At 61.5% G+C, this 115,343-nt stretch carries 100 protein-coding genes (2 of these 100 running past the window's edge); 56 read left to right on the top strand and 44 right to left on the bottom strand.

Annotated features, from left to right (window positions below; translation table 11 throughout):
* From rnr to FJ434_RS01660, 3 genes are all read right to left on the bottom strand, one after another.
* On the bottom strand, positions 1-283 hold the 5' portion of the coding sequence (gene rnr / locus FJ434_RS01670) for a ribonuclease R (RefSeq protein ID WP_140750082.1). It extends 2,024 nt beyond the left edge of the window; only the first 283 of its 2,307 coding nucleotides appear in the window; it begins with the start codon at positions 281-283; its stop codon lies off the left edge, out of view.
* Positions 284-289: 6 nt separating this feature from the next.
* Entirely contained in the window at positions 290-2,926 is a 2,637-nt protein-coding gene (gene topA, locus FJ434_RS01665) for a type I DNA topoisomerase (RefSeq protein ID WP_140711812.1), read from the bottom strand.
* A gap of 343 nt (positions 2,927-3,269) precedes the next feature.
* Entirely contained in the window at positions 3,270-3,647 is a 378-nt protein-coding gene (locus tag FJ434_RS01660; protein WP_140711810.1) for a hypothetical protein, read from the bottom strand.
* A 170-nt stretch (positions 3,648-3,817) separates the two neighbouring features.
* Here FJ434_RS01660 and FJ434_RS01655 point away from each other — a divergent pair, with 170 nt between their 5' ends.
* The 4 genes from FJ434_RS01655 to FJ434_RS01640 all read left to right on the top strand — a co-directional run bounded on the left by FJ434_RS01655 (position 3,818) and on the right by FJ434_RS01640 (position 8,971).
* The gene (locus tag FJ434_RS01655; RefSeq protein WP_140503606.1) at positions 3,818-4,564 is read left to right on the top strand and encodes a cytochrome c biogenesis CcdA family protein; all 747 of its coding nucleotides are present in this window, start codon (positions 3,818-3,820) and stop codon (positions 4,562-4,564) included.
* Positions 4,565-4,724: 160 nt separating this feature from the next.
* Positions 4,725-6,101 carry a bifunctional UDP-N-acetylglucosamine diphosphorylase/glucosamine-1-phosphate N-acetyltransferase GlmU gene (glmU, locus tag FJ434_RS01650; protein ID WP_140750084.1) on the top strand — a complete coding sequence of 459 codons (1,377 nt, stop codon included), beginning with the start codon at positions 4,725-4,727 and terminating at the stop codon, positions 6,099-6,101.
* A 202-nt stretch (positions 6,102-6,303) separates the two neighbouring features.
* Positions 6,304-8,127: a glutamine--fructose-6-phosphate transaminase (isomerizing) gene (gene glmS / locus FJ434_RS01645; RefSeq protein ID WP_140750086.1), complete on the top strand. Its 1,824-nt coding sequence runs from the start codon at positions 6,304-6,306 to the stop codon at positions 8,125-8,127.
* A 91-nt stretch (positions 8,128-8,218) separates the two neighbouring features.
* On the top strand, positions 8,219-8,971 hold the full coding sequence (locus FJ434_RS01640; protein WP_140503612.1) for a DUF502 domain-containing protein: 753 nt from the start codon (positions 8,219-8,221) through the stop codon (positions 8,969-8,971).
* On the opposite strand, the gene recG is transcribed toward FJ434_RS01640, so the two are convergent.
* Positions 8,923-11,031: an ATP-dependent DNA helicase RecG gene (gene recG / locus FJ434_RS01635; RefSeq protein ID WP_140750088.1), complete on the bottom strand. Its 2,109-nt coding sequence runs from the start codon at positions 11,029-11,031 to the stop codon at positions 8,923-8,925. The two genes, FJ434_RS01640 and recG, sit on opposite strands and share 49 nt — an antisense overlap.
* A 93-nt stretch (positions 11,032-11,124) precedes the next feature.
* On the opposite strand from recG, the gene FJ434_RS01630 reads away from it, so the two are divergent.
* The 3 genes from FJ434_RS01630 (at position 11,125) to FJ434_RS01620 (ending at position 16,513) form a co-directional block, all read left to right on the top strand.
* Positions 11,125-11,412 (top strand): succinate dehydrogenase assembly factor 2, encoded by a 288-nt coding sequence (locus FJ434_RS01630; RefSeq protein ID WP_140503616.1) that lies wholly within the window; start codon positions 11,125-11,127, stop codon positions 11,410-11,412.
* Positions 11,413-11,483: 71 nt separating this feature from the next.
* Entirely contained in the window at positions 11,484-14,981 is a 3,498-nt protein-coding gene (mfd, locus tag FJ434_RS01625; RefSeq protein WP_140750090.1) for a transcription-repair coupling factor, read from the top strand.
* Between the two features lie 158 nt (positions 14,982-15,139).
* The gene (locus FJ434_RS01620) at positions 15,140-16,513 is read left to right on the top strand and encodes a 3-deoxy-7-phosphoheptulonate synthase class II (protein ID WP_140750092.1); all 1,374 of its coding nucleotides are present in this window, start codon (positions 15,140-15,142) and stop codon (positions 16,511-16,513) included.
* Between the two features lie 102 nt (positions 16,514-16,615).
* Here the strand turns inward: FJ434_RS01620 and FJ434_RS01615 are convergent, their stop codons facing one another.
* Positions 16,616-17,686, bottom strand: a complete 1,071-nt coding sequence (locus FJ434_RS01615; protein ID WP_140750094.1) for a diguanylate cyclase — start codon at positions 17,684-17,686, stop codon at positions 16,616-16,618.
* 396 nt (positions 17,687-18,082) lie between these two features.
* On the opposite strand from FJ434_RS01615, the gene FJ434_RS01610 reads away from it, so the two are divergent.
* From FJ434_RS01610 to FJ434_RS01600, 3 genes are all read left to right on the top strand, one after another.
* Positions 18,083-18,499 carry a GFA family protein gene (locus FJ434_RS01610; RefSeq protein ID WP_140750096.1) on the top strand — a complete coding sequence of 139 codons (417 nt, stop codon included), beginning with the start codon at positions 18,083-18,085 and terminating at the stop codon, positions 18,497-18,499.
* A 78-nt stretch (positions 18,500-18,577) separates the two neighbouring features.
* The gene (locus FJ434_RS01605; protein ID WP_140750098.1) at positions 18,578-18,937 is read left to right on the top strand and encodes a diacylglycerol kinase; all 360 of its coding nucleotides are present in this window, start codon (positions 18,578-18,580) and stop codon (positions 18,935-18,937) included.
* A gap of 40 nt (positions 18,938-18,977) precedes the next feature.
* Positions 18,978-19,565: a hemerythrin domain-containing protein gene (locus tag FJ434_RS01600; RefSeq protein ID WP_140750100.1), complete on the top strand. Its 588-nt coding sequence runs from the start codon at positions 18,978-18,980 to the stop codon at positions 19,563-19,565.
* Positions 19,566-19,570: 5 nt separating this feature from the next.
* Here FJ434_RS01600 and FJ434_RS01595 read toward each other — a convergent pair whose 3' ends face one another.
* Positions 19,571-20,158: a DedA family protein gene (locus FJ434_RS01595; protein WP_140750102.1), complete on the bottom strand. Its 588-nt coding sequence runs from the start codon at positions 20,156-20,158 to the stop codon at positions 19,571-19,573.
* The gene (locus tag FJ434_RS01590) at positions 20,155-20,715 is read right to left on the bottom strand and encodes a DUF1003 domain-containing protein (protein WP_140711793.1); all 561 of its coding nucleotides are present in this window, start codon (positions 20,713-20,715) and stop codon (positions 20,155-20,157) included. Before FJ434_RS01590 ends, FJ434_RS01595 begins: the two co-directional genes overlap by 4 nt.
* Positions 20,716-20,803: 88 nt before the next feature.
* On the opposite strand from FJ434_RS01590, the gene FJ434_RS01585 reads away from it, so the two are divergent.
* From FJ434_RS01585 to FJ434_RS01565, 5 genes are all read left to right on the top strand, one after another.
* A complete protein-coding gene (locus FJ434_RS01585; RefSeq protein WP_140750104.1) occupies positions 20,804-21,520 on the top strand; it encodes a DNA-3-methyladenine glycosylase I in 717 nt (238 codons plus the stop codon).
* Positions 21,521-21,583: 63 nt separating this feature from the next.
* Positions 21,584-23,260 carry an NAD+ synthase gene (locus tag FJ434_RS01580; RefSeq protein ID WP_140750106.1) on the top strand — a complete coding sequence of 559 codons (1,677 nt, stop codon included), beginning with the start codon at positions 21,584-21,586 and terminating at the stop codon, positions 23,258-23,260.
* Between the two features lie 493 nt (positions 23,261-23,753).
* Complete coding sequence (locus FJ434_RS01575) at positions 23,754-25,559, top strand: ABC transporter ATP-binding protein (protein WP_140750108.1); 1,806 nt, start codon at positions 23,754-23,756, stop codon at positions 25,557-25,559.
* A gap of 192 nt (positions 25,560-25,751) precedes the next feature.
* On the top strand, positions 25,752-26,933 hold the full coding sequence (locus FJ434_RS01570; RefSeq protein ID WP_140750110.1) for a hypothetical protein: 1,182 nt from the start codon (positions 25,752-25,754) through the stop codon (positions 26,931-26,933).
* A 197-nt stretch (positions 26,934-27,130) separates the two neighbouring features.
* Positions 27,131-28,504: a glutamate--tRNA ligase gene (locus tag FJ434_RS01565; RefSeq protein WP_140503639.1), complete on the top strand. Its 1,374-nt coding sequence runs from the start codon at positions 27,131-27,133 to the stop codon at positions 28,502-28,504.
* Here FJ434_RS01565 and FJ434_RS01560 read toward each other — a convergent pair.
* From FJ434_RS01560 to FJ434_RS01550, 3 genes are all read right to left on the bottom strand, one after another.
* A complete protein-coding gene (locus tag FJ434_RS01560) occupies positions 28,422-29,621 on the bottom strand; it encodes a DUF2865 domain-containing protein (protein WP_140750112.1) in 1,200 nt (399 codons plus the stop codon). The two genes, FJ434_RS01565 and FJ434_RS01560, sit on opposite strands and share 83 nt — an antisense overlap.
* 69 nt (positions 29,622-29,690) lie before the next feature.
* The gene (locus tag FJ434_RS01555; RefSeq protein ID WP_140503643.1) at positions 29,691-32,015 is read right to left on the bottom strand and encodes an NADP-dependent malic enzyme; all 2,325 of its coding nucleotides are present in this window, start codon (positions 32,013-32,015) and stop codon (positions 29,691-29,693) included.
* 168 nt (positions 32,016-32,183) lie between these two features.
* The gene (locus FJ434_RS01550) at positions 32,184-32,963 is read right to left on the bottom strand and encodes an SDR family oxidoreductase (RefSeq protein ID WP_140750114.1); all 780 of its coding nucleotides are present in this window, start codon (positions 32,961-32,963) and stop codon (positions 32,184-32,186) included.
* A gap of 152 nt (positions 32,964-33,115) precedes the next feature.
* On the opposite strand from FJ434_RS01550, the gene FJ434_RS01545 reads away from it, so the two are divergent.
* Positions 33,116-33,898, top strand: coding sequence for a UDP-2,3-diacylglucosamine diphosphatase (locus tag FJ434_RS01545; RefSeq protein WP_032936358.1), 783 nt, complete (start codon positions 33,116-33,118; stop codon positions 33,896-33,898).
* Positions 33,899-34,028: 130 nt separating this feature from the next.
* Positions 34,029-35,243, top strand: a complete 1,215-nt coding sequence (locus FJ434_RS01540) for an MFS transporter (protein WP_140750116.1) — start codon at positions 34,029-34,031, stop codon at positions 35,241-35,243.
* On the opposite strand, the gene dgcA is transcribed toward FJ434_RS01540, so the two are convergent.
* Entirely contained in the window at positions 35,214-36,197 is a 984-nt protein-coding gene (dgcA, locus tag FJ434_RS01535) for an N-acetyl-D-Glu racemase DgcA (protein WP_140750118.1), read from the bottom strand. The two genes, FJ434_RS01540 and dgcA, sit on opposite strands and share 30 nt — an antisense overlap.
* Positions 36,198-36,274: 77 nt before the next feature.
* On the opposite strand from dgcA, the gene FJ434_RS01530 reads away from it, so the two are divergent.
* From FJ434_RS01530 to FJ434_RS01515, 4 genes are read left to right on the top strand one after another with little or no spacing between them, the layout of a single operon-like run.
* On the top strand, positions 36,275-37,462 hold the full coding sequence (locus FJ434_RS01530; protein ID WP_140503651.1) for an ABC transporter permease: 1,188 nt from the start codon (positions 36,275-36,277) through the stop codon (positions 37,460-37,462).
* Between the two features lie 4 nt (positions 37,463-37,466).
* A complete protein-coding gene (locus FJ434_RS01525; RefSeq protein WP_140750120.1) occupies positions 37,467-38,276 on the top strand; it encodes an ABC transporter ATP-binding protein in 810 nt (269 codons plus the stop codon).
* A gap of 14 nt (positions 38,277-38,290) precedes the next feature.
* Positions 38,291-39,664, top strand: coding sequence for an MlaD family protein (locus tag FJ434_RS01520; protein ID WP_027146358.1), 1,374 nt, complete (start codon positions 38,291-38,293; stop codon positions 39,662-39,664).
* 37 nt (positions 39,665-39,701) lie between these two features.
* Positions 39,702-40,352, top strand: a complete 651-nt coding sequence (locus tag FJ434_RS01515; RefSeq protein ID WP_140503657.1) for an ABC-type transport auxiliary lipoprotein family protein — start codon at positions 39,702-39,704, stop codon at positions 40,350-40,352.
* Positions 40,353-40,390: 38 nt separating this feature from the next.
* Here the strand turns inward: FJ434_RS01515 and FJ434_RS01510 are convergent, their stop codons facing one another.
* A complete protein-coding gene (locus FJ434_RS01510) occupies positions 40,391-41,005 on the bottom strand; it encodes an exonuclease domain-containing protein (protein WP_140750122.1) in 615 nt (204 codons plus the stop codon).
* A 123-nt stretch (positions 41,006-41,128) separates the two neighbouring features.
* The gene (locus FJ434_RS01505; protein WP_140750124.1) at positions 41,129-47,293 is read right to left on the bottom strand and encodes a kinesin; all 6,165 of its coding nucleotides are present in this window, start codon (positions 47,291-47,293) and stop codon (positions 41,129-41,131) included.
* Positions 47,294-47,567: 274 nt separating this feature from the next.
* Between FJ434_RS01505 and FJ434_RS01500 the strand changes: the two genes are divergently transcribed.
* The 3 genes from FJ434_RS01500 to FJ434_RS01490 all read left to right on the top strand — a co-directional run bounded on the left by FJ434_RS01500 (position 47,568) and on the right by FJ434_RS01490 (position 49,501).
* Positions 47,568-47,936 carry an Hpt domain-containing protein gene (locus FJ434_RS01500; RefSeq protein ID WP_140750126.1) on the top strand — a complete coding sequence of 123 codons (369 nt, stop codon included), beginning with the start codon at positions 47,568-47,570 and terminating at the stop codon, positions 47,934-47,936.
* A 124-nt stretch (positions 47,937-48,060) separates the two neighbouring features.
* Positions 48,061-48,381: a 2Fe-2S iron-sulfur cluster-binding protein gene (locus FJ434_RS01495; RefSeq protein WP_027144910.1), complete on the top strand. Its 321-nt coding sequence runs from the start codon at positions 48,061-48,063 to the stop codon at positions 48,379-48,381.
* An 88-nt stretch (positions 48,382-48,469) separates the two neighbouring features.
* Positions 48,470-49,501, top strand: a complete 1,032-nt coding sequence (locus FJ434_RS01490) for an NAD(P)/FAD-dependent oxidoreductase (RefSeq protein WP_140750128.1) — start codon at positions 48,470-48,472, stop codon at positions 49,499-49,501.
* Here the strand turns inward: FJ434_RS01490 and FJ434_RS01485 are convergent, their stop codons facing one another.
* Complete coding sequence (locus tag FJ434_RS01485; RefSeq protein WP_140750130.1) at positions 49,502-50,983, bottom strand: MDR family MFS transporter; 1,482 nt, start codon at positions 50,981-50,983, stop codon at positions 49,502-49,504. It lies immediately after the preceding gene.
* A gap of 220 nt (positions 50,984-51,203) precedes the next feature.
* Positions 51,204-51,824, bottom strand: coding sequence for a DUF922 domain-containing protein (locus FJ434_RS01480; RefSeq protein ID WP_181165999.1), 621 nt, complete (start codon positions 51,822-51,824; stop codon positions 51,204-51,206).
* Between the two features lie 114 nt (positions 51,825-51,938).
* On the opposite strand from FJ434_RS01480, the gene folP reads away from it, so the two are divergent.
* Genes folP through folK form a run of 3 tightly spaced genes read left to right on the top strand, consistent with a single transcriptional unit; the run spans position 51,939 to position 53,646 of the window.
* A complete protein-coding gene (gene folP / locus FJ434_RS01475; RefSeq protein WP_140750134.1) occupies positions 51,939-52,787 on the top strand; it encodes a dihydropteroate synthase in 849 nt (282 codons plus the stop codon).
* A gap of 3 nt (positions 52,788-52,790) precedes the next feature.
* Positions 52,791-53,150, top strand: a complete 360-nt coding sequence (gene folB, locus FJ434_RS01470) for a dihydroneopterin aldolase (RefSeq protein WP_023773903.1) — start codon at positions 52,791-52,793, stop codon at positions 53,148-53,150.
* Positions 53,134-53,646 carry a 2-amino-4-hydroxy-6-hydroxymethyldihydropteridine diphosphokinase gene (folK, locus tag FJ434_RS01465; protein WP_140503675.1) on the top strand — a complete coding sequence of 171 codons (513 nt, stop codon included), beginning with the start codon at positions 53,134-53,136 and terminating at the stop codon, positions 53,644-53,646. Before folB ends, folK begins: the two co-directional genes overlap by 17 nt.
* Before the next feature lie 10 nt (positions 53,647-53,656).
* On the opposite strand, the gene FJ434_RS01460 is transcribed toward folK, so the two are convergent.
* Together FJ434_RS01460 and FJ434_RS01455 are read right to left on the bottom strand one after the other, a co-directional pair.
* On the bottom strand, positions 53,657-54,202 hold the full coding sequence (locus FJ434_RS01460; protein WP_140503677.1) for a DUF924 family protein: 546 nt from the start codon (positions 54,200-54,202) through the stop codon (positions 53,657-53,659).
* Positions 54,203-54,218: 16 nt separating this feature from the next.
* Positions 54,219-56,054: a monovalent cation:proton antiporter-2 (CPA2) family protein gene (locus FJ434_RS01455; protein WP_140750136.1), complete on the bottom strand. Its 1,836-nt coding sequence runs from the start codon at positions 56,052-56,054 to the stop codon at positions 54,219-54,221.
* Positions 56,055-56,214: 160 nt separating this feature from the next.
* Between FJ434_RS01455 and FJ434_RS01450 the strand changes: the two genes are divergently transcribed.
* The 3 genes from FJ434_RS01450 to FJ434_RS01440 all read left to right on the top strand — a co-directional run bounded on the left by FJ434_RS01450 (position 56,215) and on the right by FJ434_RS01440 (position 58,908).
* The gene (locus FJ434_RS01450) at positions 56,215-57,204 is read left to right on the top strand and encodes an AraC family transcriptional regulator (protein WP_140750138.1); all 990 of its coding nucleotides are present in this window, start codon (positions 56,215-56,217) and stop codon (positions 57,202-57,204) included.
* Positions 57,205-57,263: 59 nt separating this feature from the next.
* Positions 57,264-58,463 carry an MFS transporter gene (locus tag FJ434_RS01445; protein ID WP_140750140.1) on the top strand — a complete coding sequence of 400 codons (1,200 nt, stop codon included), beginning with the start codon at positions 57,264-57,266 and terminating at the stop codon, positions 58,461-58,463.
* A gap of 178 nt (positions 58,464-58,641) precedes the next feature.
* A complete protein-coding gene (locus FJ434_RS01440) occupies positions 58,642-58,908 on the top strand; it encodes a hypothetical protein (RefSeq protein ID WP_140503685.1) in 267 nt (88 codons plus the stop codon).
* A 105-nt stretch (positions 58,909-59,013) separates the two neighbouring features.
* On the opposite strand, the gene FJ434_RS01435 is transcribed toward FJ434_RS01440, so the two are convergent.
* The 4 genes from FJ434_RS01435 to FJ434_RS01420 form a co-directional block, all read right to left on the bottom strand.
* On the bottom strand, positions 59,014-59,565 hold the full coding sequence (locus FJ434_RS01435; protein ID WP_140711758.1) for a hypothetical protein: 552 nt from the start codon (positions 59,563-59,565) through the stop codon (positions 59,014-59,016).
* 123 nt (positions 59,566-59,688) lie between these two features.
* Positions 59,689-60,774 carry a TIGR01620 family protein gene (locus tag FJ434_RS01430; protein WP_140750142.1) on the bottom strand — a complete coding sequence of 362 codons (1,086 nt, stop codon included), beginning with the start codon at positions 60,772-60,774 and terminating at the stop codon, positions 59,689-59,691.
* Positions 60,771-62,249: a YcjX family protein gene (locus tag FJ434_RS01425; RefSeq protein ID WP_140750144.1), complete on the bottom strand. Its 1,479-nt coding sequence runs from the start codon at positions 62,247-62,249 to the stop codon at positions 60,771-60,773. The genes FJ434_RS01430 and FJ434_RS01425 overlap by 4 nt, the downstream gene beginning before the upstream one ends.
* A 76-nt stretch (positions 62,250-62,325) precedes the next feature.
* Positions 62,326-62,829 carry a histidine phosphatase family protein gene (locus tag FJ434_RS01420; protein ID WP_027144925.1) on the bottom strand — a complete coding sequence of 168 codons (504 nt, stop codon included), beginning with the start codon at positions 62,827-62,829 and terminating at the stop codon, positions 62,326-62,328.
* A 276-nt stretch (positions 62,830-63,105) separates the two neighbouring features.
* Between FJ434_RS01420 and dksA the strand changes: the two genes are divergently transcribed.
* Positions 63,106-63,522: an RNA polymerase-binding protein DksA gene (dksA, locus tag FJ434_RS01415; RefSeq protein WP_027144926.1), complete on the top strand. Its 417-nt coding sequence runs from the start codon at positions 63,106-63,108 to the stop codon at positions 63,520-63,522.
* Between the two features lie 116 nt (positions 63,523-63,638).
* Here dksA and FJ434_RS01410 read toward each other — a convergent pair whose 3' ends face one another.
* Positions 63,639-64,373, bottom strand: a complete 735-nt coding sequence (locus FJ434_RS01410; protein WP_140750146.1) for a flagellar biosynthetic protein FliO — start codon at positions 64,371-64,373, stop codon at positions 63,639-63,641.
* A 329-nt stretch (positions 64,374-64,702) separates the two neighbouring features.
* On the opposite strand from FJ434_RS01410, the gene FJ434_RS01405 reads away from it, so the two are divergent.
* Together FJ434_RS01405 and FJ434_RS01400 are read left to right on the top strand one after the other, a co-directional pair.
* Positions 64,703-67,279: an ATP-binding protein gene (locus tag FJ434_RS01405; protein WP_140503694.1), complete on the top strand. Its 2,577-nt coding sequence runs from the start codon at positions 64,703-64,705 to the stop codon at positions 67,277-67,279.
* Positions 67,280-67,870: 591 nt separating this feature from the next.
* Entirely contained in the window at positions 67,871-68,584 is a 714-nt protein-coding gene (locus FJ434_RS01400) for a DeoD-type purine-nucleoside phosphorylase (RefSeq protein ID WP_140750148.1), read from the top strand.
* An 89-nt stretch (positions 68,585-68,673) separates the two neighbouring features.
* Here the strand turns inward: FJ434_RS01400 and FJ434_RS01395 are convergent, their stop codons facing one another.
* Positions 68,674-69,081, bottom strand: coding sequence for a hypothetical protein (locus FJ434_RS01395; protein WP_140750150.1), 408 nt, complete (start codon positions 69,079-69,081; stop codon positions 68,674-68,676).
* A gap of 344 nt (positions 69,082-69,425) precedes the next feature.
* On the opposite strand from FJ434_RS01395, the gene urtA reads away from it, so the two are divergent.
* The 6 genes from urtA to FJ434_RS01365 all read left to right on the top strand — a co-directional run bounded on the left by urtA (position 69,426) and on the right by FJ434_RS01365 (position 75,628).
* Complete coding sequence (gene urtA, locus FJ434_RS01390) at positions 69,426-70,703, top strand: urea ABC transporter substrate-binding protein (protein ID WP_246678323.1); 1,278 nt, start codon at positions 69,426-69,428, stop codon at positions 70,701-70,703.
* A 120-nt stretch (positions 70,704-70,823) separates the two neighbouring features.
* A complete protein-coding gene (urtB, locus tag FJ434_RS01385; RefSeq protein ID WP_140750154.1) occupies positions 70,824-72,440 on the top strand; it encodes an urea ABC transporter permease subunit UrtB in 1,617 nt (538 codons plus the stop codon).
* Positions 72,437-73,672 carry an urea ABC transporter permease subunit UrtC gene (gene urtC / locus FJ434_RS01380; protein WP_140750156.1) on the top strand — a complete coding sequence of 412 codons (1,236 nt, stop codon included), beginning with the start codon at positions 72,437-72,439 and terminating at the stop codon, positions 73,670-73,672. The genes urtB and urtC overlap by 4 nt, the downstream gene beginning before the upstream one ends.
* A gap of 6 nt (positions 73,673-73,678) precedes the next feature.
* On the top strand, positions 73,679-74,425 hold the full coding sequence (gene urtD, locus FJ434_RS01375; RefSeq protein WP_140503703.1) for an urea ABC transporter ATP-binding protein UrtD: 747 nt from the start codon (positions 73,679-73,681) through the stop codon (positions 74,423-74,425).
* 69 nt (positions 74,426-74,494) lie between these two features.
* On the top strand, positions 74,495-75,190 hold the full coding sequence (gene urtE, locus FJ434_RS01370; RefSeq protein WP_140750158.1) for an urea ABC transporter ATP-binding subunit UrtE: 696 nt from the start codon (positions 74,495-74,497) through the stop codon (positions 75,188-75,190).
* A gap of 261 nt (positions 75,191-75,451) precedes the next feature.
* Positions 75,452-75,628: a hypothetical protein gene (locus FJ434_RS01365; RefSeq protein WP_084636783.1), complete on the top strand. Its 177-nt coding sequence runs from the start codon at positions 75,452-75,454 to the stop codon at positions 75,626-75,628.
* Between the two features lie 46 nt (positions 75,629-75,674).
* On the opposite strand, the gene FJ434_RS01360 is transcribed toward FJ434_RS01365, so the two are convergent.
* The 10 genes from FJ434_RS01360 to FJ434_RS01315 form a co-directional block, all read right to left on the bottom strand.
* Positions 75,675-76,823 (bottom strand): GGDEF domain-containing protein, encoded by a 1,149-nt coding sequence (locus FJ434_RS01360; protein ID WP_140750160.1) that lies wholly within the window; start codon positions 76,821-76,823, stop codon positions 75,675-75,677.
* 117 nt (positions 76,824-76,940) lie between these two features.
* Positions 76,941-77,174, bottom strand: a complete 234-nt coding sequence (locus FJ434_RS01355) for a hypothetical protein (RefSeq protein ID WP_140503709.1) — start codon at positions 77,172-77,174, stop codon at positions 76,941-76,943.
* A gap of 154 nt (positions 77,175-77,328) precedes the next feature.
* Positions 77,329-78,135 carry a DUF72 domain-containing protein gene (locus FJ434_RS01350; RefSeq protein WP_140750162.1) on the bottom strand — a complete coding sequence of 269 codons (807 nt, stop codon included), beginning with the start codon at positions 78,133-78,135 and terminating at the stop codon, positions 77,329-77,331.
* 28 nt (positions 78,136-78,163) lie between these two features.
* On the bottom strand, positions 78,164-78,628 hold the full coding sequence (locus FJ434_RS01345) for a GNAT family N-acetyltransferase (RefSeq protein ID WP_140750164.1): 465 nt from the start codon (positions 78,626-78,628) through the stop codon (positions 78,164-78,166).
* Positions 78,625-79,035, bottom strand: coding sequence for a DUF302 domain-containing protein (locus tag FJ434_RS01340; protein ID WP_181166000.1), 411 nt, complete (start codon positions 79,033-79,035; stop codon positions 78,625-78,627). The genes FJ434_RS01345 and FJ434_RS01340 overlap by 4 nt, the downstream gene beginning before the upstream one ends.
* Positions 79,035-81,956, bottom strand: a complete 2,922-nt coding sequence (gene uvrA, locus FJ434_RS01335; RefSeq protein ID WP_027144940.1) for an excinuclease ABC subunit UvrA — start codon at positions 81,954-81,956, stop codon at positions 79,035-79,037. Before uvrA ends, FJ434_RS01340 begins: the two co-directional genes overlap by 1 nt.
* Before the next feature lie 698 nt (positions 81,957-82,654).
* Positions 82,655-82,954: a hypothetical protein gene (locus FJ434_RS01330; protein WP_140750168.1), complete on the bottom strand. Its 300-nt coding sequence runs from the start codon at positions 82,952-82,954 to the stop codon at positions 82,655-82,657.
* Between the two features lie 88 nt (positions 82,955-83,042).
* Positions 83,043-83,648, bottom strand: a complete 606-nt coding sequence (locus FJ434_RS01325) for an ATP-dependent Clp protease proteolytic subunit (RefSeq protein WP_140503719.1) — start codon at positions 83,646-83,648, stop codon at positions 83,043-83,045.
* A gap of 22 nt (positions 83,649-83,670) precedes the next feature.
* Positions 83,671-84,138: an SRPBCC domain-containing protein gene (locus tag FJ434_RS01320; protein WP_140750170.1), complete on the bottom strand. Its 468-nt coding sequence runs from the start codon at positions 84,136-84,138 to the stop codon at positions 83,671-83,673.
* A 32-nt stretch (positions 84,139-84,170) separates the two neighbouring features.
* Positions 84,171-84,485 carry a metalloregulator ArsR/SmtB family transcription factor gene (locus tag FJ434_RS01315; protein ID WP_140503724.1) on the bottom strand — a complete coding sequence of 105 codons (315 nt, stop codon included), beginning with the start codon at positions 84,483-84,485 and terminating at the stop codon, positions 84,171-84,173.
* Positions 84,486-84,711: 226 nt separating this feature from the next.
* On the opposite strand from FJ434_RS01315, the gene FJ434_RS01310 reads away from it, so the two are divergent.
* The 6 genes from FJ434_RS01310 (at position 84,712) to FJ434_RS01285 (ending at position 91,577) form a co-directional block, all read left to right on the top strand.
* The gene (locus FJ434_RS01310) at positions 84,712-85,236 is read left to right on the top strand and encodes a single-stranded DNA-binding protein (RefSeq protein ID WP_027144945.1); all 525 of its coding nucleotides are present in this window, start codon (positions 84,712-84,714) and stop codon (positions 85,234-85,236) included.
* Positions 85,237-85,681: 445 nt separating this feature from the next.
* On the top strand, positions 85,682-85,924 hold the full coding sequence (locus FJ434_RS01305) for a hypothetical protein (RefSeq protein WP_140750172.1): 243 nt from the start codon (positions 85,682-85,684) through the stop codon (positions 85,922-85,924).
* 506 nt (positions 85,925-86,430) lie between these two features.
* Positions 86,431-87,618: a tyrosine-type recombinase/integrase gene (locus FJ434_RS01300; RefSeq protein WP_181166001.1), complete on the top strand. Its 1,188-nt coding sequence runs from the start codon at positions 86,431-86,433 to the stop codon at positions 87,616-87,618.
* Positions 87,615-89,165: a site-specific integrase gene (locus FJ434_RS01295; RefSeq protein ID WP_140750176.1), complete on the top strand. Its 1,551-nt coding sequence runs from the start codon at positions 87,615-87,617 to the stop codon at positions 89,163-89,165. The genes FJ434_RS01300 and FJ434_RS01295 overlap by 4 nt, the downstream gene beginning before the upstream one ends.
* Positions 89,162-91,144, top strand: a complete 1,983-nt coding sequence (locus tag FJ434_RS01290; RefSeq protein ID WP_140750178.1) for a hypothetical protein — start codon at positions 89,162-89,164, stop codon at positions 91,142-91,144. Before FJ434_RS01295 ends, FJ434_RS01290 begins: the two co-directional genes overlap by 4 nt.
* Before the next feature lie 4 nt (positions 91,145-91,148).
* Positions 91,149-91,577 carry a hypothetical protein gene (locus FJ434_RS01285; RefSeq protein WP_140750180.1) on the top strand — a complete coding sequence of 143 codons (429 nt, stop codon included), beginning with the start codon at positions 91,149-91,151 and terminating at the stop codon, positions 91,575-91,577.
* 191 nt (positions 91,578-91,768) lie between these two features.
* On the opposite strand, the gene FJ434_RS01280 is transcribed toward FJ434_RS01285, so the two are convergent.
* The 4 genes from FJ434_RS01280 to FJ434_RS01265 are packed head-to-tail and all read right to left on the bottom strand — an operon-like array spanning position 91,769 to position 98,445.
* Complete coding sequence (locus FJ434_RS01280; RefSeq protein WP_140750182.1) at positions 91,769-93,223, bottom strand: class I SAM-dependent DNA methyltransferase; 1,455 nt, start codon at positions 93,221-93,223, stop codon at positions 91,769-91,771.
* Positions 93,220-94,179, bottom strand: a complete 960-nt coding sequence (locus FJ434_RS01275; protein ID WP_181166002.1) for a toll/interleukin-1 receptor domain-containing protein — start codon at positions 94,177-94,179, stop codon at positions 93,220-93,222. Before FJ434_RS01275 ends, FJ434_RS01280 begins: the two co-directional genes overlap by 4 nt.
* Position 94,180: 1 nt before the next feature.
* Positions 94,181-95,707 (bottom strand): restriction endonuclease subunit S, encoded by a 1,527-nt coding sequence (locus FJ434_RS01270; protein ID WP_140750186.1) that lies wholly within the window; start codon positions 95,705-95,707, stop codon positions 94,181-94,183.
* Positions 95,707-98,445, bottom strand: a complete 2,739-nt coding sequence (locus FJ434_RS01265; protein WP_140750188.1) for a DEAD/DEAH box helicase family protein — start codon at positions 98,443-98,445, stop codon at positions 95,707-95,709. The genes FJ434_RS01270 and FJ434_RS01265 overlap by 1 nt, the downstream gene beginning before the upstream one ends.
* Before the next feature lie 242 nt (positions 98,446-98,687).
* Here FJ434_RS01265 and FJ434_RS01260 point away from each other — a divergent pair, with 242 nt between their 5' ends.
* The 8 genes from FJ434_RS01260 (at position 98,688) to FJ434_RS01225 (ending at position 109,438) form a co-directional block, all read left to right on the top strand.
* Positions 98,688-99,383, top strand: a complete 696-nt coding sequence (locus FJ434_RS01260; protein ID WP_140750190.1) for an HD domain-containing protein — start codon at positions 98,688-98,690, stop codon at positions 99,381-99,383.
* Positions 99,384-99,562: 179 nt separating this feature from the next.
* Positions 99,563-100,387, top strand: coding sequence for a 23S rRNA (adenine(2030)-N(6))-methyltransferase RlmJ (rlmJ, locus tag FJ434_RS01255; RefSeq protein WP_140750192.1), 825 nt, complete (start codon positions 99,563-99,565; stop codon positions 100,385-100,387).
* A gap of 542 nt (positions 100,388-100,929) precedes the next feature.
* Positions 100,930-102,804, top strand: a complete 1,875-nt coding sequence (locus FJ434_RS01250; protein ID WP_140750194.1) for a ribonuclease H-like domain-containing protein — start codon at positions 100,930-100,932, stop codon at positions 102,802-102,804.
* Entirely contained in the window at positions 102,786-103,835 is a 1,050-nt protein-coding gene (locus FJ434_RS01245) for an adenylosuccinate synthetase (protein ID WP_140750196.1), read from the top strand. The genes FJ434_RS01250 and FJ434_RS01245 overlap by 19 nt, the downstream gene beginning before the upstream one ends.
* Entirely contained in the window at positions 103,832-104,896 is a 1,065-nt protein-coding gene (locus tag FJ434_RS01240) for a hypothetical protein (RefSeq protein WP_140750197.1), read from the top strand. The genes FJ434_RS01245 and FJ434_RS01240 overlap by 4 nt, the downstream gene beginning before the upstream one ends.
* Positions 104,897-105,115: 219 nt before the next feature.
* On the top strand, positions 105,116-106,273 hold the full coding sequence (locus tag FJ434_RS01235; RefSeq protein WP_140750199.1) for a hypothetical protein: 1,158 nt from the start codon (positions 105,116-105,118) through the stop codon (positions 106,271-106,273).
* 1,084 nt (positions 106,274-107,357) lie between these two features.
* Entirely contained in the window at positions 107,358-107,579 is a 222-nt protein-coding gene (locus tag FJ434_RS01230; RefSeq protein WP_135900566.1) for a hypothetical protein, read from the top strand.
* Positions 107,580-107,590: 11 nt separating this feature from the next.
* A complete protein-coding gene (locus tag FJ434_RS01225) occupies positions 107,591-109,438 on the top strand; it encodes a hypothetical protein (protein ID WP_140750200.1) in 1,848 nt (615 codons plus the stop codon).
* A 161-nt stretch (positions 109,439-109,599) separates the two neighbouring features.
* Here FJ434_RS01225 and FJ434_RS01220 read toward each other — a convergent pair whose 3' ends face one another.
* From FJ434_RS01220 to FJ434_RS01205, 4 genes are all read right to left on the bottom strand, one after another.
* Entirely contained in the window at positions 109,600-110,358 is a 759-nt protein-coding gene (locus FJ434_RS01220) for a metallophosphoesterase (RefSeq protein ID WP_140750201.1), read from the bottom strand.
* An 80-nt stretch (positions 110,359-110,438) separates the two neighbouring features.
* On the bottom strand, positions 110,439-111,152 hold the full coding sequence (locus FJ434_RS01215) for a hypothetical protein (RefSeq protein ID WP_140750202.1): 714 nt from the start codon (positions 111,150-111,152) through the stop codon (positions 110,439-110,441).
* 87 nt (positions 111,153-111,239) lie between these two features.
* Positions 111,240-111,440: a hypothetical protein gene (locus tag FJ434_RS01210; RefSeq protein WP_140750203.1), complete on the bottom strand. Its 201-nt coding sequence runs from the start codon at positions 111,438-111,440 to the stop codon at positions 111,240-111,242.
* 303 nt (positions 111,441-111,743) lie between these two features.
* The gene (locus FJ434_RS01205) at positions 111,744-112,085 is read right to left on the bottom strand and encodes a hypothetical protein (protein ID WP_140750204.1); all 342 of its coding nucleotides are present in this window, start codon (positions 112,083-112,085) and stop codon (positions 111,744-111,746) included.
* A gap of 178 nt (positions 112,086-112,263) precedes the next feature.
* Here FJ434_RS01205 and FJ434_RS01200 point away from each other — a divergent pair, with 178 nt between their 5' ends.
* Both FJ434_RS01200 and FJ434_RS01195 read left to right on the top strand, forming a co-directional pair.
* Positions 112,264-112,533 carry a hypothetical protein gene (locus FJ434_RS01200; RefSeq protein ID WP_140750205.1) on the top strand — a complete coding sequence of 90 codons (270 nt, stop codon included), beginning with the start codon at positions 112,264-112,266 and terminating at the stop codon, positions 112,531-112,533.
* 514 nt (positions 112,534-113,047) lie between these two features.
* Positions 113,048-113,473: an OsmC family protein gene (locus FJ434_RS01195; protein WP_140750206.1), complete on the top strand. Its 426-nt coding sequence runs from the start codon at positions 113,048-113,050 to the stop codon at positions 113,471-113,473.
* A 5-nt stretch (positions 113,474-113,478) separates the two neighbouring features.
* Here the strand turns inward: FJ434_RS01195 and FJ434_RS01190 are convergent, their stop codons facing one another.
* The 3 genes from FJ434_RS01190 to FJ434_RS01180 form a co-directional block, all read right to left on the bottom strand.
* On the bottom strand, positions 113,479-114,108 hold the full coding sequence (locus tag FJ434_RS01190; protein WP_140503730.1) for a MarC family protein: 630 nt from the start codon (positions 114,106-114,108) through the stop codon (positions 113,479-113,481).
* Between the two features lie 98 nt (positions 114,109-114,206).
* On the bottom strand, positions 114,207-114,584 hold the full coding sequence (locus FJ434_RS01185) for a VOC family protein (RefSeq protein ID WP_140503732.1): 378 nt from the start codon (positions 114,582-114,584) through the stop codon (positions 114,207-114,209).
* Positions 114,585-114,616: 32 nt separating this feature from the next.
* Complete coding sequence (locus tag FJ434_RS01180) at positions 114,617-115,153, bottom strand: hypothetical protein (protein WP_140503734.1); 537 nt, start codon at positions 115,151-115,153, stop codon at positions 114,617-114,619.
* 85 nt (positions 115,154-115,238) lie between these two features.
* On the opposite strand from FJ434_RS01180, the gene FJ434_RS01175 reads away from it, so the two are divergent.
* On the top strand, positions 115,239-115,343 hold the start of the coding sequence (locus tag FJ434_RS01175; protein ID WP_140750207.1) for an AraC family transcriptional regulator. It continues 726 nt past the right edge of the window; only the first 105 of its 831 coding nucleotides appear in the window; its start codon is at positions 115,239-115,241; its stop codon lies beyond the right edge, outside the window.

Here is a 115,343-nt window from a genome sequence, read left to right as displayed (position 1 = left end):
GCACGGCGACATGGGGCAGGGTGCCGACCCGGGCCAGCCGCTTGCGCTCCTTGGTCAGAACGCCTTCGTCCTGCAGATCGCGCAGGAGATCCTTCAGCCAGACGCGGTCATCGCCGCGCAGTGCGAACGCCTTGGCGATGTCGCGCTTTCCGGCGCGATCCGGGTTTTCGGCGATGTAGCGCAGGATTTCGTCACGCGAGGGCCGGTAGTTGTCCTTAACCTTGGCCCGGGTGTCGGCGGTGCGGGGATCGCCGTGGCTTCTTCCGGTGATCCTGCGCGCCACGCCGTTCTACCCTTTTTTCTTCGCGGCCGGCTTCTTGGCGGCTGCCTTCTTGGTTGAGGTTTTCTTGGTTGTGGGGGTCTTGGCCGCCGCAGCCTTGCGGAACGGTTTCTTGCCGCCGCCGCCCTTGGCTTCCTTCTCGGCTATCAGCGCCAGCGCATCCTCGATGGTCACCGATTGCGGATCCTTGCCCTTGGGCAGCGTGGCGTTGACCTTTCCGAAATTGACGTAAGGTCCGTATTTGCCGTCGCGCACGACGATCTTGCCGCCGCCGTCCGGATGGTCGCCGAGCTCCTTCAGGGCTGCCGGCGTGCCGCCGTTGCGGCCGCCCTTGCCCTTGGACTGCTTCTCGGCAATCACGGTGACGGCGCGGTTGAGGCCGATCGAGAACACGTCCTCGATGCTGTCCAGATTGGCGTAGGTGCCATCGTGCAGCACGAACGGACCATAGCGGCCGAGCCCCGCCGAGATCATCTTGCCGGATTCGGGATGTTTGCCTACGTCGCGCGGCAGCCCCAGCAAGGCGAGCGCCTTCTCGTGATCGATGGATTCAGGCGTCCAGCCCTTGGGCAGGCTCGAGCGCTTGGCTTCCTTGCCCTCGCCGCGCTGGATGTAGGGGCCAAAACGGCCTGAGCGAAGCGTGATTTCCTCGGCGGTGTAAGGATCCTTGCCGAGGATCTTGGTGCCGTCCTCGCCACCGCCATTCTCCCCGTTGGGATTTGCGGCGTCGCCGAGCTGGCGGGTGAAGGAGCATTCGGGATAGTTCGAGCAGCCGACGAAAGCGCCGAACTTGCCGAGCTTCAGCGACAGATTGCCGGTGCCGCATTTCGGACAGATGCGCGGATTGGAGCCGTCCTCGCGGGCGGGGAAAACCAGTGGCGCCAGTTCCTCATTCAGCGCATCGAGCACATCGGTGACGCGCAATTCCTTGATGTCGGCGACGGCGCCGGAAAAATCCTTCCAGAAATCGCGCAGCACGTCCTTCCAGGCGAGCTTGCCGTCGGAAATCTCGTCGAGCTTTTCCTCCAGCGATGCGGTGAAGTCGTACTCGACATAGCGCTCGAAGAAGCTTTCCAGGAAGGCCGACAGCAGGCGGCCCTTGGCCTGCGGCACCAGCCGGCGCTTGTCGATCGTGACATAGTCGCGGTCCTCGAGCGTCTTCAGGATCGCCGTGTAAGTCGAGGGACGGCCGATGCCGAGTTCTTCCAGCTTTTTGATCAGCGACGCCTCGGAATAGCGCGGCGGCGGCTCGGTCGTGTGCTGGGTGGCATTGATTGCACGGCGGGCGAGCTGCTCGCCGGCGCGGATTGCCGGCAGACGGCGGTTTTCCTCGTCTTCCGTGTCGTCGTCCTTCTGGTCGGTATAGGCGGCTATGAAGCCGTCGAAGCGGACGACCGAGCCAACGGCGCGAAGCTCGGCCGTGCGGGCGCCATTCAGCGCCTCGATCTCGACAGTGGTGCGCTCGATCTCGGCCGACTGCATCTGGCTGGCGATGGCGCGCTTCCAGATCAGTTCATAGAGCCGTGCCTGGTCGGCATCGAGATATTGCCGGACCGACGCCGGGGTGCGCATGAAATCCGTCGGGCGGATGGCTTCGTGCGCTTCCTGGGCGTTCTTGGCCTTGGTGGTGTACTGGCGCGGCTTTTCCGGCAAGTATTTCGGGCCGAATTCCTTTGCGACCGCATCGCGAGCGGCGTCGATAGCCTCGGGCGCCATCTGCACGCCGTCGGTTCGCATATAGGTGATCAGGCCGGTGGTTTCGCCGCCGATCTCCATGCCCTCATAGAGCCGCTGCGCCACCTGCATGGTGCGCGTGGCCGAGAAGCCGAGACCCGACGAGGCTGCCTGCTGCAACGTCGAGGTGGTGAAGGGCGGGCCGGGGTTGCGCTTGGTCGGCTTGGCTTCGACGGACAGCGCCTTGAAGGTAGCACCCTCGAGCATTGCCTTGATGTCGTCGGCCTGCGCCTTATTGGAAATATCGAGCTTTTGCAGCTTCTTGCGCTCGAATGCGGTCAGGCGAGCTTCGAAGGTCTCGTTGCGCGGTGTGCCGAGGATGGCAGCGATCTGCCAGTATTCCTCGCGGATGAAGCGCTCGATTTCGGATTCGCGGTCGCAGACCAGGCGCAGCGCCACCGACTGGACGCGGCCGGCCGAACGGGCGCCCGGCAATTTGCGCCACAGCACCGGCGACAGCGTGAAGCCGACGAGGTAATCGAGTGCCCGGCGGGCGAGATAGGCGTCGACCAGCGGCGCATCGATCTGGCGCGGATTGGCCATCGCCTCCAGCACCGACGATTTGGTGATGGCGTTGAAGACGACGCGGCTGACTGGCTTGTCCTTCAGCGCGCGCTTCTGCTTCAGGACTTCCAGCACGTGCCAGGAGATCGCTTCGCCTTCGCGATCCGGGTCGGTGGCGAGGATCAGGCCGTCGGCATCCTTGACCGCCTTGGCGATGTCGGCGAGACGCTTGCCGGACGCGGTGTCGACCGCCCAGGACATGGCGAAATCTTCATCCGGACGCACCGAGCCATCCTTGGCCGGCAAATCGCGGACATGGCCGAACGAGGCCAGAACCTTGTAGTTCCTGCCCAGGTATTTGTTAATTGTCTTCGCTTTGGCCGGCGATTCGACGACGACGACGTCCATGAGGTCTCATATCAGCTGTGATGCGGCAGAAGAATTCCGCTGCGCGCGACGAAATCTCGGTTCTGTTCGTCGCTCACATGGCCGCGCTTTTGCATCCGGTCAAGGGGAAGGGGCCAAATTGCGGAGGTGCCGGCAGCAATACACTCTTAGAGTGTATGGAGAAAATCACAGAATTTTGGTCAAGGCGACGGCGGTCGGGAGTCGGCGGAAACTCCCGCTTCAAACTCCGGGCGAGTCGTGGAAAGCCGTTCGCTCGCCTGCCGTCGATCGATGCTGGCCGCCGGCTGAACAGAGGAATGCGGCGACCAGCTTGCCCGCCCGCAGGCAGGGAGCAGGGGTAAGCCTAATCGGCCTTGACGATGTGCCAGGCACCGGCGACGCCATCACCGCTCATGTCGCCGGCCTTCTTGTCCTTGATGAAGGTGTAGACGGGCTTGCCGTCATAGGCCCACATCTTGGTGCCGTCGGTGCGATCGACAACGCTCCATTCGTCGCCGGCCTTGGCGCCTGCCTTGGCCTTCAGCGGCGGCCAGTTGGTGGCGCATTTGTCGTAGCAATTGGTCTTGCCTTTCTCGTCCTTGTCATAGGTGTAAAGCGTCATGCCTTTGGCATCGGTATAAATCTTGGTGCCGCCGACATCGGCTTCCTTCCACGCCTCTGCGGCAAAGGAGGCGGCGGTGCTGAGCAGAAGCGCGGCCAGCGCTGCGGTTGTCGTTTTCATGGAAATCTCCGTGGCTGTTATTCGCAGGCGCGCGGAAAGTCGCGGCCTCGTTGTGTCAACGCCCTGCGCATGTGCTTTCTTCCCCGGCCCGCGATGACTTGCCACACGATGGTGATTGGCGGACCAACCCGCGTGCAGCTATATCGTCGCCAAACAGTCGGAGCTTTGGAATGGCATTGGATATCGGCTATGTCAGCGCGGTCGGGGCGGGGGCCATCTCGTTTCTGTCGCCATGCGTGCTGCCGCTGGTGCCGCCCTATCTCTGCTACATGGCCGGCGTGTCGGTCGACGATTTTCGCGGCAATGCGGGCGCGACGGCCCGCGAAGGCGCGCGCGGCGCGCTCCTTTATTCCTCGATCGCCTTCGTGCTCGGTTTTTCGACCGTCTTCGTCGCGCTCGGTGCCGGCGCGTCGACCATCGGCCGGTTGCTGCGCGTCTGGCAGGAGCCGCTGGCGATGGGCGCCGGCGTGCTGATCATCCTGATGGGCCTGAACTTTTTGGGCATCCTGCGCATTCCGCTGTTGTCGCGGGAGGCGCGTTTCCAGTCGCAGGGCAAGCCGGCCAGCGCCGTCGCCGCCTATGTCATGGGACTTGCCTTCGCCTTCGGCTGGACGCCCTGCATCGGCCCGGTGCTCGGGCCGATCCTGACGCTGGCCGGCGGCCGCGAAACCGTGGGCGAGGGCGCGCTGCTGCTCGCCGCCTATTCGCTAGGCCTCGGCATCCCGTTCCTGATCGCCGCGCTGTTCTCCGGCGCCTTCATGCGCTTCCTCGGCAAGTTCCGCGTCCACCTCGGCCTTGTCGAGAAGGCGATCGGCGCGCTCCTGGTGGTCGCCGGCGTGTTCTTCCTCACCGGCGGCGTGCAGACGGTGTCCTACTGGCTGCTGGAGAATTTTCCGGTGTTGGGGCGGTTGGGCTGAGGCTTATCGGCGTGGGGCGAGGCACGGGATTGAGCCGCGGACCCGCTGATTAAAGAGTCAGCTGCTCTACCATCTCACCGGAATTTAACCGCATTGGTGCAGCATGGCGCCACTGCTAGCATGTCTTGATTCCCAACGCATTTCATATGGTTGCCTTTCCATGAACCAGAGAACCTGCCTGTCCGTCATCCTCGCCGCCGGCGAAGGCACACGCATGAAGAGCGCGCTGCCGAAGGTGCTGCACCAGATCGCTGGGTTGCCGATGGTCGCCCACGTGGTGAAGGCGGCCGAGGCCGCTGGTGCGAGCGGCGTGGCGCTGGTGATCGGTCATGGCGCCGACGAGATGCGCAAGACGGCGGCGAAGTTCGCACCTGAGGCTGAGACCTTCGTGCAGGAAAAGCGCTTGGGTACGGCGCATGCAGTGATCGCTGCCCGCGCAGCGATATCAAAGGGTTATGACGACGTCCTCGTGATGTTTGGCGACACGCCGCTGATCGATGCGCAGGCGCTCGCAACGGCGCGCCGGAAGCTGGCCGAGGGCGCCGCTGTCGCGGTCATTGGTTTTCGCCCGCCAAATCCGGCCGGATACGGCCGCCTGATCGAGCAAGCTGGCCGGCTCGTCGCCATCCGCGAGGAGAAGGACTGTTCCGAGGCGGAGAAGAAGATCGGCTTCTGCAATGCCGGCATGATGGCGGTAGCCGGCGCGCACGCGCTGAAACTGCTCGACGCCGTCGGCAACAAGAACGCCAAGGGCGAGTATTATCTCACCGACATCGTCGAGATTGCCGGCGCGCAGGGCCTCGATGTCGTCGCCACCGAAGCCAGCTTCGAGAACGCGCTCGGCATCAACAACCGCGCCGAACTGGCGCAAGCCGAAGCCATCTGGCAACAGCGCCGTCGCCATGAGGCGATGCTGTCGGGCGTGACGCTGATTGCGCCGGAAACCGTCTATTTCTCGCACGATACCGAAATCGGCGCCGACACGATCGTCGAGCCCAATGTCTGGTTCGGACCGGGTGTGATGGTTGCCTCGGGTGCCAAGATCCACGCCTTCAGTCATATCGAAGGCGCCACCATCGCCCCCAATTGCGATGTCGGGCCATTCGCACGGCTGCGGCCAGGCGCCGATCTCAGGAACAAGGCCAAGGTCGGCAATTTCTGCGAGGTCAAGCAGGCCGTTATCGAGGAGGGCGCCAAGGTCAACCACCTGACCTATATCGGTGACGCTCGCGTCGGCGCCGGCGCCAATATCGGCGCCGGCACCATCACCTGCAACTACGATGGCTATTCGAAATTCTTCACCGACATCGGCGAGGGCGCCTTCATCGGCTCCAATTCCTCGCTCGTGGCACCCGTCACCATCGGCAATGGCGGCTATATCGCCTCGGGCAGTGTCATCACTGAAACCGTTCCCGACGACGCTCTGGCCTTCGGTCGGGCTCGCCAAAAGACGATCCCCGGTAAGGGGAAGGAGTTGCGCGAACGGTTTGCTTCCGCCGCGGCGGCGAAGAAGAAGGCAGCCGGCGCCGACCATTAGCCATTGGTCGACAAGTCTGCTTTCTTGCCGAAGCAATCGAAAAAAACGAACGATTGCAGTAACCGGATTGCAAGAGCGGTCTGTCATGGTGCATGCGTGCGCAAGTGTCCGTTACACCGGACGAAATGCAATGTGACTTTCGCGGCAGGCCGGCCACCCCTAAATAGCGCTGGTTTTCCATGGGCAATCAGGGACTGTCTGCATGTGCGGTATCGTTGGAATCGTCGGCCACTCGCAGGTTGCGCCGCTCATCGTCGACGCGCTGAAGCGGCTCGAATACCGCGGTTATGACTCGGCAGGCGTCGCCACCATCGAAAAGGGTCAACTTGGCCGCCGCCGTGCCGAGGGCAAGCTGGTCAACCTCGAACGCCGGCTCAAGGATGAGCCGCTCGACGGCACGATCGGTATCGGCCATACACGCTGGGCGACCCACGGCGTGCCCAACGAGACCAATGCGCATCCGCACTTTTCGGAGGGCGTCGCCATCGTTCACAACGGCATCATCGAGAATTTCGCCGAACTGCGCGACGAGCTGGTCCGCGACGGCTATTCCTTCTCGTCGCAGACCGACACTGAGGTCGTGGCGCATCTGGTGGCACGGGAACTCGCGAAAGGTCTGAAACCGGTCGAGGCCGCGCACAAGGCGCTGAAGCGGCTGGAAGGCGCCTTTGCGCTGGCCATCATGTTCAAGGGTGACGAGGACCTGATTGTCGGCGCGCGTAACGGCCCGCCACTGGCGGTCGGCCATGGCGATGGCGAGATGTATTTGGGCTCCGACGCCATCGCGCTCGCTCCGTTCACCAATTCGATCACCTATCTCGAGGACGGCGACTGGGCGGTGGTGCGCCGCGAGAGCGTCGCCATCTTCGACATCGACGGCAAGAAAGTCGACCGCAAGCGCCAGCAGTCGCTGTCGACCAGCTTCATGGTCGACAAGGGCAACCGCCGCCATTTCATGGAAAAGGAAATCCATGAGCAGCCCGAAGTGATCTCGCACACACTGGCGCACTACGTCGATTTCGTCTCCGGCGTCTCCAAGCCGCTCGACCTGCCATTCGATTTCGCCAAGATCGGCCGCCTGGCTATCTCCGCCTGCGGCACTGCGTATCTCGCCGGCCTGATCGGCAAATACTGGTTCGAGCGCTATGCTCGGCTGCCGGTCGATATCGATGTCGCGTCGGAATTCCGTTACCGCGAGATGCCGCTGTCGGCCAGCGATGCCGCCTTCTTCATCTCGCAGTCCGGCGAGACCGCCGATACGCTGGCTTCGCTGCGCTATTGCCGCAAGGCCGGCATGAAGATCGGCGCGGTCGTCAATGTGCGGGAATCGACCATGGCGCGCGAATCCGACGTCGTGCTGCCGACGCTGGCGGGGCCTGAGATCGGCGTCGCTTCGACCAAGGCTTTCACCTGTCAGTTGTCTGTGCTCGCGTCGCTTGCCGTGCGCGCCGGCGTGGCGCGCGGGGCGATCTCGAAGGAGCAAGAGAAAACATTGGTGCGGGAGCTCTCCGAAGCGCCGCGCTATGCCAACCAGGTGCTGAAGCTCGAACAACAGATCGAACGGATCGCGCGGGAGCTGTCTCGCTACAAGGACGTGCTCTATCTCGGACGCGACACCAATTTCCCGCTGGCCATGGAAGGCGCGCTGAAGCTCAAGGAAATCTCCTACATCCATGCCGAAGGCTATGCCGCGGGTGAGCTGAAGCACGGGCCGATCGCGCTGATCGACGAGAACATGCCGGTGATCGTGATTGCGCCGCACGATCGCATCTTCGAAAAGACCGTGTCCAACATGCAGGAAGTGGCGGCGCGTGGCGGCAAGATCATCCTGATCACCGACGCCAAGGGCGCGGCACAGGTGAGCGTGAAGACGATGGAGACCATCGTGCTTCCGGATGTGCCGGAAATCATCTCGCCCATCATCTACGCGCTGCCGATCCAGATGCTTGCGTATTTCGCCGCCGTGTTCATGGGCACCGACGTCGATCAGCCGCGCAATCTGGCGAAATCGGTGACGGTGGAGTAGGCGCCTACAAACAGGCGCGTTTAAAAACTTCGCAGTTCCAAAGCGCCTTCCGGTTCACTAATGTCGCGCCGCAACCCGTGCCCGGTGAACCATGTCAGACGCTTCAAAGACTTCCGGCATGACCCGGCTGAGGAACTATTTCCTCACGGGCTTCATCGTCTGCGCGCCGCTGGCGATCACCGCCTATATCGCCTGGTCCTTCATCGGCTGGGTCGATTCCTGGGTCAAACCCTATATTCCGGCGCGCTACAGTCCCGACAGCTATCTGCCGTTCCCGGTTCCGGGGTTCGGGCTGATCGTCGCGCTCATCCTGATCACGCTGATCGGCTTCCTGACGGCCAACATTGTCGGCCGCGCCATCGTCGGCTTTGGCGAGCGCCTGCTTGGCCGCATGCCCCTGGTGCGCGGCATCTATGGCTCGCTGAAGCAGATTTTCGAGACCGTGCTGTCGAATAAGGGCGACATGTTCCGTCAAGTTGGGCTGGTCGAATATCCACGCAAAGGCGTGTGGTCGCTGGTGTTTGTCGCCAGCGAGAAGGAAACCGAGATCAACCAGAAGCTCGACCAGGAAGGCGATCCACTGATTGCGGTGTTCATGCCGTGCACGCCGAACCCGACGACCGGTTTCCTGATGTATGTTCTGAAGTCGGATATCGTGCCGCTCGACATGACCATCGAGGACGGCGCCAAGCTGATCGTGTCGGCCGGGTTGGTGGCCCCCGAGGTGAAGACGAAATTGGTGACGCTGAACGGTGAGCCGATCAACGGAACCTTGGCCAATCCGCCGCTAGGGCCTCATCCGGCGCGCAGGAGCCGCACGGCCTCGTCGCGGCCGAACAAATAGAGCAGGAGCCGCAGCGCCTCGCCGCGATCCGATTGCAGTTCGGGGTCCCGCGATAGGATCAGCCTGGCGTCGTCTCGGGCGGCCTCCAGCAGATCGGCATGCACCTCGATGCGCGCCACCTGGAAACCAGGCGTGCCGGACTGGCGGGTACCGAGCAATTCGCCTTCGCCGCGCAGTTTCAGATCCTCTTCGGCGATCAGGAAGCCGTCCTCGGTCTCGCGCATCACCGACAGCCGGCGTTTGGCGGTCTCGCCAAGCGGGTCCTTGTAGAGCAGCACGCAGGATGAGGGCTTGTCGCCGCGTCCGACCCGGCCGCGCAACTGGTGCAACTGGGCGAGCCCGAAGCGTTCGGCATGCTCGATGACCATGATCGTGGCGTCAGGAACGTCGACGCCGACTTCGATGACCGTGGTGGCGATCAGGATGCGCGTCTCGCCTTGCTTGAAGGCACGCATCGCCTCGTCCTTCTCGGCACCCTTCATGCGGCCATGGACAAGGCCGATGCGATCGCCGAACAGCGGCTTCAGCGAAGCGAAACGATCCTCGGCCGACATTAGCTTGATTTCTTCGGATTCCTCGACCAGCGGGCAAATCCAGTAGATCTTCTGGCCATCCGCGACGGCATCGAGCATGCGGCCGACCAGCTCGTCGAGCCGTTCGAGCGGCAGCGTGACGGTGCGGATCGGCTGACGGCCGGCCGGTTTTTCCGTCAGCTTCGAGACATCCATGTCGCCGAAGGCGGTCAGCACCAGCGTGCGCGGGATCGGGGTCGCGGTCATCACCAGCATGTCGGGCGCGTCGCCCTTGGCGGTGATGGCAAGCCGCTGATGAACGCCGAAGCGATGCTGCTCATCGATGACGGCCAGGACCAGATCGTGGAAGCTGACCGTTTCCTGAAACAGCGCGTGGGTGCCGACGATGATATCGATCTCGCCGCTGGCAAGACCAGCCAGTGTTTCGGCTCGCTCGCGGCCCTTTTCACGGCCGGTCAGGATGGCGACGCGCAAGCCGACCTTGGCTGCAAGCGGGGTGATCGTCGCCAGATGCTGGCGCGCCAGGATTTCGGTCGGCGCCATCAGCGCCGCCTGGCCGCCGGCCTCGACGGCGCGTGCCATGGCCAACAAAGCCACGACCGTCTTGCCCGAACCGACATCGCCTTGCAGCAGCCGCAGCATGCGCTCTGGATCGGCGAGATCGGCGTTGATTTCGGCGAGCGCGAATTCCTGCGAGGGAGTGAGCGAATAGGGCAGGGCCGCGCGCAGCTCCTCGGCGATGCGGCCATCGCCGACGAGAGGGCGGCCTGACAGGCGTCGCACCTTTGCCCTCACCAGGGCCAGCGAGACCTGGCCGGCGAGCAATTCATCATAGGCGAGGCGGCGCCATGCAGCCCCTTCGACCGCGACATCGAGCGGATCGCCGGGATAATGGATACGGGTCAGCGCGTTGCCAACGGACGGAAAGCTCTGGCGGCGCATGAAGGCATCATCCTGCCATTCCGGCAGGTCCGGCAGGCGGCCGAGCGCCTGGCCGATCGCACGGCGCAGCACCTTGCCGGATAGCCCCGCGGTCAGCGGATAGACCGGCTCGACCAGCGGCAGGTTCTCGGCTTCGCCGGCGAGTGCGATATGGTCGGGATGGACCATGGTCGGGCGTCCGTTGAACCATTCCATACGGCCTGACACCACGACATGCTCGCCGACAGGCATTGCCTTTTCGAGATAGGCGGCATGGGCATGGAAGAAGGTCAGGCCGATTTCGCCGGTATCGTCATGGGCGTAGACCCGGTAGGGCACCGACCTGTTGCCGCGCGGCGGCGGCTGGTGTCGGTCTATGCGCAGTTCGAGCGTCACGATGGCGCCTTCGGCCGCGAGGGCGATGCCAGGCCGATTGCGGCGGTCGATGACGGTGTGGGGCAGCACGAACAGGAGGTCACCGGCGCGCGCGGCGCGATCGCCGAGGTCGGCCGCCACGACCTTCTCGATCAACGCACCGACCTTCGGCCCGACGCCGGCAAGCGAGGTGATCGGGACAAACAGGGGATCGAGTATGGAAGGACGCATGATGTCAGCTTATGTCGCGATGGCCGCAGCGCAAAGGCTGACACCGCCCACTATCCACGCTATATGCGCCGCTTGAAGCGAGGATGCGGCACAATGACCGGAACGAAACGATCAAGCGAGGGGCTGGACGCCCACCGCCGCAAGCTGTTGTTCCGCTCCTGGCATCGCGGCCTACGCGAGATGGACCTCATCCTCGGCACCTTCGCCGATACCGAGATCGGCACCTTGACCGCCGAGGAAATCGACCAATATGAGAAGCTCCTCGATATTGCCGACACAGAATTCCTGCCGCTGGTCACGGGCGAACGCCCGGTGCCGGCGGAGATCGACTGTGCCGTCCTGCAAAAAATCCTGGCGTCACGCCGGACCATGACATTCTGAACAAAAGCAATTCCAGGAAAAGTGCGAAGCGGTTTTCCGTTCGGAATTGCGATAAACAAGACCGTGATTTGATGGCTCTCATCCCCACCATTGGCTTGCCGAAGGGCCGCGCCGGCCAGTTCATCGTCGACGGTGTCGCCGACGGCTACGAGGCCTTCGCGCTGGTACAGACGGCGCTCGAAATCGCACCCGACAAGCCCGTGCTGTTCGTGGCCCGCGACGGCCAGCGCTTGCCTTCCATCATCGAGGCGCTGTCCTTCGTCGCGCCCGGGCTGCCTGTGCTGGAACTGCCTGCCTGGGACTGTCTGCCATACGACCGTGTGTCGCCCGGTTCCGATGCCGCCGCCAAGCGCCTCGATGCGCTGACCGCCATGATCGCGCTGGCGAAGAAACCGCACCGTGCCGTCATTCTCACCACCGCCAACGCGCTGCTGCAGCGCATTCCGCCCGCTGAGCTTGTCGAGGCGCAGACCTTCCACGCCAGACCCGGCAACCAGATCGACATGAATGCGCTGATTGCACGGCTGGAGACGTCGGGATTCGAGCGGGTGCCGACCGTGCGCGGCATCGGCGAATTCGCGGTGCGCGGCGGCATTCTCGACCTCTTCGCACCCGGTTGGACCGAGGCGCTGCGGCTTGATTTCTTCGGCGACACGCTGGAATCGATCCGCGTCTTCGACGCTGCCACGCAGCGCACCACCGGTCAGCGCAAGTCGATGGCGCTGCAGGCGATGAGCGAAGTGGCGCTGACGCCGGAAACCATCAGCCGCTTCCGCCGCTCCTATATCGAAGCCTTTGGCGCGCCATCGCGTGACGACGGGCTCTATGCGGCGGTCAGCGAAGGCCGGCGCTTCGCCGGTATGGAGCATTGGCTGCCGTTCTTCTACGACCGGCTGGAGACGGTGTTCGATTACCTGCCCGACGCACCCGTGGTTTTCGACCATCTGGCACATGAGGCGCTGGCCGAGCGCCATACGCTGATCCTCGATCACTACGAGGCGCGCAAAAAACAGGCTGACGCGGCGCTCAAGGATGCGGTTCCCTACAAGCCGGTGGCGCCGGATCTGCTCTATCTCTCGCCGGAGAATCTGAAGGCTTCGCTTGGCGGGCGCGAAGACATCGACTTTACCGTGTTCGACGCGCCGGACCTGGGGAACAAGAAAGTCTTCCACGCCGGCTCGCGCCATGGCCGCAGCTTCGTCGAGGAGCGAGCCGATCCGAACGTCAATGTGTTCGATGTCGTCGTCCGACACATAGCCGACGAGCGCGCGGCGCGCCGCCGCGTCGTCATCGCTGGCTGGACCGAGGGCTCCCTCGACCGGCTTGGCCAGATCCTGGCCGAGCACCATCTCGGCAATCTCAAGCAGGTCGAGACGCTGGCGGAGGCCGACCAGCTCGAGCCGGGACAGGCCGCATTGGCGGTTTTGCCGCTGGAATCCGGTTTTGAGACTGAAAAGCTGGTCGTCGTCGCCGAACAGGACATTCTGGGCGACCGGCTGATCCGCCGTTCGAAGCGCAAGAAGCGCGCGTCCGACTTCATCGCCGAAGCCTCGGCCTTGTCGGCCGGCGATATTGTCGTCCATGCCGACCATGGCATTGGCCGTTTCATCGGCCTGCGCACCATCGAAGCGGTCGGCGCGCCGCATGACTGCCTGGAAATCCACTATGCCGGCGACGACCGGCTGTTCCTGCCGGTGGAAAACATCGAGCTGCTGTCGCGCTACGGCTCCGACACGGCCGAGGCTACGCTGGACAAGCTGGGCGGCGGCGCCTGGCAGTCGCGCAAGGCGAAGCTGAAGCGGCGCCTGCTCGACATGGCCGGACAACTGATCCGCATCGCCGCCGAGCGGCAGATGCGGGCCGCACCGGCCCTGGTGCCGGCCGAAGGCCTCTATGACGAGTTCGCAGCCCGGTTCCCCTACGAGGAAACCGACGACCAGCAGACGGCCATCGACTCGGTGCGCGGCGACCTTGGCGCCGGCAAGCCGATGGACCGGCTGATCTGCGGCGATGTCGGCTTTGGCAAAACTGAAGTGGCGCTGCGCGGCGCCTTCATCACGGCGATGGAAGGGTTTCAGGTCGCGGTGGTGGTGCCGACGACGCTGTTGTCGCGCCAGCATTTCAAGACATTCTCGCAGCGTTTCTCAGGGCTTCCCATTCGTGTCGCCCAGGCCTCGCGGCTGGTCGGTGCCAAGGATCTGGCCGAGACCAAGAAGGGCATCGCCGAAGGGCAGGTCGATATCGTTATCGGCACCCATGCGCTGCTCGGTTCCGCCATCTCGTTCAAGAATCTCGGCCTGCTGATTATTGACGAGGAGCAGCATTTTGGCGTCAAGCACAAGGAGCGGCTGAAAGACCTGAAGACCGGCGTCCATGTGCTGACGCTGTCGGCGACGCCGATCCCGCGCACGCTGCAGCTGGCGCTGACGGGCGTGCGCGAACTGTCGCTCATCGCCACGCCGCCGGTCGACCGCATGGCGGTGCGCACCTTCATCTCGCCGTTCGATCCGTTGGTGATTCGCGAGACGCTGCTGCGTGAGCGTTACCGTGGCGGGCATTCTTTCTATGTCGTGCCTCGTATCAGCGATCTGGCGGAAATCCATGATTTCCTGAAGGAATCCGTTCCCGAACTGAAAGTGGCGGTGGCCCACGGCCAGATGCCGCCGGGCGAACTCGACGACATCATGAACGCCTTTTATGACGGCCAGTACGACGTGCTTCTATCGACCACAATCGTCGAATCCGGCCTCGATATCCCGACCGCCAACACGCTGATCATCCATCGCGCCGACATGTTCGGCCTGTCGCAGCTCTATCAGCTGCGCGGCCGCGTCGGGCGCTCGAAGGTGCGCGCCTATGCGCTGTTCACCCTGCCGGCCAACCGCAAGCTGACCGACACCGCCGAGCGCCGTCTGAAGGTACTGCAATCGCTCGACACGCTGGGCGCCGGCTTCCAGCTCGCCAGCCATGACCTTGACATCAGGGGCGCCGGCAATCTTCTCGGCGAGGAACAGTCCGGGCACATCAAGGAGGTCGGCTTCGAGCTCTACCAGCAGATGCTGGAGGAGGCGGTGGCCGAGGTGAAGGATTCCGGCGAGGTCCAGGATGGCGGCTGGTCGCCGCAGATCGCCGTCGGCACCGCCGTGATGATCCCGGAAGGCTACGTGCCGGACCTGCAGCTCAGGCTGGCGCTCTACCGCCGTCTCGGCGATCTCGAAAACACCGAGGAAATCGACGCCTTCGGCGCCGAGCTGATCGACCGTTTCGGCCCGCTGCCGGAGGAGGTGAAACATCTCCTCAAGATCGTCTTCATCAAGGCGCTCTGCCGCAAGGCCAATGTCGAGAAGCTCGATGCGGGGCCGAAGGGCGTCGTCATCCATTTCCGCAAGCGCGAATTTTCGAACCCCGTCGGACTGGTCAAGTATATTGGTGAGCAGGGTTCGCTGGCCAAGATCCGGGCCGACCAGAGCGTGGTCTTCATCCGCGACTGGCCGACGGCGGAGAAGCGTCTGGCGGGCTCGGCTGTCGTCATGACGCAACTGGCGAAGTTGGCTGAGAAGACGGCCTGATCTCGCCTTTCGGGGCGTCCCGGGGGCGTCAAGCCATTCGCCAGCACCGAAATTCCGGTCTAGAATAGGAAATCGGCTTCGTGTATGGAGCCGCCACCCCATTTAGGGGCTGGAAATGGCGGGCAAGGTGTTCGCCGGAAAGAGCGTTGGGTGCAGCGATGACGAAATGGTCGCCGAATTCGTGGAGAGCAAAGCCGATCAAACAGGTTCCCGCTTATCCGGACCTTGCGGCGCTGAAGAACACGGAAGCCCAACTCGCCACCTTTCCGCCGCTGGTCTTCGCCGGCGAGGCGCGCAAGCTGAAGAAGCAGCTGGCGACTGTTGCCGCCGGGGAAGCCTTCCTGCTCCAGGGCGGCGACTGCGCCGAGAGTTTTGCCGAACATGGCGCGGACAACATCCGCGACTTCTTCCGCGTCTTCCTGCAGATGTCGGTCGTGCTGACCTTCGCCGGTGCGCAGCCAGTGGTGAAGGTTGGCCGCGTCGCCGGCCAGTTCGCCAAGCCGCGCTCGTCCGACAACGAGATCAAGGGCGAGGTGACGCTGCCGAGCTATCGCGGCGACATCATCAATGGCATCGAATTCGACGCGAAATCACGCATTCCCGATCCTGCCCGCCAGGAAATGGCTTATCGTCAGTCGGCGGCGACGCTCAATCTTCTGCGTGCCTTCGCGCAGGGCGGCTATGCCAACCTGGAGAATGTGCATCGCTGGATGCTCGGCTTCGTCTCCGACAGCCCGCAGGGCGAGAAATACGAATCGCTTGCCAACCGCATCACCGAGACCATGGATTTCATGCGCGCCGTCGGCATTACGTCGGAAACCAATTTCGCGCTGCGTGAAACCGACTTCTACACCAGCCACGAGGCGCTGCTGCTCGGCTACGAGGAGGCGCTGACCCGTGTGGATTCGACCTCCGGCGACTGGTACGCCACGTCGGGCCATATGATCTGGATCGGCGACCGCACGCGCCAACCCGATCACGCGCACGTCGAATATTGCCGCGGCATCAAGAACCCGCTCGGCCTGAAATGCGGTCCGTCGCTGACGCCGGACGGCCTGCTGGAACTGATCGATCTGTTGAACCCCGAGAATGAGCCGGGGCGATTGACGCTGATCGCCCGCTTCGGTTCGGACAAGGTTGCCGACCATCTGCCGAAGCTGGTGCGCGCGGTGCAGAAGGAAGGCCGCAGCGTGGTCTGGTCGTCGGACCCGATGCACGGCAACACGATCGAAGCGGCCGGCTACAAGACGCGGCCCTTCGATCGCATCCTGAAGGAGGTGCAGACCTTCTTCGAGGTGCACCGCGCCGAAGGCACTCATCCAGGCGGCATCCATGTCGAGATGACCGGCAAGAACGTCACCGAATGCACCGGTGGCGCGCGCGCCATCACGGCCGAGGAGTTGCAGGACCGCTACCACACCCATTGCGATCCGCGCCTCAATGCCGACCAGGCAATCGAACTGGCGTTCCTGGTCTCGGACCTGTTGAAGAAGAGCCACCCGGTGCAGCACAAGCAGGTCGCGAACGGCTGAGCCGGATCAATTGGATCGATAAAGCAAAGGCGCCTGGGAAACCCGGCGCCTTTTCCGTTTTCATCTTTTGCCTCCGACAGTGCCGGTGCAACCGCAAAAGCTTCAGTCTTGCTTGTAGAGCAGCCAGCTCTTGCCGGCGCGCCCTGCCATGGCCGAATGCCTGGTAACGCGGTTGCGGCCACTGACTTTCGAGCGATAGAGCGCCCGATCCGCCTTGGTGTAGAGGTCCTCGGGGCCTTCGGCCTCGGACGCCATGCAGATACCCATCGATACCGTCACCGTGCCGTAATTTATGCCGGTCTGGCTGCTGGTGAACGGCGTCTGCTCGATCAGGGCGCGAATGCGTTCCGCGATCTCGTAGGTTGCGTCCTCGCTGGCGCCCTCGATGATCAGCGCGAACTCCTCGCCGCCGGTGCGGGCGACGAACATGTCGCCACGAATGCTGGTCTGGAAAATCTCGGCGATGATCTGGATGATCTTGTCGCCGACAGGATGGCCGTAGCGGTCGTTGATGTCCTTGAACCGATCGATGTCGACGAGGATCAGGGCATTGAACAGGATACCCTTGTTGCTGTTGTAGATCCTGGTGATTTCCTTGTCGAAGGCGCGGCGGTTCCAGATCTTGGTCAACGGATCCGTGTCGGCCAGCCGCTTGTATTCCTCGAGCTTCGACTTGACGCTCTCGAGTTCTGCCGTCTTGTCGCTGAGCGTCGAGGCGATCTGCCGGCCGTGATCGATCGTCGAATTGGTCGCGATGGTCATTGCGTTGGCGATCTTTTGCAGAAGGTCCTGAGAGAGAAGGCTGCGGTTGCTCAGGCCGCTTGATGTCTCATCGAGGATCCTGCCGTATTTTTCGATGTGGCTGCGCTCGCTGCGCAAGAGCGACGCGACCTCCTCGAGTTCTCGGGCGATGACATCTCTGGCATGCTCGACAATGCCGGGACCATGGTTATGGGCGAAGAAGATGCGCCCGATCTGATCGAGTTCGTCCTGCGTCGGCCGGTTGCTCAACGACACGACGGCGAGGCTGAGCTCGCGATTGGTGCCGCTCAAGGCCTCATAGAAAATCTCGTAGTTGCGTGGCAGGCCGAGTACGCCAAGCTGGCGCATGGTCGCGACAACGGTGGTTGCGATATCGGTGCTTCGTTTGGTCGAGGCTGCTGCCGGCTGCATGTCTGATTCACTCTTCCCCTCGGATCCCGACGCAGAATTCGCGGGTCCATTGATCGCCGACCTGGGGAGCGCTACCCAATGCTCCAGAACATCTTGCGAAGAGGCGCGGCCCCATCCGCACCCTTCGCTTGTGAGATCATAGTTGCGTCGGCGCTAAAGTTTCCTTAATTCGCACGACTTCCACAGGTTTTCTCTAGCTGTGACTGTACGCGCGTAAAGTTTTGCATCGCGATCCCAGGGTAACACCATATTTGGCGTTTTGAATTTGAACTGCTGCAAATGAAACTGAATTTCGAATTCGTTACGCCAATCGATGTCGTATTTGCTTGCGCGTAACCACCGCGAAGCTGGAATCTTGACAGTGATGCCGGACGAAGTTCTTCGAGGAGTGCGGAAATGAGCGACAACCACCAGGGATCATGCCTGTGCGGAGCGGTCCGCTTCCGGACAAGTGGGACGTTGCGTGGCGTTGTCTACTGCCATTGTTCGCAATGCCGCAAACAGAGCGGGCATTTCTATGCAGCGACCAATGTTGCCGACCCCGACATCGCGATCGAAGGCACGGAAAGCATCACCTGGTATGAAGCGTCCGGCTTCGCCAGGCGCGGCTTTTGCAAAACATGCGGGTCGCTGCTGTTCTGGAAGGCAATGGATCAAGACTATATCTCGGTCATGGCGGGATCGTTCGACAAGCCGACGGCGCTCGAGGGCGAATGTCATATCTTCGTCGGCGACAAAGGCGACTATTATTTGATCGACGACGGCCTGCCGCAGTTTGAAAAGTCGACGCCATCCATACCGGTAGCCGAATGAAATTTGGACGATCAGCCTCATTCCATTGATCGGGGCATTGCTTTATCCCGGGCCGGTGATTCCGAGAGGGGCCTTGGCATGCAGCGGCTGATCGATGCTTTTATCAATTCGGTGCGGGCATTTCGCAAGCTTGCGGTCAGCGAGAAGGCTTTCCAGCAGGAACTGATGCTGCTGGTGCTGGCCTTGCCCGCCGGATGGTTCGTCTCGGTATCCTGGCGCGGTTACGCGCTGCTGATCGGCTCGGTGCTCCTCTTGATCATGGTCGAAGTGCTGAACACCGGCATCGAAGCGGCGTGCGACGCAATTTCTCGTGAGTTCCATATCGACATCCAGCTCGCCAAGGATTGCGGCTCGCTGGCGGTGCTGATTTCGGTAGTGATTGCCGGCGGCGTCTGGGGCATCGCTCTCATCGAGCGCATAGCGGGGGTGCAGATCTGAAACTTTGATGCCTGTATGACAGTCACCAAAGGAGACCGTCATGGCAGAGGTCACGAATTCCTCGCTTCTCGAACGGCTGGGCCTGCCGGAAGACCTGCGCTGGCTGGCCGAAAAGTATCCGCGCGAGAACTGGCAGGCCCACGCCAACATTCATGGCATAGCCAATATGTGGCTGCAGCGGCACGACATGTTCCGCGAACTCGGCGGCATGCTCGGCGTCGGCATTGGCAACTATCGCGAAGGCAGACTGACGGCCCCCGATTTCGCGCGCTGGTTCGCGCCGCGCCTCAACCATTTTCTCGGGCATCTCGACGGCCACCACAATGTCGAGGATTACCAATATTTCCCGGCTTTCACCAAGGCGGAGCCCCGTCTGAAACGTGGCTTCGACATTCTCGATGCCGATCACCACACGATCCACGAAGGACTGGAGCGCAACGCCGAGGCAGCGAATGCCTTCATCCGTACACTTCAGGAGAGTGAGGACAAGCAGCGCTTCGCCGCCGATGCTTATGCCGACGAAAACAGCCGACTGACCGCAATGCTGACCCGGCATCTCGCCGATGAGGAGGATCTGATCATCCCGCTCATTCTCGATCGGGGTGATCAGGGGCTCGGCATCGACTAGTCAGGTCAAAACTCCTTGGCGCGTTCCCGCTTGGCGATGTGGCGGGCGACAAGCCATGCAAGCACGGCCACGGCAAGGCCGATGCCAAGCCCGACGAACAACCGCTCGTGGCGCATCAGCGCCTGGCCAACCAATTCTTCGGCCCCCAATCCGAAGACATAACCGATCGTGCTGAACAGCACCGCCCAGATCACCGATGAGATGGCGTTGAGGATAACGAAGCGCGGCGCCGCTATGGTCGAAAGGCCGGCCGCCACGCCGCCGACCAGGCGCATGCCGTAGACGTAGCGGTTCGACAGCACGAAGATGTTGGGATGAGTGTTGAGCAGGCGGTAGGCGCGGCGAAAGCCGGGCCGCCGGCGCAGCCTGACGACATGGCGATTGTCGGTGAAACTCCTGCCGAGGGTGAAGAAGAAGGTGTCGCCGGCGAAGGCACCCAGCGCTGCCGCGACAAAGGCATGCCACAGTACGAAAACATGCTGGTGAGCGAAGAAGCCACCCAGGATTGCGGCACTTTCGCCTTCGGCCACGCAGCCGAGAAAAACCGCCAGCAACCCGTATTGTTCAATGAAATGGTGGATCGCGTCGGTCATGTAGCTGACTGCTGTGACAGTCTTTCATCGATCCGCTTGACCATTTCCGCCAGCCGCACGATCTCGTCGCGCATGCCGATGATCTCGCTGTGGCGCAGTTCGTCCAGTTTCTCATGCAGCGCCATGATCTCGATCTCGGCCTTCAGATTGACCTCGTAGTCATGGGCGGCATCGATGCGGTCGCGCTCGGTCTGGCGGTTCTGCGCCATCATGATCACCGGCGCCTGCAGGGCGGCGACCATCGACAGCACCAGGTTGAGGAAGATGAAGGGGTAGGGGTCGAACGCATCGCGCGACAACAGCCAGACATTGCCTGATGTCCACACGATCAGGAAGGCGACGAAGGTCAGGATGAACGACCAGGAGCCACCGATGCGGGCTATCGTATCGGCAAGGCGGTCGCCAAAGGTCTGGTGGAAGGCCACGGCCTTGTTGGTGTCCCTGGTGATGGTGGTACGCTCGATGGTGCTTTGCAGCACCCGGCTCTCCAGCTGGCTCAGCCCATCCGGCTTTCGCCTCAGCCAGCGGTTCGCCAGATCGTCGATCGTCCTGTTCATGGTCGTCTCCAAGCGCTTTGCTGCGCTAGACGTAGAGGCTGCCGGCCCGGGCGGGAAGTGCTAGATTGAGGCGAAACGAGGGGGACCGATGGCCGACTTCAAAAAAATTCGTGCTCGCGCGGCAAATCGCAAGGGCGATGAGGCGGAACTGACCTCCCTGTTGGGGCCGATGCCCGACAATGCGGTGGTGGCCGACATCACCGATGACCGTATCCTCTCGACGATGGCCGAGCGCGTCTTCGCAGCCGGCTTCGTCTGGCGGGTCATCGAGCAGAAATGGCCTGGATTCGAAGAGGCGTTCCTGCGCTTCGAGCCCAAGCGGCTGTTGTTCCAGCCTGACGATTTCTGGTACGACCTGGCTTTGGATCAACGCATCGTGCGCAATCCGCAGAAGATCAAATCCGTTCGCGACAACGCCGCTTTCGTTGAACGCGTGTCCAGGGAACATGGCGGCTTCGGCAATTTTCTCGCCGAATGGCCCGCCGACGACCAGATCGGGCTGATGGCCTATCTGGGCAAGCATGGCAGCCGGCTCGGCGGCAACACCGGCCAGTATTTCCTGCGCTGGCTGGGCTGGGATGCTTTCGTCATTTCGGCCGACATGGCGGCCGCACTTCGCGACGCGGGCCTCGACATCGCCGAAAATCCGACATCGAAGAAAGACCTCGACAAAGTCCAGATCCAGATCAACCGATGGGCTGACGAGACAGGCCTGCCGCGCCGGCACATCTCGCGCATCCTGGCGATGTCGATCGGCGAAAACCACTCTCCGCAATCGTTGCGCGACTATATGGGCGACGATTGACGGTCTGAATTGGTCCAAACGAACGCCATTGCGAGGTGAATTCCGCCGCGCTAAGTCAGCAGCATGACCAAGAAGCTCGACATACTGCGTATCGCCATCGCCCAGCTCAACCCGACCGTCGGTGACGTCGCCGGCAACCTCGCCAAGGCACGCGAGGCGAGGGCGGATGCCGCCCGCCAGGGCGCCGATCTCGTGCTCTATACCGAGCTTTTCCTTGCTGGCTATCCGCCGGAGGATCTGGTGCTGAAGCCGGCCTTCCTCAGGGCATGCGAGCGCGCCGCCGAGGACTTTGCCGCCGATACCGCCGACGGCGGTCCGGGCGTCATCATCGGCACGCCGCTGAAGCGCAAGAGCGGCACGCATAATTCCATCGTGTTCGCCGATGGCGGCAAGATCATCGCCGAACGCTACAAGCTCGACCTGCCGAATTACGGCGAGTTCGACGAGAAGCGCGTCTTCCAGGCAGGGCCCGAGATCCAGGGACCGGTCAACTTCCGCGGCGTGCGCATAGGCATACCGATCTGCGAGGACATCTGGGGCGAGGTCGGCATCTGCGAGACGCTGGCCGAAAGCGGCGCGGAAATCCTGCTGGTGCCGAACGGTTCGCCCTACTATCGCGCCAAGATCGACGTTCGCCACCAGGTCGTTATCAAGCAGGTCATCGAATGCGGATTGCCGATGATCTATGCCAACCAGCTCGGCGGCCAGGACGAGCTGATCTTCGACGGCGCCTCCTTCGCCATCGGGGCGGACAAGACGCTCGCCTTCCAGATGAGCCAGTTCGAGGACGCGGTCGACGTCACCATCTGGAAACGTACGGATAACGGCTGGGTCTGCTCGCAAGGACCGATGTCGAAAATCCCGGACAAGGAGGAGGCCGACTACCGCGCCTGCATGCTCGGCCTGCGCGACTACGTCAACAAGAACGGCTTCAAGAACGTGGTGCTCGGTCTGTCCGGCGGCATCGATTCGGCGATCTGTGCCGCCCTTGCGGTCGATGCGCTCGGCGAGGAGCGGCTGCGTGCCGTCATGATGCCTTATCGCTACACCTCGAAGGACTCGCTTAGGGATGCCGAGGACTGCGCCCGTGCGCTCGGCTGCCGCTATGACATCGTGCCGATCTTCGAGCCGGTCGAAGGATTTTTGCACACGCTGACGCAGTTGTTCGAAGGCACCAAGGAAGGCATCACCGAGGAGAATTTGCAGAGCCGTGCGCGCGGCACCATCCTGATGGCGATCTCCAACAAATTCGGCTCCATGGTAGTGACCACGGGCAACAAGAGCGAGATGTCGGTCGGCTACGCCACGCTCTATGGCGACATGAACGGCGGCTTCAATCCGATCAAGGACCTTTACAAGATGCAGGTCTATGCGCTGTCGCGCTGGCGCAACAGTCATGTGCCGCCGGGCGCGCTCGGACCTTCGGGCGAGGTGATCCCGAAGAACATCATCGACAAGGCGCCGTCGGCCGAATTGCGCGAGAACCAGACAGACCAGGATTCGCTGCCGCCCTATCCGGTGCTGGACGATATTCTGGAATGCCTGGTCGAGAACGAAATGGGCGTCGACGACATCGTCGCGCGTGGCCACGACCGGGCGACGGTGACGCGCATCGAACATCTGCTCTACATCGCCGAATACAAGCGCCGGCAGGCGGCACCGGGTGTGAAGATCACCAGGAAGAATTTTGGCCGCGACCGCCGCTATCCCATCACCAACCGTTTCAGGGATCGTGGATAGGCGTCTTTTCGCTTGCTGAGCGAGAGTGCGCGATGCTGCGGGCGCAAGCATGGCGACTGTCGCGAATCGATTTCCGAGCGACCTCCGGCCTGTTGATGGCCTGCCGGGTGAAAACCATGCGGCGACGATAGGCACAGGTCCGACTGTTGCAAAATCGCCTCATCGGCTGGATCAGAAGTGCTTTTGGCCATGGCTTGCCTTGGCGAACGATCGAAGCGTCCGTATAACGGCGTCTCCGCGATTCCCTTCAGGGAGGACCGAATGCCAGGATTTGACATCGTTATGCGAGGCCGCGAGGCCTAGGTCTGCGCCGGTGTTCCGAAGTATCGGAACGACACCGGACGCAGGAAAGGCATTTGCCGCTGCCGGTCGCCGCCCAAGGGCAGGCGACCAACCATAGCCGAACCTCCGCATTCAAGGGCAATTCGCTCCGGCGCGGTTTTTCAATTTTCGACCTTACTGGGATCGGGCTCGTTTGCGCCCGAATGACATCATGGCTCGTTTCAAGATCGATTTGCGCGCCAGCGCCTTTCGTAGCGTTCTTGGGTTCACGCTCATACATTGGCGGCGTCAGCCCTGGCGGCTCTCGCTGATCATGGGCGGTTTCCTGCTGTCGACGCTGGCCGACGTGCTGACACCGCTCTATTCCGGCCGGCTGGTCGACGCCGTCGCCAGCAGCGCCGGCGCGGACGCCATTGCCTGGAATGCAGCGATGACGGCATTCTTGATTCTGATGGCGCTGGCGCTCACCGGGGTCGTGCTGCGCAACCTTGCCTTCATGGGTATCGTTGAGTTGACACTCAAGATGATGGCCGACATCGCGGCCGACGCCTTCCATCGCGTTCAGCGCTTTTCGACCGATTGGCATGCCAACAGTTTTGCCGGCTCGACCGTGCGCAAGGTGACGCGCGGCATGTGGGCGCTCGACCTGCTGAACGACACCATCCTGATCGCGCTGCTGCCGTCCGTTGTCATGCTCGCCGGCTCGACGCTGCTGCTCGGCTGGTTCTGGCCGCTGATGGGCGTGGTCGTCGCAGCCGGCTCGGTGCTGTTCATCACGGTGACGGCGATGCTGTCGCTCGGCTATGTCGCGCCGGCGGCAAGGCTCGCCAACACCTGGGACACGCGTCTCGGTGGTTCGCTGGCCGACGCGGTGAGCTGCAACGCCGTGGTCAAGGGCTTTGGCGCCGAGGAGCGCGAGGAGCGCCGCCTCGCCAGGGTGGTTGCCAAATGGCGCGCCCGCACACGGCGCACCTGGGTGCGCGGCACCATCAACGGCACCACGCAAGGGGCGCTGCTGCTGGTCATGCGCGCCGCGGTGATCGGCCTGGCGCTGATGCTGTGGTCGTGGGGGCAGGCGAGCGCCGGCGATGTCGCCTTTGTGCTGACCTCGTTCTTCGTGCTGCAAGGCTATTTGCGCGATATCGGCACGCATATCCGCAATTTGCAGCGTTCAATCAACGACATGGAGGAATTGGTCGATTTCCAGTCGGAACCGCTCGGGATCGAAGATCGGCCCGGCGCCGGACCGATTGCCATCACGCAGGGTCACATTGCCCTCGACAACGTCACCTTCCACTACGGCAATCACCGGTCGCCGCTCTACCGCGGCTTTTCGGTCGACATCGCGCCAGGCGAACGTGTCGGGCTCGTCGGTCACTCGGGTTCGGGCAAGACGACATTCGTTAAGCTCATCCAGCGGCTCTATGACGTTAACGCGGGAAAGATCGTGATCGATGGCCAGGATATCTCTCAGGTCGCCCAGGCGTCGCTGCGCGGCCAGATCGCCATCGTCCAGCAGGAACCGATCCTGTTCCACCGTTCGCTGGCCGAAAACATCGCCTATAGCAGGCCAAGCGCCAGCCAGGAGGAGATCGAGCATGCCGCCAGGCTGGCGAGCGCGCACGACTTCATCGCCAACCTGCCGAAGGGCTATGGCACGCTGGTTGGCGAGCGTGGCGTGAAACTGTCGGGCGGCGAGCGCCAGCGCGTGGCCATCGCCCGCGCTTTCCTGGCCGATGCGCGCATCCTGATCCTGGACGAGGCGACGTCGAGCCTCGATTCGGAATCCGAGGTGCTGATCCAGCAGGCGATGGAACGGCTTATGGTCGGCCGCACGACGCTGGTCATCGCGCATCGGCTTTCGACGGTGAGGGCACTCGACAGGCTGCTGGTCTTCGATCGCGGCAAGATCGTCGAGGAAGGCTCGCATGACGAGTTGATCCGCCTGAAGGGCGGCATCTACCGCCGCCTGTTCGAGCGCCAGGCGCTGGAGCTGACCAAGGGCCTCGTCGACTGACCTGAGATGGCCTCCGGCTTTGGCCGGAGGCCATCCGGAGTGCCTATCACTTGGCGTATGCTGGCTGAGCGAACCTGCCAGTGAAGCCCTTTTCAGACATCGATTTGCGACGTCTGTTTACGTTACCGACCGAAATTCGTTTCTCTACTTTTGGTTGTTGTATACCAAAGAAGCAATCTAAGCGGTCTCACAATGCGTCTTGATTCCGAAACTACCGGTGTGGAAAAGGTGGCTGCGCCATCGGTGCTGGAATCTCAGCACGGCTCGGTTCGGCCGCTTGCCGCCGAAGATCTCGAGCGCGTCGCCGCACTCTTCCTGACGAAGTTTCGCCGGCGTCGGCGTCACCTCCTCGATCGCGCGATCGCGGAAACGGCGGAGTATATGGGGAAGATCTATCTTGACCCTGCCGGCCAGTCCGGTGAGAGCAACGCTCTTGTCCAGATCAACCCGCAGGGCGATCTAGGTGGGTTCCTTGGCGTCCTGAAAGCCCGTTACGAGCTCAACGGAGCGACATTGAATGCGGCGATCATCGGTCCGTTCATGGCCGACCCTGGCGCCGATCACGGCTCGGCCGGACCGCAATTGCTGCGTGCCTTGCATCAAGGCGAATTCGATCTGCAGCTGACCGATTCGGCCAACCGGGTATCTCTGGCCTTCGCTCGTCCGATGAAATACCAACTCCTGCCGGTCCATTGTTTGGGATGGACCTATGTTTTCCGGCCGGCCGCGATGGCCGCCGCCGCATTGCACCGCAAATGGCCTCGCCTGCCTCGCCTGGCACTCGATCCCTGCGCGAGAGCATTCGACGTTCTCGCGAAACGAAGGTTCGAACCGCCCGTCCAGCATTTATCGTCGCAACGGGTCCATGCCGAGCCGATCAATGCCGGGCAATTTGCAGAGCGGCTGCCGACCCTCCTGTCCGATTATGCCCTTCGCCCGAGTTGGAAGGATGGCGAACTGCCCCGGCTGCTCGCACTGGCGACTGAGAAGCGGGCCAACGGCCCCCTTCATTTCGGCGGGACTTACGACGCGACGGGCAAAATGCTCGGTTGCTACGCCTTCTACGGTCAAGCCGGCGACATAGCGATCCTGTTGCAAATCCAGGCTTCCGGACACCACTGGGGCGCGACGCTGGAAGGCCTTGTCGCGGCTGCGCGGGATATGGGCTGCGTGGGTATCACCGGACAGACCCAGAGCAGGTTCATGCCTCACCTCTTCGGCTACAGGAATCTCTTCTTCCGTTATGCCGGGGGGACGATGGTCCGCTCGCGAATCCCCGATGTCACGGAAGCGGTCCGCTCCGGCGACATCGCTATCGGCGGGTTGATGGGCGACCGCTGGACCCGCCTCAGTTCCGACGACTTCGGCCGCTGATCGTCTTCAACGACCTTTTCGTCGACTCCGCCGGTTGGCTGCACCCTCTTATGGCGGTGCCGCCAGGCTGGCCGCCGCCATCCGCCGCTTGAGGCTGCCCGGCACGGTCTTTTCATTCCAGTCGCCATGTTCTATGTCTGCGGCACGGCGCGGGGGCGCGTCTTGTCAATCACAAAGGCATACGGTACGCCCCGCTCATGACAGTTACCGTTCGTTTCGCCCCGTCACCAACCGGCCGCATCCATATCGGCAATGCGCGCACAGCTCTGTTCAACTGGCTGTTTGCCCTCAACAACAAGGGCCGCTTCATCCAGCGCTTCGACGACACCGACATCGCCCGCTCGAAGCAGGAATTCGCCGACGCCATCCTCTACGACCTGCACTGGCTGGGCATCTTCCCGGATGTCACTGATTATCAGTCGCGGCGCTTCGAAGTCTATGACGCTGCGGTCGAGCGGCTGAAGGCGGCGGGTGTTCTCTACGCCTGCTATGAAACGCCGGAAGAACTCGACCTCAGGCGCAAGGTGCGCCGCACGCGAGGCCTGCCGCCGGTCTATGGCCGCGAGGCATTGGCGCTGACGACAGAGCAGGTGGCCGAATATCAGGCCGACGGGCGCCGGCCCCATTGGCGTTTCCTGCTGCCCAATTTCTCCAGCGATCCGCGGCAGCCGGAGCGCACCGAGATCCACTGGGACGATCTGGTGCGTGGCGAGGAGACGGTGGATCTGGCTTCGCTGTCCGATCCGGTGCTGGTGCGTGAGGATGGCACCTATCTCTACACGCTGCCCTCCGTTGTCGACGACATCGAGATGGGCGTCAGCCACGTCATCCGCGGCGACGATCATGTCACGAACACCGGCGTGCAGATCGCTCTGTTCAAGGCGCTGGGTGCCGAGCCGCCGGTCTTCGGCCACCACAATCTCCTGACCACCGTCTCGGGCGAGGGGCTGTCGAAGCGCACCGGCGCACTTTCCATCGAGAGCCTGCGCGAAGACGGCATCGAGCCGATGGCCGTCGCTTCGCTGGCGGTGCTGGTCGGCACGTCGGAGAATGTCGCGGCCGCGCATGACCTGGCCGAACTTGCCGGCCATTTCGATCCGGCCGCGACCTCGAAATCGTCGTCCAAGTTCGATCCGGCCGAACTGTTCGTGCTCAACCGGGTGCTGCTGCAGCGTATGCCGTTCGACGAGGCGCGGGACCGGCTGATGGTGCTGGGTATTTCAGGCGAACACGCCGAACCGTTCTGGCTGGCGGTGCGCGGCAATATCGACCGGTTGGCCGATGCGGTTGCCTGGTGGCGTGTCCTGCGCGAAGGGCCGCAGGAGAAGCCCGAGTTTTCCGATGACGACCGCGATTTTCTGCATCAGGCACTCGATCTCCTGCCTGAGGAACCGTGGAACGGGACGGTCTGGAAGGATTGGACCGGCAAGATCAGGGAAGCGACCGGCCGCAAGGGCAAGGCGCTGTTCATGCCGCTCAGGCTTGCCCTTACTGGACTGCCTTCGGGGCCGGAGCTTGCAGATCTATTGCCGCTGATGGGTCGGGAAGGAACGATGGCCCGACGACCCTGACCTTGCGCTGTTCCGGAGGCAGGGCCGAAACCGGCGATGCCACCGGCTTGGCCGAAAGGCGCTTGATGGCTTCACGGTCGAGTCCGCCGTCTCTATTGGCCAGGGTCTCGGGGTCGGCACCCGGATCAGGCTTCGAGGCCGGAATAGTCGGCGCCGCATCCGGTTCGGGCTGTGATTGTTGCTGACTTGGCGGGTTGCCGCCAATGATCTGGAAATTCTGTGCGGCATTGCAGCCGCAAGCGGGCGGCCGCGACATGTTGGGCTGTTTGTAGAGATAGGCGGTTGACAATTCGCCATAGGGCCTGCCGGTGACCGATGACGTCATCGATGCCGAATCGTCGTCCATGCCGCGCGAATAGAAAACCTGCATCTCGGTGCCGGGGCAGGCCGATTCGCAATTCTTCTGGTCGCGCTCGAAATCGCCGGCCGAGGCGGCGTTCGACATGGGGAAGAAATAGCCATCGCAGGTGCGGACGCAACTGGTGTGGAATTCGCCGCCGCTGCTCGCAACGTCCGGAATGCCGGGCTGGTTGAGGACGCGGCTGACGTCGCGTTCCTCGCCGGAATCGTCAGGCTGGTCCAACGTATCGATCTGCCGGTTGCCGCCGCCGAAAAGCTGATCGAAGAGATTGGCATTGGCCCCATCTTCACGATTGGCTTCCTGCGGAGGCGCGCGGCGGGGTGCCACTGCATCGTCACGGCAGTCATTGGCATCGAGCGCCGCCAGAATACGGCCCCGGTCGCGGCGTGAACCGCCGCCGCCGGCGAGTTGGGCACGCTTGGCCTGCAGACTGTCGAGATTGGCATTCATGCGCTCGATAGTGGCGTTCAGCCTGGAACACTGGTTGATGTTGCGCGAAAACAGCGAGAACCCACAGCCGGCACTGTTCGCCTGGCCGCGAGCCTTCGAGATCTGTTCGCGCTGCCTTTCGATCGCGGCGTCGTATTTCCGGACCAGTGCCGGGCCGCCGCCACCGCCGCGTGAGGCCGCGGCGAGATCGGCCTCCAGTTGACGGCAGACCCGTGAAGCGGCCTGCGGCTCGCCGACCGCTGCGCCGGACAGCAGAAGGCCAAGCAGCACGGCAGCATGGGCCTGCTTCAAACCTCCGCTTGCCATCCGCCTCGATCCCGCTTGCCTCTGGTCGCCAAGGCTAACCCGTTCGCGGTTAATCGTCCATTTCGGAAGTCAGTCCAGATTGGCGATCGCCTGCGCCTTGTGCGCGGCTTCGACCACCGCCAGCGCCGTCATGTTAACGACGCCGCGCGAGGTCACCGAGGGCGTCAATATGTGCGCCGGCTTGTCGGTGCCGAGGAGGATGGGGCCGACATGCAGGGCATCCATCATGGCCCGCAGCGCCGTCAGCGTGATGTTGGCCGAATCGAGGTTCGGGAACACCAGGAGATTGGCTTCGCCCTTCAGACGCGAATGCGGATAGACGCGCTGGCGCAGATGCTCCGACAAAGCGGAATCGGCATGCATTTCGCCGTCGCACTGCAGCTCCGGCGCGATGCGCGCCAGAATGGCCGCTGCCTGACGCATCTTCAGCGCGCTCGGCGAATCACGCGAGCCGAAATCCGAATGCGACAGCAGTGCCGCCTTCGGCTCGATGCCGAAACGCTGGATTTCTTCCGCCGCCAGCACGGTCATCTCGGCGATTTCGTCGGCCGTGGGGTCGACGGAGACGTGAGTGTCGGTAAGGAAGATGATGCCGCGCTGCGAGATCAGCATGGAAAGGGTCGACAGATCCCGGTCCTTGATGCCGGTGCGCGGCCCAATGATTAGCGTCACGTTGCGCAGATGCCGCTCGAAACGGCCTTCGAGGCCACAGACCATGGCATCGGCGTCGCCGCGCTTCAGCGCCAACGCCGCGATCACCGTGTTGTCGGTGCGCACCATGGTACGCGCGGCCTCTGTCGTCACGCCGCGGCGGCCGGCGAGTTCGATCAGGAGGTCGACATAGTGGCGGTAGCGCGGATCGTCCTCCGGGTTGATCAAGCCGAAATCGACACCGGGCTTGATGCGCAGGCCATAACGCTTCAGCCTGACCTCGATGACGTGCGGGCGGCCGATCAGGATCGGCTCGGCGATACCTTCCTCAAGCACAACCTGGGCGGCACGCAGGACACGCTCGTCCTCGCCGTCGGCGTAGATGACGCGTTTGGCGCTCGAGGACTTGGCGGAGGAGAACACCGGCTTCATCACCAGACCGGAGCGGAAGACGAAGCGATTGAGCTTGTCGATATAGGCGGCGAAGTCCGTGATCGGCCGTGTCGCCACACCGGTGTCGCAGGCTGCCTTGGCGACGGCCGGCGCGATGCGCAGGATGAGACGCGGGTCGAAGGGCGAGGGGATCAGGAATTCGGGTCCGAAGATCGGCGTTTCGCCCGAATAGGCGCGCGCGGCGACATCGGAAGGTTCTTCGCGGGCAAGGGCGGCGATCGCCCGCACCGCCGCCATCTTCATCTCCTCATTGATGGCGCTGGCGCCGCAGTCGAGCGCTCCCCTGAAGATATAGGGGAAGCAAAGCACGTTATTGACCTGATTGGGAAAATCGGACCGGCCCGTGCAGATCATGGCGTCCGGACGCGCCGCGCGCGCCACTTCCGGCATGATCTCCGGATTGGGATTGGCAAGCGCCAGGATCAACGGCTTCGCCGCCATGTGTTGCAGCAGCTCCGGCTTCAGCACACCGGCGGCCGAGAGGCCGAGAAAGACATCGGCGCCCGCTATGACGTCGGCGAGCGTGCGCGCCTCTGTGTCTTTTACATAAGGGTCTTTCCAGCGGTCCATCTCGTCGACACGACCCTTGTAGGCGACGCCGAAACGGTCGGTGACCCAGATGTTCTCGACGCGCACGCCGAGCGAAACGAGCAGATTGAGGCAGGCAAGGGCGGCAGCACCTGCGCCGGAAGTGACGACCTTGATGTCCGAAATGGTCTTGCCGGCGAATTCCAGCCCATTGAGCACGGCGGCGGCGACGATGATGGCGGTGCCGTGCTGGTCGTCATGGAACACCGGTATGCTCATGCGAGCTTTCAGGCGTTCTTCGACTTCAAAACACTCCGGCGCCTTGATGTCCTCGAGGTTGATGCCACCAAAAGTCGGTTCCAGCGCGGCGACGGTTTCGACCATGCGCTCGATTTCCGGCGCGTCGATCTCGATGTCGAAGACGTCGATGCCGGCGAACTTCTTGAACAGGACCGCCTTGCCCTCCATCACCGGCTTGGAGGCCAGCGGCCCGATATTGCCTAGGCCGAGCACGGCCGAGCCGTTCGACACGACGCCGACCAGGTTGGCGCGCGCCGTGTAGTCGGCGGCAGTCGCCGGATCGTCGCGAATCTCCAGGCAAGGGGCGGCGACGCCGGGCGAATAAGCGAGCGCCAGGTCGCGCTGGTTGCCGAGTGGCTTGGTGGCCTGGATCTCGAGCTTTCCCGGCGTCGGGTGCTTATGGAAGTAGAGGGCGGCTTCGTCGAGGTCCGAACGTGCCGTTTTCTTGTTCTCGCCTTCCATGCGGCCGCTCCTCCAAACCTGCTTCGAGAGTCCTTTTAGCATGAGGCCAAGATTTTTCGCGACGCTAATTGACGCGCCGGAAGCTTTAAATGCCGGCGCGGGAAAATCCAATAATTCTCAGATGGTTACGGTTGTTTCATGCGAAATCAGGTTGCCCTGCTTCGCAGGTCAAAAGGCGCTGACGTAGAGACCGCCGTCGACGGGTATGTTCTGCCCGGTCAGATAGCCGGCGTGGACAGAGCACAGGAAGGCGCAGATCTGGCCGAATTCCTCCGGAGTGCCGAGCCGCTTGGCCGGTACGTCGGCACTGATGCGGGTCTTGCGCGCCGCGGCCGCCTTGGGATCCTCTGGCGTGCCGGCCTCATGCGGGCCGCGCAGCCGGTCGGTATCGAGCTTGCCCGGCAGCAGGCTGTTGATAGTGACGTTGCGCTCGATCACCGTGCGCGCCACGCCGGCGAGGAACGACGTCAGGCCGGCGCGCGCACCAGATGACAGGTCAAGGCCGGGGATGGGGACATAGACCGACAGCGAGGTGATGTTGACGATGCGCCCGAAGCCGCGCGCCGCCATGCCGTCGATGACCGCCTGCACCAGTTCGATCGGTGTCACCATGTTCTGGGTAACGCCTTCGAGGATCTTTCCACGATCGAGCTCGCGGAAATCGCGAAGCGGCGGCCCGCCATTGTTGTTGACGAGGATGTCGGGTTCCGGACAGGCGGCGAGCAACGCTTTCTGTACCTCCGGCTTCGAAACGTCGCCGACGACCTCCGTCACCATCACACCATGGCGCTGGCGCAGCTCCGCGGCGGTTTTGGCGACCAGCTCCGCATTGCGCCCATTGACGACGATGTCGCAGCCTGCCTCGCCCAGCGCCATGGCGCAGCCACGACCAAGCCCCTTGCTCGAAGCGCAGACGATGGCCTTCTTTCCGCGGATACCGAGATCCATGATGATTTTCTCCTTGATTTGCCCGGCAGGCTAGCGCCAGCGCTGGACCAATCGCAACCGTCATACGGTTGTTGCATGAATCGGGGCATAGGCTGCTCGAACGCAAGGGTGAATCCGCGATGCCAGGCCAAGAGCCCCGCACTTTCCGCAGCATGTTCATTTCCGACGTCCATCTCGGATCGAAGGCGGCGAAGGCTGATTTCCTGATCGATTTCCTTCGCTACCACGATGCCGACATCATCTATCTGGTCGGCGATATCGTCGACGGCTGGCGCCTGAGGCGCAGCTGGCACTGGCCGCAAAGCCACAATGACGTCGTGCAGAAACTGCTGCGCAAGGCGCGCAAGGGCGCCTCGATCACCTATATCGCCGGCAATCACGACGAATTCGCCCGCCAGTTCCAGGGCGTGCATTTCGGCGGCATCGTCGTTGCCGACCGCGCCATCCACGAAACCGCCGATGGCCGGCGACTGCTGGTCATCCATGGCGACCAGTTCGATACCGTCGTCCACAACCAGCGTTGGCTCGCCTATCTCGGCGACCATGCCTATGACGCTGCCATGCAGGTTAACCGGGTGATCACGCGGTTGCGCCAACTGCTCGGCCTGCCTTACTGGTCGTTTTCGTCCTGGGCCAAGGTCAAGGTCAAGAAGGCGGTGAACTTCATCGGCTCGTTCCAGACGGTGCTCAGCGAGGAAGCGCGACGCTCGCATGTCGACGGCGTCATCTGCGGGCACATCCACCATGCCGCCATCGAAAGCTATGGCGACGTGCAGTATATCAACACCGGTGACTGGGTGGAGAGTTGCACCGCCGTGGTCGAGCATTTCGACGGCCGCATGGAAATCCTGACCTGGGCGCATATCCTGCCTGAAGCGCCTGATGAACCCTTCATCCCGATGCTCATCGAGGACAGGGTGGTGCAGGCCGCCTGAGGCGGAAGCCGGACCTGCACTTTCTGGTGTTAATCGGCTGGTCCAGCCGGTTTCGCCCGGTTTTTCCTCATGTTAAGGATCGGTTCTCGCTGCTCGCCGGTCGTTGAGCGCAGCGTCATTGGATCGATTCATGCTGCTGCCGCCGCTTTCGCCCGAACAACTCGTGAAGCCGGGCCGTTTTGAGCTGCGCATGAGCCTGATCTTCGGCACGCTGTTCATATCGCTTGGCATCCATTTGCCCTATTTCCCGCTTTGGTTGCAGGCCAAGGGATTTCACGCCGAACAGATCGCCGTCATCCTGGCAGCGCCGATGTTCCTGCGCGTGCTGACGACGCCGCTGCTGACGACACTTGCCGATCGAGCCAGGGACCGCGCCGACGTCTATGTCGTACTGGTCGCGGCCTCGCTGCTGCTCTCCGCGGGGTACTTCCTGACACCGACCTACGCGACGGTGCTGGCGGTGTCGTTGTTGCTGACCGTTGTCTGGACGCCGCATTCGCCGATCGCCGATTCGCTCGCGCTTTCGGGCGTGCGCCGCTTCGGTTCCAATTATGCGAGCATGCGTAAATGGGGGTCGGTCTGCTATCTCCTGGCCAATGTCGCAGGCGGCTTCATTCTGGCGGCCAGCGGCCCTCAAGCCGTTCCGGTGATCATATTCCTTGCCCTTGGCGCGGCGCTCGCCGCAGGCCTGCTGGCGCCGCGCATGGGGCGGCCGCGCAAAGCCTCGCCACTGTCGGCGGCGGAAATCCAGCACGCGGCGCCGGGGCTATTTAATGCTTATTTCCTCTATTTCACGCTTGGCGTCGGCATCATCACCGCCAGCCATGCCTTCCTTTACGGCTTCGTCTCGATCTACTGGAAATCGATAGGCATCAGCGATTCCGTCGTCGGCCTGCTGTGGGCTTGGGGCGTCGTCTCCGAAGTCTGCATGTTTTTGTTGTTCAATCGCATTTTCGCCTCCGTATCCGTCGTCCGGGTAATGCTCATTGCCGGCATCGGTTCGATCGTGCGTTGGTTCGCCTTTCCGCTGGTATGGCCGCTCGGCCTTGGCGTCGGCGGGTTCTTCGCCGTGCAGTCGCTGCATTCGGTGTCTGTCGCGATGGTGCTGATCGGCCTGCAGAAGATGATCGCCGAAACCGTGTCCGAAGAGCGCACGGGTGCCGCGCAAGGCATCGCCTATTTTTTCAACGGTTTCTTCATGGCCGCCGTCACGCTTGCGTCCGGTCCGCTCTATGACCGTCTGGGCGTCGACGGGTTCCTTGCGATGATCCCGATCGCGATCATTGGCCTCGTGCTGATCGGGCTTGCCGCGCGCTCAGCCCCACAGCGCCCGGTCCGGCGGTGAGACGAGCGATCCCTGGTAAACGAGGCCCGGCACACGGTCCCGGGCAAGCAGGAGCGGCCCGTCGAGGTCGACGAAATCGGCTCCTTGCGCAAGCAGCACAGCCGGCGCCATTGCCAGCGACGTGCCGACCATGCAGCCGACCATGACGCCAAAGCCCAGTTCACGGGCGCGGTCGCGCAAGGTGAGCGCCGCCGTCAGCCCGCCGGACTTGTCGAGCTTGATGTTGACGGCGTCGTAGAGACCGACAAGCGCTTCGAGGTTCCCCGCTTCATGAACGCTTTCGTCGGCGCAGACCGGCACCGGATGCGCGATGTGGCGCAGGATGCCGTCCCGGCCCGCCGGCAGCGGCTGTTCGATCAGGGCGATGTCCTGTTCGCCGGCAAAGGCGAAGTTCGCGACAATGTTGTCGTCGGTCCAACCTTCATTGGCATCAAGGATCAGTCGGCTCTCGGGTGCTGCCTGTCTCACCGCCCGGATGCGGGCGATGTCGTTGTCGCCGCCGATCTTGACCTTGAGCAGCGGCCTGCCGGCATTGGCGCGAGCCTGCGCCGCCATCGCTTCCGGTTCGCCGAGCGACAGCGTGTAGGCGGTTTCGAGCTGACGCAACGGGGCCGGCCAGATTGCGTTCGCCACCGGATTGCCGCTGATCTTGGCTTCAAGGTCCCAAAGGGCACAGTCTATGGCGTTACGCCCCGCCCCAGCAGGCATTGCGTCGAGCAGGGCGGTGCGGTCCATCCCGCTGGCGATCCGGTCGCGCATCGCCTCAATAGCATCGCGAACACCCTCCATCGTCTCGCCATAGCGCTTATAAGGAACACATTCGCCGCGCCCGACATGGCCACCCTGGCTGATCGTGCACGTGATTACCTCGGCCTCGGTCTTGGAGCCGCGCGAAATGGTGAAGGTTCCGGCGATCGGAAACCGCTCGGCCTCGACCGAAATGACACGCGCCATATTTTTCTGCTCCGGCTATGCGAGAAGGGTTGTCGGCAAATCGACAAGGTCGGACCCATCGGGCTAAACAGGACGCCATGTTGACCATAGGCAAGCGCGACGCAAGCGGCACGACCGCCTCGGGGGGTGACCACGACCCGCGCGTGGCGGTCGGCGAGGAAGGTGGCGTCCTCGGCTGCGCGTTCTCCGGAATCTGGACGACACGGACCGTGGCGCTGATCGACGCCGACATGCGCAAAATCGAGAAACGAAGCGGTTTCAAAACTTTGGCGCTTGATCTTTCAAAAATCGAGAAGATCGATACCGCCGGCGCCTGGCTGATTGACCGGCTGGTCAGCGCCTTCGAGAAGAAGAACGTCGAGGTCCGGCTGCAAGGCCAAAGCGAGATCGCCTCCATCCTGCTCGACGCGGTCGGCGAAGCTGTCCGGCGCGAACCCGAATCCGGACCGGCGCGGCCGCCCAACATTGTCATTCGGGCGCTGGAGGCGGTTGGCCGGCGCGTCTACGAGATGCGCGACGATTTCCTCGCTTCGATGAATATATTGGGCGCCACCATTCGCGGCGCGCAGATGAAGCTCGGCCGCGGCCATGCCGTCAACCCGGCGGCGATTTTCAACCAGATCGATCGCATGGGCGTCGGCGCAATCCCCGTGGTGGTGCTGATGTCGGCGATCGTCGGCGCCATCGTTGCCCAGCAGGGCGCTTATCAGCTCAGCTATTTCGGCGCCGATATCTTCGTCGTCGATCTCGTCGGCGTGCTGATCCTGCGCGAACTCGGCGTGCTGATGACGGCAATCATGATCGCCGGCCGCTCCGGCAGCGCGATCACCGCCGAAATCGGCTCGATGAAGATGCGCGAGGAGGTCGACGCGCTGAAGGTCATCGGCCTCAATCCGATCGGCGTCCTGGTCTTTCCGCGCCTTGTAGCGCTGGTGATCGCCTTGCCCTGCCTGACGATCATCGCCAATTTCGCCGCACTCGGCGGCGGCATTGTCGCTGCCTGGCTTTACTCCGATATCCCACCCGCTGCCTTCATCGACCGGTTGCGTGTCGCAATCGATCTCAGCACGATTTTCGCCGGGCTGATCAAGGCGCCGTTCATGGCCATGATCATCGGCACGATCGCCTCCGTCGAGGGCATGAAGGTCGGCGGCAGTGCCGAATCGCTCGGCCAGCACGTGACCGCTTCGGTGGTGAAGTCGATCTTCGTCGTCATCATCCTCGACGGGCTTTTCGCCATGTTCTACGCAGCGATCGAGTTCTGACAAGATGGCGAAGGGCAACGGGATAGAGGTGAAGGGCGTGGACGACAGTGAAATCGTCCTCTCGGTGCACGACGTCACCGTTGCCATTGACGACAAGCTGATCCTCGACAAGCTGTCGCTCGACATCACGCGCGGCGAGATACTGGGGTTCGTCGGAGCCTCGGGCGCCGGCAAGTCCGTGCTGTTGCGCACCATTCTCGGGCTGATGCCCAAGCAGTCGGGAACAATCAAACTGTTTGGCGTCGACGTCGACAAGGCAAGCGATATCGAGCGGCTACGCATCGACATGCGTCTTGGCGTACTGTTCCAGCATGGTGCGCTGTTTTCGGCGCTGACCGTGATGGAGAACGTGCAGGTGCCGATGCGCGAATATCTCGACCTGCCCCGGAAGCTGATGGACGAGCTGGCGCTGCTGAAGATCGAGCTGGTCGGCCTGCCGCCGGACGCGGCGCAGAAATTTCCCTCCGAGCTCTCCGGCGGCATGATCAAGCGTGCCGCGCTTGCCAGGGCGCTGGCGCTTGATCCGGACATCGTCTTTCTCGACGAGCCGACGTCGGGCCTCGATCCGATCAGCGCGGCCGAGTTCGACGAGCTCGTCGTCAAGCTGCGCGACACCATGGATCTGACCGTTTACATGGTGACCCACGACCTCGACACGCTGTTTACCGCTTGCGACCACGTGGCGGTGCTCGGCAAGAAAAAGGTGCTGGTCGAAGGCAGTATCGACGACATGCTGAAGAGCGAGGAACCGTGGGTGAAATCCTATTTCCGCGGAAAACGCGCCCGGCAACTTGATCTTGCCGCACGTGCATAGCCATAAGTGAAGCAATGGAAACCAGAGCCAACTACGTCATTGTCGGCATTTTCACGCTGGTTGCGATCCTGGCGGCTTTCGGCTTCGTCTATTGGACGGCCGCGATCGGCGACAGGGGCGAGACGACGCTGCTGCGGGTGCGCATTCCGGGCTCGGCTTCCGGTCTCGGCCGCGGCAGCTTCGTGCTGTTCAACGGCGTCAAGGTTGGTGACGTCAAGCGCGTATATATCGACGTCGACAATCCAACTGTTGCCATCGCCGACACCGAGATTGACCGGATGACGCCGATCACCAAGTCGACGCAGGCCGATATCGGCCTCGCCGGCCTCACCGGGCAGGCCAATATCGAGCTCAAGGGCGCCGATCCCAAGGAAGTGAAGCTGCTCGACCAGGCCGAAAAGGAAGGCAAGGTCGCCGAGATCGTCGCCAACCCTTCGGCCGTGACCAATCTGCTGCAGACGGCGCAGAACATCTTCACCCGCGCCGACAAGGTGCTGACGGAGCTGGAAGGCTTCACAAAGGATGTCCGCGGGCCGCTGACGCAGACCGTGCACAATGTGCAGACATTTTCCGATGCACTGGCCAGGAATTCCGAGGGCATCGACAAATTCCTGTCCGCCGTCAGCGCGCTGTCCGACGAGCTGAAAGGCGTTTCAGGAAAACTCGACGGCACGCTGAAGGCGGCGGAAGGCCTGCTCAATGCCGTCGATAAGGACAAGATCAAGAGCATCGTTTCCAACGTTGATACGGTGACAGGCAACCTCAAGGAAACCTCGCGGCAGCTCGACGGCGTGATCAAGAACGTCGATACGGCGGTGGGATCGGTCAACGACTTCGCCAAGCAGACGCAAGGCACGTTGGCCAAGGTCGATGGCGTGCTCGACGGCATCGACCCGGCACAGGTGCGCGAAGCGCTGGCTAACATCCAGAAGGCCAGCGACAGCGCCAACAAGGCGGCGGCCGACATCGCGGAGGTGACCGGCAAGATAGCCAATCGGGCTGACGACATCGACCAGACAATCAAGGACGCCAGGCACCTGGCGCAACGGCTTAACGACGCCTCGGTGCGGGTCGACGGTATCCTCGCCAAGGTCGACAAGCTGCTCGGCTCGGGCCAGGCCGACGGCGTGATGGCCGACGCAAGGGATACGCTGAAATCCTTCAAGCAGGTCGCCGATACGCTGAACGCCCGCCTTGGGGTCATTACCGACAATCTGGCGCGCTTCTCCGGCCAGGGGCTGCAGAATGTCGAGGCGCTGGTGCAGGACAGCCGTCGCTCGATCAATCGCATCGAGGAGGCGGTGACGGATCTCAGCCGCAATCCGCAGCGCATCCTTTCGGGTGGCGAAGGCGAGGTTCGGCAATTCGACGGCAGGGCGCGGCGTTGACTTCGGCGCCGGCCCGCAGCAAGAACATAGCTCGTGAATGCGGGTTGATCTTACGATCCGGGGACAACGGGGATCACGGGTGACGTTGAGTAGGCTTGGAACGGGCGGGTTGAAATCAGCCGCGGCGCTGCTTGTCCTGACGGTTACCGGTTGTGCGGTGCTGGGCGGCAAGCCGGCACCGCTCGACACGTTCGAACTGTCGGCGCCAATGGTCGACGCGCATGGCCATAGCCGCCGACAGATTCTGATCGCCCAGCCCTCAGCGCTGAAGGCGCTGGACAGCCAGAACATCGTCATCAAACCTTCCGACCGCTCGATCCAATATCTGAAGGGTGCGCAATGGGCTGACCGCCTGCCGCTGGTCGTGCAGGCGCGGTTGGCCGAGACGTTCCAGCGCTCGGGCAGCTTTGCCGGGGTGGGCAAACCGGGCGAGGGGCTGGCGATCGACTATCAGGTGATCGTCGAGGTTCGGTCCTTCGAGGTGCGCGTCGATGGCGGCGAACATGCCGAGGTCGACCTGTTCGTGCGCTTGCTCAACGATCGCAACGGCGAAGTGAAGGCTTCCAAGAGCTTCACCGCATCCGCGCCCGTATCGGGCAGCGGCAACCCCGCTTATGTCGGCGCTCTCGACGCAGCCTTCGGCGATGCCGCCAAGCAGATCGTCCGCTGGACGGATTCGGCGATCTGAGCGCCAGGCGCGCAGGGATTCAACCAAACTCTTTCGGGCTACAGACGTTCGAAGGCGTCCGGCCGCAGCTTTCCAGTCTTCATCAGGTGCTGCAGGGTGTAGGTCACGGACAGCGCGTCGTCCAGCGCGTCGTGCCCCTGCAATGGCGGGTGTTCGACGCCGTAGTAATCCGCAAGTTTGTTGCTCGGCGTCCTTGCCAAATCCTCGATCGGCATGCCGGCCGCGATCAGCAGCTTGACGGCGTTATCGAACCGGGTGGCCGGGATGGGCGGCTTGATACCCGCGACATAGCAACTGATGGCGATCATGTTCAGTTCGTCCTTGCCCCAGGACCAGAACCGAGCCCCATCTGAGAAACGATCGATGCCTGCAAGGGCATCTTCCAGCTCGATGCCCTCGGCTTCGATGATTTCTTCTGTGATGCCGGTCAGTCGGGTGAAGAACGGATCGAGCCCGTATCTCTCGCCAAATCGGTCGGTCGGCCTGATATAGGCGTTGTACGTGCCCAGCACGGCGAAGTCGCCTTCGAGGCCGAGCCTTGCCGCGCCGATCTGGGCGATGACCGGATCGGGGTCATGGGCCGCGCACCAGAATCTGCGTTGCGAGCCCTCAAGGCAGAGAAACTCGCAGTCGAAGATGATTGTCGTCTTCACAACTCAGGATCCGGTTCCGGAAAACGAGATAAAACCCGGATGCGTCTTCCGGATAGCGACGTCAGTCCCTTCAAGAAAAAAGGCGGGAGTCCCCCGCCTTTTTCGTTTTGGCTTGTCGACCGCCTAGTGCAGGCGGCCGCTGGCATGGGCCAGCATGGTGTAGACCTTGCCGGTGTCCGACGTGAGATAGGTCTGCGCCATGATGTTGTCGCGGTCATTGCGCGAGACATCCTTGAGCAGCTTCTCGAAATCGTCGCAATAGCGGTCGACGGCGGCGCGGAATTCGGCCTCCGCCTGGTATTTGCGGCGGATTTCGTCGAACGTCTGCTGCCCTTTCAGCGTGTAAAGCCTGCGCGTGAACACGTCACGCTCGCCACGCCGATAGCGGTTCCATAGCTCGATCGAGGCATCGTGGTCGATAGCCCGGGCGATATCGACGGACAGCGAGTTCAGCGATTCCACGACATGCAGCGGCGAACGCTGGGCAGGGGCCGGGCGCGGTGCTTCCGCAGGCGCCTGGGGGGCCGCCGGCCTGAGCTCGGCATCGTTCGACGCGGCGGTCAGCAGATCGCGCACCCAACCGCCTTGCGGCGCGCGGGCAGTGGCGTCGGCGGCACGCTGGCGCGGTGCCGCCTCCGCCGGACGCTCCAGATCGAGCGTGCCACGCAGTCCCGCGCCACCCAGCGGTGCCTGTGGCGGGCGCAGATCCGCCTGCGGCTGTGCCGGGGCACGACCGGGCGGCTCGGCGGCGCGTGCCGCCGGTGCCTGCGGCGCCGGGCGCAAGGGACGCGGTTCCGAGGAGTCGCCACCACGACCGGATTTCGCAACGATATCCGAAAGCTCCTTCAAGGCGTTGATCTGCTCGGAAACGGCGCGGCGGATGGCCGAGGTCGATTCCTTGGCCTCTTCCGGCATCTCGATGACGCCTTTCTTGAGCTCGGCGCGGGTGAGGTCGAGTTCGCTCTTGATCGAGCCCGCCGTGCGCCGCATCTCCTCGGTCGCATCGGCGAAGCGCTTGGTTGCCGACTCGACGACATCGGTGATGGCGTTGCGGATCTTGTCGGCCGATTCCAGCGTCTTGCCTTCGGCGTTCTGCAGCGTCTGGCCCACGAGGTTTTCGAAAGAACGCATGACCCTTTCGAGATCTTCCGACTTCTTGACCAGGCCGACGGCGAGATCCTCAAGCGACGACTGTCTTTCCAACGTGTGTTCGAGGTTGCTCTGGGCCGAGCTCAGGAGGTCGGAAGCGCCGGCGAGCAGACGGCTGTGTTCGTCGAACTTGGTGGCGATCGAGGCGACTTCGCGCAAGGTCGACGACGACAGTTCCGTCAGCCTTGTCGTGTTCGAATCGACCAGACGCGCCGAGCTGGCAAAGGTCTGTGCCGCCTTTTCGGTGGTCGCAGCGAAGCTTTGCGTACTGCCGGTCAGACGTTGGTCGACCTCGCCGAGGTTGACCGCGGCCTGCTCGATCAGCTGACCGAGCTGCGAGCTGGATTTGGTCATGCGGCCGATGAGATCGGCGACGCTGTCGGATAGCGAAGAACGGGCGCCTTCGACCGCCGACAAGGTTTCGGCGGTACGGTTGGCGAGCGCGTTGACCAGGGTCGCATTCTCGCTACGCAGCTTCTCGGTCGCGCGTTCGGTGACTTCTTCCATGCTCTTTTGCAGTTCCGAGCCGCCCTGGGCGAAGCGCTCGACCAAAGGCCGCGCGGTTTCGTCGAGGATCTTCGACATCTCGGCGGACCGCGCCGCGAGCATGGTGTTGAGCTCGCGGGTGTTGGCACCGATCGTCTTGGCGGCGTCGTTGGTGCTCTGGCCGATATGCTGGCCGACCGCGGTGAAGGTTTCCGCGATCACGTTGGCACGCGATACGAGTTGCGCCTCGGCGGTCGATACCTGCTCGTTGAGCCTCTGGCCCATCGTCTCGGCAGTGTTGGCGAGCCGGTTTTCGACGCCGGCGATCTGCTCTTCGACACGGGCGGCGGCGGCCGCCGCGCTCGACGCGAGACGCTCGTCGGCGCCGGCAAGCGCCTGCTCGATTTCGCGGGCATGCACGGCCAGTTCCTGGCCGGTCTGGCGCGCGCGATCGGCAACCCTCTGTTCGGTGCTTGCGAAGGCGCCGACAATGGTCTGCGCATGCTCGCCGATCGTCGAGGTGCTGTCGGCGATGCGCGAAACCAGGCGCTGGTCGGCGTCGTCGAAGATGCGGGCGATTTCGGACGCCCGGCTGGACAGCGCGCCCGAACCCTCTGCGATGCGCGAGACCAAATGCTGGTCGGCTGCATCGAAGATGCGGCCGAGGTCCGACGCGCGGGCGGCGAGCGCCTCGGCGGATTCGCCGATGCGCATGCCGAGCCGCTGGTCGGCGCTTTCGAAGTTGCGCAGGATGTCGCCGGCGCGGGCGGCCAGCGACTGCGCAGTTTCCACGGCCCGGGCGACGAGCTTCTGGTCGGCCGCGTCGAACGTGCCGGCAATCTCGCTTGCGCGGGCGGCCAGCTGATCGGCGGTCTCCTGGGCACGGGCGGCGAGCTTCTGGTCCGCCATGTCGAAGGTCCCTGCGATCTCGCCAGCGCGAGCGGCGAGCTGATCGGCGGTTTCATGGGCGCGGGCCAGCAGCGAGCTGGAGGTGTCGTCGGCGCGGGCGAGCAAGGCGTTCGACGTATCTTCCGCCCGGGCGTGCAGGCGACGGTCGGCCTCCTCGAAGGTGCGGGCGATGTCTTCGGCCCGTGCCAGCAGGGCGGCGGACGTCTGTTCGGCGCGCTCGGCGATCTTGCGATCGGCGTCACTGAAGGCGGCACCGGCCTGCTCGTGCAGCGTGCTGGTGACTTCCAGGACCTTTTCGCGCAAGGCGCCGGCGACGAAGACCGCGCTCTTCTCGAGTACGTTGCGGACGTTATCGACACCAGTCGACAGCGCGCGCTCCATGGTGCCGGCGCGTTCCTCGATGATGCCGGTCTGGCGGCTGAACGCCTGCTCGATCTTGTCGACATCGGCAGCAATCGCGGCGGAAATGTCCGTGCTCCTGGCCGCGATCTGGTCGATGTGGCCGGACAGCGAGCGATCGACGTCCTTGCGGGTCTCGGCGAGCTTGCCAAGATCGTCTTCCAGCGCGCGGCTGAGCATATTGCGGCCTTCGGACAACTTGCCGACATGTCCAGCGATGATGTCGTCGATATCGCCGCGGCTTTCGGCCAGCCTCTGCAGGTCGGCTTCGAGAGCGCGCTTGAGAATGTCGCGGCCCTCGGCGAGCTTCTCGACCTGGCCGGCGACCAGACCATCGATGCTGGATCGGCTCTCGGCCAGCTTGGCAAGATCGTCCTCCAGCGCCTTCGATAAGGTCGAACGCTCCTCGACAAGCCGTTCCGCGTGATTGTTGACGTGCCCGCTAACGGTCAGCAGGTCGGCCTCAAGCGCCTTCGAGAGTGTCGAACGCTCCTGGACAAGCCGGTCCGAATGGCTGTTGACAAGGCTGTTGACGGTTTCGAGATCAGCCTCCAGCGCACGGGCGAACTGGGAGCGATCGTCGACCAGTTTCTGGGACTGGTCGGCAACGGAGTTTCTGACCGTGTTGAGGTCGGCCTCCAATGCGCGGCGCAGAATGTCGCGACCTTCGGCCAGCTTCTCGACCTGGCCGGCAACCAGCCCGTCGATGCTGGAGCGGCTTTCGGCCAGCTTGGCGAGATCGTCCTCCAGCGCTTTCGACAAGGTCGAGCGATCCTGAACCAGCCTGTTCATGTGATCGGCGATAACGCTGTTCACATTCTGCAGATCGGCTTCCAGAACGCGCGAGAGCTGTCCGCGATCCTCGGCCAGTTTGTCCGACTGGCTCGATATGACGTTCTTGATCGTGTTGAGGTCGGATTCCAGCGCACGCTTGAGGATGTCGCGGCCCTCGGCCAGCTTCTCGACCTGGCCGGCGACCAGCCCGTCGATGCTGGAACGGCTTTCGGCCAGCTTGGCGAGGTCGGCTTCAAGCGTCTGCGACAGCAGGCTGCGGTCTTCTGCCAGACGCCCGGAATGGCTGTCGATCAGGCCGCGTATGCCCGACAGGTCGCTTTCGAGCGAACGGCCGAGCTGCGAGCGGTCTTCGGCAAGTTTTGCCGAATGCGCCTCGATGAGGTTCTTGATGCCGGCAATATCGTTTTCCAGTGCCTTGGCGAGCACCGCGCGGCCCTCGGCGATCTTCTCGACCTGGCCGGCGACAAGGCCGTCTATGTCGGCGCGGCTGTCGGACAGTTTGCCGAGATCAGCTTCCAGGGCGCGCGACAGGATGTTGCGGCCTTCAGCCAGCTTTCCGACATGTCCGGCGACCATTTCATCAATGATCGTGCGAGCTTGCACCAATTTACCAGAGTCTTCGTTGAGAGCCAGAGAGAGCCGGTTGCGGCCTTCTTCCAATCGTTCGAGATGACTGCCGAGCGACGCATCGATGGCGGCGCGCGATTCATTGACCTTGCGCAGGTCTTCTTCGAGCGCACGCGCTATCAGGCCGCGGCCTTCGGCCAGCTTCTGCACCTGGTTGGTCACGGCGGCATCGATGCCGGCGCGGCCCTCGGCGAATTTCTCCAGGTCCGCGTGCATGGCGGCCGCCATGCGCTCGCGGCTCTCGGAGAGCTTGCGGCTGTGGTTTTCGACGGCTTCCTCGATACCAACGCGCGCATCGGCAAGCCGCTGAATGTCGGCGTCGAAGGAGCGCGACACGACGTGGCGGGCTGCCTCCATGCGGCCGGCGAAATCGCTGGCGCGCGCTTCGAGCATGGATGAGGTCGAGGTGACGATGTCGGCCATGTCGGCGCCGATCTGGGTCTTGCCCTGATCGATCATGGCCGAAAGCGTGTCCTTGCTCTCGGCGAAGGTGTGGGCGATTTCACGCGCACGCTCGACCAGCGTCTCGTTGATCTGGCGGGCACGGGCCTCAAGCGCGGCATTGAGCTTCTGGGTGCCGGTATCCAGCGCCTCTGCGCGGGTCTGGAACTCGCTGATCAGCGCCTGGCCCCGTTCGGCCAAGGTGCGCTCGATGCCGTTGAGGCTGGCTTCGAACTCGGAATTGAGGGTGCGTGCGGCGCCGCCGAGCAGCGACACCATGCCGGTGGTGCGGTCGTCGAGCAGGTCGGTCAAGGAACGGGTCAAGCCGTCCGTGGTGTCCGTCAGCTTGGCGATACGGGTATCGAGCAGGCTGGCGAAAGCCTCGCCGGAGGTTGAAAGCCGGTCGGTGATGTTGTCGAGGCGGCCCTCCACGGAGTCGAAGATCGACATCGAGCTTTCGTTGATGCGGTCGATCAGCGTGTCGCCGGAATTGGTGATCGTCATCGACAGTTTGGTCGACGCATTGAGGATGCTGTCGCGGATGATGTCGCTTGCCGCGCCGATTTCATCGCGCAACGTCTCGTGCGCGCCGGAGATCGAGGCGCGGACGCGTTCGGCATGGGTGACCACCGCTTCGCGTTCGCTGCCCAGTCCGTCGACCAGCGACCTGATCCGGGTTTCGTTTTCCGAATAGGAGCGCTCGATCTGGTTGACCTCGCTGTGGACCAGCGTTTCCAGTTCGACGGCACGGGCAAGGGTGCGTTCGATGCCTTCGCCCATTGCGGCCACTTCGCGGCGGACGGCCTGGCCGATCATCATGACGCGATCCTGAGCCATGTTTTCCGGCTCGGTCAGGCGGAAGGCCACTTCCGTCATCGATTGCGCGGCGATGCGCATGTCCTGGGCGCGGCGAATCATCGCCGCGAACGCCCAGAACAGGATGACGGGCACGATTGCCGCGACGGCGAGGCCGATCAGTTCGGGGCGGGCAAAGAACTGGTCCAGCGTGCGTATCCGCCAGATGCTCGGTCCAAAAAGCAGGTTGGCCAATCCGCCGGCGCCGGCGATCCAGGCGAGCGAGACAAAGGCGATGACCCAGTAGATGGTGTTGGAGGCGCGCCTGTTCAGGCTGTGCAGAAGGGTCTTGTAATCTTTCTGGCGATCATCGTTGGCTGGGGCGAAGCCAGCGGGCTGGCCACCATTGCGCGTCTCCACCGGGCGAAGTTCGGCCGGCTTGGCCATTGGCGCGGGCTTGGCGCCCTGAGCCTGATTGACGACGGGCGCCGCCGGCTGCTGATTGCGTCCCTCGCGTGCCAGCTCGTCGGCGGCCTGGGATATCTGCGCTTCCAGATCTTCCATCGAAGCCGCGATATCGAGGTCGCCGCTGTCGGCATCGCCGCTCAAGTCGAGATCGAGTGCTTTTTCGAGTTCCCTGGCTACGTCGCTGTCGAGATTTCTGGTCGTCGTTGGTTTCTTCGCCATGCCTTCGCTACCCTGTACTAGCTGCCGCGGGGGCTTATAATTCTGTTTGTCTTACCCCCGCGCAGGAGGCTGAAAATGGACCCTCGTATCGTAATGACACAGGGGGGTAAAGAAAACATGCATTCCGCGGGATACGTAAAACTTTAAATATAAGGTTAACGCAACCGTGATTTGGGCGCCGCTTTCGCAACATTTTTCCCGGCCATTCATTAACCCGTTGTCCACTGGAATCGCCTAGTTTTTCAGGGCGGCCGAAGAAAATGGAGTCGAGTTCATGCGTGGCGAAAGCGGCATTGCCTCCTCAATGCCCGGGGGCGACGTATCGGGAACGAGGCAGTCCCGGCCGGTCGATTTGGCACACCTTGGCCGGCAAACGATGGGCGACCGCGCCCTCGAGCAAGAGGTGCTGGCGCTATTTGTACAGCAGGCACTATCGGTGCGCGACAAAATAGTCGATGCCGACATCAAGGACCGGCTTCTGCTGGCTCACGGCTTGAAAGGGTCGGCCCGCGGTGTGGGCGCCTTCGCCATCGCCGATTGCGCCACCGATATCGAGCGCCGGCCGGAGGATGTCCAGACCCTCAAGCGGCTCGGCGGGCTGATCGACGAAGTGCGCGACTTCATCGCCGCCATCAGTCGCTGATTCCGGTTTGCGACAAAAACGTCACGGAGCGCCGCTTTCGCGCGGCAGTTGACTTGTTTGCCGGAGTGATTATCTCGGGCGAAATTCCCTTTCGTCTCGGGCGAAACTCCCCTTCAGGTGACAAATGACCAAACTGACCTTCATCGCCCATGACGGCACACATTTCGACGTGGATGCCGAAAACGGTTCGACGGTCATGGAAAACGCCATCCGCAACGCCGTGCCGGGCATCGAGGCGGAGTGCGGCGGCGCCTGCGCCTGTGCGACCTGCCATGTCTATGTCGACGAGGCATGGACGGCTGAAGTCGGCGAGCCCGAGGCGATGGAAGAAGACATGCTGGACTTCGCCTATGAGGTCCAGCCGAACTCGCGCCTGTCGTGCCAGATCAAGGTGCGCGACGCTCTCGACGGCCTGATCGTGCGGGTTCCCGAACGTCAGGGCTGAAATCCAACATCGCGATTTTTCCCGCTGACGCTTGGCAGCGGGCCAACGGTCATGCAGTCTCGCCTGGACTTTCGCAGCGAGGCGCATCATGACCGGCATCATCAGCACAGACGTCCTCATTGTCGGGGCAGGGCCGGTCGGCCTGTTCGCGGTATTCGAGCTCGGCCTGTTGGACCTGAAGTGCCATCTGATCGACATTCTCGACAAGCCCGGCGGCCAATGCGCGGAACTCTATCCGGAAAAGCCGATCTACGACATTCCCGGCTGGCCCTCGATCTCGGCGCAAGGGCTCGTTGACAAGCTGCTCGAGCAGGTTGCGCCGTTCAAGCCCGACTTCACCTACAACCGCATGGTCTCCAGTCTCGAAAAGTTGGACGACGGCGGCTTTCGCGTGACCACCGACGAGAGCGAGGTGTTCGAGGCCAAGGTGGTGGTGATTGCCGCCGGCGGCGGCTCATTCCAGCCGAAGCGCCCGCCAATTCCCGGCATCGAAGCCTTTGAGGGCACGAGCGTCTTCTATTCGGTCCGCCGGATGGAGGATTTTCGCGGCCATGACCTGGTCATCGTGGGCGGCGGCGATTCGGCGCTTGACTGGACGCTGAACCTGCAGCCGGTGGCAAAGAGCGTGACGCTCGTTCATCGGCGGCCAGAGTTTCGCGCGGCGCCCGACAGCGTCAACAAGATGTACGCCATGCAGGAGATGAAGCAGCTGGAATTCAGGGTCGGCCAGGTGGCCGGACTTACCGGGGCCGAAGGCCAGCTGGCATCGGCCACGATCAAGGGCGGTCCGGATGGCGACATCGAGGTGCCTTGTACCCGCATGCTGCCGTTCTTCGGACTGACCATGAAGCTCGGCCCGATCGCGGAATGGGGGCTCGATCTCCACGAGAACCTGATCCCGGTCGACACCGAGAAGTTCCAAACATCGGTGCCCGGCATTTTCGCGGTGGGCGATATCAACTCGTATCCGGGCAAGCTGAAGCTGATCCTGTCGGGTTTCCACGAGGTGGCGCTGATGGCGCAGGCCGCCAAGCGCGTCATCAGCCCTGGCGAACGCATCGTATTCCAGTACACGACTTCGTCGACCAGCCTGCAGAAGAAGCTCGGCGTCTCGGGCTAATTATTCCGACAGGATCGGCGCCGGATCGTCGACGTGGCCTCGAAGTTCTTTCTCGGGCATCAGGGTCAGCGCGATGAGGCCCAGTCCCAGAGTGCCGGCCGCGACGAGGAAGATCATCGCGAAGGGTTCGGCCGATACGACATGTCCGGCCACCTCAACGCCTTCACCGGCCAGCGGCAATCCGAAGCCCAGAGCGACGGCGCCGAGCATCGCGACCCCCAATGCACTGCCCAGCGAACGCAGAAAGGTAAGCACCCCAGTCGCTACGCCGAGATGCATTCGGTCGACGGCGTTCTGCACGGATACGGTGGTTACCGGAAACGTCGTACCGGTTCCCAGCCCGATACAGATGGTCAGGACTTCGACGACAAGCAGCGATGAATGGCCGGCGACAAAGGCCAGCAGGCCCATGCAAAGGATGGCGAAGATGACGCCGACCATGGCGATGCGCTTGTAGTGGGTGAAGCGCGGTATCAGGCGGCCGCTGGACGCGGCGCCGCCCACGGTTCCAAGCAGTAGGCCAAGCATTGCAATGCCCGACTCGCTCGCCGTCAGGCCAAGTATCGATTGCAGATAGACAGGCAGATAGACGGCAAGGCCGACGCTGGCGGCCTGGAGCAGGAACATCGACAGAGTGCCGGCCAGGACGATCGGGTTGCTTAATACCTCAAGCGAAATGAGCGGTTCGCCCGCCCGCGTCAGCCGCAGGGCAAAGGCGCCCCAGAAAAGCGCGGAGCACGCCAGGACGCCAATGACTTCCGGCGATAACCAGGGATAGGCGCTGCCGCCCCAGTTCAGCGCCAGCAGCAACAGCGCCGTGGCGACGATGAGCAGCAATGCGCCGAGACCATCGATGCTGTGATTCTTGGCCGCGATCGGCAGCTTCTTGAGCGGCTTGTTGATGATCGCCATCGCAACAAAGCCCAGCGGGATGTTGATCCAGAAGATGAGGGACCAGTGCAGATGTTCAGCAAAAGTGCCGCCCAGCAGCGGCCCGGCGACGCTGGCAACGGCCCAGGTGCCGGAGAACCACGCCGCATAGCGCGCGCGCTCGCGCGGCGGGACAAGGTCTCCGACCACGGTCTGCGTCAGCGCGAAGAGGCCGCCGCCACCAGCCCCCTGGATCGCGCGCCCCAGGATAAGAACGAACATGTTGGGGGCCAGTGCGCTGACCAGCGATCCGGCGAGAAAGATGAGGATTGCCGCATAGACGGTCGGTCGCCGTCCATGGACGTCGGAAATCTTGCCGTAGAGCGGTGCCACGGCGGTTGCGGTCAAGAGGTAACCAGTGACGATCCATGGCAGGTATTCGGCATGGCCGAGCGAGCGCCCGATGGTCGGCATGGCGGGCGCGACGATGGTCTGGTCAAGGGCTGCCAGCAGCATCGACAGGAGGACGCCGCCGATGATAGCGTTCTTTTCGCTTTCGGTCAGCGGCGCGTTCGCCGCCGCGATGACCTGCTTGTCGACAGCCTGGTCCATAATTCTCGTCCATGCGCTTTGCGCTGCCGCATCGGGTCTGTCTGGTGCATCCGCGGTGCGATCGATCGTGATGCTCGTGCTTCCAGCTTGTGCGCGTAGCAACCCTGGATATGTCGTTCCGTATAGGCCTATTTCGACTAGTGCTCGAAAAAAATCGAAACTGGCACTACGCTTCCGCCCGGTTGGCTTGCATCCAGACCAACGGAAGCGGTGAGGAGATTCAGGTCGGCGGCGGCAATTGGCCACTTCCGATGCGTTCCATCCGGTAGCGCATCAGCCGCAGGATGCGGCTTTCGAAATTGGCGCCTTCGACAAGGTCAAACCGCAGCTGATCCTGATCGTGTCTGGCAAGCTCAACTGCCGTGATCTTGGCGGCCTTGGCCTTTGCCGCATCGCAATCCTTCTGCGGATAGCTTGCCTTCAACGCGTCTTCGAGTGCACGGCCGTGGTTCTTGGCGATCTCGACATGGCGGTCTTCATGGCGCTTGATGTCGGCCGACAATGTATCCCAGAACAGCCGCACGTCGGCATCGGCTTTGCGCGGCCGGCGCCATTCGGGGAGGATCACCTTGACCTTGACGGTCACGACCGCGTCGGCGATCCGGCAGGAGCCGGACTGGCTAGCGTAGCTGATGCGTGTCGTGAAGGCCATCTGGGTGGCGCCAGGGTGGCGCGATCCCGTGCTTTTGACCTGCGGCCCGTGTTTGGCGAGTTGCTGCTCGATATCCTCCAGCGTTCTGCCGCCGATGGCGAAATAGCTGTATGTCTTCACCAGATTGGCCGCATCCGCCGGAACGGCGGCGGTAAGCAGCAGTGCGCAGAGCAGGGATCGTGTCATCATGTTGCCTCTTCTGTCACCTTGCTTTACGGCCTTTGCCGACGCAACGGAACTGATCCGATGCGGATCACACATCGTTGATGACCTCTTGGTTGATGAGCCCATGGTTGATGCGCAATGACGGCGGGGCGATGGCAGCTGGCGCATGGGCGCCATCTCGGGCTTGGCGGCAAGGCCGTGGTGGTCGGCATCCTCAATGTCACGCCCGACAGCTTCTCCGATGGCGGCCTGTTTGATGCTCCCGAAACCGCGCTGGTCCAGGCGCGCCGCATGATCGGGGAAGGCGCCGCAATCATCGATGTCGGCGGAGAATCCACTCGGCCGGGCGCCGCCGCGATCTCGGCCACCGAGGAGCAGGCCCGTATCCTGCCGGTGATCGAGGCGCTGGCGCGTGCGGGCGACATGCTGATCTCGGTGGACACCTATCGTGCGGAGACAGCGCGGCTCGCCGTGGCCGCCGGCGCGCACATCGTCAATGATGTCTGGGGTCTGCAGCGCGAGCCCGGCATTGCGCGAGTGGCGGCCGAAACCGGCGCCGGGCTCGTCATCATGCATACCGGCCGGGATCGCGAGAAGCTTCCCGACGTGATCGCGGACCAGCTGGCGTTCCTGGGGAAATCGCTGGAGATCGGGCGCGGGCAAGGTGTCGCCGACGACCAGATCGTGCTCGACCCCGGCTTTGGTTTCGCCAAGGAGACGGCTGAGGAAAACCTCGACCTGATGGCACGGTTTTCCGAGCTTGATGCACTCGGCTTCCCACTGATGGCCGGTACGTCGCGAAAGCGCTTCATCGGCACCGTCACCGGTCGCGATGCAGCCGACCGGGCAGCCGGGACGGCGGCGACCAGCGTCATTCTCCGGCTCAATGGCGCGCATCTGTTTCGCGTCCATGATGTCGCAATCAACGTGGACGCGCTGGCCGTGGCGGATGCTATGCTGGCGCGGGAAACCGGATCGGAACGCTGAGCCATGTATGTCATCCGCATGAAGAATTGCGCCTTCTTTGCCCGGCACGGCGTGCTGGACGAGGAAGAAGCGCTCGGTCAGCGCTTCTATGTCGATGCCTCGCTCACCGTCGAGCCCGGACGCGCGCTCGTCGATGACGCCATCGGGGAAACCGTCAATTACGGCGTCGCCTTCACCGTCATTGAGGAAATCATCACTGGACACAGGCGTTTCCTGATCGAGGCCTTGGCCCTGGAAGTCGCAAAGGCTCTCACCGGGCGCTTTCCCCAGATCCGCAAAGCCGAGGTTACCGTTCGCAAGCCGAATGCTCCGGTGCCTGGCGTGCTCGATTACGTCGAGGTGACCGTTGTCTGGCCCGAGTAACACCGTCTATCTGAGCCTCGGCGGCAATCTCGGTGATCCGGCCAAGTCGATGGGGGCCGCGTTGCGCCTGCTCGACGCCGATACCGACACTGACGTGGCCGCCGTTTCTTCGCTCTACCGGACGCCGCCCTGGGGCAAGCTCGACCAGCCGGACTTCCTCAACGCGGCCGCCGAATTGTCGACGCGGCTGTCGCCGCGGACATTGCTCGACCTCTGCCTCGATGCCGAGCGAAAGCTCAAACGTGTGCGCGAGGAGAGGTGGGGGCCGCGCCTCATCGACATCGACATCCTGGTGTTCGGCGACCGCATCATCCATGAAACGGGCCTCGAAGTGCCGCATCCGCGCATGCTGGAGCGCGCCTTCGTGCTGGCGCCGCTGGCCGAGATCGCGCCGGACCTTACCGTAGACGGCAAACGCGTTGTCGATCGCCTGGGCGCGGTCGATGCGGCCGGCATCGAGCGGCTGCCATCAGGCCGCGACTGGTGGCTGCGCTAGACCGGCGGTATCAGCCGGAGAAACCACCGTCATCCAGGAACGCTTTTTCCTCAGCAGTCGTCTCGCGGCCGAGCATTCTGTTGCGGTGCGGGAAACGGCCGAAGCGCTGGATGATGTCACGATGTTCCAGCGCGTATTTCAGATTGAACTCGGCCCTGGCGGTGTGAAGTTCGACGGACAGTTCCTGGTCGGCAAGGTTTTCCGAATGTTCGAACGGCAAATAGAGGAACACTCGGACCTCCGGTTCCAGCACGATATCATGGCCGGCAGCGACCGCCTTTTGCGCAAAATGCTTCGCCAACGGGTCGGTGGCATACATATGGCCGGTGCCGCGAAAGCAATTGCGCGGAAACTGATCGAGCAGGATCATCAGCGCCAGCGAGCCTTCGGCATATCCTGACCAGTCGTCGTATTCACGGCGCGCGGCGGCGTAATGGAGGTCGAGGAAGCCGTCGCGGAAATCGGCATCGAAAGCGTTGTTCTTCTCGAACCACGCATCCTCGCCGGCGTCGCGCCAGAATTTGGTGACCGACAGGGCTCTGCTGTCCAGTTCCATTGCCAGATTCCCCAATTCAATTCGCTGGTTCGGATTTATGCAGGACGCCGGCCGTTTCCTCGTTGAGCGCCTGACCGGGACGGCGGGGAGTGGAAAGCGGGGCCGGGATCGGCGTGCCGATATTGCCTTTCAGGAAACGCTGTCCCGAGCGGATGCCTTCGGCGAGCTGGGTCTCGAACCGGGCCGTGTCGCGGCGCCTGACGTCCTCGATCGTTTCGGCGACGTCTTCGGGATCGACGCCCAGCGCCTCGAGGGTCGAGCCACCAAAGACGAGCGCCGATTCGAAGGTTTCGCGCAGCTGATAGTCGACGCCGGCGCGAATGAGTTGCAGTGCCGTGCCGCGGTCGAACGCACGTGCCAGCACCGTAAGCAAGGGAAACTCCGCCTTGACGAGTTCGGCGATCCGGATGGCGGCGTCGGGCTTGTCGACACAGATGAGCACGGCCCGCGCGCGGCCGGCCCCGGCCGCGTGCAGGATGTCCAGCCGCGTGCCGTCGCCATAATAGACCTTGAAGCCGAAATCGGCGGCCGCCTGGATCATCTCGACATCGTTGTCGATGATCGAGACGTCGATGCCGCGCAAGAGCAGGGGTTGGCTCGCGATCTGGCCGAAGCGGCCGAAGCCGATGACCAGCACGCTGCCGGTCAGGCCGTCGGCGACTTCGACGCCATCCAGCGACTGCTCGTCGCGCGGCGTGAAATAGCGCAAGGCAATGATCGCCAGCGGCGTCAGCACCATGGAGATGATGACGATCGCCGTCAGCGTCGCGTTTGCCTGGCCATCGATGATACCCACGGCGGCGGCCGCGGAATAGAGCACGAAAGCGAATTCACCGCCTTGCGCCATGAAGATCGCGCGTTCCAGCGCCTCGCGGTGGCCTGATTTCAGAATGCGGGCGACGATGTAGATGCCGAAAGCCTTCATCACCATGTAGGCGACGACATAGGTGGCGATCAGCTTCCAGTTCGCGGCCACCACATGTAGATCGAGCGACATGCCGACCGCAAGGAAGAACAGGCCGAGCAGGATGCCGCGGAACGGCTCGATGTCGGCTTCGAGTTGATGGCGAAAGGTCGATTCCGAGAGCAGCACGCCGGCCAGGAACGCGCCCATCGCCATCGACAGGCCGCTGAGCTGCATGGCGAGCGCCGACCCGAGTACGACCAGAAGAGCCGCGGCCGTCATCACTTCGCGCGCACGGGCATCCGCCAGGATGCGGAAGAAGGGGTTGAGCAGGTAGCGTCCCGCCACCACCAGTCCCACGATCGCGGCGAGGCCGATGCCGACCTCGGTCAGCCGCTCCGACAGGCTGGTATCGGCACCGCCGGGCGCCAGGAAAGCGATCAGGGCGAGCAGAGGCACGATCGCCAGATCCTCCAGCAGCAGGATGGAAACGATGCGTTGGCCCTTGGGCGAGGCGATTTCGCCGCGTTCCTCAAGAAGCTGCATGACAATGGCCGTCGAGGTCAGCACGAAACCGGCGCCGGCGACGAAGGATTGCGCGATCGGAAACCCTCCGGCCATGCCGACACCGGTCAGCAGCACGGCGCATACCCCGACTTGAAGCGCGCCAAGCCCAAAGATCTCGCGGCGCAGGCCCCAGAGCCGCGACGGCTGCATTTCCAGGCCGATGATGAACAGGAACATGACGACGCCGAGTTCGGCGACGTGGAGGATGGCTCCCGATTCAGAAAAGACACCGATGCCGAATGGGCCGATCACCACGCCGGCGGCCAGGTAACCGAGAATCGAACCGAGACCCATGCGCTTGAAGATCGGGACGGCCACCACACCCGCCGCCAGCAGAGCCACCACCTGAATGAGATCGCTGCCTGATGTTTCCGCTGACATGCCTCTTGTCCCTGTGTCCGACATCACTCCTTGCATGCAGTTGGAGGGGGAAGCAAGGGCGGGGAGCCTGCCAGGACGGGTAGGTGCCGTTGAAGCGGTTCCCCTGGTGGAACAACGGTCTCCGCTTGCCTGTCGGACGACTGGTATCTACATAAGCCCGATGCTTGACTATTCGTCCCGGCCGAGTCCCCCGCCTCACATCCCGATGGATGCGCTCAGCGAAGTTCTACAGGACTTTCGCTTGAGTGGAGTCAATTATGGTCGCTGCGAGCTCCGACATCCTTGGAGCATAGAATTTCTGCAACAATCGCTGCTTCGTTTTCACTTTGTTGGTCAGGGTCCATGCTGGATTTATACCGAAGCGCAAGGCTGGCAGGAGTTGCGCGATGGCGATCTGGTGCTGCTGCCGCAAGGTATCGCCCATCGGCTGGCGAGTGCGCCGGACGTCGTGGGCGACTCGCTCGAGCGTTGCCAGGTGACCAAGTTGGGGGGCAACGTCTGTGAAGTGGTGCGGGAAGGCACAGGCGCGACAAGCACCCTTTTCTGCGGCTCCATGGCCTTGAGTGCCTGTGCGCTAAACCCGCTAATTACGTTGATGCCGCCCATCATCAGGGGTTGCGACGTGGCCGGCAATGACCCGATCGTTGGTCCTTTGCTGGCGGCTATGACCGCGGAAGCCGCGCAACCGCAGATGGGCAGCGCCACCATCTTGTCTCGTATGGCGGACTTGCTGACAGCCCGGCTCATTCGCTGCTGGGTCAATTGCACGGGGGCTTCGACCACCGGATGGCTCGCGGCCATCCGCGACCCCCATATTGGCCGCGCTCTGGCAGCCATGCACAGAGACCCCGGCCATAACTGGACGCTCGAAAGCCTCGCCGGCCTGGCAGGCCAATCTCGCTCGATTTTCGCGAAGCGCTTCAGTGCCGTATTGGGAGAAGGCGCGGCACGCTATCTCGCCCGTCTGCGCATGCAGCTTGCCCGCGATTTGTTGGGGCAAAACGGCTTGTCGGTGGCCGAGGTTGCTACCCGCTTGGGCTATGATTCCGAGGCATCCTTCGCTCGCGCCTTCAAGCGCATCACTAATGTCTCGCCGGGCGTTGTGCGTCGCACAATTCCCGGACGAATAGACATGAATTTCGGATTTTGAGATACATATCATCCGAAAAGACTTGTTTATGAAGATCTCCAAACTTTGGAGATCCTTCCGTGACTGACACAACATTACAGCTTGAAGACGCGGCGATAGACGCCGCGCCGACCACGTGGAGCGCAACCACATGGTTCGCGGTCCTTTCGTTGGCGGCCACCAGCTTTGCGTTGGTGTCCGCCGAATTCCTCCCGGCAGGTCTGTTGACGCCGATGGCGCGCGATCTCGGCATCAGCGAGGGGACGGCCGGGCAGGTGGTCACCGCCACCGCTTCCGTCGGCGCCTTGACGGCCATGTTGAGCAATGTCCTCATCGGCCGATTGAACCGCAAGACGGTGCTTGTCGGCCTCATGGCCTTGGCGGTCGGTTCCAACATTCTTGCGGCGCTGGCGCCCAATTTCTGGCTGTTATTGTTGGGCCGGGCCGGGCTGGGGATCGCTCTCAGCGCTTTCTGGGCCCTTTCGGTAGCCGTCGTGGCGAGGCTGGTTGGCGCAAATGCGACGGGGCGGGGCATGGCTATCGTCACCCTCGGCGTCTCGCTCGCAACAATCGCCGCACCGTCGATGGGCGCGTTGATCAGCGACTGGCTGGGTTGGCGCAGCGCCATGGCCATGACGGCGGGGTTGGCCTTGCTTGCCATGCTGCTGCAGTTACTCAGCCTGCCGACCTTGCCTGCAACGGCAAGCAATAGTCTTGCAGACGTCCTTCGGCTGACACGGCGACGTGGCATTCAACTCGGTATGCTTGCTATCCTTTTGCTGATGACGGGGCATTTTGCCGGCTCGGTCTATGTACGTCCGTTTCTCGAACACGTGACGCTCCTTGCGACCGGGCCAATTGCCCTGGCGTTGCTCGGATTTGGCATCGCGGCTGTGGTCGGCAATATTGCCGGTGGCCGCATGGCCGACGCCAATATCCACGTGGCTCTCGTGGTTACGGCCGCATTGATGGCGTTCGCGGCGCTGGCATTGGTGCTTTGGGGCGTGCACATCGGCGTTGCCTTTGGCTTCGCCACGCTATGGGGCTTCGCCTTCGGCATGGCGCCGGTGGTGCTGCCGACAAATCTGTCTCGCGCGGCGCCGGACGCGCTGGAAGCAGCGGGCAGCCTGATGGTCGCGTCCTTTCAGGTCGCCATCACCATCGGCGCGGTTGTCGGCGGTTATGTTGTGGATACTTATGGCCCGACAGCGCCTTTGACTGCGACTGCCATCCTTGCCGCATCGACGGCCGTCTTGGCACTGCTACAACCGCGCAGCTGAACTTTGCCGCACCGACACAGTAGCCTGAAGCCGGTCGTTGGCAATGTTGCATGCACGTTACACAAGTTGACGTCGGTAACGCGTTGCTTGTTGCCGCAATCGAAGGCTAAGCACGCTCGGCTTCGGCCATTGGGGGTGAGCGGCGATCATGTCCCACCCTTTTGAGGAGATGACTGACATGAAGAAGTTTTTGCTCGTTGCCGTCGGGCTGGCGGTGCTTGCCGGTTCCGCCTGTTCGAAGGCGCCGGAATGCACGACCGAGATGGCGACCAAGAAGGCGCAGGATATGGCCGCCGCGCTGCAGGAGGCGATCACCAAGGATCCCTCCAAGGCGGCTGACCTGACCGCCAAGGTCCAGGCGGTGACGACCAAATATCAGGGCTCTACGACCCTGGCCGACGCCTGCAAGGCGTATGACGAGGTGACCGCCGCGATCAAGGGCTGACGCCCGACTGTTTCAAAGGAGGCGGTGGCGATGGGCTGCCGCCTCTTTGGTTTTTTTGGGGTGTATTCGAGCAATTCCAGGAAAGTGTGAAGCGATTTTCGTCGCTCAGTTCGGCGAGATGGAGCCGACTTCGACGGCATCGACCCGCTTAAGACTCATGCCGATGACCGGCACCAACTGGTCCTGAACGCGCACGGCGATCGTCACCGTCATCGAATTGTCGTCGGGAATGCGTGCCTGCATGACGCCGCGCAGTTGGTTGCGGTTGATGGTGAAGACGACCTTGCGGGCGTCGACGACATTGCCGCCGATGATATCGAGGCCGGCACCGGCCGCGCCACCCATGAAGGAACCCTTGTAGTCGCGGCCCTTGCGCTCGATCTTGGCCGACATCGGCTGGGTGAACATGCCGACCCGGCAACCGCCGTCAAGCGTCATGCCCATCTTGCCGTCGGGGGTGGCGCCGGTGAAGCTGCAGTTGAATTTCGTGCCCTTGTACTTGCCGGCGACGATCTCGCCGGGGCCGATCCACTTGCCTTCGGCCGACTGGAAAAACTGCTTGTCCGGCTCTCCGGCGCAGGCCCCGGAGGCAATACCGGCGACCGCTGCGATCGCCGCCGCCAGGGGCAGGATGCTGGACAGAATTACGCTTTTCATCGACGACACCCGGCAACAACGAGACTGTTTGAAACCGGTTTGACCATGAAGAAGATTGGTTAATGCTTCGTCACCGGGAGCCTTCGAAACCGCAATCCGAGCACCGTCCCAAAGAGCTGGACGCTATTTGGCGGAGCCGGCTGTTTCGGCGTCTTTCTTGGTCGCGAACGATGTCAGGGCGGCGAGAAAATCGCCCAGTCCCGGGCGCTTGGCGGCGCTGAAGGGCAGGGGGCGCGCCGTCTCCATCGCCGCGATGCCGATGCGCGCCGTCATCATGCCGTTGACGACGCCCTCGCCGAGCTTTGCCGAGAGGCGCGCCGCCAGGCCGTGGCCGACGATCTGTTGGACAAAGCTGTCGCCGATGGCAATCGAGCCGGTGACCGCCAGATGCGCCAGCACACTGCGCGCCAGATGGAAGAAACCCAGCGTTCCGGGCCGTCCGCCATAGAGTTCCGACAGCCGGCGGATGAGGCGCCCGGCCTCGAAGACGACATAGGCGACATCGACGAGCGCGCGCGGGCTCACCGCCGTCACCAATGAGACCCGCTTGGCGGCCTCGAGAATCATCACCTTGGCCCTGACATCGAGGGGACCGAGGATTTCCGCTTCCGCCAGGCGCACCAGATTGGCGCCGTCGATGATCTCGCCGCGCAATTCGGCCAGCGCGCGCCGGCCAGCTGCGGTCTCGGGTTTGGCCGCGACAAAGGCCGACAGTTCATCGACCACCGCGCGTGCCGCCTTCGGATCGTCACGCGCGATGGCATTGAGCGCGCGCTTCTGCAGCTTTTCGACTTCGGCGAGGCGGGCGATCGCCAGGAATTCGCGGATCAGGATCACCAGAAGCGCCAGCAGCGCAATCGCCGCCATGCCGGCGGCCAGCCAGCCCAGCCATTCGGCGCGGGCAAAGAGATCGTGTATCAACTGGTCGGTCCACAGGCCGACAGCCAGCGAAACCAGCACGCCGAAGGCGCCGAAAAAGATGCTGCCGAGAACCGAGCGCCTTCTGGGGGCGACCGCCGGCGGTGGCTCGGCGGCAATAATGTCCGGTTCGTCGAAAACGTCGACCTCCGCCGGGATGACCAGCGCCACATCGGCCTTCATCGGGCGCGGTTTGCGCGGCGGTTCGGCCTGGCGCGCTTGCGGCGCGTCTTGTTTCGGCGCGGCTTCCGGCTCGATACGGAATGCCGCCGGTTTGCGGGGCGCGGTCATGCCAGATGGTCTCCGATCAGGAACTGCAAGGCGCGGTCGAGCCTGATATGCGGCAGCGACAGCGTGACACCTTCGGCTGTGCGTTCGAGTTTCGGCGGACGGAACCGGACGAAGCGGATTGCCGGGTCCGTGGAGTCCTGCCTGTGGTCCGACCCCGAAAGATCGAAAACAGCATCAATGTTTTCCGGTAAATCACCAGGAAATATAGCTGTTTCCGTCTTTCCATCGAATGTTTCGCCATTGATCTTCTCGCCGGCGATCGGCGTGCCGATGATAACAGGCAATGTCTCGCGGCCCTGCTTTACGGTACCCTCGCGGGTTGCGCGCACCGCCGCCATGGCGACCACGTCGACATCGGCGCCGGTGAAATTCGCCCGCGCCACGGCGCGGTCAGCCAGGCGCCGCACGATGGCCTGCAGCCGCTCATGACTTTCGTGGTGCAGATGATCGGCCTTGGTCGCTGCGACCAGGATGCGGTCGATACGCCGGGAGAAAAGGTCGGTGAGGAAGCTGCCCCGGCCAGGACGGAAACAGCTCAGGATCTCGGTGACGGCGCGCTCCAGGTCGGCCATGGCACCAGGCCCGGCGTTCAGCGCCTGCATGGCGTCGATGAGCACGATCTGGCGGTCCAGACGCGTGATATGCTCGCGGAAGAATGGTTTGACGACATGCGTCTTGTAGGCCTCGTAGCGCCGTTCCATCATGGCGTGCAGCGAGCCGTTGCGCGCGCGCCTGTCTCCGAGGCCCGCCAGCGGCGCGAAGGTCAGTGCGGGAGAGCCTTCGAGGTCGCCGGGCATCAGGAAACGTCCGGGCGGCAGGGTCGAAAGCGCCCGCTCGTCGAGCTTGCATGCCCTGAGATAGGCGGCGAAGCTATCAGCCAGCCGGCGTGCCGTCATTTCGTCGGCGTCGGCATTCGGGTCGATTTCCGCCGAGATCGCTCGCCAGGCCCGCGAAAGGTCCTCGCGCACTGGCAGCGTGGCCATTTCGAGGGCTTCGCGCGAAAAATCGGCGAAGGATTTGCCGAGCAGCGGCAGGTCGAGCAGCCATTCGCCGGGGTAATCGACAATGTCGACCGACAGTTTGCCTGACGAAAACATGCGGTTCCAGCCGGAGGCCGATTCATATTCGATCGTCAGCCGCAGTTCCGAAATGGCGCGGGTCGAGTCCGGCCAGACGCGATCGTTGACCAGAGCGGCGATGTGGTCCTCGTACTGAAAACGCGGCACGGCATCGTCGGGCTGCTGTTCGAGGAAGGCGCGCGCGATCCGCCCCGATTTTTGCGCCTCGAAGAGCGGCAGGCGTCCGCCGTGGATCAGATTGTGGACGAAGGCCGAGATGAAGACGGTCTTGCCCGCGCGGGAGAGACCCGTGACACCCAGACGCAGCGATGGAGAAAAAAGTCCGGTGGCACGTCCCGACAAAGTGTCGAGGGCAATTCTTGCCTCGTCGGTGAAGGTGGTCAGCGATGATGCCAAAATGTGCTCTCTCGGACTTGCGTCCGTCCGATATAGGCGCTGGAACCAGGCTTTGAAATGGTGCTGGAAATCGGCATCAGAGATCGGCAGGTGTCAGGAACGCTTCGAGATAACCCGCTCCCTGGGCCGCTTTCGCCAGATTGCCGGGGAAACGGACGACGGCGAGCCCCGAGGTCGGAAAGCCATGATTGAGCATTGCCCGCTCCGTCTCGCCACCATCGCCCGAAACCGCCATGGCGAGATCCTCAGTCATCGGGTTGTGGCCTATGACCAGCAATGACCCGGGTCCGCCATGATCCCGGACGAGCCGGAGATAGCCGGCCGCGTCTTCGCTGTAGAGCGTGTCGAAAAACAGCACCTTGCCTGTGTCGGTCTGGCCGGCCAGACCCTCGAGCGTTTCCCTGGCGCGTTTGGCGTTGGAGCACAGCGTCAGGTCCGGAACATAGGAGCGGGATCGCATCGCGGTCCCCATCTTTTCGGCATCGGCGCGGCCGGATGCGTCGAGTGGACGATCGAAATCACGCATGCCTGGCAAGGCCCAGCCGGCCTTGGCGTGTCGCAACAGATAAAGCCTGCTCACACAACCTCCAATGAAGCCCGAAAAGCCGAAGTCCTGCCGCGATTAGCCACGAGAAAAGCTTCGCGCACAATGGTGCGCGTTCTTCGGCACGGCGAATCACTTGCAGGACGATCGGCGAGCATCGTCGTACTTTCGCCATCAAAACAGATTTATCCCGCTCCGGCGAAGGCCGGAGACACACTTTAACAATTGCGTGAGTCGGCGGTTGATTGCGCTTGTGCAGGCGTCTGGCGGCGAATATATAAGCGCCAAATTTGGGGCTGTTGGGTGAGTCGAATGAACGACATCGTTACCGCCGATTACGTACCCTCCGAAGACGAGCCGTTCATGAACGAACGGCAGAAATCCTACTTCCGCTCGAAGCTCGTCACCTGGAAAAATGACATCTTGCGCGAAGCGCGCGAAACACTCGAAATCCTGCAGCAGGAAAACGCCAACCATCCCGACCTCGCCGACCGCGCCTCTTCGGAAACCGACCGCGCCATCGAGCTCAGGGCCCGTGACCGTCAGCGAAAGCTCATCTCAAAGATCGATTCGGCGCTGCAGCGCATCGACGAAGGCACTTATGGCTATTGCGAGGAGACCGGTGAGCCGATCGCGTTGAAGCGGCTCGACGCGCGCCCGATCGCTACCTTGTCGATCGAAGCGCAGGAGCGGCATGAGCGCCGTGAAAAAGTCTATCGCGACGACTGATAGATCGCCTCTGCATTGATTGCCAAATGGCCGGTTCTCCGGCCATTTTTGTTCGATGTTGGCGCACACTTGAACGTCGACTGCTTCAATTCACTGGCAGGCGGCCCGGGCGCAAATCATCTCTTCTGGCTCGAGAGTTCGCCCAAAAGCCTGGTCATTTCATCGTCGAGCGACGGCGCCTTGGCTGCCGGTTTGTCGGCCGGCCCGCCGGACTGGGGCTGGTCTAGCGAAACTTCGAGTTCCTTCATCAGCGTGTCGTCGATGCTGTCCTGCCTCGGCGGCGGCGGTGGCGCGTGCCTGACGGCATTGGCGTTGGCGGAGCCATAGGCAGGCAGCGGCGTGACATTGGTCGACTGATAGGGTTGCGCCGCTGGTTTCGGTGTGGGAGCCGGGGCCGGTGGCGGCGCTGCCGGGCGCTGGCGGGCGGGTCCTGCCACCGGCTGCGGAGCGGGTGCTTGTCTGGGAGGCGCGGGAGCGGGCTGCGGCGGCCGCGGCTTCGCGGCCGCCGGGACAGGCTGCAGGCCGCCATCTCCGGTCAACGCAGGACGACGCGGCGCGGCGAGGCGGATGTCGCGTTCGACAACAACGTCGGTCGGGCCGCCGATCAGGAGCAGATGTTCGATGTCGTCGCGTCGCACCAGCACCAGTCGGCGATGGCTGTCGACGGCGGTGGCGTCCATGACAGCGAGCCGCGTCTTGCGGTTGCGGCCCCCCGCGACAAACGTGCCGAAGGTCAGGTTGCGCACGAGCCTGACGATGATGAGAACGATGACCAGCAGGATCAGCGCCGCGAAGGTCCACAGGAGTGCCGCCGCATAACCGGGACCCGCTACGCTATCCAGCCACTGCATTGGTTTCCCCTGATCGGTTTTGGAAAGTGACGCGACACTAGACCGTTGCGACTGGCCACCGCAAGTTGCCTTTCACTCATCGTGAACAGCTTGAAACACAGGGAAGGCCGGCCGACATCATTTTTATCTGACATTTGCCGCCCAGGCCTTTTCCGGATTAGGAGAATGTGATTCAACCGGCTAAAGCGCGTCGCGCTGAAGCAGATTCATGCGACGCGCTTTAGGTCCTTGTTTTTCATGCATGTCGTTTTCGCGAAACCGAAGTCACTTTTGGGCGACATGCATTAGGGGCGGGTGTCGGAAACTCGGATTTCACGAGCAGGGGGCATATGGCCAAGGAAGCGCGCGGCGATTTCTATCCGGTACCGATCGTCGACCAGAATACGCGACCGGGCGCGGTCACCCGGCTTATCATCTTCATCGTCGTTCTGACGGGAGCGGCAATCGTCTTCGGCCTTTTCCGGGAGCGCCTCGGCGATCCCTTCCTGCTCGGCATGCTCGGCGTGCTGGCGATGATCGGCGTCGGCTTCCTGTTCGCGACCGCGATCGGCTTCGTGCAGATCACACCGCGCTCGACGGGCGACGAACTGTCCAAGGCTTTCGTCGACTCGATGTCACAGGGCCTGCTGGTCACGGACACCAAAGGCCGCGTCGTCTACGCCAACCGGGCCTATGCCGATATGACCGGGGCCTCCTCGGCCGCAGACCTGAAGACGGTCGAAGGATTGCTCTCCGATATCCCCGAAGCCTCGGTGACCATCTACCGGCTGGCGTCCGGCCTGCGTGACGGGCAGCCGGGCGACGGCGAGTTCCGGCTCGCGCAATCGATCCGGCCCGGCGCTGAACCGGGCGCCCGCTGGTATCGGGCACGCGCCCGCACGTTCAGCGTCCCGGGCCAGCGGCTGCCGATGCTGGCCTGGCAGCTCGCCGATATTTCGCAGGAGCGGGCCGAGCAGGAGCGTTTCTTCCTCGATCTGCAGAAGGCCATCGATCACCTCGACCACGCACCGGCCGGTTTCTTTTCGGCCGACCAGGACGGCCGCGTCACCTATATCAATGCCACGCTTGCCGGATGGCTGGGCATCGACCTTGCCAGCTTCACGCCTGGCGCCGTCACCTTGCCAGATATCGTTGCCGGCGACGGCATGGCGCTGGTGCGCTCCGTCAAGGCGGATCCCGGCACGACGCGCAATGCGGTCATCGATCTCGACTTGACGACGATGACCGGCGAGGCGCTGCCGGTACGCTTCATGCATCGCGTTTCGGCCAGCCGGGAGGGCGTCGGCGGCCCAACACGCACCATCGTGCTCAACCGCACGCAAGGCGAGGATGCCTCGGCCGATCTGCGCGCTTCGGAAGTGCGCTTCACCCGCTTCTTCAATTCGACACCAATGGCGATCGCCGGTGTCGATGCCAGCGGGCGCATCCTGCGCACCAACGCACCTTTTCTTTCGCTGTTTTCCTCGGTCGTCGACCGCGATGCCGTGGATCGCCGCGTGCGGCTCGACACGGTGATCCATGACCGCGACCGGCCGGCCTTTGCAGCCGCGTTCGAGAAAGCCCGGCAGCGGCAGGCCGACATCGAACCGATCGACACCGTGCTGCCCGGCAATGAAGAGCGGCACATCCGTTTCTACGTCAACGCCGTCGCCGACGGCACCGGCGGCGAAGGAGCCGAGGAATCGGCCATCGTCTACGCCGTCGAGACGACCGAGCAGAAGGCGCTCGAAGGGCAGATGGCGCAAAGCCAGAAGATGCAGGCCGTCGGCCAGCTCGCCGGTGGCATCGCACACGACTTCAACAATGTGCTGACCGCCATCATCATGGCATCGGATCTGCTGTTGACCAATCACCGGCCGTCGGATCCGTCCTTCCCAGACATCATGAACATCAAGCAGAACGCCAATCGCGCGGCCTCCCTGGTGCGACAGTTGCTGGCCTTCTCGCGCAAGCAGACGCTGCGGCCGGAAGTGCTGAACCTCACCGACGTACTCGCCGATCTCAGGATGCTGCTTGCCCGGCTGGTCGGCAACGACATCAAGCTCAAGGTCGACCACGGCCGCGACCTGTGGCCGGTCAAGGTCGATATCGGCCAGTTCGAGCAAGTGGTGGTTAACCTGGCGGTCAACGCGCGCGACGCGATGCCGACCGGCGGCGATCTCACGGTGCGCACCCGCAACGTGACCGCCGAGGAGTGCAAGAACTTTGCCTATCGCGAACTCACCGCGGCCGACTATGTGGTGGTCGAAGTCGAGGATACCGGCAGCGGCATCGCGCCCGACGTGCTGAAGAAGATCTTCGAGCCGTTCTTCACCACCAAGGAGGTCGGCAAGGGCACGGGCCTTGGCCTGTCCATGGTTTACGGCATCATCAAGCAGACCGGCGGCTTCATTTTCTGTGATTCCGAACTCGGCAAGGGGTCGACTTTCCGCATCTTCCTGCCACGTCACATCGCTGAAGCGAAAAACGCGGCTGAACCCGGCGAAGCGCCGGCCACGGCGCCGGCCAAACCGGTCGACAATGCCAAGGACCTGTCCGGGTCGGCCACGGTGCTGCTGGTCGAGGACGAGGACGCGGTTCGCATGGGTGGCATGCGGGCACTGACCTCGCGCGGCTACACCGTTCACGAGGCGTCCTCGGGCGTCGAGGCGCTGGAAGTGTTCGAAGCGCTCGGCGGCAAGGTCGATATCGTTGTTTCCGACGTGGTGATGCCGGAAATGGACGGGCCGACGCTGCTCGGTGAATTGCGCAAACGCCAGCCGGACATCAAGTTCGTCTTCGTCTCCGGCTATGCCGAGGACGCATTCGCCAGGAACCTGCCGGCGGAGGCGCATTTCGGCTTCCTGCCAAAGCCGTTCTCGCTCAAGCAACTGGCCACGATCGTGAAGGATGTGCTTGAATCCTAGTGGTTCGGACCTGACGGAAGAGTGCCTGTCGCGGGCCGGACCGGTATTCGCCGGACGGTCTTGATCCAAGTTGCGTTAAGGGCAGCTATGACGCTCGGATTATCGGCATAGCTACTCCGGAGTGCCTGCTCCTCTCCCTTTATATCCGCACATTTCAACGAGTGCATGATCTTATCGACCTTCACTGCTTGCTTGGGATCGATTGCCTTTTGGGTCCATTCAAAACAACTGGCGCGACGACCGACAAAGTCAATTACATTCGCAGGCAGGCTGGTGTCACCAGCATGTGCGGGGGCGCAAGCTGCAAGCCAAACGGTGGTTGCAACAGCAATGCATGAAAGGGAATATCCAACAAGCCTCAAGCGCGGCGCCTTCAAAAGCATCGTCGATCTCCAAACCGCCATCAGCCGCTACGTGGTGTCGAGGCCATTCTTCTGAACTCGGGACCCGCGAAATCATTGCAGCGGTCAGACGTGGGCACCAAGTGTTAGATTCTATCCATTAGGTATTTCTGATGCCGCGCCCTTGCACAACGCCGTAACAACACCATGATTATTGACAGTATGGCAGGCGGGCTTGGGGGAGCAGCTGTTGACGCCACACATCGAGGCAGACAAGGGCGACTACGCCGACACGGTTTTGTTGCCGGGCGACCCGCAGCGCGCGGAGTGGATGGCGCAGACTTTCCTGGACGCGCCGCGCTGCGTCAATCGTCGACGCGGCGCTCTTGGTTTTACCGGCCTGTTTCGCGGCAAGCCCCTTAGCATTCAGGCGACGGGTATCGGTGTTTCGTCGTTCCTGATCTATGCGCATGAATTGCTTGACTATTATGGTGCCCGAACACTGATCCGTACCGGTACCTGCGGTACCCTGAGCGCCGAGGCAAAGCTGCGCAGCCTTGTGATCTCGCAATCGGCACGGCCTGAAGACACCGAGAGCGGTAGGGTCTTTGGTCTTTACGAAGCTGATGTCGGCCCGGATCCAGCGCTGCTCGCTTGCGCATTGGCCAAGGCAACCGAACTCGGCATCGACCACCACGCCGGCCTGACAGCCTGCACCGACATATTCTACCGTCCTGAAGCGCCCGCCCGCTATGCCGATGCAAAGGCGCTCGGAGCGCTGGCCGTAGACATGGAAACCAGCGCTCTCTATCGCATCTCGGCGCATTTCGGCGCGAGGGCATTGTCGCTGCTGACCGTCGTCGACAATCTCATCACAGGCGAACAGGCCGACTATTCCGAACGCCAGGAGCTTTTCACCGACATGAGCCGCCTGGCGCTCGAAATTGCCACGCAAGGGCGCTAGGCGGCCCCGCGCTTCAGCACCTCCTCCATGGATGGCCGGTGGCCGCGAAGACGTGCAGACCGCTGGGGCCCCCCAACGGCGGCGAGGGCCTATTGTGTGCCTCCCCGGGTGCAGGTCGAGGCGGTGAAGGCGCCATCGGGCTGCTTCATGATGATGTCGAAGGAGGGCGGGCTCTGGCCGTCGAGCGTTGCCTGGGTCATCGAGAGCGCGTTGCCGCCAGTGGTGTAGCCGCCCAGCGGGCCCAGCCACGAGATCACACCGTTTGCGTCCATCTGGTAATTGTAAGCCTGTTTGGCGGTACCGAAGGTGACGGGCCCCGTGTAGACATTTCCCTTGATGGTGATGTCGCCGAGATTGAGGAACAGGCCGAGCAGGTAGACTTCGCAGTGATAGGTGCCATCGGGCATCTTGCCGTCGCTGAAGTCGGCCCGCGCCGCTGCGGTTGCCGCCGCCAGAGACCATATGCCGATGAATATGCGTGAGATGCCTGATGTCATGATGCCGTCCGCTTGAACGACAAGCTTGCCCTATTTTTGCGCCGCGCCGCAACATTTGTTGCCCGCGACGCGTGTGCTGCGGCCAAAATATAGGCATTTGGAGAAAATGGGCTAAAATTAGGCAAACGCGCTCTACACTGCGCAATTTTCCCTCAGTCGATTTTCAACCGGTTCTCTTCTATCTGTTCGTGCTAATATAGCAAACATCTGATAATGTTGTGATATTTCCCTATTTTCGGCATACCTTCAGCGGTTGGCATGGGGGTTGCATTGCATTGTCGCGGTGCAATCAACCAGCCTGGGAGTCTTCCGTAATGAGGGGTAATTTCTCGACAATAGCAAAAATGTTCTCGGCGAGCGTGGTTGCCGCCGGTCTGATGGCCGCTCCGGCCAAGGCTGCCGACGACACGATCAAGGTCGGCATTCTCCATTCGCTGTCGGGCACGATGGCGATCTCGGAAACGACGCTGAAGGACGCCATGCTGATGCTCATCGACGAGCAGAACGCCAAGGGCGGCCTGCTCGGCAAGAAGCTCGAAGCTGTCGTGGTCGATCCGGCATCCAACTGGCCCCTGTTCGCCGAAAAGGCGCGCGAGCTCATCTCGAAGGACAAGGTCGCGGCGGTGTTTGGCTGCTGGACCTCGGTGTCGCGCAAATCGGTGCTGCCAGTATTCTCGGAACTGGACAATATCCTGTTCTATCCCGTCCAGTATGAGGGCGAGGAGAGCGAACGCAACGTGTTCTACACGGGTGCCGCGCCGAACCAGCAGGCGATTCCAGCTGTCGACTACCTGATGAGCGAGGATGGCGGCTCGGTGAAGCGCTGGGTGCTCGAAGGAACCGACTACGTCTATCCACGCACCACCAACAAGATCCTCGAAGCCTACCTGAAGTCGAAGGGCGTCGCTGCCGAAGACATCATGGTCAACTATACGCCGTTCGGCTTCGCCGACTGGCAGACCGAGGTTTCGGCGATCAAGAAGTTCGGCTCGGCCGGTAAGAAGACGGCCGTTGTCTCGACCGTCAATGGCGACGCCAACGTGCCATTCTACAAGGAACTCGGTAACCAGGGCATCAAGGCCGAGGACATCCCGGTCATGGCCTTCTCGGTCGGCGAGGAAGAGCTGGCCGGTCTCGACACCGCACCCCTGGTCGGCCATCTTGCCGCCTGGAACTACTTCGAGAGCATCGATACGCCCGAGAACAAGAAGTTCATCGCCGACTGGCACAAGTTCATCAAGAACGACAAGCGCACCACCAACGATCCGATGGAAGCCCATTATATCGGCTTCAACATGTGGGTGAAGGCGGTCGAGAAGGCCGGCACCACCGATCCGGACAAGGTGATCGACGCCATGGTCGGCGTTTCGGTGCCCAACCTGACCGGTGGCTATGCGACGATGATGCCGAACCACCACATCACCAAGCCGGTGCTGATCGGCGAAATCCAGGCCGACGGCCAGTTCGAAACGGTTTCGCGCACACCGGGCCTGGTGATGGGCGACGAGTGGTCGGACTATCTGCCGGACTCCAAGGACCTGATCTCCGATTGGCGCAAGCCTCTGTCCTGCGGCAACTTCAACGTTGCCACGGGCAAATGCGGCGGCAAGGGCACAAACTGATCCTCCCAGGTCTGCCGGGCTGGGCCCTCAGGCCCATGCCCAAGACCGCGCGCGTCCGGGCCGTTTTTCCTCCACAGTCCGGACGCCTAATTTCAAGCCTCCAAGGGTCCACAAAAGCCGATGACCTTGATCCGCACGATTGGCCTGACGCTGCTGTTCCTGCTGGCGATGCTGTCGTCGTCGGGGGCAGGCGAAGCCGATCTGCGCGCCACCATCGCCAAGTTCGCTACTGCCAAGGGTTTTTCGGACATCGGAGCAGTGGTGCATGAACTAACCGCCACAGGCGATCCAACGGTCGAAAGGCCGCTCTCGGCACTCGCCGACGGCAACCTCTATATCCGCAAGGCCGATTCCCTGGTTTTCGTCGGCAAGGAAGCCGGCGAAAGCATCCAGCTTTTCGACCCGCTCGGCAGCGACGCATCAGGCGAGGCTGCCAAGGACGACGTCACCAAGATCAAGGTCAACAACACGCTGCGTCGCGTCATCCGCGACGCGCTGGGCACGTTGACGCTTGGCGCCAAGGATTCGGCCGCACGACTGGCCGCGGCCGACACTATGTTCAAAACACCCGATGCCGCGAACATAGAGCCACTCGACACGGCGATCGCCAAAGAGACCGCGGCTGGCGTCAAGGCCCTGCTCGAACAGGCTCGTGCGGCCTCGGTGCTTGTGTCCGATAGGCCTGAGGCTGACAAACTCGCCGCAGTCGCCTTGATCGGTACGCGTGGTGACCGCGATGCGGTTTCGCTGCTCACCTCGGTCGAAGCCAGTGCGTCGGGCGCGGTCAAGGACGCGGCGACGGCGGCGATCGCCAGCATCAATTCGACGCTGGCCTTGTGGGATGCCGGCCAGAACATCTGGTACGGGATTTCGCTGGGTTCGGTCCTGCTGCTGGCGGCGATCGGGCTTGCCATCACCTTCGGTGTCATGGGTGTCATCAACATGGCGCATGGCGAGATGGTGATGCTTGGCGCCTACACGACCTTCGTCGTCCAGCAGGTGATCCGGACATCCTTTCCCGGATTGTTCGACTGGTCGCTGGTGATAGCGCTGCCGCTTGCCTTCCTGGTCGCGGCTTTCGTCGGTCTCATCATCGAGCGCGGTGTGATCCGCTTCCTCTACGGGCGGCCGCTGGAGACGCTGCTGGCGACCTGGGGCGTCTCGCTTATCCTGCAGCAGGCGGTGCGCTCGATCTTCGGGCCGACCAACCAGGAGGTCGGCAATCCGTCCTGGATGTCCGGCTCCTTCGACATCGGGCAACTGGCCATCACCTGGAACCGTCTGTGGATTCTGGTGTTCGCGCTCACGGTGTTCGGCATGTTGCTCTACGTGATGAAGCGCACGCCCTGGGGCCTGCAGATGCGCGCCGTCACCGCCAACCGGCGCATGGCCGCCTCGATGGGAATCAGGACGCCGTGGGTCGACGCTTTGACTTTCGCGCTAGGATCGGGAATTGCCGGCATTGCCGGCGTCGCGCTCAGCCAGATCGACAATGTCTCGCCCAATCTCGGCCGCGGCTACATCATCGACAGCTTCATGGTCGTCGTCTTCGGCGGTGTCGGCAATCTCTGGGGTACGCTGGTCGGCGCCTTTTCGCTCGGCATCGTCAACAAGGTTCTCGAGCCTTATGCCGGCGCCGTCCTCGGAAAGATTGTCGTGCTGGTGCTGATCATCCTGTTCATCCAGAAGCGCCCGCGCGGCCTGTTCGCGCTCAAGGGCAGGGCGGTGGAAGCATGATGTCAGGACGCTTCTTCGCCGCGGGTGCCGACCGCCGCCTTGCCATCACCATTTTCGTCCTGCTGGCGGTGGCCGTCATCGTGCCGCTGCTCAACCTGGCCGTCTCGCCGACCAGCGCTTTCTACGTGCCGTCCTACATCGTGGCGCTGACCGGCAAATATCTCTGCTACGCGCTGCTGGCGCTCTCGCTCGACCTGGTCTGGGGCTATTGCGGCATCCTTTCGCTCGGCCACGGCGCCTTCTTCGCGCTCGGCGGCTATGCGATGGGGATGTATCTGATGCGTCAAATCGGCTCGCGCGGCGTCTACGGCAATCCGATCCTGCCCGATTTCATGGTGTTCCTGAACTACAAGGAGCTGCCCTGGTTCTGGACCGGCTTCGACCATTTCTGGTTCGCCGGCCTCATGGTCCTGGCAGTGCCCGGTCTGCTTGCCTTCATCTTCGGCTGGTTCGCCTTCCGAAGCCGTGTCACCGGCGTCTACCTCTCGATCATCACTCAGGCGATGACCTATGCGCTGCTGCTCGCCTTCTTTCGCAATGACATGGGTTTCGGCGGCAACAACGGCCTGACCGATTTCAAGGATATTCTCGGCTTCAATGTGCAAGCCGATGCGACCCGTTCGGCACTGTTCGCGGCCAGCGCCATCATGCTCGCACTCGCCGTCTTCATCACCTGGGCGATCGTCGGCTCCAAATACGGCAAGCTCCTGATGGCCGTGCGCGACGCTGAAAGCCGCACGCGCTTCCTCGGCTGGCGGGCGGAGAACGTAAAACTGTTTGCCTTCACCGTCTCGGCCGTCATGGCCGGCATTGCCGGCGCGCTCTATGTGCCGCAGGTAGGCATCATCAATCCCGGCGAGTTCGAGCCGTCCAATTCGATCGAGGTCGTAATCTGGGCGGCCGTCGGCGGGCGCGGCACAATTGTCGGGCCGATCATCGGCGCGCTGCTGGTCAATGCCGGGAAATCCTGGTTCACCGGCGTGCTGCCGGAATTCTGGTTGTTCGCGCTCGGCGGCCTGTTCGTCGCCGTCACCTTGCTCTTGCCCAAGGGCATCATCGGCATGTGGGACAGTTGGCGCGGCAATGCCAGGGCGTTGCGCGCGGCTTCCCTCGCTGAAGAAGCCGGCACCGAGGTTGGGACCGCGTCCGCGACGTCGAAGCCCGCTCGCTCGCCGGCGCGAAATCCGGGCGAATGGTCCTGGTCCGACTCCGAACCGCAGGCGGCGGAGTAAGCGACCATGAGCAAATCCAACACCATCCTCTATCTCGACGGCGTCTCGGTCTCCTTCGACGGCTTTCGCGCCATCAACAATCTGTCGCTGGTGCTCGACAAGGGCGAGATGCGCGCCATCATCGGCCCCAACGGCGCCGGAAAGACGACGATGATGGACATCGTCACCGGCAAGACGAGGCCGGATGAAGGCGAAGTGTTCTTCGACGGCCAGGTGGACCTCACCAGGCATGACGAAGCCGAGATCGCCATGATGGGCATCGGCCGCAAATTCCAGAAGCCGACCGTCTTCGAAAGCCACACGATCGAAGAAAACCTGATGCTGGCGCTGAAGGGGCCGCGTTCGATCTTCCCGGCGCTGTTCCACCGCCAATCGGCCGCCGAGGCGCGGCAGATCGATGACATCCTTGGTATTATTCGGTTAGGCGACAAGCGCCGCGAGCTCGCCGCCAATCTCAGCCACGGCCAGAAGCAGTGGCTCGAGATCGGCATGCTGCTGGCGCAAGACCCGAAACTGCTTCTGGTCGACGAGCCGGTCGCCGGCATGACCGATGCCGAAACCGAGGAAACCGCACGGCTGCTCAGGGATATCGCCCGCGACCACTCGGTCATTGTCGTCGAGCACGACATGAATTTCGTCCGCGAGCTCGGCGTGAAGGTCACCTGCCTGCATGAAGGCTCGGTGCTCTCGGAAGGGACGCTCGATTTCGTCTCGGCCGACGAGCGCGTCGTCGAAGTCTATCTGGGGAGATGAATATGGTCTGGCGGGTGCAATTCCATCACTTCGACATGTCGTTTCTTCGCTTCTGGAGAAGGCGCTGACATGCTCGAAGTTTCCAATGCCACGCTCCATTACGGCGCCGCCCAGGCGCTGCGCGGCGTGTCGCTGAAGGCGGGTGCGGGCAAGATCACCTGCGTGCTCGGCCGCAACGGCGTCGGCAAGACAAGTTTGATGAGATCGATCGTCGGCCATCACCGGCTGACGAGCGGAAGTGTTGCCTTCGAGGGGAAGGCGCTCGACCGGAGCGCGGCGTATGACCGCGCCCGGTCGGGCATCGCATTCGTGCCGCAGGGCAGGGAGATCTTTCCGCTGCTCAGCGTGCGGGAAAATCTCGAATCCGGTTTCGCGCCCTTGAGGCGCGCCGACCGCAACGTGCCGGCGCACGTCTTCGAACTGTTTCCGGTGCTGAAGCAGATGCTTGGCCGCCGTGGCGGAGATCTTTCCGGCGGTCAACAGCAGCAGTTGGCCATCGGCAGGGCGCTGGTGATGCGGCCGAAGCTGCTAGTGCTCGACGAGCCGACCGAAGGCATCCAGCCCTCTGTTATCAAGGATATCGGCCGCGCCATACGCTACCTGCGCGACCAAGCCGGCATCGCGGTACTTCTGGTCGAACAGTATCTGGACTTCTGCCGAGAACTCGCCGACGAGGTCAACATCATGGACCGCGGCCAGATCGTCCACACCGGCCCAGCGGAAGATTTGGACCGGGCTGATGTTCGCAAATTCCTTACGGTCTAGAATCGGCGCTGAACTTCATTTGAAGATTTGAAGTCCTTGGCAAGTCCAATATTTCTTCCGTCCATCATCTGCGTCTCTGGCACACGCAATATCGCATGCTAGTCTTTTCCAGGCTTTGTGAGTCGGCCGCTTCCGTATCAGTCTGGTATCGCAGATCGAGGCGCGGCGAAGGTTCTGCAAGTTCCGCGCAAGCAAGGCTTCCTAGCTTCCCGATCTGATTGTCGTTCAAACGCGTTTGGGCACACAGGCTAAGGGACAGCCATGGAACGTTACGTCGAGGACTACCAGAAGCGGCGGCTTACCGAACGCGTCGACATCATCGCCGCCATCAACATCCTGAGATCACAGGGCTGCGATTACGACGATCTGATCGAGGAGATCACCAAGGTCTTCTATGTCGACCTCGATGCCTTCAATGAAATCGTCATGGCGGCCTAAGGGCAGCCTTCGCTATCCAACAATCACAGCCTCACCATGCGCGTGATCAGCTCACGCGTCGGAAGGGAGAGGCGGTCACGCGGTTGCGGCCTCCGCGCTTGGCATCGTAGAGCGCCTTGTCGGCGGCGTTGAGCACCTTGTCGAAGCTGAGCCCTTCTTTGCTGCCAAAGGCAAACCCGGCGCTGACCGTGCAGGTGAGCAAACCGCTTTCGGTTTCTATCAGCCGCGTCGCGAATACGGCCCGGATTCGCTCTGCCGATTGCTCGACCGTTTCCGGCAGAGTGCGTTTCAGCACCAGTGCGAATTCTTCGCCGCCCATGCGCGCGGCGACGTCGGTGTGGCGAAGATTGCCGGCGAGTTCCCTGGCGAACACCCTCAGCACCTCATCGCCCGCCGCGTGACCGAATTCGTCGTTGATGGCCTTGAAGTTGTCGAGGTCGAAGACGACCACCGCGGTAAAGGCACCGACCGGGACGTCGCCGTGCATGTCGAACAGAGCGCGCCGGTTGAGCAGGCCGGTCAAGGGATCCGTCAGGGCGTTGCGGTGGTGGTACCTCGCCAGGCGCCCCTGGTTAAGGGCAAGCGAAAGCGCGCCGATGCCTGTCATGCTGGCGATAACCACGATGAGGCTGAGCTCCTCGGCCCAGTTGCTTGGTGCGTGTCCCAGAACCAGTTTGCCATCCCAGGCAAGAACCATGGCGCAGAGCGCGAAGGATGTGGCCGTGGCCGAATAGAGCGCGGTGATGCCGATCGTCAGGGCGGGTGCCTCATCGCGGCCTCGCCAATATTCGAATGCCGTGGCGAACAGCAGCAAGGCGGCGAGCATGTTCTCGAACATGAAGTCGAGGCCATCATAGCCCAAAGCCATGGGAGGCAACGCAATCGCCAACGAAACGCAACCCCACAGCGCCCGCGGCAACGGCGAGCCGCCGGTTCGGAACTGATAGGCGGCACCCAGCATGGCCGAAAAGCCGATCAGCAGGAACGCTGAAGTGGCGATGCCGAGCAGACGCCCGGGCATGTCGATATAGGCGTCATAGATGAAAATATCGCCGACCACGAACACCAGGCTGATTGCCCATGTCAGCAGGAATTTTTCCGAGCGGGCGGTCAGCCACATGCCGAACAATGTCAGGCTGAGGCAGGCGGCGGAGAACCCGACGGCCAGTAGGAGTGAAGTGTAGTCGAGCGACATGCCCCTCTTTCCCTGCCGGCGGCGGTTCCAGCTCTGCGGCCTGGCGTCGGCGCATTCATGCGGCAAGGAAGTGTCAATAAGGTTACGACGGGCCGAGAATGCCAGGATTTCTGGGTGTCAGAGAATTGCCACCGCCAACAGCATGAGGATGCCGACCCCCATCATCAGCAAGCCCGGCCAATCTTGCGAGAGGCCTAGGAAACGAAGGCCACGCCGGGGTGGCTCAAGCGTCGGACCTGTCGAGCCCGCAGGCGCCGAGCCGCCGCTCAATTGGCCGCGCCTGATGGCTGCGCCCGCCATGTACACAAGGCCGGCTATGGTCAGCAACGCTCCGATGAGGATGATAGCCATCTCTCCTCGCTTTTGCCCAATGCCCCGGGCCATGGAAACCGGCTCTTGGCTAGATAGGCAAAACGGTCAAGATGCCCCGCGGGTTCCGAACACGCAGCAACACCCGACCTCGAAGCCTCGTCAAAAGACATGGCCGCGGTGCAAGCTTGCCATTTTAATCGGCCACACGCTTCATCAGCGCCATCGCCCCGAACGGCGCACGCACCTTGCCCTCGGTGATAAAGTAGACGAACACGTCGCGCGGCTGAACCGGGGCGTCGGTGGCAGGGTCGGCGCGGCGCAGATCGGACGGCTGCTCGCCTTTCGCCCAAATCTTTGCCCGCGCCGCCCATTCGTCGAGGCCCTTTGGCGTGTAGCAATCGGGATTGTCGTCGCTGCCGGTCTGCAGCCGCGCATAGACGAAATCGCCGGTGATATCGGCGATATCGGGATATTTGGCATGGTCGGCATAGACGATCGCCGCCTTGTATTTGCGCGCGAGCGCGGCGAATTCCGGCACGATGAAGCTGTCGTTGCGGACTTCGAGCGCGTGGCGCAGCGGGACGCCGTCCTGCTTTTCCGGCAGCAGCTTCAGAAACGCTTCGAAATCGTCCGGATCGAACTTCTTCGTCGGCGCGAACTGCCACAGGATCGGCCCGAGCTTGTCGCCGAGCGCGGCAACGCCGGAACCCAGGAAACGCATCATCGATTCACCGGCTTCACCGAGAACGCGCCTGTTGGTGACGAAGCGGTTGCCTTTCAGCGAATAGACGAAACCGTCCGGCGCCTCGTTGGCCCATTTGACGAAGGTCGGCTCCTTGAAGCTCGAATAATAGGTGCCGTTGACCTCGATGCTCGGCACCTGCCGTGTGGCATATTGCAGTTGCTTCGCCTTCGACAGTTTTTCGGGATAGAAGGACGTGTCCCAGGGCTCGAAGGTCCAGCCGCCCATGCCTGCGCGGATTGTTCCCGATGTGCTCATTGTCGTCCTCCCGGATTTCTAAAAGCGATCAGACCGCGGTGGGCCTGTCGATGGGTTTGGCCATGTCGACCAGTATCCACCCTGGCCGGTAGGGATTGGGCCGGCGACCCGTTTCACGGTAGCCATAGGCGGCGTAGAGCGCGATATTCCGTTCCATCTTGGCGTTGGTGTAGAGCCGCACCTCCGGCAAACCCCACAGACGCGCCTGTTCATCCGCGTGATTGAGCAGTGCTATGCCGAGTTTTTTGCCCTGAAAAGCAGGGGAGACGGCGACGCTGAAGATCATGGCGTGGTCTTCGTGTCGTTCAAGGACAATAAGCCCGGCGGGATCATTGCTGCTCTCAAGTAGCCAGACCTCGCCGCGCTCGATACGGGGCGCATAATCCTCGGTAACGGGGATCGGTGGCGCGTCGAGTATGGCGTTGTAGGGAGCATAGGCCGCTTGCGTCAGCGTCACGATCGCGGCGAGATCTTCTGGGCCAGCGAGCCTCATGATTGATCCATTCCGGCAGCGGCCGCTATCACCTTTTCCATGCCAGCGGCAATTGCGGCGACGGCATCGCGGCTGGCGTCACGGAGATCGTGGCGTTCGGCGATCCAATGGACGTCAGTGTAGGAAAGCCAGACCTTGCCTTCTTCATCCTCCCAGGCCAGCGCCTTCACCGGCAGGTCGATGCCGGCAAGCTGTTGGTCCTGCATCAGCGGTGTGCCGCCCTTCGGGTTGCCGAAAATCAGAAGCTCCGTCGGCCGCAGCGCGGTGCCGACATCGCGCGCGCCGGCTTGGTGATCGATGCGCGCGAACACAAGCAGTCCCGCGCGCTTGACCACCTCAGCTAGGCGGTCGATGGTTTCGGTCACGCCAAAGCGGCTCTGGACCGTGATGAGACCATCCTCTGTCATCACTCCGCCGCTTCGCGCTTGCCTCCAGGGCGCCGCTCCAGAAGCTCCTTGAGGAACTGGCCGGTGTAGCTGCGCTTCTCGCGCACGATGGCTTCCGGAGTGCCGGAGGCGACCAGTTCGCCGCCGCCATCACCGCCTTCGGGCCCGAGGTCGAGCACCCAGTCGGCGGTTTTTATCACTTCGAGATTGTGCTCGATGACGACCACGGTGTTGCCCTGGTCGACCAGTTCGTGCAGCACTTCCAACAATTTGGCGACATCGTGGAAGTGCAGGCCGGTGGTCGGCTCATCGAGGATGTAGAGCGTCTTGCCGGTTGCCTTGCGCGACAGTTCTTTGGCCAGCTTGATGCGCTGCGCCTCGCCGCCGGACAGCGTCGTCGCCTGCTGGCCGATGTGGATGTAGCCCAGCCCGACCTGCTTCAGTGTCTCCAGCTTGTCGCGCACGCCAGGCACGGCGGCGAAGAAGTCGACGCCTTCCTCGACGGTCATGTCGAGCACGTCGGCGATCGACTTGCCCTTGAACAGGACGTCGAGCGTCTCTCTGTTGTAGCGCTTGCCGTGGCAGACGTCGCAGGTGACGTAGACGTCGGGCAAAAAGTGCATCTCGATCTTGATGACACCGTCGCCCTGGCAGGCCTCGCAGCGGCCGCCCTTGACGTTGAAGGAGAAACGTCCCGGCTGATAGCCGCGCGCCTTCGCTTCGGGAAGACCCGCGAACCAGTCACGGATCGGCGTGAAGGCGCCGGTGTAGGTGGCGGGGTTCGAACGCGGGGTCCGCCCAATCGGCGACTGGTCTATGTCGATGACCTTGTCGAGGAATTCCAGCCCCTCGATGCGGTCATGCTCGGCCGGATGCTCGCGCGAGCCCATGATGCGGCGCGAGGCCGCCTTGAACAGTGTCTCGATCAGGAAGGTCGACTTGCCGCCGCCGGACACGCCGGTGACGGCGGTGAACGTGCCGAGCGGGATTTCGGCGGTGACGTTCTTCAGATTGTTGCCGCGCGCGCCGACGATCTTCAGCCGCCGGTTCTTCTTGGCTTCGCGGCGCACGCCAGGCGTTGCCACTTCGAGTGCGCCCGACAGATATTTGCCGGTGATCGAATTGGGGTTGGCCATCACCTGCTGGGGCGTGCCCTGGGCGATGATCTCGCCGCCATGGATGCCAGCGGCGGGGCCCATATCGACGACATAGTCGGCATGCAGGATGGCGTCCTCGTCATGCTCGACGACGATCACCGTGTTGCCGATGTCGCGCAGATGCTTGAGCGTGTCGAGCAGCCGCGTGTTGTCGCGCTGGTGCAGGCCGATCGACGGCTCGTCCAGCACATAAAGCACACCGGTCAGCCCAGAGCCGATCTGCGAGGCCAGCCGGATGCGCTGGCTTTCGCCGCCCGACAGCGTGCCGGAATTGCGCGACAAAGTGAGATAATCGAGCCCGACATCGTTGAGGAAGCGCAGGCGCTCGCGGATTTCCTTCAACACGCGGACAGCGATCTCGTTCTGCTTGTCGTTGAGCTGCGCCGGCAGGTCGGTGAACCATTTGTCGGCGTTGCGGATCGACTGTTCCGTCACCTCGCCAATGTGCTTGCCGGCAATTTTCACCGCCAGCGCTTCGGGCTTCAGCCGGTAGCCCTTGCAGACCGGGCAGGGCGTCGCCGACATGAAGCGCTCGATTTCTTCGCGCATCCAGGCGGATTCGGTCTCTTTCCAACGCCGTTCGAGATTGGGGATGACGCCTTCAAAAGTCTTGGTGGTCTTGTAGGAACGCAGGCCGTCATCATACTGGAAGGTGATCTCGCGCTCGCCGGTGCCGCGCAGGATCGCCTCCTGCGCTTGCGCGGAAAGATCCTTGAACTTGTCGCCGAGCTTGAAGTCGTACGCCTTGCCCAACGCCTCGAGCGTCTGCGAGTAATAGGGCGAGGTCGATTTCGCCCATGGGCTGACGGCGCCGTCGCGCAGCGACACGTTTTCGTCGGGCACCACGAGGTTGGGGTCGATGGCGCGCTGGCTGCCGAGACCGTCACAGGTCGGGCAGGCGCCGAACGGGTTGTTGAAGGAGAACAGCCTGGGCTCGATTTCCGGAATGGTGAAGCCGGACACCGGGCAAGCGAACTTTTCCGAGAACAGGATGCGTTCATGCGTCTCGTTCTTCGACTTGTTGACCGAATCCTCGCCGGTCTGGCTGGCGTCGAGCGGCTTGTCGGCGAACTCGGCCACCGCCAGCCCTTCGGCCAGCTTCAGCGCCGTCTCGATGGAGTCGGCGAGACGCGTGGCAAGGTCGCCGCGCACGACGATGCGGTCGACGACAACGTCGATGTCGTGCTTGTATTTCTTGTCCAGCGCTGGAACGTCGGCGATTTCATAGAAGACGCCGTCGACCTTGACGCGCTGGAACCCTTTCTTCTGCAACTCCAGCAGTTCCTTGCGGTACTCGCCCTTGCGTCCGCGCACGATGGGCGCCAGCAGGAACAGGCGCGTGCCTTCCTCGACCGCGAGTACCCGGTCGACCATCTGGCTGACCGTCTGGCTCTCGATCGGCAGGCCGGTGGCCGGCGAATAGGGCACGCCGACACGGGCAAACAGAAGCCGCATATAGTCGTAGATTTCGGTGACGGTGCCGACCGTCGAACGCGGGTTCTTCGACGTGGTCTTCTGCTCGATGGAAATGGCCGGCGACAGGCCGTCGATCTGGTCGACGTCGGGCTTCTGCATCATTTCGAGGAATTGCCGTGCATAGGCCGAGAGGCTCTCGACATAGCGGCGCTGGCCTTCGGCATAGATGGTGTCGAAGGCCAGCGACGATTTGCCGGAGCCCGACAGGCCGGTCATGACGATCAGGCTGTCACGCGGCAGGTCGAGATCGACGTTCTTCAGATTGTGTTCGCGCGCCCCGCGAATGGAAAGGAATTTATGGTCGGCCATCGCCGGTCGCCGCCTCAGATCTGGAATTCGTGGGATTGGCGGGTTTTCCCAGCCATCCCCTATGTAGGTCTTTTTGCCGCCACGTCGAGAGACGCCACAACTCCCGACAGAAGTCGTTTAACCGTCTTTCGCGCGAAGGGGCAAGCGGAAAGAACAAAGGCCGAACATGCTCCTGACAAAACTGTGCGGAAACTGACCTCGACGTAACCTCCCGGTGATCACATTTTTCCGTAACCGGCTATTGATGGTTGACGCGGCCAACTCACGGGAGCAGTCTTCGGAAGTCAGCGAAGCTGGCCGTCTTTCGATGGCCTCGCCGCCCCAAGGCGGCCTGCGAGACGCCGCAGGCATTTGCGATTGCGCTTCGCCACGACGATGTCGCAACGGACACAGGAGCGGAGCATGACGCCACCGGATAGTCCCCCAGGGCTTCAGTTGTCACTGGAGCCGCGGCAGGCATAAGTGCCAGAGCAGGCGTTTGCGCCACCCGACAAACCGTGACCTGCCGTATCCGTCAAAATCAGAGACTATTGGTCGGATCGTCGGCTGAATGCCGCGAAGCATCCGAAATCAAACGCCGGCGGTACACTCCCGGCAAGTTTGGATTACGAATCCAACAAAAAGCCCCGTCCGTTTGCCCAAGGCACGGCGGGGCTGTTTTTGGGCGTGGGCTTGAGTTCGCAAGCCTCGACCTCGGCCTACCTTGGCGGCTTGATCCCGCCAACTCCGACATCGACCGTGATGCTGCCGGAAATCCTGACATCCGTATTGCCGATCTTGAACTGCCCATTGCCGCTGCTGGGGAACGCGTCGTCGGGTTCAGGCACCGGGGCCGGCTTGGCGATGCGATAGTCGCCAGCCACGCCGGGCAGGGCGCTCTTTTGCGCTGACGATGAAGCGTCGTCGGCAAATGCCGAACTGGACGCAAGGCCGACGATTGCGAGCACCATGGCGCCGGTGACACGGTGCGATGTTCTGGATCGATGAGTGTCGGTCATTCCTCTTTTATAGGGACCTGCCGCCACCGGAACCAGACCGATATCGTCAAATCTTCGACACCTAGCAGGATTTGATCTGGGCTCTGCCTCACGCCGCTTTCTTGCGGGTATCGAAAACATGGTCGACAATGCCCCATGCCTGGGCCTCGCGGGCAGTCATGAAATGGTCGCGGTCGAGCGTGCGTTCGACCTCTTCATAGCTGCGGCCGCAATGCTGGGCGTAGAGTTCGGTCATATGGCGTTTGGTCTGGCCGATGCGTTCGGCGTGCCGTTGGATGTCGGAAGCCTGGCCCTGGAAGCCGCCCAGCGGCTGATGCAGCAGGATGGTGGCGTTCGGCAGCGCGATGCGGCGCCCGGCCGAGCCTGCCATCAGCAGGAACGATCCCATCGATGCGGCAAAGCCCATGCACACGGTCGAGACCGGGCAGCTGATATATTGCATCGTGTCATAGATGGCGAAGCCGCTGGTCACCATTCCGCCCGGCGAGTTGATGTAGAGCGAGATCTCCTTCTCGGGATTGTCCGATTCCAGCGACAAAAGCTGCGCGCAGACCAGCGCCGAGACGTCGTCGTTGATCTCGCCGTTGATGAAGACGATGCGCTCGCGCAGCAGTCGCGAAAAAATGTCGAAGGCACGTTCGCCGCGGCTCGATTGCTCGATCACCATCGGCACAAGGCTGGCAACACCACTCATTTCTCTTCTCCGATTTCCGTGTTCAGGCCGCGCGCGGCAGCAGAAGGCGTGGTGTGTTCGCGGCAATAGGCTTTCCGGCCCCGCGCAGCGAAAGCCGGCAGCCGGCCCCCGCCATCGCAACAGCGGGCATCGCCTTGCGGGCAAAGCCGTCATGGACGATGCGCAGATGCGTGCCGCCGGAAATGGTACGGGCGAGTGTGAAGGTGACGGTGCTGTCGAGCGGTTGCGCCGCATCGTCGGACTGCTCCCGCCAGGAATAGCGCAGCAGGCGCTCGGGCTCGGCGTCGAGGATCTCGCATTCGATCGGCGCGTCAGGCCCGGCGAAGGCAAAGCGGCTGCCGGTCCGCGGACTGATGTCGTTCGGCATCATCCAGGCGGCGAGCAATTCCGGCACGGTCAGCGCCCGCCACACTTTTTCCGGCGGCTCGGCAACCTCGTATTCGAATTCGAGCGCCTCTGGAGCGATCTTGGTTTGGTTTGCGTCTTTCATTGATCGCCCGTCTTTCATTGATCGCCCGTCTTTCATTGATCCATGTCCTTCAAAACGGCCTTCAGTTTTTCAATGCGTTCCGGCCAGAACGTCCGATAGCGTTCAATCCAGGAGAGCAGCGGGGCAAGCCCCTGCGGATCGGCGCGATAATAGGCGTTGCGGCCGGCCCGCCGCTCGACCACCAGGCCAGCGCCGCGCAACACCGCCAGATGCTGGGAGACGGCCGGCTGCGACACCGTGAGGCCGCTGCGCAGTTCCGACACGCTCATCTCGCTCGCCGCGAGACGCTCGAAGACGGCGCGGCGCGTCGGGTCGGCCAAGGCGCGGAAAATCTCTGCTTCGATCATGACGAAAGCATAAGTCGATACTTATCGATTTGGCAAGCACTGTTTTGAGACCCATATGCAGCGTTCGGGCATTGCTGCCATTCCTTGACAATTGGGGGCAGTGCATATAGGAACGAAAAGGGAACAAAAACCTTGTGGGAAAAGCCAGCCTTGGCAGGCGGCCAATATCGGCAGCCTGTAAGGTGCTGCGACAAAAATTTGTTTCGGATGAGCGCGGAGAAATATCATGGCGGGTAGCGTCAATAAGGTCATTCTGGTCGGCAATCTCGGCGCGGACCCTGAAATCCGCCGCCTGAATTCGGGCGAGCCGGTCGTCAACATCCGCATCGCCACCTCGGAAAGCTGGCGCGACAAGAATTCCGGCGAGCGCAAGGAAAAGACCGAGTGGCACAATGTCGTCATCTTCAATGAGGGCATTGCCAAGGTGGCCGAGCAATATCTGAAGAAGGGCATGAAGGTTTATGTCGAGGGCCAGTTGCAGACGCGCAAATGGCAGGACCAGACCGGTGCCGACAAATATACGACCGAAGTCGTGCTGCAGAAATTCCGTGGCGAACTGCAGATGCTCGACGCGCGCGGCCAAGGTGAGGGCGGTCAGGTCGGCGGCTACAGCGGTGGCGGCAGCAGCCGTGGTTCCGATTTCGGCCAGTCGAGCCCGAACGAAGGTTTTAGCCGTGGCGGCGGTGGCGGCTCCAAAGGGGGCGGTGGCGGTGGCTCGTCGCGCGAGCTGGACGACGAGATACCGTTCTAGGATGCGGTAGTTGCCGCTTTGTAAACTATTCTGATCACCCTACGGGTATCGTTGGCGAATTACCTCATTACTGCGATTGGCCAGCGAGGGCGATTTCCTAAGCGAAAGTGCGGTATCTCGAAGTGTAAACTGAACGAGGGGTGAGCCGTTGCCTGCTCTCATCGCGGGCTGGTGGTGCGCGGCAAGGCAAGCGTCTGCGGAAGCCGCACATCATGAGGAAATGACTTTCATCGCTGCTGTGATCTAGCGGTCCCGTCCGAGCGTGACGACGGCGAGCGTTGAGCATATGGGGTAGCTTTCGACGCGAATGCGACGCCCCTGAATTTGAATGACGCTCTCACAAGCCGAGGTATCGCAGCGCCGCCGTTTGGTATTTGCGGTAGTCGACCGCCATCCGATCCCACGGCAGCACCTGTAGGCTTGATCGGGCTCGGCGAGGCCAGCGATGGGCCCAGGCGAGACCACCATACTCGAACATGCCTCAAGTGGCTTGACGAAAGAGCCGCTAGCCAGCGCCGATGAGGAGGACGATGTCGTCGTTAAGCAGGTAGCCACCACCCGTGGTCAGCTGCCCGGCACGGACCGAACATGGACCAATGCCGGAAATCGATTGGTCACGCAGGCTTATTCCAAGGCGAGCGGTTTCTCAGAAGATGCCCCTGCCGGCGCGAACGACATGGTGCGGTGATTCGCCAAACTGGCTGCCGGCGCGGCATCGCAGGGTCAAGGTCAACCTTCATTCCAGTTATCCACAGGTAAGTGAGGGTGCTGAATTCTTTGGAAACCTGTGCTCGGGAAGCGCACGCAGGCTTCCTGCAGATTTCAATCCTTGCCCTCGAATCCTTGCCGCAGAAAATAGTGTGCCAAAACAGGCATTTGTCCGCACAAGCCTCTCTTAGATCCCGATCGCTGGAGGCGCTTGCTCTTAAGTCCGGCACCGGCTCTCCTTCTGCGCGTGTCGTGCAGGAGAGAGCACATGGGAAGCAATCGGAATGAGGGATGGTGCATCAATCGGGGAAGTAAGGAGGATGCAGCCCGCCCCGCGGGTTGGTGCGAGAGTTGCGATTTCTCCTACACCCGAAATGAGCCGCGAGGGATGTGGTTGCGGATGGTGACGCTGCGACGGCTAAGCCAGTCCCGTCGGAAGAAGTCGCCATGATGTACGTGGAGAATCGGCCCTACCGGGTTGGCCAAATGAGACTTGCAACCGGCGAGCGCTTGCCCGCCGTCTATGATTCTGCGGGCATTCTCGCTCGGCACCCAAACCTGTATGGCGTGTTGGCGCTGAGGTCCAAGGAAGGGTCTGGGGGCACAATCGAAGCTGACCTCCGCGCGATTGTGATCGCGCTCAACTGGGCCGGCGCCCGCGGCATCGACTTGGAACAGCGGACATCGTCGTTGGCCATGCTCAACGTGCTCGAAATCGAGGACTTGCGCGACAGCCTTCGGGAGAACCTCCGGAAGCGCAAGAAGAAGGATGGTCAGGCAGCTGCGCCGGCCATTGTGCAGTCGAATACCTATCGCACCCGCTGCCGGATGGTCACGGAATATCTTGCCTGGCACGGCATGGCAGCCATCCAGCGCATTGACGTCGACAACCCGAAGCTGCCCGAAGCCCGACACCGCCTGGAGTTGTTCGAAAAGGCGATGCTGTCCGGCCTGCCGATCGCCAAAACTGGCGGGGAGCGGGAGGGAATCGGCGTGGAAGCGCAGAAACTGTTCCTCGACGCTATCACGCCTGGCCATTCCCTCAATCCCTTCCAGGCTGGTCACCAACACCGCAACCATGCCCTCTTGCTCCTCTATTACGAGACTAGCGCTAGGCGAGGCGAGGGACTGAAGCTGCTTGGAGAGGACCTTATGCTGGAGGGACCAGCGCCCTCTGTGTGGATCGTGCGGCGTCCGGACGACCCTAAGGATACGAGAGGATGTGAACCGCGCGTGAAGACGTTGGGGCGTATCGTTCCCATTAGTTTGGAATTAGCCCGAGTATTGAAGCTGTGGATCACAGGACACCGCAGCGACCCGGCCAGATACCCCGGCGCAAAACGGCACGGGTACGTCTTCGTCTCGCGGACGGGAGATCCGCTGGGGATCCGCACCGAAAACGGCATGTTCGACCTTCTGCGCAAGAGGGTCCCAGGACTTCCCCCTGAACTTACAACGCATGTGCTGCGCCACACCGGGAACGACAGATTCTCGGCGGCGGCGTCGAAGCTCGGCATGACGGAGGCCCAAGAAGAGCAGAGCCGGAACTACCATATGGGCTGGGTCAAACATTCCAAACAGGGCGCGCGCTACACCGTCAGGCACACGCGAAAGAGGGCAGCCGAGGTAATCGATGCTGTGCAACGCGATAGCGTTGGGCGGGCGCAGCAATGAAAGCCGTCGCGCGAAATACAAGGCAGGGCTTTCCCTCGCAAGGGATCATCGTCGACTTGGCGGGACATCCTGTGGATGCGACCGGGTGGAAATGGCCACTCAATGCCGTAGGAGGTAAGATAACGCTGAACTGGAAAAAGCTGCGTATCAAATCTGGAGATATCCTGTCAGCGACGGCCTTCTACATGGCGCGTCTTGTAAAATCGAAGTCGCCGGACCTGGTGAGTAGCACGTTCTCTGCCCTTTGCTTTCTCTCGCGGGCTCCGGCCGTAACAAAGGCAGTTTCAGAAGGAGGGGAGATACAGGCGTCGTTTTTCTCAGAACTTCGTCCTCATTTCTGCGACTCGGAGTGGCGACTGCATTTCGTACGGCATTGGTACTGCTCGTGCGCCGAACTGGGCTTCGATCCGTTCTCGATGGAAGCCGCCCTCGAACTCGACCGCAAGGTCGTCGGGGGAAATCGCAAAGGCCATGCCGTGCTTTCTCTCGATCCCGAGCAAGGACCACTCACCGACCTCGAGATTACGGCCTTGTTGAGCGGACTGAATGCAGCGAACGCCCATGGATGCCTTTCCCTCCAGGAAAGAGCGGCGCTCTGGCTTTGCGTCGCCTTCGGCTGCAATCCTCTCCAGATGGCGCTGCTTCGCGAGGAAGACCTGAAAGTGGTCGAGGCGGATGGTGTTCGCTTCGTGCAGCTTCGCGTACCTCGTATCAAAAAGCGGCACGGGTCGCCCCGTGCAGAGTTTCGGGAACGAAAGCTTACGTCAGAAATCGGCGACATTGTTTTGGAACTTGTCGCTGAAAACCGGCGCGGCAGAGAGCTGGGCGGCTGGCTGGGCGAACGGCATGCCTTTCCACTCTTCGTTCGGCGCCGCCCCCGTTCGGATGCGGGGGGGCCGCTTTGCGAGTACGCCATGCACATGTACTCGGCCGAAATTTCCGACCTTGTGGCAGCAGCAGACAAGCTAGGCGTCGTGTCGCCTCGAACAGGCAAGCCGCTCAAAATAGGTGTGCGTCGTCTCCGCTACACATTCGCCACCCGGCTGGTGCGAGAGGGGGCAAGCAGGCGCGAGGTAGCCGAAGCCCTGGATCACACGGACCTGCAAAACGTTCAGGTGTATTTCGATATCAAGTCGGACATCGTTGAGTCACTGGACAAGTCGATGGCGCTTTCGCTCGGTCGTGTGGCGCAAGCGTTCATGGGGAAGCTCGTAGCTTCCGAGAACGAAGCTGATCGCGGGGCCGACCCAACAAGCCTGATTGTGATACAGGACCGGCTTTCAGGCGATTCTGACGGCGTGGGCAACTGTGGAAACTACTCGTTCTGTGGATTGCTTGCGCCGATCGCCTGCTACACCTGCTGCGACTTCCAGCCCTGGATGGACGGTCCGCACCACTGCTTGCTCGATGATCTTTTGCGAGATCGGGAGCGCAAGTCGAAATCCGGTCAGGACGGGCGCATGGTCACTTTGCATGACCGCACCATTCTGGCGGTTGCCGATGTAATCGCGCGTATAGAGGATGCGCGAAAAGGGGCGCCTGCATGAGCGTGCAAACGCTCCCTTCGGCGCGCTTGCGCAACGCTCGCGCCAATCTTTTAGCCATGGTGGAAAAAGCGAAGTCGATCACTACGTTTACCGAATCTCCGTTCGAGTCCCCAGTCTGGGTTGTGTCCGCCTCAAAGCGCAACAGAGCATCCAGCGCCAATGTGAATGGGGATCGACTATATTTTACCGACTCCAAGCCCGGATGCAGGGGCATAGACGGACGTGTCGATCTTCGTGAGCCGATCGCGAGCTTGATAAAAGCTGCGGTCAGGCTTCGCGAGGACGATAATCCTCGAATTCTGAATGATCATATGGAATTAATTAGAGCGGGGCGTTTCCTGCAAGAGGCAGCAAAAGGGATCAACTATGACCCAGCGCTGTTCCTCCCGGACCACTTCGTCGCTGCCGCGGCTGCCAGTCGCAAGAAGGATGCCGAGAGCACTGCGTACAACATAGGCAAAAAGCTCGTCGAACTCGCCGACTGGACGAACCGCTATAATCTGGCAAAAGTCCGCATTGACTTCTCCAATCCAAACCGCCGTCCGAACGACCATTCGATGCGCGTGGGTCCCGAGGCCGAGGCTCGCCGAATCAAGAAGCTGCCCAGCGATGCTGCCCTCGGTGCGCTCCCGATCCTTGCAAATATGGTAACGGAGGACATCGATGTGCTCCGCATGCGCACAGTCGAGTTGCTCGGCTGCGGTGGCTGGCGCATCAATGAGCTGCTGACCATTGCGGCGGACTGCGAGGTGGAAGAGGCTGCGTTCAGGCAGGGGAAGCCTGTCTTGGACGATCAAGGCAAACCTGTCGTTCGCTACGGCATCCGCTATTTCGCAGAGAAGATAGGTTCCCCGAGGATCAAGTGGATACCCACCCCACTCGTGTCTGTCGCTCGAAGAGCAATTGCGGACATCCGCCGTATCACCCAACCCGTGCGCGACGATCTGATGTGGATGAAGCAGCATCCTGGCCGGATCAATGTTCCGGGGCTAAGCGGCAATCCGGGCGACCTGATTTCCTTGTCGCGGCTCGCCTGCTTCCTTGGCTTGTACCCTGGTACGGGAAGGAGTTGGTGCCGGACGTGGGGTGTTGAAATACGTGAGTTGGGCCAGCGCGAATCCGGCGTAAGGAGTGGTGACGTCGCCGACGCGATCAAGCGTCGGTGGCCCGACGTACCTAAGCTTGATGAATACATGTTCCTCATTTTGCAAAATGCCACGCACGCGATACGGCCATCGATTCCCGGAAGTATCAGGTTCCTTACTGATCAGATGATTTCCCATTTTCTTTGCGGACATGCCGGAGTGCCGTCGATCTTCGAACAGTACGGCTTTACGGAACCTGACGGAACGCCAATCAGGGTCACAACGCACCAGTTCCGACATTGGCTAAATACGCTGGCACAAGAGGGTGGGATGAGCCAGATGGAAATTGCGCGCTGGTCAGGGAGGAAGGATGACGCCGAGAACGATTTCTACGACCATGTGTCGGGGATGCATCTCGCCAAGAAGGCACGCGAGCTCATCGAAGCCGGTAGCATACGCGGGCCGCTCGCCACCGCATCTGCCGGATTGCCACCCAAGGATCGCCAGCAGTTCCTCCAAACCCATCTCGCGACGGCGCATGTAACCGATCTCGGAATGTGCGTGCACGATTGGAGCCTTACTCCGTGCCTGATTCACGGAGATTGCTCGGACTGTGATGATACCATCGTAGTGAAGGGCAACGAAAAGCAATTTCGGAACGCCAAAGCGCTGTTCGACGAAACGACGCTACTGTTGGCCAAGGCAAAATCGGAGGTCGCAGCCGAGACCTATGGGGCGGGCCGGTGGGAAGCAGCCCACGAGCGCACGCTTGACGGGCTCGCCCGTATCCTCGGCATCCATCAGGATGCATCAATCCCAGACGGAACGTTGGTGCACTTAGGAAAGATGGCGACAAACACGGTTCCAGTACGGGGCCGCGAAGCGCGTGCCTAGGATCGTGAGAAAGCGCCCGCAAAAGAAGAATCCGCGCAAACGAATTGACGGTGAAGCAGTTGAGCGCATATGTGCTTTGATCCGCTCTTGGCCGTCCTCACCGTTGACGTGGGAAGCATTGGTCGAAGCCATTGCTCAGAGCGAACGCAGTGAGTGGACCCGCCAAGGTCTTTCAAACCACGAAGATATCGGCGATGCCTACCGGACTCGGAAGGTCGACCTCAGGAACGGCCCGAAGCCCGTTCGGGATCCAGAGGTTGTAATTCTAAAGCGGCAGGCTGAAGAGAAAGAGACTGCTATCAGCAAACTCGAGGCCAAACTGGCGCACTATGAAGAACGGCAGATCATCATGATGCGAAACGCCGTTGTCAGGGGCATCACACTCGAAGAGTTGGAACGTCCTCTGCCGCCGATAGATCGGACGAGCATTTGATGGCTAGCATTCGTTGGGATTCAGACTGCCAAGGCATCGGATTCGACGACTTCGCGGCTTCACGTCCGAGGTGACAGACCTCACGATTAGGTGGGCTCGATCAACCTGGTCGAACTCGATCAGTTGGCCGTGGCATTTCTCCTGCCGAACTGGAGATGCCCTATTGAGAGGCTATCGATCAAGTGTGGCGATCAGGTCTGTGTGCCGCCTAGCGCCGCCGCCACGCCGCGAAACCGATCAATCGCCGTCTGAAGGCTTTCGACGATTTCCGCCGCAACCTCGTCCGGCGGCGGCAATAGGTCTGGGTCGTCGAGCGTATCGTCCTTCAGCCAGAAGATGTCGAGGTTGACCTTGTCGCGGGCGAGCAGGGTTTCCAAGGGGAAGCGACGGAAGCGCTCGGCTTCCTCCCGCTCTCGTCGGCGCCCGCTTCTGTAGGATTCGATGAAGTCCAAGAGGTCGCCCTTTGTCATGGGCCGCTCTTTCAACGTGAAGCGTTTGTTCGTGCGGAGATCGTAGATCCAGAGGTCCTTCGTTGCGGCCGTCTCCGAGGGCGGCTTCTTGTCGAAGAACAGCACGTTTGCCTTCACCCCCTGCTTGTAGAAAATGCCCGTCGGCAGGCGCAGCAGCGTGTGGAAATCGAAGTTCCGCAACAGCCGTCGCCGGATGGTCTCGCCGGCTCCACTCTCAAATAGGACATTGTCCGGAAGCACGACCGCGGCTTCGCCCTCAGGCGCGAGCACCGTCATGATGTGCTGGAGAAAATTCAGCTGCTTGTTCGACGTCGTAACGAAGAAGTCCTGGCGATCGTAGTCCTCGCGTTCGCTGTCGATCTCACCGTCATCGCGGACGATCCGGTAGCTTTGCTTCCTGCCAAAGGGCGGGTTCGTCAGGACGATGTCGTAGCTCTTGCCGCCAGCGCCGAGCAGCGCATCCTTTGCCTCCACGATGGAATCGACGCCGATAATACCATGCAGATAGAGGTTCATCGCCGCCAGGCGAACGACCTCCGGGACGATGTCGACGCCGGAAAACTTGTTCTTCAATGCCGAATAGACTGCGCGGTCACGGGCCTTCGGGTTTTCCTTCATATGTTCCCAGGCGGCCAGCAGGAATCCTGCCGTGCCGCAAGCGGGATCATGGACCGTCTGATCTGGTTGCGGATCGACGACCTCGACCATCGCCTCGATTACGGAGCGCGGCGTGAAGTACTGCCCCGCGCCGGATTTCACGTCCTCGGCATTGCGTGCGAGGAGTCCCTCGTAGATGTCGCCTTTAACGTCGACCGGCAGGCCAAGCCAAACCTCACTGTCGATGAGCCCAACCAGGCGCCGCAATTTGGCGGGATCCTGGATTTCGTTCTGGGCCTTCAGGAAGATGGCGCCGATTATGCCGCCCTGCTTCGACAGCGTTTCGAGAAGGCGCGTATAGTGCAGCGATAGCGCCTCGCCGGTGAGATCCTTGATGTCGGACCAGCGCGCGCCATCCGGAAGCATGGACGCCTCGCCGATCTGCGTCACTCGCTCCTCGTCCATCTTGAGGAACAGCAGATAGGAGATCTGGCTGATATAGGCTTGGTAGGAAACTCCCTGGTCACGCAGCACATGCGCGAAATTCCAGACCTTTGCGACGAGGGTTTGAGCGTTCATCGAATCCTCGCCTTGATCCTGTCGAGCAAATGTTCCCAGAGCATCTCGGCAGCCCTGTCAGCGTCGACAGGCTCCTCGCGGCTGCCGTCCATCATGCGCAGCATGCCGCCGGATTTCAGCATCAGTCCCTCGTCCGTGACCTCGACGCCAAACCATTCATTCATGGAGTTGCGAGGCGCCGAGGTGTCGGTGCTGAAGCAGATCTGGTCTCGACCGAAATGCCCGCCACCGTGATATACGGATCCTCCGGCTACCTCCGATCCATTCAGAAATATGCGAACGGCGAAGGACTGCGCGTCTATACGGACGCGCCGGACGGTGATTTGCGAGTTCTCGGCTTCCAGCTCGGCCGCATTTACCTCGAACATAGCCCAAATGCGTTCGAAGGAGGTTTCAAGAAAATCGTGCTTGTCGAGGTCGGTAAACGTCCTCGGCAATCGGATGCCCGATCGACGAGGCGTCGGGATTTGGGGAGGTTCTTTAGGGGCGGGCTCTGGTTCCTGGGTTGTCTCCAAGGCTACCGACGTCCCGAGCGCCGACCTGATGCCTTTAACGACATCGACCCATGCAGCATCGCGATCGGGCCAAAGGGAAACCGCCTTGGCGTCGGTTGGCAGCAACAGAAAGCGAGAAAAAGGCAGCCCCTCAAAGTGGCACGGTCGGCAGATGATTGATACCGCTCGGGCTTTCTTTGCCTGGTGGCGTTCGAGCGCTCGAGTCATCTCCCGGGCATAGCAATATTCGGACGCGACAAAGTCGGCGCTGATCAGCATGAGGATCAGGTCTGCGCCTTCGAGATGTTCCGAAATGGTGTCGTCGAGATGATCGCCTGGAGTGATCCGGCGGTCATGCCAGACCGACAGCAATCCTTGGCGGCGTAGCGGGGAGAGGTGCGTCTCAAGTTCCTGTCTGAAGGCTTCGTCGCGATGCGTGTAGGATATGAATGCCGTTGCCAAATCAGGCGCCTTTCCGAGGCCGGCCGCGGGATTTGCGGGCGGCGGCGGGTTGAGTGGACGCGAGACGCGCGAGCATTGCCGTCGCCGGCTCGTCGTCTGGATCCTGTGGCACAAGACGCCCTTCGAAGCCAGCCTTCAGGATGGATTGTTTCAAATGCGTTGCGTCTGCGGCTTCGGCGTCGAGGACGGCGACTGTATCGGAATAAGCTGAAAGGGCGTCATGGACGCGGCGGATGATTTCGGTTGCCTCGGCGGGAGATGGCAAAGCCACCATTACCTCGCGGATGTTGTCAAGATTCAGACCCGGTTTACCAGCACCGTAGGCCGCCGAGATGAGCTGTGACTTTCCTGCTCCTTCGGCCTGAAGCCAGAGAAGTACGAATTCCGAGGTCTCTGCCACCAATAGACGCAGGAGAGCGATATGCTGGTTTACATAGGCCTCAGGCAAGTCTTGGTTGACTCTCGCGCTCACCGTGACATTGGCACCGGTGATGGTCACGAGGACGTCGTCCCGCTTGATCAGCGTTCGCAGGCCCTCCGCCTTTTCGGGAAGCTGGACGAAGGCTGCGTCAGTGAGGTCGAGCTTGCCGGAATTGATGTTTTGGGCGCGGACAAATATTGCCCCAGTATCAGCGTAGAACTCCTTCCAACCCCGCGAACCGCTTGTAACGAACTCTGTCAGGTCTCCGATAGTTGCCCAAGTCCAGCCTGCCGGAAGCGCTGGCAGAATACTCTTGTCAATTGGACCGGCATTGACCGAGCGGCGTCCTCGCGCTTTCCCAGACATGGCCGCGCGTTCAGCATTGATGCGGGCGAGGAGGCCGTGGCCAGTTTCGGCGACAGCGTTGGCGGCACGCCAATTTGCCGTCAGCTCTCCGGTCACGGCTGACTTGAGCAGGGCGCGGCGGAAGGATTCGAGCCCATCGTGGGCATCCGCCAGCGCTACTTCCCCTTCCGCGATCTCCGCGAATAATTCGTCGATACGGGTGACGATGCGTCGTTGCTCTGGAAGCGGAGGAACAGGCATCAGGGAACGACGGAGGTAGTCAACAGGCACGCGAAGCTGGCCCGCGGAGCCGCTCATATGTCGCTGAGCCTGTTGACGGAATCGACGGCTAACTAGCCAGTACCAGAGATAGCGTTGACCGATGGATTTCGGACGCAGCACGTGGAATTCGGTCGAGCCTGCGCCGAATTGGCTCGGTAGTCCCGAAACTGGCGCGACTTTTCCGTTCTCCATGCAAGGCGTGATCTTGGCGAAGATCACGTCTCCCTCCATAAAGCGAACATACCCTTTCGCGACATCTTTCGCGGGCCGTCGCTGATCCAAAGCAATGCGGCCAGTCTCTTCCGAGACGGCCGCCATCGGAACGAAAGCGAGTTCTTCTTTGTCCGGGGTACCTTGGAACGCAGTTGGAGGGTTTACTAGTGCAACCGCTTCAAGCGGCGCCCAGACCCACCCCTCCGGCAGTTCCCAGGGTCCCTCGACGGGTTCCTGCCATTCCCCCCACGCCGTCACTGCCTCCATTATGCCACCAGCACTTCCGTCAGTTCATCGAGCACGTCTGGCAGCCTAGCGCCAAACAGGCCCCGCGCTCGCACGATTCCACCCCTGGCGGCAAACTCGGGCGCGTCCGTCATGTCCTCGGGCCGGATTTCGATGTTCACGGCGAGGTGATCGCGGATGGCAGCCAACCATGCCCTCTGCTCCTCGGAGTAGACCCGCCCAGCTTTCTCCTCACGCCCAAGCCAGAGATTGAACCGTCCGGCGGTCACGGAGGGGAGGGGTTCCAAGGAATCATTCTGCCCGAGCGCGTAGCGGACGAGCATGACGATGTCGGCCAGAGTCCCGGCAGGATTGCCGCGCACCTTGTCGGCGGCGATGCGCTTGTAGGCGCGCCAGATGTCGACCGGCTCCAGCAACCATGGCGGCCGCTTCAGCGCTTCGCGCAAATCGTCTACGGCCTCGTAGGTCAGCCGCTTCCGCGCATAGGGGAGACGGTAGAGGATTTGGAGGGCGGCAAGTTCGTCGTGCCGTTCGTCCAGGAACCGTCGAAACCTTTCGACCGTGTCGGTGGCGCGTTTCTCATCCCACCCCGAAGACACCACGGCGTCCGTGGAAATCGTGTCTATCCGGATATCCGCCGCGGCCTTCACGTCCTTCAGCAGCTTGCGCAGCGTCGGGTCGTCGAATATCTCCACTGCCTTATCCTTGGCCGCCTCCCGCGCCTCGCGCTGCTCTAGTTCCGGCGCGTCCTGGCCCACTCGGGCTGCAAGCGCATCCGGGTCGACGGCATCGAGCAGGCGCGCGGCCAGGCCCGCAAGATCCACGCCGCCGGTGGCCTTGGCGATTGCGGCGCGATCCTTGTCGCCAATCCTTCTGTCGAGAGCGGCCAGACGGGCCGCAAGGGTTGCGAAGGCGTCGTCGTCCCGCCGTCCGGCAGCGATCTCGTCGATCAGGCGATCAAATCCTATGACCCGGTCACGCTCGAGAGGCTGCGACACCGTCTTCAGGCTCTCGGAAACGCCGACGGCATCTACCAACACGAAGCGCGTCTTAGCATCAGCGTCGGGGGTTACTTCACGCAGTTTCTCCGGGGAAATCGTGCGCGCGCCACGTCCCTTCATCTGCTCGAAATAAAGCTCCGAGCGGACATCGCGCAGGAAGATTAGCGCCTCGATGGGTTTGATGTCTGTTCCCGTGGCGATCATGTCGACGGTGACCGCGATGCGCGGGTTGTAGTCGTTGCGGAAGGCACGGATCAGCTGTTCGGGATCGGCGCCGTCGGTCTTGTAGGTGATCTTCTTCGCGAAATCGTTCCCCTTGCCGAACACCTCCCGCACCAGCCCAACGATCTCCTCTGCGTGGTGGTCGTCCTTGGCGAAGATCAGTGTTTTCGGAACCTCGCGGCGGCCGGGGAACAGCTCGGTGAAGAGGGTGTCGCGAAAGGATTCGAGAACCGTGCGGATCTGGTTCGGAACCAGGACAGTGTGGTCGATCTGGTCCGGCGTGTAGGCAAAATCTTCCGACAGGGTCTCGTAGCGCTCGGCTCGCGTTCGCTTATCGCGAACCGGAAGGTCATAGCCCGCCTTCACGGTCGAGCCGCGTTCGCCGATTTCCGTCCGTATGCGGAAGATTTCGAAGCCAACATTGACGCCGTCGACCACCGACCGCTCGTAGGGATATTGAGCCACGAGGTTTTTGTTAAAGAAGCCGAGCGTGTGAAGGGAGGGGGTCGCGGTGAGGCCGACCGTGAAGGCATCGAAGTATTCGAGCACTTGCCGCCACGTGCCATAGATCGACCGGTGGCATTCGTCGGTGATGACCAGGTCGAAGCTCTCGATCGGGATCGAGGGATTGTAGCTGATCAGCCGTTCAGTCGATGGGCCGGACTGCTCGAATGACGAAATCTCCTCGTCCTCTTCGGCAAGCTCCTTGCCGGTCAGCACTGAGTAGACGCGCTGAATAGTCGCGACCACCACTTGTGAATCCTTGTCCAGCCCCGCCGCGCCGAGTTTCTGGACGTTGTAGATCTCTGAGAAGGATCTGCCTGTTCCCGGCGGGCGGTAAGCGAGAAACTCGTCACGAGTCTGGCGGACAAGGTTCGCTCGGTCCGCCAGGAACAGGATGCGCCGGAAGCCGGAATGCGCCAGCAGCCGATAGCTCAACGTGCAGGCAGTGAATGTCTTCCCGGCGCCCGTGGCCATCTGGACGAGCGCCCGCGGCTTGTTCACCGCCAGCGACTGCTCAAGAGCAGCTACAGCGTCTACTTGGCAGGCACGCAACCCAGTTGGATCGACCCGTGGCATTGACTGCAGCCGGGCACGAAGTGTCGTGGTATCCTTGATCCAGCGTTCAAGTGTCTCCGGACGGTGGAACGAGAACACGATGCGTGATGTGGAATCCGGATCGGCGTGGTCCCTGAAGATCGTTTCCGAGGAGGAGGCAACATACTCGAAACGTACCTGTCCATCCGACCGCACCAGATGGCTTGGCGCGCCCGCCATGTAACGCGCCGCCTGCTCGGCGAAACCTGAAAGCGTTGATCCTTCAGGCTTGGCTTCCACGACGCCGCACAGGATTCGTCCTACGAACAGGGCATAATCGACGGGACCGCTAGCGGTCTGGAATTCCCGGACGGCGACGCCAAGGCCCGCTCCCAGGTTCATCTCGGCGCGGGTCTGCACCACCCACCCGCACAACAACAGACGCCGATCAATGTGGGATCGCGCCTTGTCTTCCGGATGGAAAGCCCCCTCGTTCATTTGCGCACACTATGATGTGCAACCGTTCGGCGAAAGCCTGATAAAACACGGCTTGCTGTTGCAGGTTGCAGACGACAAGTTTGAAGACTCCCTCCCAGGAGGGAGGCGTGGAAATCTCGATTGTGTTGGAAGGAGACCTCCGGAAGGTATGTCAGAGGCCGACCTTTCCGCATCGGCCGGAGTCGACCTCTTCCGGACGCTGGACCATTGCCTGAAACATCGAGGCAAAGCATCTTGTCGAAATGCAGAGCTCGGTTATCAATTCGATTCGGGACGCTTTTTCCCCTTATGGCTCGCTTGCTGCCTCTCTCTTGCCGAAACTGAGCAATGATAGCGACGGCTCGCATGATCTCGCGCATATCCTTCGAGTTTGGGGAAATGTGCAGGTGATTCAGGCTGAGGAGGGCGGGAACCTCGACGTTCTTATTGCTGCTTGTCTTCTTCACGATTGCGTTTCCGTCGAGAAGAATTCCCCACTCCGCTCGCAGGCATCCTGCCTAGCGGCGACACGTGCACACAGCCTGCTGCTTGATCAACACTGGGAACCTCATCAAATCGAAGCGGTGGGGCATGCGATTGAGGCGCACAGCTTCTCAGCACGAATAGAGCCGAGATCGCTAGAAGCGCGAATTCTTCAGGATGCCGACAGACTGGATGCAATAGGTGCTATAGGCGTTGCTCGCTGCTTTTATGTCAGTGGCCGACTGGGGCAAGCCTTCTATGACCTGTCCGACCCGGACGCGAAAGGCCGACCATATGATGACAGCCGATATGCGCTCGACCACTTCCACACAAAGCTCTTGAGTCTTGCTTCGGGTTTCAAAACGGTCACTGGGGTGCAGCTGGCTCGAATCCGTCACGACAAGATGCTTCGTTTCGTGGAGGAATTTCGGAAAGAGGCGGGGATCGTTTCGCATCGAGGCTTTGCTGCAATCTGACGGTCAACATTCCCCGAGTTCGCTGTTCCATTCTTCGTTGGCGGTGCTAGACAGATGAAACCAACGTTGGCGTGATCCCGCCAGATCGGTTCGTTCCGACCTTCTATAAAAGCCGCCATTCGATCTAAGACCACTTGGAGTAGTCTGCGGCTCATGCGAGGGAAAGGCATCGAAAAGGAATGAACTATCGACACGCGTTCCACGCTGGCAACCACACCGAAGTCTTCAAGCATGCCGCCTTGACGCTCATTCTTGAACACCTATTGCAGAAACCCACCCCATTCGCCGTGCTTGATACTCACGGGGGTATAGGTATCTACGACCTGTGTTCAGATGAAGCTATGCGAACCAACGAGCGTGATGCGGGCGTGAATAGGGTTTTCGGCAGAACCCTTTCATCGGCACCCAGGTACCTGAAAACTCTCGAATCCCTCAATGCACAGTCCCTGAGGATCTACCCCGGCTCACCGGAGCTAGTCAGACAATCATTGCGGGAGAAGGACCGCCTTAACGTGTGTGAGCTGCATCCGGAGGACGGATCGCTGCTGAAGGAGCGATACCGCAAGGACCGTCGCGTTTCTGTCCATCAGCGAGATGGTTACGAAGCAATAGGGGCGATGCTACCGCCCCGGGAACGTCGGGGATTGGTCTTCATAGATCCCCCATTTGAGCGGAAGGACGAACCGGATCAGATCGCGGCTGCGCTTCAAGCTGGAAATCGCAGATGGGCAACTGGGATTTACGCAATTTGGTACCCCATCAAAGATGCCGTCTTAGGCGACTGTATCGCCGCCGCCGCAACTGCAGCGGGGTTTAATAGCGTCTTACGCACAGAATTCTGTCCGTATCGGCGTGACGGCGTAACATTGGCGGGTAGCGGCCTGATTATCTGCAATCCTCCTTGGAGAATCGACGACAGGCTCCGGCGCCTCTGCAAGGAACTCGCCGTGCTTTTGGGTGGCAAGCACAGTTCCTGGTCGGTAGAACTGGTGCCGGGCTGTTAGCTCGACCTTAATGAACCCTGTCCGTCGGTTGAGGTTCGTCAGACTCGATCGCGTGGATCACCCCCATTAGATCTCGCCATTTATGGCACATTGCGAGATCCCCCCGAGAGAGCGCCCGGTCCGCCTTTGCATCCATGAGTTCAAGCGCACGATCGGACCCAAGACGCACCATCAAGTTCGCACCTCGATACCAGGTAGAGCGGCTGAACCCGTAGTCGTGAAGGCGCGACACATCGTCGACAATCGACTCAATCGTCACGTCGTACTTCCCAACCACGTATTCCGACTTCTTTCGCTTCATGGGTCACCGTGCATGTCACGACCGTATCGAATATCCTTTGTATAACGAATCGCCAATTATCGCCAAAAGGACCTGATAGAGGTAGCCTAAAGCGGGGAAACAATCGGAGGATGCGGGTGCCAGCCATCAGGCCAACTGGGAGCCTAGTCGCACATGCGAAGTCCGATCACGAGAGCCCTCAAATGGCGCCTTTCAACCACCATGCGACTACATTCGCGTGGGCTGTCAGGGACACCAAGTGATGCTCGCTCGCACGCCGAGAACCAATGCAAGTAAGCGCCGGCCGGCCTTGCCTTTGCGCCTTAAGGAGCAACTGGCCCTCTGCAGCCAATTCCCGGAGCGCGTGCTATTTCTTGACATAGAGACAACCGGGCTGAGCCATCACTATGACGAGATCACCGTCATCGGGTGGTCCGTCGGTGGCCGAGCTTCCACCATGATCAAGGGGGAAAGCCATCAACGGTTGCGCGAAGACGCCATGGATGCGCTTGCCCTTGTCACCTTTAACGGTATTCGGTTTGACCAAAGGTTCATCCGGCAGGAATTTCCGGATGTCGCACTGCCACCGCATCACATCGACCTGATGTACCTCTGCCGCCGAGTAGGTCTCACAGGGGGGCAAAAGGCGATTGAGAGAGAGCTAGGGCTTGCGCTACGTGGCGAAATTGCGAATGTCGATGGCTTCGCTGCCGTCCTGCTCTGGCATCGCTACCTCCGCGGCGACGTCGCTGCGTTGGAAACCCTCGTCCGGTACAACCGGGCCGACATTGCTGCCATGGGTGCTATTTTTGATCACGTCATCGACAGACTTCAGATCGAGCCGGACCTGTTCCTGAAACGCGCGGCCTTTGAGACATGGGCGGCGCCATCTGGATGGATCGACATTCCGCAATTCGGGGCTGCCAGAACCGAGTTGTCGTCCGCTCCTGATTTTGATCAGCTCCTCGGAGGTAGCCCGGCAGAAGGCGCCCGCATCGTTGGAATTGATCTTACGGGTTCCGAGGCCCGAGGGTCCGGCTGGTGCTTGCTCGAAGGAAAGAAGGCGTCTTTCAAGACGGTCTTCACTGACGAAGAGATCCTCCGGCACACGATGAGCAGTAAACCTGACCTTGTATCCATAGACTCCCCACTGTGCCTTCCGGCTGGGCGAACAAGCGTCGACGATGCCGACCCCGGGCGAGAGCGCTTTGGAATCATGCGGGAATGCGAACGGGAGCTGAAGAGGCGCGGCGTTAACGTATATCCGTGCCTGTTGCCGAGTATGCAGAAACTGACCGCGCGAGGAATCCGACTAGCGGAATCTTTTAGGAACCTTGGAGTTCCGGTTATTGAAAGCTATCCTGGCGCCGCGCAGGACATCATGCGTATTCCCAGAAAGGGAGCCGGTGTCGAATGGTTGAAGCTGGGTCTCGCCGATTTTGGTGTGATCAGCGATTTAACTGTCGCGTCTCATGATGAGCTCGACGCGATCACTTCGGCGCTGGTAGGCTCGTTTCATTGGGCTGGTCTCGTAGAAGCCATGGGAACCTCCGAGGAGCCGCCATTGATCATTCCAAAGCTTGATGGCAAGGCCCATCCCACCATTATCGGCATTAGTGGTCCAATCGCCGCTGGAAAGACGACTGTCGCACGGGCTTTTGAAAAACTAGGTTTCGCGTACACGCGTTTCAGCCTCGTAATCGATGACGAGTTGAGGGCTCGAGGTCAGCCTCTGGACAGGAGTAATCGACAGGCACTGGGCAACGAAATAAATCGCACAGGCAAACAGCGCTGGCTAGCTGAGCGAACACTCTCCCGTGTCGAGGCCTCAGCCGTTGTCGTAGACGGGCTCCGTTTTCCTGAAGACCATGCGTTCCTTGCAGAGCGTGCTGGCGGAAGCTATGTCCACGTCTATATTGACGCTGACGAGAACATGCGCCGCAAGAGATACAACAAACGGGCTGTCGAAGGTGATTTCGATGCAGTAGCTGGCTCCGAAGTTGAGGGGCAGGTGGAATCCATGCGTTCCCTGGCGCATCGAGTGTTCTTGAATGAGGGGCATATGGAGGACATAGGTCCGTGGGCTATGAAATTGGCTGCGGAGTTGAGGGATAAGACATGCCAGTCTCCATCGTAGTAGGTGGCCAATTTGGATCTGAAGGCAAAGGAAAGGTCGCGCTCGAGATCGTCCGGCGCACCCGTGGCCCGGTAACCGTCGTCCGCGTTGGCGGGCCGAACTCAGGCCATACCGCATATGATCGCAATGGGAAAAAATGGGCTCTTCGGCAGATGCCTGCCGCGTGCATTGATCGCAATGTCGATGTTGTTTTTCCTGCCGGATCGTATTTGGATGTAGAGATTCTATTGCGAGAGATCGCGGATCTTGCCTATCCTGCGGAACGAATATTCATCAGTCACTTCGCCAACGTCATCACGGAGCAGCACAAAGCTTGGGAGACGAACGCAGGACTGATTTCAACAATTGGTTCGACGGGGTCCGGAGTTGGCACGGCCGTTATGGCGTCCGTAGCCCGAGAGGCGGGAAATTTCCCCGTCAAGGCTCTACACGCTCGGGACCATGGGTTACTCCAACCGTTTTTGCGCGATACGACAACTGTGCTGCATAACGGACTCCTGCTCGATCGCAGGATCGTTGTTGAGGGCTCGCAGGGGTTTGGCCTATCACTGCTCGATGGAGGCTATTGGCCGAAGGCGACGGCCCGCTCCACAACGGCTGCCGCAGCTCTGGCGGAAGCCGGCGTCAGCCCTCGACACGTTGACGACATTACACTGGTCATTCGAAGCTTTCCGATAAGGGTCGCTGGCGATTCGGGTCCTCTGGCTGGAGAGACCACCTGGGAGAAGATAAGGGAACGGTCTCTCCGCATGGACGATCTCAAGGAATATACGACTGTTACTAGGAAGCTGCGGCGGGTTGGCGAGTTCGATGGAGAACTTGTGCGAAGGGCCATCCGCGCAAATGCGCCGCATCGAATCGTGCTCAACCACATGGACTACGTTGGACCTGTACAGGATCTCGACCAGCCGACGAGTCGAGTCCGTCGCTTCGTCTCTGAGGTGGAGACGGCGATCAATCAAAAGATCGACTGGTTCGGCTTTGACCCCCTCTCGATCGTCGAGAGACCTCAAGTGGCGTTCTCAAGATGACCAGTTCTACGCCTGAGCCCAAGCTTTTCAGCTGGACCGACGAAGAAGCAGATCAAATCGCAAAAGACGTGTTTGATCACGACCCATTTCACAAGACGCGGGGTAGAGTCCCACCTTCCTTGCTATCGGCGGAGGACATAGTCGGGTACGTCGAAAAGACCGCGATGATCTCACCGTTTCATGCGACTCCGGAGAAGCTAAAGCACGCATCTTATGAGGACCGTATTGGCAAGAACGCGTACATTTACGACCGGAAGGGGATTCAGCGGATCCCGTTGAAGGATGGCTGGCTTAGGGTTCCAGCCAACGAGATTGTTTTCGTGGAGAGCAGGGTCACATTCAGGCTACCGAGATACATAGCTGCTCGCTTTAATTTACAGATCAAGCATGTGCACCGCGGACTCCTTCTCGGCACCGGTCCGCTCGTTGATCCCGGATTTCGCGGCCGTCTATTGATACCGCTGCACAATCTGACTTCCGAAGACTATTACATCCATGAAGACGATGGCTTTATATGGCTCGAATTTACCCGAACAACATACAATCAAGATCGAAAACTCCAGTATGGATACTATCCAAAATATAAGGAAATATCAGACGGCTTGCAATGGCTTCACAAGGCTGCCTATGACGGCTATCTAGATCGTGAAGTCGCTATTCGTAGTTCGATCAAACCTTTCGTCGAACGAGTAGAGAAAAAGGCGACCAAAGCCTTAAAAGGCGTGAGATGGGTTCAGGGCGTTGGCGCGGTTGGAGCCTTATCTTTGATAATTACTTTCGGCATCATATTTATGAGCGAGATCTACTCGAACCGTAGTTTTATGCAGTCTGCCTACAATTTGCTTTTGTCACAGGGAGGCGAGCCAGTAAAAGCAGCCTCCGGCTTTGGGAAAGACATTTCTCAGGTAAGGGGTCAAATTGAGGACCTGCAGACCAGGGTCAAAGCGACCAGATCGGATCTCGAAACGCGGATCGAAGCGCTGGAAATCGAAAGCGCAAGCCTTCGTAAAGTGTTGCGCAACCAAGGCTCGCCGGAACGTCCGTCGGATAAGAAACTTTGATAGGGTAGTCCATCTTGCAGCATAGATACGCTGGCGATATCGGCGACCATCTCAAGCTATCCCTGCTCGGGCATGTTGGCGCGGACCGGGCGGACCTTTCTAGTATAGCATTCGAAGCCTCTTATCATTCCGTGAGGAGGTCGAGCGATCTATTAACCGCAGGATTGATTGGCTCGGATTCTCCACATTGGAGGTAGTAGAGCCAGCGAGGATTCCGACTTGACAGCTGAAGGGAAAGATCCAGAAATACTTGCTTTGTCGACAGTGGAAGCTGCCAAGAGGGCTGCGTCATTTTTGAAGAAGCCTGACCCCTTCGCGTCAGACATCGCTCCATCGTTGCTATCTGCGGAGCATATCGAAAAGTATATTCAAGAGATTGGGATCATATCTCCGTTCTATACGGGAGGGGGGCGCAAGGCTCGCCTCAAGAAAGCATCTTATGAGGGGAGAATTGGAAGCAAGGCCTACGTCTTCGATCAAAATAGTAACGAGTTGATTCCAGTTCTAGTGCCGGACATGCCATTACTGATTCCGGCGAATTCGATAGTTTTTGTAGAATGCGACCTGGATTTTAGGCTCCCGAGATATATTGGTCTTCGTTTCAACTTGCAGATAAGGCACGTGCATCGAGGGCTTTTACTCGGGACTGGCCCCCTTGTGGATCCTGGATACTGGGGGAAGCTGTGCATTCCGCTGCACAATTTAACCAATGAGCCCTACGAGATTCCCATCAAGGAGGGGTTGATTTGGGTGGAGTTCACCAAGACCACCTCAGACTCAAAGCTTGGTCGGGTCACTCTAGCTGATGGCGAGAAACATTCCGAACATTGGGAAATCGAAGAGTTCCTTAGGAAGGCTGCGAAGCCTCTAATTGAAGGAAAGCCCAGCATCGGGATTCGAAGCTCAATACCCAAGATGGTGTCCATAGCTACGGATGAAGCGCATAGGGCTAATAAGGCGTCTAATGAAGCGCTGGATGCCAGTAATAAAGCCACCGAGAACGCGCTAGCTGCGCAGATGGAGGCAAAGCAGACAAAAGATTTATTTAATCGGATTGGTTGGCTTGGAGCATTGGTTGCGGCCGTTGCACTTGTGACACTTTGGGCCACGTTCTATTTCGGGCTTCGGAACGATATAAATGCGGTATCAAGCAATGTGGCGCAAGTTGGATCGATCGTAACCGACCTTCGGAGTGCGAACGGTTCTCAAGAAGAGCGTCTCGAAACATTGCGCGCGATACACGAAGAGATGCTGGACCGGTTGCGCAAGAGCGAGCTTGAAATAGCTTCTCTGCGGCGTGAAATTGAAGGGTATCGGAAAGGGCAGAATCCGCCGCCAATGCAAAACACAGCGCCTCCCCTTCAAGATGCAAAATAGATACGCTGGGGATATAGGGGACTATATTAAAATTGGGCTATTGCGTACTCTCGCCCCTAATCGGCGACTTGGCATATTGTGGTACTTGTATCCTAATGAAGGCCACAATTCTGACGGGAGGCACACTGCCTATCTCTCCATGCCTGCGGTTTGGCGAAATCTCGATCCCGCGCTGTTCGACCTTCTGCGGGAAGTAGTTCATTACGAAAGGTCAGTGCAGACCATTCAAAGGGCCTTCGATAGCAAGGCGTGCTTTGTCGCTGAACCTGTCCCGACCGGACTGACAGCTCCTGAACGGAGCGCTCGGCGGAGGCACTGGTTTGAAACGACTCTTGAACACTTGAATCAGTGCGACCTCGTCTTCGCGGATCCAGACAACGGGTTAGTTGGCGATGAGGCTTGGCGTCGGAAAGCCACAGGCTTCGGTAAGCAGATGCCTCTCTCAGAGGCACGTGCATTAAGCGCGGGGCGGTGCGTGGTAATTTACCACCACAATAGTCGGTTCAAAGGCGGGCATGACGCCGAGGTGGATAGTTGGTTACGGGCTCTTGCGATGCCAGCGATTGCGGTGAGGGCTACGGCTTACAGCTGTCGTACTTTCTTTGTGGTCAATCCGGATGCCGAGATCGTGGAGCGTACCCGCTCGTTCTGCGAAAGGTGGAAAGATCACAAGGTCCGTCTTCACGCGCCACGCGTCTAGGCTACTGAATGCCAAAATCATCAATGCCGAACTGGATCGGAAGGTCCCAAGCTCCTTGGGCGTTGGGCACTATCCAGTAGTCCGGGCGGCGAGTCCATCAAAGCGGCTGATCTTGGATCACAGATCACAGATTGATCTTTACGATCTTACGGGCGCCAAGTTCGCCCTCCCTGACGCAAGCGGACATACCACTTTCGGTGCGATTTACGCAGCTCCTTATCACGATAATCCGGGCCGCCTCGCGCGTTTGCCGTTCTGCGGGGTGAGCATCTTGCGCATTGTGGTCCGAAATGCGTAATGAAATTTGTCAAGATATTCTCTTGAATGTTGACATCTTCAGCGTGCCGTTTAATCACTTATTCTTCCGAGCGCGGGAGTACCTACATGTCCGAAAAGAGGGAGAAATTCGTGAAGCTTGCCGAGGGTAGGACCCAGGCAGCTTTGGAGGCTGTCCGGAAAATCGGGAATCTTTCAAATCGAAGAGCCTACGAATTTGATGAGAGTGACGTGAAGAAGATTGTCAGGGCGCTTCGCGATGCAGCGTCAGATCTCGAACGGAAGTTCGGATCAACGTCGGCAGCCGAGAAGGATGTCTTCAAGCTATAGGGGTCTATGCGATGAGCTTCGAACGCCTAACAATCCAGGACGATAAATTTCTGATCAACCGCCTGATCGGTCAAGCGCCGCGAAATACGCTTGTCCGTGAGTTCTTCATGAACGCGCAGGAAAGTGCGGCACTGGCAGCCGAGGGCAATCGAACTGTGCGCATCTATCCGTCATTAGTCGGAGGTGTTCGGAAATTGACGCTCTGGAACACCGGACCAGGAATGGATTCCGGGGAACTTCGGACGGCAACGAACATCTCTGCCTCGATCAACAAACAGATGTCGCTGAGTGAAAATTTCGGCATAGGCGCCAAGGTCTCCGGCCTGACCGTCTCGCCCGCAGGAATCCGCTATCGGTCCTGCAAGGCCGGCGTGGTTCACGAGGTTACAATAGGATTCGACGATGAAGCGGATACGTTTGTTCGATTTGCCTTCGAGGTCGAAGGGCGGCAGGAGACCGTCTTTGATGTCACCGAGGCGGTGCGGAAGACAGCCGATCTCTCACAGGACTGGACGGAAGTCGTGCTTATGGGCGAGGACGATCTCCACGACACGGTGTCGGAGCCGATCGGCAGAGGAATCCGTGTTGACCGTAGCTATGTCGCAACACAGATATTTCGGCGGTTCGCAGAGTTTCGTCCGGGTGTCAAAGTGATTTTGGATGTCGCCATGACAAAAGGAGGCGGGCGAGACGAAACAGGAAGGACTCGCACCCTAAAAACGCTGCAAGACGTGATCCCGCAACTGCCAAACACTCAGACTGTTCTCTGTCCCGAGACAGGTGTGAAAATTCAGTACTTGCACGACCCTAAGCATGCCAACTACAGCCACTCTTTAAGCGCACTCAACAACCCAGCGACATCATCGACGTCGTTCTGTGCACTGGTGCATAAGGGTGAGCGATACGACTTCCGTACCGGGCCGAAATGGTCGGCTGTCGCCCCAAATTACGGGATACCTTTCGGCTCCACCGTCCTTACGGTCGAGATATACCTGCCGGAGAATGCAGCTCTTCCAAACCAATATCGTGACGCCGTCACGACCATTGAGGAGCGCATTCCGATCACGACCGACGACTATGCCGTGAAGGTTCGCGAATTGATGCCCGAATGGGTGAAAGAGGTGATCAGAAAGGCTCATCCTCCGAGGGACGAGAACCTCGATGATCTGCAGAATGACCTTCAGAAGCTACTTGACGAGTTCCGTTTGCCGACTTCGACCTACGTGAAGTCGCTCAACACGCCCCAGCGCACTGAGGATAGTGACGTCGGTCTCGACGAGGCTGGCTCGGCTGACGTCGATTCCGTCGACGACGAGGAGGATCGCTTCCTTCGCGGCGAACGGAACTCCGGCCAGAGGGCGACGGATAAGAAGATTCGGAAGGCACCAGAGGGCGCGAGGCTTTCCAAGGAGGCGCAGGCACTCGAACGTGTCCCTACGATCGAGATATTGGACGATCCAGCGGAGATCGATGAGAAGCAGATGAAGGGGCGTGCGGGCCGCTTTTATAGGGATGCGCAGACCCTCTTCGTCAACGGCCTCTATTCTGCGGTCGATAGAATGACTGCGGAGCTAGAAGTACACTTTGCGGGGCAAGCAGAAGGCGAGGCGCTTCGCAGCATCATCCTCAGGGCGGCACAGCGATCTATGGCATTTCGCGTGGGCAAAGCTACCTGCTACGCGATCAGCAAACGATTGGTCGATGGGTGGTCACTCGAAGATCTCGAGAGGGCGACCTCGCCGGAGTCGCTGTCTCTAGCGGCGGACGACTATCGTCAGAGTATCACAACGGCACGGAAGTGGATCAGCGCCGAGCTCAAGGCGCATGGATTTGCCGCCGTGGAGCCGGAGGTGGCGTAGAGGCCACTATCCAGTAGCGCGAAAACAGCGCCGCGCTGCAGACGAGCCGAACGGCAATTTTCCATTCCTTCCGACTTCCCGAGCTGAATTCAAAGCTCGAAGCTACCTTCACCGCAATGGATGCTGGGAAGCTGGCTCGGGCGCACGTCAACGCTGGCGGGCTACACTCCCACGACCAGCGCCGGATCAAATGCGATGTTCTCGTCACCGTAGCCGCGCGGATTACAGAGAATGCGCGTGCTGCCGACCCGATAGTCGCAGGTGTCGTGAGTATGCCCGTGCAACCATAGAGCAGGGCGACCGACTTCGATCACCTCGGAGAGGTCTGACGCAAAGGCGGCATTCAGCAGGTCGCCCTCGAATCTCGACGGGATAGATTTCGCGTGCGGGAGGTGGTGGGTGACGACGACGGTCTTGATTGGATCGGCCTTCAGAACGGAAGTGAGGAACAGACGGGATTCCTGATGCATTCGGAATGCCGTCTCCGGCACGAATCTTTTCCAGGGATTCCTCTGTTCTGCGATCAGCTTGTGGTCGTTCATGCGTTCGCGCGCGTAGACCATGGCGAGGTCTGGATGCCCTTCGATCCGATAGTCGGTCCATAGCGTCGCGCCGAGGAACCGAACGCCGTCGATCATGACAAAATCGTTCTCCAGGAAGTGCACATTCGGGAATTGGGCGGCCGCGGCGCGCCCGTCTTCCAGTCCCTCTTTGATCGAGCCTTTATAGAATTCGTGGTTGCCGGCGACATAGATGCACGGCATCGCATGAGCGACGTTTTTGCCCAACCAGTGAACGCCGTTGGCGGGGGCGCGGCAAAGATCTCCCGCGACGACGCAGACGTCGGCATCAGGGATCGTCCGCGGCTGCCGCAGATCGGCAAATTCAAGGTGCAAGTCGGAGAATAGCCATACTTTCATAAGATCGAAACCTTGATTTCATTCACGTGGGTGCGCCAAAGCTCCACGAATCCTGCAAACGTGACCGCGGTGTTTTTCGATCACTCTGGCGTCACAACGATCCGCTGCTTCACTTGCTGGAGCACGGCGTCGAGTTCGGGTCCCTCCAACGTCTTTCGCTCAAGCAAGATCTCGCCAAGGAAATCGATCGCGATCTCCTGGTTGACAACCATTTTTCGGGCGACGGCATAGGCGCTCTCCAGCCGGGTATTCACCCGCTCCGCCAGATCGTGGTCGGTCGCAAGCATCGATGCGCGATCCTCGACTTTGCGGTGAAGCAAAGGCCATTTCTTCGAAAAACCCATCACAGTCTCCATGTCGAATGCCAATGCGGTGGCAGCCGCAAGATCACAGGACTCAGAGCCGGATCCGGCGGCGACCGACCCCACGATCATCTCCTCCGCCGCTCGGCCCGCGAGTGCTGCGATGAGAACGCCGGTGAGCATCGCCTCGGTCTGCTCTTCAGGCATGGTCCCGGTGACATAGCCACCTTCCGGAGCCTCGATGGTAATCTTCACGATGGTTCCAAGATCGAGATGGAGGCGCGCTACCGCGTGAGCGGCTTCATGGACGGACGTCCGGAACTGGAGCTGCAGTAATCGCAAAAGCAATGAGTCCCCGAGAAAACTGTCCGCGCTGCCAACAGCGTCTACAGCCCTTTCAGCAGAAATGCCGAAGTCACCCGCAGCCTCGACAGCTCTGGTCTTGTTGCTACGATGCTGTCGCGAGAGACGTGGTGTGCGACGCTTTTTCATCTTCCAATCCTTTCGATCGTTGCCGTGACCGATGGAACTGGCTGGCCCGACTAGCTTCCCGACGATGGTTCATGAATGTTCCGCTCCCTAGTGGCTGTTCGCCTGCGGCGAGAGGTCGAGAAGACCAGTCGCCTCAAGCCATTCCGCCGACTCGATGCAGGCAGGGTTTGCGTCCATGACGTGGCAGGTCAGAAGCTCGAGGATCACCCTCGGGATCGGCGATCCGGTCGCGATGGCTATGCGGGCATAATGCCTCGTCACCTCGACGGCGATCGCTGGATCCTCCATGTGCGCGGTTCTGCAGTCACAGGAAGCGATGGGGCCTGCCCTGATGAGGGTGAGGCAGCTTTCAGTATGGCCGAGAAGCCCGAGCAGCGCTTCGCTGGCTATGTACCTGCCGAACGCGAGTGGCCGCTGTGATGCAGACGCCAAAGGATTCGCCATAGGAATCCCGCGCTCCATCAAGTTGTGCTTTGATCTGCCCCCGGGTGGATGATCGACAAGCGATGATCCTTCTGTCTCATGCAAGCGGGCTTTCGCTGCCTTCAGGCGGCGGTCGAAGGTCGAACCCCTGGATGTCATGGCCAGCCCTCAAGAATCGAGGACGGACTGCTCGGCGGGACGTCCGACTCTGTACCATCGCGACAGCGTTCGTGCCCAAGCCCGGTCTTCGGAGAGCAGCCACAAATCTGTTGTGGCGATCAATCTGTCCTGGCCGACAAGTCGGGGATGGCCGGTCGACAGCCCGGCAAGGCAGGGAACAATCCTTTGGGCAAGGATCCATCGGTCGAGAATTGGGGCCGCATCACCCGCCATCACTTCCGGCGGAACGCCACAACGGACGCGCTCCATGTCATCGGCCAATGCGAGAAGACGGGCGGTCTGGAAGTTGAACATAGCGTCGGTCATCGTCTCGCGGCCAAACAGCAACATTGGTGTGCCTCCATGCTCCGGTAAGGATCCCGCTTGGGTCGAATCCTTTGATTCGCGGAATCAACGGCCCGATAGATACGGCGTCCGCGATCAGGCGTCCATACGCCTTCTCCGGCGCTGCGACGCCTATCAACAGGATAGCTGGTCTTCCCGTTTGGCTACGGGTAGAACTTCTGGCATGCAGGCATCTTACGACTTCCTTCGCGCGGCCCGCGCGCTCCTGGACATCACCCCAAAAGAACTCGCCGACAAGGCGCGTGTGAGCACTCGCTCAATTGTCCGGATCGAGGCACGGGAGCCAGTAGGTCTGGAGATCAGTCTGCGCGTCCAGGCGGCATTGGAGGAGCTTGGCGTTGAGTTCCTTCCCGAAACGAAATCCAATGGACCCGCGATGCGCGTTCGAAAGGGCCTGGTCAAGAAGATTGGGTTTCAGTTGTCGGACAGGTAGCCGCGCCTGGTGTCGGCTGGAGAGCCACGATCTCCAGGGTGATAGCCAGTTCGCTCTCGGCCCAGTCCTCAGCGTGATCGGCAGCATCATGTTGCTTTTGGCCGGAAAGCGCCCGTGGTCAGACGCCTCGACCGCAGACAGGGGACATTCGGAACCGGCTCGGAGGTTTCACTGTCGCAGCATTTTGATCGCCACATGTGAATTGGAAAGGCCCGTGCGGCTGCGCCGCGCGACCCTTTCCAATCCCCCTGTGACGATGCCGAAAAAGACGCTAGTTTACACCTGTCGAGTTTACACAGGTGATCAGCGGCGCAGGAGTTTCCGATGAGAAATCAGACGAATGGGACTTATGTTTACATTTTTCACCGCACAGAACCGTTCTGATCGGAAGCCATACCAAACGGCGAATGCTTGTTGCTTGAGATGCCCCGAGGGTCCTGCACGGACTTTCGGGGTTTTGCATTGTTGATTTGAGCCGACAGTCGGCGCGATCAACGACTGAAAGGACGGAGCGATGAAGGCACGTGTCAAATGGGTCGAGGAGCGCACCTTTGTCGGCGAATCCGGCAGCGGCCACAAGGTCGTGATGGGCACGGCGTCCAGCCCGGAGGGCAAGACGCCGGGACCGAGCCCGATGGAGCTGGTGCTGATCGGCACCGGCGGCTGCTCGGCCTATGACGTCGTGCACATCCTCGAGAGGGGGCGCGAGGCCGTCGATGATTGCGTGGTCGAGCTCGATTCCGACCGCTCCGAGGCCGATCCCAAAGTGTTCACCCGCATCCATATGCATTTCATCGTCAAGGGCCGGGCGCTGTCCAGCGACAAGGTCAAGCGGGCAATCGACCTTTCGATCGAAAAATACTGCTCGGCCTCCGCCATGCTGGCCAAGACCGCGACGATTACCCACGACTTTGAAGTCATCGATACGACCTCGAAATAAGCGGCCTACGAGACCATCAGCGCCTTGATGCCATCTGCCACGAACTGCACGGCCAGTGCCGCCAGGATAACCCCGAGCAGGCGGGTCAGGATCGAGCGGCCGGTCTGGCCGAGGATGCGGTCGATGCGTTCCGACAGCACGAACACCAGATAGGTTATGACGAGGCAGACGAAAATGATGCCGACCAGGGCCGCCTGCGCGGCAAAGCCCTGAAACGAGCCGGAGAGCAGCACCGTCGCTGAAATCGCGCCAGGCCCGGCGATCAGTGGGATCGCCAGCGGGAAGGCGGCGATGTTGTGGATCATGTCCTTGGTGATGGCGACGTCGCCGATCTTCTCCTTGCGGTCCTGCCGGCGCTCGAAGACCATTTCGAAGGCGATGAAGAACAGCAGGAACCCGCCGGCGACGCGGAACGCCGGCAGGGTGATGCCGAACACCGACAGGATAGAGGCGCCGGCCAGCGCAAACAACGCCATCACCAGAAAACCGATGATCGAGGCACGGACGGAAACTTGGCTGCGCTCCTCGCGATTCATGCCGCGTGTGACGGCCAGGAACAGAGGCGCCAGGCCGGGCGGATCGATGGTCACGAGAATGGTGACGAAGGCATTGAACAGGCTGTCGAAACTCGGCATCGCTGACCCTCCCACCGGGCCAGGCCCGTACCCGCATTGGTAGTGCAAAGCCCGGTCGGTGGGAACTGTCAGGACTGCGAAACTACAGCTCTCGACGGTTAGCCGGCAGTGCCGCAATAGGCCTCCAGGCGATAGCCGTCCGGATCGACGACGAAGGCCGCGTAGTAGTTCTCGCCATAGTCGGCGCGCAGGCCCGGCGCGCCATTGTCGCTACCGCCTTCGCGCAACGCTCCGGCATGAAAGGCATCGACGCTATCCCGTGTCGGCGCCGCGAAGCAGAAATGCAGGCCGGATTTTTCGTCCGCCGGCACCGGCCGCGCCGCCTCATTGACCCATAGCGCGACACCCAGGGCGCCATAGCCGAGCGAACCCGGCGATTGGCTGACGCAAGTGAAGCCGAGCGGCATTAGCGCGGCATCGTAGAAACGTTTGGAGGCGGTGACGTCGCGAACGCCGATCGAGATATGATTGAACATCGTTTTCTCCATTCTTACAATGCTTTGCGGTGTCAACTTCTTGCTGATCGGTGCGCCAGGAATTCCACCTCGGGCCGCCATGTCGCACCATCGTCCTGTGAACGTTCGCCGAGCCATCGGAAGGAATTTTCGGTGATCCGCGAAAAGCTCCAGCGCACGGAGGAGCCGGTGTCATCGGCGCCGACCTGCACGATGGTGTCGCCTTCGGCGCGGCCGAGCTGGCGGCTGAAATACTGGTTGCGCGGGTCGCTCCAGAAAATGTGCCAGGCGTCGACGCGGGGGTCATAGACCCGCAGCGTCGTGCCATAAAAAGTCCATTTGCCGAGCGACGGCGAGGAACCGGCGTCACGCGCGGGCAGGATCCAGACATCCTGGATCGCCCGGCCTTCCAGAACCCAGCCGAAATGCACCTCGCCACGTCCGGTCAGCACCGTGCCGTCCTCGAGATGGCGCGAGGCGTCAAACGTCCAGGCACCGACGAAGCGGCCATAAAGGTTCAGTTTTTCGGCGAGACCTTCCATCGGTCCGGGACTGTGCAAGGCTTCGGCAAATGAGGATTGGTCGAACACGGCAGCGGCCTCTTCTTGTCAGGAGATCGCCAAGAGTAAGTGCTGGCAGGGTTCTGGGCTTGGGAAAAATTGCTATATTTTGGCCATGACGGCGACCGCGGATACCCTTGCATCCGGACCCGGTTGGCACGTGGCGGATGTAATCTGCACGGCCAGCGCCGGCGATCGGCCATTCGAGGAAGCGCATCGG

It is taken from the genome of Mesorhizobium sp. B2-5-13 (assembly GCF_006440535.1).
GTDB classification, from domain to species: Bacteria; Pseudomonadota; Alphaproteobacteria; order Rhizobiales; family Rhizobiaceae; genus Mesorhizobium; species Mesorhizobium salmacidum.
This window is presented reverse-complemented; position numbering and strand designations above follow the sequence as displayed.

Excerpts from the sequence above, each read along its gene's own strand:
- topA (WP_140711812.1), bottom strand. The coding sequence starts at position 2,926 with ATGGACGTCGTCGTCGTCGAATCGCCGGCCAAAGCGAAGACAATTAAC.
- FJ434_RS01660 (WP_140711810.1), bottom strand. The coding sequence starts at position 3,647 with ATGAAAACGACAACCGCAGCGCTGGCCGCGCTTCTGCTCAGCACCGCC.
- FJ434_RS01655 (WP_140503606.1), top strand. The coding sequence starts at position 3,818 with ATGGCATTGGATATCGGCTATGTCAGCGCGGTCGGGGCGGGGGCCATC.
- glmU (WP_140750084.1), top strand. The coding sequence starts at position 4,725 with ATGAACCAGAGAACCTGCCTGTCCGTCATCCTCGCCGCCGGCGAAGGC.
- glmS (WP_140750086.1), top strand. The coding sequence starts at position 6,304 with ATGTGCGGTATCGTTGGAATCGTCGGCCACTCGCAGGTTGCGCCGCTC.
- FJ434_RS01640 (WP_140503612.1), top strand. The coding sequence starts at position 8,219 with ATGTCAGACGCTTCAAAGACTTCCGGCATGACCCGGCTGAGGAACTAT.
- recG (WP_140750088.1), bottom strand. The coding sequence starts at position 11,031 with ATGCGTCCTTCCATACTCGATCCCCTGTTTGTCCCGATCACCTCGCTT.
- FJ434_RS01630 (WP_140503616.1), top strand. The coding sequence starts at position 11,125 with ATGACCGGAACGAAACGATCAAGCGAGGGGCTGGACGCCCACCGCCGC.
- mfd (WP_140750090.1), top strand. The coding sequence starts at position 11,484 with ATGGCTCTCATCCCCACCATTGGCTTGCCGAAGGGCCGCGCCGGCCAG.
- FJ434_RS01620 (WP_140750092.1), top strand. The coding sequence starts at position 15,140 with ATGACGAAATGGTCGCCGAATTCGTGGAGAGCAAAGCCGATCAAACAG.
- FJ434_RS01615 (WP_140750094.1), bottom strand. The coding sequence starts at position 17,686 with ATGCAGCCGGCAGCAGCCTCGACCAAACGAAGCACCGATATCGCAACC.
- FJ434_RS01610 (WP_140750096.1), top strand. The coding sequence starts at position 18,083 with ATGAGCGACAACCACCAGGGATCATGCCTGTGCGGAGCGGTCCGCTTC.
- FJ434_RS01605 (WP_140750098.1), top strand. The coding sequence starts at position 18,578 with ATGCAGCGGCTGATCGATGCTTTTATCAATTCGGTGCGGGCATTTCGC.
- FJ434_RS01600 (WP_140750100.1), top strand. The coding sequence starts at position 18,978 with ATGGCAGAGGTCACGAATTCCTCGCTTCTCGAACGGCTGGGCCTGCCG.
- FJ434_RS01595 (WP_140750102.1), bottom strand. The coding sequence starts at position 20,158 with ATGACCGACGCGATCCACCATTTCATTGAACAATACGGGTTGCTGGCG.
- FJ434_RS01590 (WP_140711793.1), bottom strand. The coding sequence starts at position 20,715 with ATGAACAGGACGATCGACGATCTGGCGAACCGCTGGCTGAGGCGAAAG.
- FJ434_RS01585 (WP_140750104.1), top strand. The coding sequence starts at position 20,804 with ATGGCCGACTTCAAAAAAATTCGTGCTCGCGCGGCAAATCGCAAGGGC.
- FJ434_RS01580 (WP_140750106.1), top strand. The coding sequence starts at position 21,584 with ATGACCAAGAAGCTCGACATACTGCGTATCGCCATCGCCCAGCTCAAC.
- FJ434_RS01575 (WP_140750108.1), top strand. The coding sequence starts at position 23,754 with ATGGCTCGTTTCAAGATCGATTTGCGCGCCAGCGCCTTTCGTAGCGTT.
- FJ434_RS01570 (WP_140750110.1), top strand. The coding sequence starts at position 25,752 with ATGCGTCTTGATTCCGAAACTACCGGTGTGGAAAAGGTGGCTGCGCCA.
- FJ434_RS01565 (WP_140503639.1), top strand. The coding sequence starts at position 27,131 with ATGACAGTTACCGTTCGTTTCGCCCCGTCACCAACCGGCCGCATCCAT.
- FJ434_RS01560 (WP_140750112.1), bottom strand. The coding sequence starts at position 29,621 with ATGGCAAGCGGAGGTTTGAAGCAGGCCCATGCTGCCGTGCTGCTTGGC.
- FJ434_RS01555 (WP_140503643.1), bottom strand. The coding sequence starts at position 32,015 with ATGGAAGGCGAGAACAAGAAAACGGCACGTTCGGACCTCGACGAAGCC.
- FJ434_RS01550 (WP_140750114.1), bottom strand. The coding sequence starts at position 32,963 with ATGGATCTCGGTATCCGCGGAAAGAAGGCCATCGTCTGCGCTTCGAGC.
- FJ434_RS01545 (WP_032936358.1), top strand. The coding sequence starts at position 33,116 with ATGTTCATTTCCGACGTCCATCTCGGATCGAAGGCGGCGAAGGCTGAT.
- FJ434_RS01540 (WP_140750116.1), top strand. The coding sequence starts at position 34,029 with ATGCTGCTGCCGCCGCTTTCGCCCGAACAACTCGTGAAGCCGGGCCGT.
- dgcA (WP_140750118.1), bottom strand. The coding sequence starts at position 36,197 with ATGGCGCGTGTCATTTCGGTCGAGGCCGAGCGGTTTCCGATCGCCGGA.
- FJ434_RS01530 (WP_140503651.1), top strand. The coding sequence starts at position 36,275 with ATGTTGACCATAGGCAAGCGCGACGCAAGCGGCACGACCGCCTCGGGG.
- FJ434_RS01525 (WP_140750120.1), top strand. The coding sequence starts at position 37,467 with ATGGCGAAGGGCAACGGGATAGAGGTGAAGGGCGTGGACGACAGTGAA.
- FJ434_RS01520 (WP_027146358.1), top strand. The coding sequence starts at position 38,291 with ATGGAAACCAGAGCCAACTACGTCATTGTCGGCATTTTCACGCTGGTT.
- FJ434_RS01515 (WP_140503657.1), top strand. The coding sequence starts at position 39,702 with ATGCGGGTTGATCTTACGATCCGGGGACAACGGGGATCACGGGTGACG.
- FJ434_RS01505 (WP_140750124.1), bottom strand. The coding sequence starts at position 47,293 with ATGGCGAAGAAACCAACGACGACCAGAAATCTCGACAGCGACGTAGCC.
- FJ434_RS01500 (WP_140750126.1), top strand. The coding sequence starts at position 47,568 with ATGCGTGGCGAAAGCGGCATTGCCTCCTCAATGCCCGGGGGCGACGTA.
- FJ434_RS01495 (WP_027144910.1), top strand. The coding sequence starts at position 48,061 with ATGACCAAACTGACCTTCATCGCCCATGACGGCACACATTTCGACGTG.
- FJ434_RS01490 (WP_140750128.1), top strand. The coding sequence starts at position 48,470 with ATGACCGGCATCATCAGCACAGACGTCCTCATTGTCGGGGCAGGGCCG.
- FJ434_RS01485 (WP_140750130.1), bottom strand. The coding sequence starts at position 50,983 with ATGGACCAGGCTGTCGACAAGCAGGTCATCGCGGCGGCGAACGCGCCG.
- FJ434_RS01480 (WP_181165999.1), bottom strand. The coding sequence starts at position 51,824 with ATGATGACACGATCCCTGCTCTGCGCACTGCTGCTTACCGCCGCCGTT.
- folP (WP_140750134.1), top strand. The coding sequence starts at position 51,939 with ATGACGGCGGGGCGATGGCAGCTGGCGCATGGGCGCCATCTCGGGCTT.
- folB (WP_023773903.1), top strand. The coding sequence starts at position 52,791 with ATGTATGTCATCCGCATGAAGAATTGCGCCTTCTTTGCCCGGCACGGC.
- FJ434_RS01460 (WP_140503677.1), bottom strand. The coding sequence starts at position 54,202 with ATGGAACTGGACAGCAGAGCCCTGTCGGTCACCAAATTCTGGCGCGAC.
- FJ434_RS01455 (WP_140750136.1), bottom strand. The coding sequence starts at position 56,054 with ATGTCAGCGGAAACATCAGGCAGCGATCTCATTCAGGTGGTGGCTCTG.
- FJ434_RS01450 (WP_140750138.1), top strand. The coding sequence starts at position 56,215 with ATGCTTGACTATTCGTCCCGGCCGAGTCCCCCGCCTCACATCCCGATG.
- FJ434_RS01440 (WP_140503685.1), top strand. The coding sequence starts at position 58,642 with ATGAAGAAGTTTTTGCTCGTTGCCGTCGGGCTGGCGGTGCTTGCCGGT.
- FJ434_RS01435 (WP_140711758.1), bottom strand. The coding sequence starts at position 59,565 with ATGAAAAGCGTAATTCTGTCCAGCATCCTGCCCCTGGCGGCGGCGATC.
- FJ434_RS01430 (WP_140750142.1), bottom strand. The coding sequence starts at position 60,774 with ATGACCGCGCCCCGCAAACCGGCGGCATTCCGTATCGAGCCGGAAGCC.
- dksA (WP_027144926.1), top strand. The coding sequence starts at position 63,106 with ATGAACGACATCGTTACCGCCGATTACGTACCCTCCGAAGACGAGCCG.
- FJ434_RS01410 (WP_140750146.1), bottom strand. The coding sequence starts at position 64,373 with ATGCAGTGGCTGGATAGCGTAGCGGGTCCCGGTTATGCGGCGGCACTC.
- FJ434_RS01405 (WP_140503694.1), top strand. The coding sequence starts at position 64,703 with ATGGCCAAGGAAGCGCGCGGCGATTTCTATCCGGTACCGATCGTCGAC.
- FJ434_RS01395 (WP_140750150.1), bottom strand. The coding sequence starts at position 69,081 with ATGACATCAGGCATCTCACGCATATTCATCGGCATATGGTCTCTGGCG.
- urtA (WP_246678323.1), top strand. The coding sequence starts at position 69,426 with ATGTTCTCGGCGAGCGTGGTTGCCGCCGGTCTGATGGCCGCTCCGGCC.
- urtB (WP_140750154.1), top strand. The coding sequence starts at position 70,824 with ATGACCTTGATCCGCACGATTGGCCTGACGCTGCTGTTCCTGCTGGCG.
- urtC (WP_140750156.1), top strand. The coding sequence starts at position 72,437 with ATGATGTCAGGACGCTTCTTCGCCGCGGGTGCCGACCGCCGCCTTGCC.
- urtD (WP_140503703.1), top strand. The coding sequence starts at position 73,679 with ATGAGCAAATCCAACACCATCCTCTATCTCGACGGCGTCTCGGTCTCC.
- urtE (WP_140750158.1), top strand. The coding sequence starts at position 74,495 with ATGCTCGAAGTTTCCAATGCCACGCTCCATTACGGCGCCGCCCAGGCG.
- FJ434_RS01365 (WP_084636783.1), top strand. The coding sequence starts at position 75,452 with ATGGAACGTTACGTCGAGGACTACCAGAAGCGGCGGCTTACCGAACGC.
- FJ434_RS01360 (WP_140750160.1), bottom strand. The coding sequence starts at position 76,823 with ATGTCGCTCGACTACACTTCACTCCTACTGGCCGTCGGGTTCTCCGCC.
- FJ434_RS01355 (WP_140503709.1), bottom strand. The coding sequence starts at position 77,174 with ATGGCTATCATCCTCATCGGAGCGTTGCTGACCATAGCCGGCCTTGTG.
- FJ434_RS01350 (WP_140750162.1), bottom strand. The coding sequence starts at position 78,135 with ATGAGCACATCGGGAACAATCCGCGCAGGCATGGGCGGCTGGACCTTC.
- FJ434_RS01345 (WP_140750164.1), bottom strand. The coding sequence starts at position 78,628 with ATGAGGCTCGCTGGCCCAGAAGATCTCGCCGCGATCGTGACGCTGACG.
- FJ434_RS01340 (WP_181166000.1), bottom strand. The coding sequence starts at position 79,035 with ATGACAGAGGATGGTCTCATCACGGTCCAGAGCCGCTTTGGCGTGACC.
- uvrA (WP_027144940.1), bottom strand. The coding sequence starts at position 81,956 with ATGGCCGACCATAAATTCCTTTCCATTCGCGGGGCGCGCGAACACAAT.
- FJ434_RS01330 (WP_140750168.1), bottom strand. The coding sequence starts at position 82,954 with ATGACCGACACTCATCGATCCAGAACATCGCACCGTGTCACCGGCGCC.
- FJ434_RS01325 (WP_140503719.1), bottom strand. The coding sequence starts at position 83,648 with ATGAGTGGTGTTGCCAGCCTTGTGCCGATGGTGATCGAGCAATCGAGC.
- FJ434_RS01320 (WP_140750170.1), bottom strand. The coding sequence starts at position 84,138 with ATGAAAGACGCAAACCAAACCAAGATCGCTCCAGAGGCGCTCGAATTC.
- FJ434_RS01315 (WP_140503724.1), bottom strand. The coding sequence starts at position 84,485 with ATGATCGAAGCAGAGATTTTCCGCGCCTTGGCCGACCCGACGCGCCGC.
- FJ434_RS01310 (WP_027144945.1), top strand. The coding sequence starts at position 84,712 with ATGGCGGGTAGCGTCAATAAGGTCATTCTGGTCGGCAATCTCGGCGCG.
- FJ434_RS01305 (WP_140750172.1), top strand. The coding sequence starts at position 85,682 with ATGGGCCCAGGCGAGACCACCATACTCGAACATGCCTCAAGTGGCTTG.
- FJ434_RS01300 (WP_181166001.1), top strand. The coding sequence starts at position 86,431 with ATGAGACTTGCAACCGGCGAGCGCTTGCCCGCCGTCTATGATTCTGCG.
- FJ434_RS01295 (WP_140750176.1), top strand. The coding sequence starts at position 87,615 with ATGAAAGCCGTCGCGCGAAATACAAGGCAGGGCTTTCCCTCGCAAGGG.
- FJ434_RS01290 (WP_140750178.1), top strand. The coding sequence starts at position 89,162 with ATGAGCGTGCAAACGCTCCCTTCGGCGCGCTTGCGCAACGCTCGCGCC.
- FJ434_RS01280 (WP_140750182.1), bottom strand. The coding sequence starts at position 93,223 with ATGAACGCTCAAACCCTCGTCGCAAAGGTCTGGAATTTCGCGCATGTG.
- FJ434_RS01270 (WP_140750186.1), bottom strand. The coding sequence starts at position 95,707 with ATGGAGGCAGTGACGGCGTGGGGGGAATGGCAGGAACCCGTCGAGGGA.
- FJ434_RS01265 (WP_140750188.1), bottom strand. The coding sequence starts at position 98,445 with ATGAACGAGGGGGCTTTCCATCCGGAAGACAAGGCGCGATCCCACATT.
- FJ434_RS01260 (WP_140750190.1), top strand. The coding sequence starts at position 98,688 with ATGCAGAGCTCGGTTATCAATTCGATTCGGGACGCTTTTTCCCCTTAT.
- rlmJ (WP_140750192.1), top strand. The coding sequence starts at position 99,563 with ATGAACTATCGACACGCGTTCCACGCTGGCAACCACACCGAAGTCTTC.
- FJ434_RS01250 (WP_140750194.1), top strand. The coding sequence starts at position 100,930 with ATGCTCGCTCGCACGCCGAGAACCAATGCAAGTAAGCGCCGGCCGGCC.
- FJ434_RS01245 (WP_140750196.1), top strand. The coding sequence starts at position 102,786 with ATGCCAGTCTCCATCGTAGTAGGTGGCCAATTTGGATCTGAAGGCAAA.
- FJ434_RS01240 (WP_140750197.1), top strand. The coding sequence starts at position 103,832 with ATGACCAGTTCTACGCCTGAGCCCAAGCTTTTCAGCTGGACCGACGAA.
- FJ434_RS01230 (WP_135900566.1), top strand. The coding sequence starts at position 107,358 with ATGTCCGAAAAGAGGGAGAAATTCGTGAAGCTTGCCGAGGGTAGGACC.
- FJ434_RS01225 (WP_140750200.1), top strand. The coding sequence starts at position 107,591 with ATGAGCTTCGAACGCCTAACAATCCAGGACGATAAATTTCTGATCAAC.
- FJ434_RS01220 (WP_140750201.1), bottom strand. The coding sequence starts at position 110,358 with ATGAAAGTATGGCTATTCTCCGACTTGCACCTTGAATTTGCCGATCTG.
- FJ434_RS01215 (WP_140750202.1), bottom strand. The coding sequence starts at position 111,152 with ATGAAAAAGCGTCGCACACCACGTCTCTCGCGACAGCATCGTAGCAAC.
- FJ434_RS01210 (WP_140750203.1), bottom strand. The coding sequence starts at position 111,440 with ATGGAGGATCCAGCGATCGCCGTCGAGGTGACGAGGCATTATGCCCGC.
- FJ434_RS01205 (WP_140750204.1), bottom strand. The coding sequence starts at position 112,085 with ATGTTGCTGTTTGGCCGCGAGACGATGACCGACGCTATGTTCAACTTC.
- FJ434_RS01200 (WP_140750205.1), top strand. The coding sequence starts at position 112,264 with ATGCAGGCATCTTACGACTTCCTTCGCGCGGCCCGCGCGCTCCTGGAC.
- FJ434_RS01195 (WP_140750206.1), top strand. The coding sequence starts at position 113,048 with ATGAAGGCACGTGTCAAATGGGTCGAGGAGCGCACCTTTGTCGGCGAA.
- FJ434_RS01190 (WP_140503730.1), bottom strand. The coding sequence starts at position 114,108 with ATGCCGAGTTTCGACAGCCTGTTCAATGCCTTCGTCACCATTCTCGTG.
- FJ434_RS01185 (WP_140503732.1), bottom strand. The coding sequence starts at position 114,584 with ATGTTCAATCATATCTCGATCGGCGTTCGCGACGTCACCGCCTCCAAA.